This is a genomic window from Flavobacterium sp. IB48 (assembly GCF_016405855.1).
GTDB lineage: Bacteria > Bacteroidota > Bacteroidia > Flavobacteriales > Flavobacteriaceae > Flavobacterium > Flavobacterium ginsengisoli.
The window spans coordinates 1,356,043-1,471,385 of the sequence record NZ_JAEFCA010000001.1 but is presented as its reverse complement, the minus strand read 5'-3'; the positions used below and the strand labels follow the sequence as shown (position 1 = coordinate 1,471,385).

General features: G+C 33.1%; 107 protein-coding genes, 1 tRNA gene and 2 pseudogenes (2 of these 110 only partly in view). 41 read left to right on the top strand and 69 right to left on the bottom strand.

The genetic code is table 11. The features are described from left to right. On the top strand, nt 1-932 hold the 3' portion of the coding sequence (locus JC605_RS06330; protein ID WP_198855378.1) for an ATP-binding protein. Its footprint begins 529 nt before the window's first position; the window shows 932 of its 1,461 coding nt (coding positions 530-1,461); its start codon lies beyond the left edge, outside the window; the stop codon is at nt 930-932. Between the two features lie 532 nt (nt 933-1,464). Here JC605_RS06330 and JC605_RS23685 read toward each other — a convergent pair. The 15 genes and pseudogenes from JC605_RS23685 to JC605_RS06260 all read right to left on the bottom strand — a co-directional run. Continuing rightward, nucleotides 1,465-1,536, bottom strand: a pseudogene (locus JC605_RS23685) (XRE family transcriptional regulator); the annotation flags it as partial. A 22-nt stretch (nt 1,537-1,558) separates the two neighbouring features. Beyond that, nucleotides 1,559-2,410, bottom strand: a complete 852-nt coding sequence (locus JC605_RS06325) for a hypothetical protein (RefSeq protein WP_198855377.1) — start codon at nt 2,408-2,410, stop codon at nt 1,559-1,561. Nucleotides 2,411-2,429: 19 nt separating this feature from the next. Then, the gene (locus JC605_RS06320; RefSeq protein WP_198855376.1) at nt 2,430-3,482 is read right to left on the bottom strand and encodes an HAD family phosphatase; all 1,053 of its coding nucleotides are present in this window, start codon (nt 3,480-3,482) and stop codon (nt 2,430-2,432) included. Between the two features lie 380 nt (nt 3,483-3,862). Continuing rightward, nucleotides 3,863-5,458, bottom strand: coding sequence for an arylsulfatase (locus JC605_RS06315; protein ID WP_198855375.1), 1,596 nt, complete (start codon nt 5,456-5,458; stop codon nt 3,863-3,865). Nucleotides 5,459-5,775: 317 nt separating this feature from the next. Then, nucleotides 5,776-6,327 (bottom strand): hypothetical protein, encoded by a 552-nt coding sequence (locus tag JC605_RS06310; protein WP_198855374.1) that lies wholly within the window; start codon nt 6,325-6,327, stop codon nt 5,776-5,778. Between the two features lie 18 nt (nt 6,328-6,345). Then, complete coding sequence (locus JC605_RS06305) at nt 6,346-7,365, bottom strand: relaxase/mobilization nuclease domain-containing protein (protein ID WP_198855373.1); 1,020 nt, start codon at nt 7,363-7,365, stop codon at nt 6,346-6,348. Further along, a complete protein-coding gene (locus JC605_RS06300) occupies nt 7,362-7,742 on the bottom strand; it encodes a mobilization protein (protein ID WP_198855372.1) in 381 nt (126 codons plus the stop codon). Before JC605_RS06300 ends, JC605_RS06305 begins: the two co-directional genes overlap by 4 nt. Nucleotides 7,743-7,864: 122 nt before the next feature. Further along, nucleotides 7,865-8,797 (bottom strand): toprim domain-containing protein, encoded by a 933-nt coding sequence (locus tag JC605_RS06295; protein WP_198855371.1) that lies wholly within the window; start codon nt 8,795-8,797, stop codon nt 7,865-7,867. Between the two features lie 267 nt (nt 8,798-9,064). Continuing rightward, entirely contained in the window at nt 9,065-10,297 is a 1,233-nt protein-coding gene (locus JC605_RS06290) for a DUF5906 domain-containing protein (RefSeq protein ID WP_198855370.1), read from the bottom strand. A gap of 90 nt (nt 10,298-10,387) precedes the next feature. Then, nucleotides 10,388-10,723, bottom strand: a complete 336-nt coding sequence (locus JC605_RS06285) for a helix-turn-helix domain-containing protein (RefSeq protein ID WP_198855369.1) — start codon at nt 10,721-10,723, stop codon at nt 10,388-10,390. 178 nt (nt 10,724-10,901) lie between these two features. After that, the gene (locus tag JC605_RS06280) at nt 10,902-11,558 is read right to left on the bottom strand and encodes a hypothetical protein (RefSeq protein ID WP_198855368.1); all 657 of its coding nucleotides are present in this window, start codon (nt 11,556-11,558) and stop codon (nt 10,902-10,904) included. Between the two features lie 293 nt (nt 11,559-11,851). Then, a tRNA-Ile gene (locus JC605_RS06275) sits at nt 11,852-11,925 on the bottom strand. Between the two features lie 146 nt (nt 11,926-12,071). Next, entirely contained in the window at nt 12,072-12,476 is a 405-nt protein-coding gene (gene mce / locus JC605_RS06270) for a methylmalonyl-CoA epimerase (RefSeq protein ID WP_179004308.1), read from the bottom strand. Between the two features lie 10 nt (nt 12,477-12,486). Then, nucleotides 12,487-14,847: a hypothetical protein gene (locus tag JC605_RS06265; RefSeq protein ID WP_198855367.1), complete on the bottom strand. Its 2,361-nt coding sequence runs from the start codon at nt 14,845-14,847 to the stop codon at nt 12,487-12,489. Further along, nucleotides 14,807-15,772, bottom strand: coding sequence for a hypothetical protein (locus JC605_RS06260; RefSeq protein WP_198855366.1), 966 nt, complete (start codon nt 15,770-15,772; stop codon nt 14,807-14,809). The genes JC605_RS06265 and JC605_RS06260 overlap by 41 nt, the downstream gene beginning before the upstream one ends. Before the next feature lie 213 nt (nt 15,773-15,985). On the opposite strand from JC605_RS06260, the gene JC605_RS06255 reads away from it, so the two are divergent. Next, nucleotides 15,986-17,674 (top strand): Ig-like domain-containing protein, encoded by a 1,689-nt coding sequence (locus JC605_RS06255; protein WP_198855365.1) that lies wholly within the window; start codon nt 15,986-15,988, stop codon nt 17,672-17,674. Here the strand turns inward: JC605_RS06255 and JC605_RS06250 are convergent. From JC605_RS06250 to JC605_RS06230, 5 genes are all read right to left on the bottom strand, one after another. Beyond that, complete coding sequence (locus JC605_RS06250) at nt 17,671-18,438, bottom strand: amidohydrolase (RefSeq protein WP_198855364.1); 768 nt, start codon at nt 18,436-18,438, stop codon at nt 17,671-17,673. The genes JC605_RS06255 and JC605_RS06250 overlap by 4 nt on opposite strands. A 36-nt stretch (nt 18,439-18,474) precedes the next feature. Further along, nucleotides 18,475-19,251 carry a DeoR/GlpR family DNA-binding transcription regulator gene (locus JC605_RS06245; RefSeq protein ID WP_198855363.1) on the bottom strand — a complete coding sequence of 259 codons (777 nt, stop codon included), beginning with the start codon at nt 19,249-19,251 and terminating at the stop codon, nt 18,475-18,477. A 209-nt stretch (nt 19,252-19,460) separates the two neighbouring features. Next, entirely contained in the window at nt 19,461-20,207 is a 747-nt protein-coding gene (locus JC605_RS06240; protein ID WP_144217078.1) for a succinate dehydrogenase/fumarate reductase iron-sulfur subunit, read from the bottom strand. A 95-nt stretch (nt 20,208-20,302) separates the two neighbouring features. Continuing rightward, nucleotides 20,303-22,303 (bottom strand): fumarate reductase/succinate dehydrogenase flavoprotein subunit, encoded by a 2,001-nt coding sequence (locus tag JC605_RS06235; RefSeq protein ID WP_198855362.1) that lies wholly within the window; start codon nt 22,301-22,303, stop codon nt 20,303-20,305. 11 nt (nt 22,304-22,314) lie between these two features. Then, complete coding sequence (locus JC605_RS06230) at nt 22,315-22,980, bottom strand: succinate dehydrogenase cytochrome b subunit (RefSeq protein ID WP_198855361.1); 666 nt, start codon at nt 22,978-22,980, stop codon at nt 22,315-22,317. Between the two features lie 355 nt (nt 22,981-23,335). Between JC605_RS06230 and JC605_RS06225 the strand changes: the two genes are divergently transcribed. Then, nucleotides 23,336-24,697 carry a hydroxymethylglutaryl-CoA synthase family protein gene (locus JC605_RS06225; RefSeq protein WP_198855360.1) on the top strand — a complete coding sequence of 454 codons (1,362 nt, stop codon included), beginning with the start codon at nt 23,336-23,338 and terminating at the stop codon, nt 24,695-24,697. Nucleotides 24,698-24,983: 286 nt separating this feature from the next. Here the strand turns inward: JC605_RS06225 and JC605_RS06220 are convergent, their stop codons facing one another. The 8 genes from JC605_RS06220 to JC605_RS06185 all read right to left on the bottom strand — a co-directional run bounded on the left by JC605_RS06220 (nt 24,984) and on the right by JC605_RS06185 (nt 30,078). Next, the gene (locus JC605_RS06220) at nt 24,984-25,166 is read right to left on the bottom strand and encodes a hypothetical protein (protein ID WP_198855359.1); all 183 of its coding nucleotides are present in this window, start codon (nt 25,164-25,166) and stop codon (nt 24,984-24,986) included. A 56-nt stretch (nt 25,167-25,222) separates the two neighbouring features. Then, nucleotides 25,223-25,594: a hypothetical protein gene (locus JC605_RS06215; protein ID WP_198855358.1), complete on the bottom strand. Its 372-nt coding sequence runs from the start codon at nt 25,592-25,594 to the stop codon at nt 25,223-25,225. A gap of 254 nt (nt 25,595-25,848) precedes the next feature. Continuing rightward, nucleotides 25,849-26,400, bottom strand: a complete 552-nt coding sequence (locus JC605_RS06210) for a hypothetical protein (RefSeq protein WP_198855357.1) — start codon at nt 26,398-26,400, stop codon at nt 25,849-25,851. 102 nt (nt 26,401-26,502) lie between these two features. Then, nucleotides 26,503-27,243 (bottom strand): LytTR family DNA-binding domain-containing protein, encoded by a 741-nt coding sequence (locus JC605_RS06205; protein WP_198855356.1) that lies wholly within the window; start codon nt 27,241-27,243, stop codon nt 26,503-26,505. A 16-nt stretch (nt 27,244-27,259) separates the two neighbouring features. Next, nucleotides 27,260-27,709: a GNAT family N-acetyltransferase gene (locus JC605_RS06200; RefSeq protein WP_198855355.1), complete on the bottom strand. Its 450-nt coding sequence runs from the start codon at nt 27,707-27,709 to the stop codon at nt 27,260-27,262. 191 nt (nt 27,710-27,900) lie between these two features. Beyond that, nucleotides 27,901-28,338: a GNAT family N-acetyltransferase gene (locus JC605_RS06195; RefSeq protein WP_198855354.1), complete on the bottom strand. Its 438-nt coding sequence runs from the start codon at nt 28,336-28,338 to the stop codon at nt 27,901-27,903. Nucleotides 28,339-28,342: 4 nt separating this feature from the next. Then, entirely contained in the window at nt 28,343-28,720 is a 378-nt protein-coding gene (locus tag JC605_RS06190) for a nuclear transport factor 2 family protein (RefSeq protein ID WP_198855353.1), read from the bottom strand. A gap of 11 nt (nt 28,721-28,731) precedes the next feature. Beyond that, nucleotides 28,732-30,078, bottom strand: a complete 1,347-nt coding sequence (locus tag JC605_RS06185) for a polymer-forming cytoskeletal protein (protein WP_198855352.1) — start codon at nt 30,076-30,078, stop codon at nt 28,732-28,734. A 177-nt stretch (nt 30,079-30,255) separates the two neighbouring features. Here JC605_RS06185 and JC605_RS06180 point away from each other — a divergent pair, with 177 nt between their 5' ends. Next, entirely contained in the window at nt 30,256-30,663 is a 408-nt protein-coding gene (locus JC605_RS06180; RefSeq protein WP_198855351.1) for a helix-turn-helix domain-containing protein, read from the top strand. Nucleotides 30,664-30,767: 104 nt separating this feature from the next. Here the strand turns inward: JC605_RS06180 and JC605_RS06175 are convergent, their stop codons facing one another. Next, nucleotides 30,768-32,147, bottom strand: a complete 1,380-nt coding sequence (locus tag JC605_RS06175) for a hypothetical protein (protein WP_198855350.1) — start codon at nt 32,145-32,147, stop codon at nt 30,768-30,770. Nucleotides 32,148-32,411: 264 nt separating this feature from the next. On the opposite strand from JC605_RS06175, the gene JC605_RS06170 reads away from it, so the two are divergent. Beyond that, complete coding sequence (locus tag JC605_RS06170) at nt 32,412-33,704, top strand: aminopeptidase P family protein (RefSeq protein WP_198855349.1); 1,293 nt, start codon at nt 32,412-32,414, stop codon at nt 33,702-33,704. Nucleotides 33,705-34,006: 302 nt separating this feature from the next. On the opposite strand, the gene JC605_RS06165 is transcribed toward JC605_RS06170, so the two are convergent. Together JC605_RS06165 and JC605_RS06160 are read right to left on the bottom strand one after the other, a co-directional pair. After that, a complete protein-coding gene (locus tag JC605_RS06165) occupies nt 34,007-34,525 on the bottom strand; it encodes a ferritin (protein ID WP_198855348.1) in 519 nt (172 codons plus the stop codon). A gap of 89 nt (nt 34,526-34,614) precedes the next feature. Further along, the gene (locus tag JC605_RS06160) at nt 34,615-34,971 is read right to left on the bottom strand and encodes a hypothetical protein (protein WP_198855347.1); all 357 of its coding nucleotides are present in this window, start codon (nt 34,969-34,971) and stop codon (nt 34,615-34,617) included. Nucleotides 34,972-35,150: 179 nt separating this feature from the next. On the opposite strand from JC605_RS06160, the gene JC605_RS06155 reads away from it, so the two are divergent. Then, nucleotides 35,151-35,954, top strand: coding sequence for a TIGR00266 family protein (locus tag JC605_RS06155; RefSeq protein WP_026728296.1), 804 nt, complete (start codon nt 35,151-35,153; stop codon nt 35,952-35,954). A gap of 167 nt (nt 35,955-36,121) precedes the next feature. Beyond that, the gene (locus JC605_RS06150; RefSeq protein ID WP_198855346.1) at nt 36,122-36,898 is read left to right on the top strand and encodes an alpha/beta fold hydrolase; all 777 of its coding nucleotides are present in this window, start codon (nt 36,122-36,124) and stop codon (nt 36,896-36,898) included. A gap of 85 nt (nt 36,899-36,983) precedes the next feature. Here JC605_RS06150 and JC605_RS06145 read toward each other — a convergent pair whose 3' ends face one another. Both JC605_RS06145 and JC605_RS06140 read right to left on the bottom strand, forming a co-directional pair. Further along, entirely contained in the window at nt 36,984-37,358 is a 375-nt protein-coding gene (locus tag JC605_RS06145) for a hypothetical protein (RefSeq protein WP_198855345.1), read from the bottom strand. 26 nt (nt 37,359-37,384) lie between these two features. Further along, nucleotides 37,385-37,705 (bottom strand): hypothetical protein, encoded by a 321-nt coding sequence (locus tag JC605_RS06140; protein WP_198855344.1) that lies wholly within the window; start codon nt 37,703-37,705, stop codon nt 37,385-37,387. A gap of 291 nt (nt 37,706-37,996) precedes the next feature. Here JC605_RS06140 and JC605_RS06135 point away from each other — a divergent pair, with 291 nt between their 5' ends. Then, nucleotides 37,997-38,140, top strand: coding sequence for a hypothetical protein (locus JC605_RS06135; protein WP_198855343.1), 144 nt, complete (start codon nt 37,997-37,999; stop codon nt 38,138-38,140). Nucleotides 38,141-38,618: 478 nt separating this feature from the next. Here JC605_RS06135 and JC605_RS06130 read toward each other — a convergent pair whose 3' ends face one another. The 6 genes from JC605_RS06130 to JC605_RS06105 form a co-directional block, all read right to left on the bottom strand. Further along, the gene (locus JC605_RS06130) at nt 38,619-41,381 is read right to left on the bottom strand and encodes a PD-(D/E)XK nuclease family protein (protein ID WP_198855342.1); all 2,763 of its coding nucleotides are present in this window, start codon (nt 41,379-41,381) and stop codon (nt 38,619-38,621) included. A 63-nt stretch (nt 41,382-41,444) separates the two neighbouring features. Then, on the bottom strand, nt 41,445-42,908 hold the full coding sequence (locus JC605_RS06125; RefSeq protein WP_198855341.1) for an OmpA family protein: 1,464 nt from the start codon (nt 42,906-42,908) through the stop codon (nt 41,445-41,447). 113 nt (nt 42,909-43,021) lie between these two features. After that, on the bottom strand, nt 43,022-44,215 hold the full coding sequence (gene kbl, locus JC605_RS06120; RefSeq protein ID WP_198855340.1) for a glycine C-acetyltransferase: 1,194 nt from the start codon (nt 44,213-44,215) through the stop codon (nt 43,022-43,024). Between the two features lie 82 nt (nt 44,216-44,297). Next, nucleotides 44,298-47,456: an exodeoxyribonuclease V subunit beta gene (locus tag JC605_RS06115; RefSeq protein WP_198855339.1), complete on the bottom strand. Its 3,159-nt coding sequence runs from the start codon at nt 47,454-47,456 to the stop codon at nt 44,298-44,300. Between the two features lie 84 nt (nt 47,457-47,540). Continuing rightward, a complete protein-coding gene (locus JC605_RS06110; protein ID WP_198855338.1) occupies nt 47,541-48,137 on the bottom strand; it encodes a lipoprotein signal peptidase in 597 nt (198 codons plus the stop codon). A gap of 119 nt (nt 48,138-48,256) precedes the next feature. Further along, the gene (locus JC605_RS06105; RefSeq protein ID WP_095928396.1) at nt 48,257-48,472 is read right to left on the bottom strand and encodes a hypothetical protein; all 216 of its coding nucleotides are present in this window, start codon (nt 48,470-48,472) and stop codon (nt 48,257-48,259) included. Nucleotides 48,473-48,653: 181 nt separating this feature from the next. On the opposite strand from JC605_RS06105, the gene JC605_RS06100 reads away from it, so the two are divergent. Both JC605_RS06100 and JC605_RS06095 read left to right on the top strand, forming a co-directional pair. Then, a complete protein-coding gene (locus JC605_RS06100) occupies nt 48,654-49,010 on the top strand; it encodes a roadblock/LC7 domain-containing protein (protein ID WP_198855337.1) in 357 nt (118 codons plus the stop codon). 35 nt (nt 49,011-49,045) lie between these two features. Continuing rightward, the gene (locus JC605_RS06095; RefSeq protein WP_111425195.1) at nt 49,046-49,426 is read left to right on the top strand and encodes a hypothetical protein; all 381 of its coding nucleotides are present in this window, start codon (nt 49,046-49,048) and stop codon (nt 49,424-49,426) included. Between the two features lie 253 nt (nt 49,427-49,679). Here the strand turns inward: JC605_RS06095 and JC605_RS06090 are convergent, their stop codons facing one another. The 5 genes from JC605_RS06090 to gdhA all read right to left on the bottom strand — a co-directional run bounded on the left by JC605_RS06090 (nt 49,680) and on the right by gdhA (nt 58,127). After that, nucleotides 49,680-50,060, bottom strand: coding sequence for a TraR/DksA C4-type zinc finger protein (locus tag JC605_RS06090; RefSeq protein ID WP_008465297.1), 381 nt, complete (start codon nt 50,058-50,060; stop codon nt 49,680-49,682). A gap of 6 nt (nt 50,061-50,066) precedes the next feature. Next, nucleotides 50,067-53,468 (bottom strand): isoleucine--tRNA ligase, encoded by a 3,402-nt coding sequence (gene ileS, locus JC605_RS06085; protein ID WP_198855336.1) that lies wholly within the window; start codon nt 53,466-53,468, stop codon nt 50,067-50,069. 130 nt (nt 53,469-53,598) lie between these two features. Next, on the bottom strand, nt 53,599-54,312 hold the full coding sequence (recO, locus tag JC605_RS06080) for a DNA repair protein RecO (protein WP_198855335.1): 714 nt from the start codon (nt 54,310-54,312) through the stop codon (nt 53,599-53,601). Nucleotides 54,313-54,375: 63 nt separating this feature from the next. Then, the gene (locus tag JC605_RS06075; protein ID WP_198855535.1) at nt 54,376-56,658 is read right to left on the bottom strand and encodes a T9SS type A sorting domain-containing protein; all 2,283 of its coding nucleotides are present in this window, start codon (nt 56,656-56,658) and stop codon (nt 54,376-54,378) included. Between the two features lie 125 nt (nt 56,659-56,783). After that, entirely contained in the window at nt 56,784-58,127 is a 1,344-nt protein-coding gene (gene gdhA, locus JC605_RS06070) for an NADP-specific glutamate dehydrogenase (protein ID WP_198855334.1), read from the bottom strand. Nucleotides 58,128-58,452: 325 nt separating this feature from the next. Here gdhA and JC605_RS06065 point away from each other — a divergent pair, with 325 nt between their 5' ends. After that, entirely contained in the window at nt 58,453-59,244 is a 792-nt protein-coding gene (locus JC605_RS06065) for a glutamate dehydrogenase (RefSeq protein ID WP_198855333.1), read from the top strand. Nucleotides 59,245-59,329: 85 nt separating this feature from the next. Here JC605_RS06065 and JC605_RS06060 read toward each other — a convergent pair whose 3' ends face one another. After that, entirely contained in the window at nt 59,330-60,472 is a 1,143-nt protein-coding gene (locus tag JC605_RS06060) for a cystathionine gamma-synthase (protein WP_198855332.1), read from the bottom strand. A 104-nt stretch (nt 60,473-60,576) separates the two neighbouring features. On the opposite strand from JC605_RS06060, the gene JC605_RS06055 reads away from it, so the two are divergent. Then, nucleotides 60,577-61,320 carry a DUF3298 and DUF4163 domain-containing protein gene (locus JC605_RS06055; protein ID WP_198855331.1) on the top strand — a complete coding sequence of 248 codons (744 nt, stop codon included), beginning with the start codon at nt 60,577-60,579 and terminating at the stop codon, nt 61,318-61,320. A gap of 87 nt (nt 61,321-61,407) precedes the next feature. Here the strand turns inward: JC605_RS06055 and JC605_RS06050 are convergent, their stop codons facing one another. The 4 genes from JC605_RS06050 to JC605_RS06035 form a co-directional block, all read right to left on the bottom strand. Further along, complete coding sequence (locus tag JC605_RS06050; protein ID WP_198855330.1) at nt 61,408-62,553, bottom strand: ATP-binding protein; 1,146 nt, start codon at nt 62,551-62,553, stop codon at nt 61,408-61,410. Between the two features lie 108 nt (nt 62,554-62,661). Beyond that, on the bottom strand, nt 62,662-63,417 hold the full coding sequence (locus JC605_RS06045; RefSeq protein ID WP_198855329.1) for an SDR family NAD(P)-dependent oxidoreductase: 756 nt from the start codon (nt 63,415-63,417) through the stop codon (nt 62,662-62,664). Between the two features lie 89 nt (nt 63,418-63,506). After that, complete coding sequence (locus JC605_RS06040) at nt 63,507-64,013, bottom strand: GNAT family N-acetyltransferase (protein WP_198855328.1); 507 nt, start codon at nt 64,011-64,013, stop codon at nt 63,507-63,509. 18 nt (nt 64,014-64,031) lie between these two features. After that, entirely contained in the window at nt 64,032-64,907 is an 876-nt protein-coding gene (locus JC605_RS06035; protein WP_198855327.1) for an aldo/keto reductase family oxidoreductase, read from the bottom strand. A 212-nt stretch (nt 64,908-65,119) separates the two neighbouring features. On the opposite strand from JC605_RS06035, the gene JC605_RS06030 reads away from it, so the two are divergent. The 8 genes from JC605_RS06030 to JC605_RS05995 all read left to right on the top strand — a co-directional run bounded on the left by JC605_RS06030 (nt 65,120) and on the right by JC605_RS05995 (nt 74,447). After that, nucleotides 65,120-66,124, top strand: a complete 1,005-nt coding sequence (locus JC605_RS06030; RefSeq protein ID WP_095928410.1) for a MoxR family ATPase — start codon at nt 65,120-65,122, stop codon at nt 66,122-66,124. 79 nt (nt 66,125-66,203) lie between these two features. Beyond that, nucleotides 66,204-67,067, top strand: a complete 864-nt coding sequence (locus JC605_RS06025) for a DUF58 domain-containing protein (protein ID WP_198855326.1) — start codon at nt 66,204-66,206, stop codon at nt 67,065-67,067. Between the two features lie 63 nt (nt 67,068-67,130). Next, nucleotides 67,131-68,765: a hypothetical protein gene (locus tag JC605_RS06020; RefSeq protein ID WP_198855325.1), complete on the top strand. Its 1,635-nt coding sequence runs from the start codon at nt 67,131-67,133 to the stop codon at nt 68,763-68,765. Then, nucleotides 68,765-69,766, top strand: a complete 1,002-nt coding sequence (locus JC605_RS06015; protein WP_198855324.1) for a VWA domain-containing protein — start codon at nt 68,765-68,767, stop codon at nt 69,764-69,766. The genes JC605_RS06020 and JC605_RS06015 overlap by 1 nt, the downstream gene beginning before the upstream one ends. A gap of 127 nt (nt 69,767-69,893) precedes the next feature. Then, complete coding sequence (locus JC605_RS06010) at nt 69,894-70,928, top strand: VWA domain-containing protein (protein WP_198855323.1); 1,035 nt, start codon at nt 69,894-69,896, stop codon at nt 70,926-70,928. 152 nt (nt 70,929-71,080) lie between these two features. Then, a complete protein-coding gene (locus tag JC605_RS06005) occupies nt 71,081-71,845 on the top strand; it encodes a tetratricopeptide repeat protein (protein ID WP_198855322.1) in 765 nt (254 codons plus the stop codon). A gap of 99 nt (nt 71,846-71,944) precedes the next feature. After that, nucleotides 71,945-73,690, top strand: a complete 1,746-nt coding sequence (locus tag JC605_RS06000) for a BatD family protein (RefSeq protein ID WP_198855321.1) — start codon at nt 71,945-71,947, stop codon at nt 73,688-73,690. Nucleotides 73,691-73,700: 10 nt separating this feature from the next. Next, nucleotides 73,701-74,447, top strand: coding sequence for a tetratricopeptide repeat protein (locus JC605_RS05995; protein ID WP_198855320.1), 747 nt, complete (start codon nt 73,701-73,703; stop codon nt 74,445-74,447). Nucleotides 74,448-74,527: 80 nt separating this feature from the next. On the opposite strand, the gene JC605_RS05990 is transcribed toward JC605_RS05995, so the two are convergent. The 3 genes from JC605_RS05990 to JC605_RS05980 form a co-directional block, all read right to left on the bottom strand. Further along, the gene (locus JC605_RS05990; RefSeq protein WP_198855319.1) at nt 74,528-76,075 is read right to left on the bottom strand and encodes a VWA domain-containing protein; all 1,548 of its coding nucleotides are present in this window, start codon (nt 76,073-76,075) and stop codon (nt 74,528-74,530) included. 334 nt (nt 76,076-76,409) lie between these two features. Continuing rightward, nucleotides 76,410-76,979, bottom strand: coding sequence for a 5-formyltetrahydrofolate cyclo-ligase (locus tag JC605_RS05985; RefSeq protein WP_198855318.1), 570 nt, complete (start codon nt 76,977-76,979; stop codon nt 76,410-76,412). Further along, on the bottom strand, nt 76,966-77,943 hold the full coding sequence (locus JC605_RS05980) for a succinylglutamate desuccinylase/aspartoacylase family protein (protein WP_198855317.1): 978 nt from the start codon (nt 77,941-77,943) through the stop codon (nt 76,966-76,968). Before JC605_RS05980 ends, JC605_RS05985 begins: the two co-directional genes overlap by 14 nt. A 135-nt stretch (nt 77,944-78,078) precedes the next feature. On the opposite strand from JC605_RS05980, the gene uvrC reads away from it, so the two are divergent. From uvrC to JC605_RS05940, 8 genes are all read left to right on the top strand, one after another. Further along, on the top strand, nt 78,079-79,872 hold the full coding sequence (gene uvrC / locus JC605_RS05975) for an excinuclease ABC subunit UvrC (RefSeq protein WP_198855316.1): 1,794 nt from the start codon (nt 78,079-78,081) through the stop codon (nt 79,870-79,872). A 7-nt stretch (nt 79,873-79,879) separates the two neighbouring features. Then, the gene (locus JC605_RS05970) at nt 79,880-82,174 is read left to right on the top strand and encodes a patatin-like phospholipase family protein (protein ID WP_198855315.1); all 2,295 of its coding nucleotides are present in this window, start codon (nt 79,880-79,882) and stop codon (nt 82,172-82,174) included. A gap of 318 nt (nt 82,175-82,492) precedes the next feature. Further along, nucleotides 82,493-83,650 (top strand): homogentisate 1,2-dioxygenase, encoded by a 1,158-nt coding sequence (locus JC605_RS05965; RefSeq protein ID WP_198855314.1) that lies wholly within the window; start codon nt 82,493-82,495, stop codon nt 83,648-83,650. 170 nt (nt 83,651-83,820) lie between these two features. Next, on the top strand, nt 83,821-84,981 hold the full coding sequence (hppD, locus tag JC605_RS05960) for a 4-hydroxyphenylpyruvate dioxygenase (RefSeq protein ID WP_198855313.1): 1,161 nt from the start codon (nt 83,821-83,823) through the stop codon (nt 84,979-84,981). 296 nt (nt 84,982-85,277) lie between these two features. Further along, on the top strand, nt 85,278-86,048 hold the full coding sequence (locus JC605_RS05955) for a DUF3108 domain-containing protein (protein ID WP_198855312.1): 771 nt from the start codon (nt 85,278-85,280) through the stop codon (nt 86,046-86,048). Then, nucleotides 86,048-86,989: a tryptophan 2,3-dioxygenase family protein gene (locus JC605_RS05950; protein WP_198855311.1), complete on the top strand. Its 942-nt coding sequence runs from the start codon at nt 86,048-86,050 to the stop codon at nt 86,987-86,989. The genes JC605_RS05955 and JC605_RS05950 overlap by 1 nt, the downstream gene beginning before the upstream one ends. 25 nt (nt 86,990-87,014) lie before the next feature. Continuing rightward, complete coding sequence (locus JC605_RS05945) at nt 87,015-88,235, top strand: peptidoglycan DD-metalloendopeptidase family protein (protein ID WP_198855310.1); 1,221 nt, start codon at nt 87,015-87,017, stop codon at nt 88,233-88,235. A gap of 35 nt (nt 88,236-88,270) precedes the next feature. Continuing rightward, on the top strand, nt 88,271-88,891 hold the full coding sequence (locus JC605_RS05940) for a hypothetical protein (protein ID WP_198855309.1): 621 nt from the start codon (nt 88,271-88,273) through the stop codon (nt 88,889-88,891). Between the two features lie 16 nt (nt 88,892-88,907). Here the strand turns inward: JC605_RS05940 and JC605_RS05935 are convergent, their stop codons facing one another. After that, nucleotides 88,908-89,750 (bottom strand): AraC family transcriptional regulator, encoded by an 843-nt coding sequence (locus JC605_RS05935; RefSeq protein ID WP_198855308.1) that lies wholly within the window; start codon nt 89,748-89,750, stop codon nt 88,908-88,910. Nucleotides 89,751-89,845: 95 nt separating this feature from the next. Between JC605_RS05935 and JC605_RS05930 the strand changes: the two genes are divergently transcribed. The 6 genes from JC605_RS05930 (at nt 89,846) to JC605_RS05905 (ending at nt 96,877) form a co-directional block, all read left to right on the top strand. Then, nucleotides 89,846-90,406 (top strand): short chain dehydrogenase, encoded by a 561-nt coding sequence (locus JC605_RS05930; RefSeq protein ID WP_198855307.1) that lies wholly within the window; start codon nt 89,846-89,848, stop codon nt 90,404-90,406. Nucleotides 90,407-90,416: 10 nt separating this feature from the next. Next, a complete protein-coding gene (locus JC605_RS05925) occupies nt 90,417-90,902 on the top strand; it encodes a lipocalin-like domain-containing protein (protein ID WP_198855306.1) in 486 nt (161 codons plus the stop codon). Between the two features lie 116 nt (nt 90,903-91,018). After that, entirely contained in the window at nt 91,019-92,662 is a 1,644-nt protein-coding gene (gene pgi, locus JC605_RS05920; protein ID WP_198855305.1) for a glucose-6-phosphate isomerase, read from the top strand. Between the two features lie 321 nt (nt 92,663-92,983). Then, a complete protein-coding gene (locus tag JC605_RS05915; protein WP_198855304.1) occupies nt 92,984-95,767 on the top strand; it encodes a TonB-dependent receptor in 2,784 nt (927 codons plus the stop codon). Nucleotides 95,768-95,873: 106 nt separating this feature from the next. Continuing rightward, the gene (locus JC605_RS05910) at nt 95,874-96,296 is read left to right on the top strand and encodes a hypothetical protein (protein ID WP_198855303.1); all 423 of its coding nucleotides are present in this window, start codon (nt 95,874-95,876) and stop codon (nt 96,294-96,296) included. A gap of 92 nt (nt 96,297-96,388) precedes the next feature. Next, nucleotides 96,389-96,877, top strand: a complete 489-nt coding sequence (locus tag JC605_RS05905) for a septal ring lytic transglycosylase RlpA family protein (RefSeq protein ID WP_198855302.1) — start codon at nt 96,389-96,391, stop codon at nt 96,875-96,877. Between the two features lie 34 nt (nt 96,878-96,911). Here JC605_RS05905 and JC605_RS05900 read toward each other — a convergent pair whose 3' ends face one another. Next, a complete protein-coding gene (locus JC605_RS05900) occupies nt 96,912-97,367 on the bottom strand; it encodes a DinB family protein (protein WP_198855301.1) in 456 nt (151 codons plus the stop codon). A gap of 79 nt (nt 97,368-97,446) precedes the next feature. Between JC605_RS05900 and JC605_RS05895 the strand changes: the two genes are divergently transcribed. From JC605_RS05895 to nadD, 4 genes are all read left to right on the top strand, one after another. Then, nucleotides 97,447-97,794, top strand: a complete 348-nt coding sequence (locus tag JC605_RS05895; protein WP_198855300.1) for an arsenate reductase family protein — start codon at nt 97,447-97,449, stop codon at nt 97,792-97,794. A gap of 95 nt (nt 97,795-97,889) precedes the next feature. Continuing rightward, a complete protein-coding gene (locus JC605_RS05890) occupies nt 97,890-98,750 on the top strand; it encodes a YicC/YloC family endoribonuclease (RefSeq protein WP_198855299.1) in 861 nt (286 codons plus the stop codon). Nucleotides 98,751-98,822: 72 nt separating this feature from the next. Continuing rightward, nucleotides 98,823-99,395 carry a guanylate kinase gene (gene gmk, locus JC605_RS05885; RefSeq protein WP_198855298.1) on the top strand — a complete coding sequence of 191 codons (573 nt, stop codon included), beginning with the start codon at nt 98,823-98,825 and terminating at the stop codon, nt 99,393-99,395. Nucleotides 99,396-99,505: 110 nt separating this feature from the next. Then, entirely contained in the window at nt 99,506-100,087 is a 582-nt protein-coding gene (nadD, locus tag JC605_RS05880) for a nicotinate (nicotinamide) nucleotide adenylyltransferase (protein ID WP_198855297.1), read from the top strand. 182 nt (nt 100,088-100,269) lie between these two features. Here the strand turns inward: nadD and JC605_RS05875 are convergent, their stop codons facing one another. From JC605_RS05875 to JC605_RS05810, 14 genes are all read right to left on the bottom strand, one after another. Beyond that, entirely contained in the window at nt 100,270-101,739 is a 1,470-nt protein-coding gene (locus JC605_RS05875; protein WP_198855296.1) for a nicotinate phosphoribosyltransferase, read from the bottom strand. Between the two features lie 13 nt (nt 101,740-101,752). Further along, entirely contained in the window at nt 101,753-102,061 is a 309-nt protein-coding gene (locus tag JC605_RS05870) for a hypothetical protein (RefSeq protein ID WP_198855295.1), read from the bottom strand. After that, nucleotides 102,058-103,026, bottom strand: a complete 969-nt coding sequence (locus JC605_RS05865) for an ADP-ribosylglycohydrolase family protein (protein ID WP_340696577.1) — start codon at nt 103,024-103,026, stop codon at nt 102,058-102,060. Before JC605_RS05865 ends, JC605_RS05870 begins: the two co-directional genes overlap by 4 nt. Next, entirely contained in the window at nt 103,023-103,754 is a 732-nt protein-coding gene (locus JC605_RS05860) for a metallophosphoesterase family protein (RefSeq protein WP_198855294.1), read from the bottom strand. The genes JC605_RS05865 and JC605_RS05860 overlap by 4 nt, the downstream gene beginning before the upstream one ends. A 2-nt stretch (nt 103,755-103,756) precedes the next feature. Next, nucleotides 103,757-104,299 (bottom strand): RNA 2'-phosphotransferase, encoded by a 543-nt coding sequence (locus tag JC605_RS05855; RefSeq protein ID WP_198855293.1) that lies wholly within the window; start codon nt 104,297-104,299, stop codon nt 103,757-103,759. 23 nt (nt 104,300-104,322) lie between these two features. Further along, a complete protein-coding gene (locus JC605_RS05850) occupies nt 104,323-104,793 on the bottom strand; it encodes a macro domain-containing protein (RefSeq protein ID WP_198855292.1) in 471 nt (156 codons plus the stop codon). 111 nt (nt 104,794-104,904) lie between these two features. Beyond that, nucleotides 104,905-105,432, bottom strand: a complete 528-nt coding sequence (locus JC605_RS05845) for an NADAR family protein (RefSeq protein ID WP_198855291.1) — start codon at nt 105,430-105,432, stop codon at nt 104,905-104,907. 13 nt (nt 105,433-105,445) lie between these two features. Then, the gene (locus JC605_RS05840) at nt 105,446-106,525 is read right to left on the bottom strand and encodes an adenylosuccinate synthetase (protein WP_198855290.1); all 1,080 of its coding nucleotides are present in this window, start codon (nt 106,523-106,525) and stop codon (nt 105,446-105,448) included. A 2-nt stretch (nt 106,526-106,527) separates the two neighbouring features. Beyond that, nucleotides 106,528-107,397, bottom strand: a complete 870-nt coding sequence (locus JC605_RS05835) for a hypothetical protein (protein WP_198855289.1) — start codon at nt 107,395-107,397, stop codon at nt 106,528-106,530. Nucleotides 107,398-107,399: 2 nt separating this feature from the next. Further along, nucleotides 107,400-107,735: a hypothetical protein gene (locus JC605_RS05830; RefSeq protein ID WP_095928446.1), complete on the bottom strand. Its 336-nt coding sequence runs from the start codon at nt 107,733-107,735 to the stop codon at nt 107,400-107,402. A gap of 134 nt (nt 107,736-107,869) precedes the next feature. Further along, a complete protein-coding gene (gene prs / locus JC605_RS05825; protein ID WP_198855288.1) occupies nt 107,870-108,703 on the bottom strand; it encodes a ribose-phosphate diphosphokinase in 834 nt (277 codons plus the stop codon). Between the two features lie 74 nt (nt 108,704-108,777). Continuing rightward, a complete protein-coding gene (locus JC605_RS05820; protein WP_198855287.1) occupies nt 108,778-109,470 on the bottom strand; it encodes an NUDIX domain-containing protein in 693 nt (230 codons plus the stop codon). Between the two features lie 110 nt (nt 109,471-109,580). After that, nucleotides 109,581-109,949 (bottom strand): PKD domain-containing protein, encoded by a 369-nt coding sequence (locus tag JC605_RS05815; protein WP_198855286.1) that lies wholly within the window; start codon nt 109,947-109,949, stop codon nt 109,581-109,583. A 99-nt stretch (nt 109,950-110,048) separates the two neighbouring features. Then, nucleotides 110,049-110,954: a LysR family transcriptional regulator gene (locus JC605_RS05810; protein WP_198855285.1), complete on the bottom strand. Its 906-nt coding sequence runs from the start codon at nt 110,952-110,954 to the stop codon at nt 110,049-110,051. 86 nt (nt 110,955-111,040) lie between these two features. On the opposite strand from JC605_RS05810, the pseudogene JC605_RS05805 reads away from it, so the two are divergent. The 3 genes and pseudogenes from JC605_RS05805 (at nt 111,041) to JC605_RS05795 (ending at nt 114,490) form a co-directional block, all read left to right on the top strand. Then, a pseudogene (locus tag JC605_RS05805) lies at nt 111,041-111,803 on the top strand (type 1 glutamine amidotransferase domain-containing protein). 181 nt (nt 111,804-111,984) lie between these two features. Next, complete coding sequence (locus tag JC605_RS05800; RefSeq protein WP_198855284.1) at nt 111,985-113,142, top strand: iron-containing alcohol dehydrogenase; 1,158 nt, start codon at nt 111,985-111,987, stop codon at nt 113,140-113,142. Nucleotides 113,143-113,494: 352 nt separating this feature from the next. Next, nucleotides 113,495-114,490, top strand: a complete 996-nt coding sequence (locus tag JC605_RS05795) for an NAD(P)H-dependent glycerol-3-phosphate dehydrogenase (RefSeq protein ID WP_198855283.1) — start codon at nt 113,495-113,497, stop codon at nt 114,488-114,490. A gap of 150 nt (nt 114,491-114,640) precedes the next feature. Here JC605_RS05795 and JC605_RS23840 read toward each other — a convergent pair whose 3' ends face one another. Beyond that, a protein-coding gene (locus JC605_RS23840; RefSeq protein ID WP_198855282.1) for a bifunctional transcriptional activator/DNA repair enzyme AdaA crosses the window boundary here: on the bottom strand, nt 114,641-115,343 show its 3' portion. 344 nt of this gene lie beyond the right edge of the window; 703 of the gene's 1,047 nt are visible here — the last part of the coding sequence; its start codon lies beyond the right edge, outside the window; its stop codon occupies nt 114,641-114,643.

Genomic DNA, 115,343 nt, shown 5'->3' with positions numbered 1-115,343 from the left:
AATACGATAAAATTTTAGATTTACTTAAAAAACCGATACCTACTAATATTCCGGAAATTATCAAATGGCTTGAAGATGAAAAAATGATTGTTGATATTGATGGGAAAGGCTACTATATAAGCAATTTTGGTGCTATATCTGCCGCTAAAGATCTCAATAAATTTGACGGATTAAGTAGAAAGGCTCTCCGGTTGATAAAGTATGAAGGTAAAAATAAATCCGCAGGAAGTAAAGAATATCCAGGAACAAAAGGTTATGCAATTGGTTTTGAAGGATTAATTCAATTTGTAAAAGGACTGCTCCCTGGCAGTGAAGTTATTAAGCATGCACTTAGGGAAGAAACAAGTGTCTATCCAGAAATTGCTCTTAGAGAACTTATAGCCAATATTCTTATCCATCAGGACTTTACTATTCGTGGTACAGGGCCTATGATTGAAATTTTTGAAGATCGAATCGAATTTACTAATCCAGGCAAACTACTACCATCAAAAAAGATTGATAGATTGATTCGAACAACACCTGAATCTAGAAATGAAATTCTGGCAGCTGCTTTTAGAAGATATAATATTTGTGAGGAAAGAGGTTCTGGTTTTGAAAAGGCCGTTACCTCTATTGAACTTTTTGGTTTACCACCATTAAGATTTGAAGAAACGGACAACTCTTTTAAAGTTACTATGTATTCTCCTCGTAAATTTGCAGATATGTCCAATGATGAGCGTATTGAAGCTTGTTATCAACACAGTATTATTCAGTATTATGGAAATGGAGGCTTTAATAATACTTCTCTAAGAAAGAGATTTGGAATGCATGATAAACAAGCAGCTCAAATATCAAAATTGATTAAAGAGGCAATCGATGCTGGAAAGATTAAGCTAAAAGATCCAGAAAGTGAGTCCAAAAAATTCACCTTATATGTTCCATACTGGGCATAGTGTTTTTATATGTCTCACATTTCGAATTAAGTAATAAAGCACTGTAATACAAGCGTTTTTTATTTAACTCGAATTCGGAAATAATTCAGAAATGGATTTTTCATGGATTTTTCATGGATTTTTCATGGATTTTTAAATAAATTCCGGAAATAGATTTTTAATTGAGATTTGGAATAAAATTTAATCTTCAAATTTAGAATCAAAATCTGGAATAAGATTTTGAATTAGGCAACACTTTTATTTACTCAACATGCAGAATAAAAGTATAAAATCCCGATTTGCAAGGCTTTCTTATTTAACTCGAATTCGGAAAACAATATTTTAGTTTAAACGGATAATGTAAATTAAACGATAAATGTAAGTTTTCTTTGGTATAAGTCCATTAGTATGGAAAAGAACTTGAATTATTGAAAACATAGAATTGCTAAAAAAACGACCTACCTAAAGAAATAGAATTCTAAAACATATAAATTGATATTAAAAAAATCTAAAATTAGTTGAGCCTTTTTTATGAATAAGAATTATTCCGAAATTATTTATTGATTAGTTTTTCAAGCCTTGCCATCATTTCATCTTTTTCTTTCAACATCCTTTCATACAACGCAGTTCCGGATCTTGCATAAATTTTACATCGGCAAATACCATCTAAAACCTAATCTGACTCCAAAGTTTGAAGAATTTCTTGGGTAACCGTCAGAACGATAAGCCATTACTTCCGGTTCTATATAGGCATTATATTTAAGTTTCCCCGACCATATATAACCCACCCTAAAATCCATAGGAAGAGCAACTTTTCCCGTTTTATAATCAATTTGCCACTCCGGCTCAATACCGGCATAAACACCATTTGGCCAGGTATAAAATACATTGGGCTGAAGTACTGCGTAGGCAGATGACCCATATTTTCCGTTTTCTGAAACTGTAAAGAAATTCTCTAAAATCCAATACATCTGCCATTTGCCCAGATTTGTAAACGTAACTGTGAAAGCTGGACCGAGACTCCATTGCGGAGAGCCAAGCTGATGATCACTGGCTGTTGGAATCTGGATATTCCACCCGGCTCCAAATTGTCCCCAGTTTTTTTTCCCCAATATAAAAAATTGGTTTAATACGACATCTCCCAATCCTGTAGTGCCATCAGGCGCTGTATTTACAAAAGCAATGACCCTGATCAGCTGAGGAACTTTTATTAAAAGCCCCTCTTTCAAAGGCAGGATACCACGGATACGAAAGTTTTGCGCAAAGCCATCCTGATTTTCGGATTTAAAAATTGCATATTCTTCCAACTGCAGCTGCCACGCCAAAGTGGTAGGGTTCATCACTTCCTGTGATAACTTTACCGAAGTTGCTCCACTTGGTGGCTCCTCGGTTTCTTTGGTTTCCTGAGCATATGCGCCATAATCTATCATACCAATTATAAAAAGAAGTAAGCTAAACCTTCGGCAAGATCTTATACATTCATTTTTTTTACTTTTCATATCCATTTAGGTTAATTTTTTATTTTTCAGGATAAATAACTTTCCAGTCATTTTTCATATCGGAGACCGTCCAGCCTTTTGCTTTTGCCTCATCAAGACCTTTGTCCAGCGTGCCCACAGGTGATTTTCTATCATAAGCCCATTCTCTTATAGAATCTGTATGATGAACATATAACATAAAGCTTTTATACTTATTAGAAGCCGTATACTGAAGCATTTGCAGGTCCCCATCTGAGTTTCCGACTGCAAATACAGGTTTACGACCGATAAATCTGTTAATGCCAACCGGCTTGCCTTCTTTATCGTCAATAAAATCAATTTCAGCCAGCCTGTTGATCAAAGGATTACTATTATTGTAATCAAATTTTGTTTTAATACTGCTACCAATAATCTGATCCTTTGGAATTCCATAAACGTCTTCAGCCCAAGGACGCATAAATTCAATTCCTCCCCCTGAGACAATAAACACTTTAAAGTCATTAGCTTTTAAATAATCTACAAGCTCAATCATAGGTTGGAATACCAATTGGTTAAAAGGTTTTTGTTTAGTAGGATGCTTGGCAGTTGCAACCCAATCCTTAACCAATTTTTCAAATTCATCAGTATTCATTCCTGCATGGGTAGTCATCACGATCTGCATCAGTCCTTTTTCTCCCTGTTTCATCAAATCCCCCATATTATTTTCCAGCAGGGCTTTATAGGGTTGTTTGTCTTTCCATTCGGGATGATCTTTGGCCATCGCTTTGATCCTGTCAACAGCAAAAAAGAATTGAAAATAGATTGGTTTCTCGGACCAAAGCGTACCATCATTATCAAATGTGGCAATACGCTCCGAAACTGGGATAAAATTTGCACTCTCAGGATTTGTTACATCTTTTACATAATCTACAATAGCACTCTTGGTTTTATTGTCATTCCAGGATGCCAATGGATTATCATTCACAGAAGACTCTTTTGTATCTTTTATTGCTGTCTTTTCTTTTGACTGCTCTTTTTTACATGCTGTTATCAGGGTTAAGAAAACAAAAAAGGCAGTAAACCTAAAGGTCAATATTTTTCTAATGTTATTCATAATTGATTTGATTTTGATTACTTGAATGAAGAAAAGAAATACTGGAAAATAGTGCTTAATAAATAAAAAAAAGATACCCTTATTTATTTGTCATTTCAATCTTACCTTTATAAATCTCTTCTAATTTTTTAGGGGCTCACTAGGAATCCAATATATCTGCTAAGTGAAATTAGGATTAGGAAAGAAACCATACCTCGTTATGCAAAACCTGCATTATACAGCTTAGTTTATTTTTCTTTAAGGCTTTAAAAGTAGAATGAGTTTCAGGTTAATAACTTAAACATAACCTTAGAAGAAAATTGAAGTATAGTGGCAAAGAAATAAAACCATCTCAAATTTTGTTTTGAGACGGTTTTTTAAAATTTTTATTAAAATAATGATCACCCTCCACCGCTTCTTTTAGCAGTTGATATGGATTTTAGTTTCTGTTGTGCCTCTTTAAGCTTCAAATAATTATCAATAGTAATTGGACCAGGATAGAGGTTACTTTGCACTTCATGAGGCGGATATTTTTCATAGGTTTTAGCAAATTCTCCAATAATGTTCTGGATAGTTGGCAAAAACCATGTTTTCTCTGTAAAATTGTTCATGAATAAATCATAGCGCTCTTGCGGATCTGCCCATAAGTCAAATATTTGCGGTACAGTTGCTACATAACTCGCCGCCCCTTTCCAACCTAAATTAGAATCTACCGCCAAACCACCTGTTGCTTGTCCGTTATCACCACGTAAATTAAAGACTGCTTTGAATTTTCCAACTCTGATAGCTCCAGGCAATAATTCATCTTCAGTAAAATAAAACCACATGTTTCTTTTAGATTTTCCTGTACCAAATAAAACTGGAGACATATCATAACTGTCAAAAATAGTTGGTTTTCCTTCTCTGTCTACCGTTGGCAATTCCTGCCCTGATAAAGCGGCAAAAGTTGCCATAAAATCCAGTGTTCCTAAAATATCGCTGTTTTTACTATTTGCTTTAATTTTTCCAGGCCACCATGCTAAAGTTGGAATACGGCTACCGCCTTCACGATCAGTTCCTTTTGTTCCTCTAAAAGGAGTATAACCACAATCAGGATAAACGTCTTGCCAAGTTCCATTATCAACCGTATAAATGATTAATGTATTTTCGGCAATTCCCATGTTACGAACTTCATCCATAATACGGCCAATTCTTGAATCTAATTCAACAATACAATCGGCGTATTTATTTTTACCTGCAGATTTACCTGCATAATCAGGATGCGGTAAATTGGGCTGGTGATTTTTTGCAAAAGAGATTTCCATAAAAAATGGTTTATCTTTTTTACCGTTTTCTTTCAGCCATTTTATAGACTCTTCTTCTGTATATTGATCTAAAAACGGAATTACTTTTCCGTCTATTTTTCTAACTTCTCTGTATGGCTTTCCAGCCTCTCCTTCTAAAGCACCTTTGGTTCCTTTGACCCATGTTGCTCTAATATCATCTGGCATGTCAGCATTCCAATCTGGATCTGTATAAGTGTAAGCGTTTAAGTGGTAAAGCGTTACGTTTTTCATCACATCAAAACCTTGTGCAATTGGCATGGAATAGTCTTCTTCGCCCAAGTGCCATTTTCCTGCAAAAAAGGTATTGTAGTTTTTACGTTTTAATAAAGATGCTAATGTCCACTCCGCTTTTGGAAGTCCACCGCCATCTCCGGGAAATGCAACCGTTGTCATACCGCTTCTATTAGGTATCCTTCCAGTAATTAGCGCTGCCCTTCCTGGTGTACAGCTTGGCTGTCCATAAAAAGACCAAAACTGCATACCTTCATTCGCCATTCTATCAATATTTGGAGTTGCGGCTCCTCTAGCTTCACCACCGCCATAAGGACCTAAATCTCCCCATCCGGTATCATCTGACAATAAAATAATAATATTCGGACTTTTGCTTGACTGTGCGTTAAGGATCACACAAAATAGCAAAAATAAGACTAAAAAAAAGTTTTTTTTGTTCATGATATAAGATTTTATAATTATACAAAAGGGATAAAAGCATCCTACTCAAACAAAAATTATAAAAATTCATTTAACCAATTCAATTGTTTGAAACAAGATCAATTTATAAACTAAACTATAAATTTAGAGAAATAACTTATCTCAACTTTCTTAAATTGGTTTCATTTTATAATATGAAACAAAAAAACAGCAGATGAAACCATAAATAATAATAATAATAATAGTAGTTAAAAATATAGTATTCATATGGACTTTGTTATGCCTAGAAATTGAAGACCTTTAATGGAATTCTTATCAAAACAACTACGAACATTGAATTATTTACTTCCAATTGAATTTATATACGCTTTTTTCATAAGCTTTTTAGTTTCTTTATCATTATTAATATACATATACTCCCAAGCTTTTCTTATTCTATCGTTTTGAATTTGCAGCATTTCAATTTCTTTGTTATTATCGCTATAATGTATTCCCCAGTTATAAAGATTGCTTAGGGCTACCAGTATAACAAGCCATAAAAACCATCTTCCAAAAACAATTTTATAAAACAGTTTTGCATCCTGTTCTGGAAATAACAAAATCTGAAATTTCCTAACGATACTTTTTGGCTGCCTGCCAATCATAAATTTAATATCCAGGAAGCTTTTTTGCAGGATAGCCTCTATTGGTTTAATATCCAATGATCCCAAAACATTTTTTTCTGCTTTCTGCTCCTTTGTAGATACATCGATTTTATTCCCTATGTTATTTATGGCAATAATAAGCGCCTCAATATGCCGATTATTTGTCTTCTGTTCCTGGGCAAATTCCTCCAATACTAATTTTAATGTTTCTCGTTCTATATGTTCTTTGTTTGCATCTGTTTCCATACTACTGTTTTTAAAATATTATCTCCTTAATGATGGTCTCTTTTTTTTCTTTTGAAGTCTTCTCATTAATTCAGGATCAATATAATCCGGTTCATATTCAGAATTCATTAGCTGACCTGTAAATCCTAAAATCTCTTTAACAACTTCCTCTCCTGTTCTACCTAAGTTATAGTTTTGCTTTTCTTCGTTTTGCTTTCCAGTATTGAAAGAATTAGATATTGACTGACTATCTCTGTCATGATTTTTTTCTTCACCAACATTTTTCCTGGCATACTGTTGTTTCTGATGTAATCTTTTTTCAATTTTTGTTAATGAATAACCAACTTCGCTTCCTTTTATTTTTACTTTTTTATCATCTATAAAAGAAATCCCCCTGCCTTTGAGAACTTTATATCCTAAATTTTGCATTTGTTTTTCAAATGCTAGATAAGAACTGGCAGACTTTAATGTCTGCTCGATATCTGCTTTAAGTTTTTCTTTTCTACTATCATGACGAGGCAATAACCTGTCTTTAGGAGTAAGGAATGCTCTTGGACTTAATACTTCTTGAAGACCATATTTCTTTTCAAGGCGACGACAAAGTTCAGCCATCCGTTTATAGCTATTACTATCATTGGCAACCTTACCATCAAAGCCAACTCGATTGGATGCAATATGAATATGTTGCTCTTTGGTATCCTTATGTAGCACACAAATGTATTGGTTGTCTGCTATACCAAACTCCTTGGCACATTCTCTGCCAACTTCTCTCAATTGTTCTTTGGTTAATGTATCTTCCGGAGCTAAACGTAAGGTCAGATGCAACATTGGTTTTTCAACACGCCTGCTTAATTTTCTAACATCTTTAAACTGCTTCGTAAGCTCATACTTGTTACCGAAGCATTTATTATATTCTAATACTTCTGCTCGGTCCTTATGCTGCAAACGGTCTTGCATTGCAAGTGCAAGTTTTTTCTCTTCAGACAATTCTCTTTTATCTTCCAAACAATAGCTAATGCAATGGTAAAACGAGCTACCTATACTTACGCGACCAATCATGACATAAAGTTTTTAATTTGAACGGCAAGATTTTTAACCTGACCTGACTGTACTTTTAATTCTGCCCTTTCAAGCGGACTTAATTCATCGTTGCTATTTCTCTTTTTAGCTATTTGGTTCAGGTTGGCTGCCATATGGTTGAGCACTCCGGTAAAACTTAGGATTTCTTTCGGAAGGGCTTTATTTCTGTAATCAATCTTTGCAGTTAATCCGATTTCACGAAGGTATTCAGAAACAGTAAGATTTACTTTTTTAGCTTTGGATTCAATTATTTTACGCTCGTAGAGTGTACATTTAATTGCCATTAGTTGGTCTCTCTTTATCGCCTTTTTGGGTCTACCTCCTGTATTTTTTTTTGTTTCATTCTGTTGTTCCATAATCTTTCATCATTTATTTTTTGAATGCGGCAGCATGAAAAAAATTCTCTCAACGAATGCCATAGCATGAGAGGAGCCAGCGTTTTGGTTTTACCAAAACATAGCTGGCTACCACTCGGACGTCATATAGATCTCCTAAAACTATGACCTCGTTTAACTTGCTGTTCCTGGTTTAACCATTCGTTTAAATCTTTCTTTTGCTCATATAAAAAACTTTGATCGGTATATTTTGCAGAATCTCTTTGAAGGGCTTCGCTAGTAAATTTTATACCTCCGGAATCTCTGTCTAAATAAAGATCGACTCTATCGTGTTTTTCCATTAATTGTAAAGACTTCTTAAAAAAAGATAGAGAATTTAGTATTAGGAAATTTGTTTGTAGTTTAACCGATTTTTGATTCATCATTTTATAAGAGAGGTAGTCAAAAAAGCCTTCAAAAACGACTACTGATTTTGCTTGGGCATTTATGAAAGTGATATCTTTTGGTGAGCTGCTACCTTTAAAATTTTCACTACGTAATTCATATCCTCCTGAAATATTTTGAAATCCAATAACAGTATACTTTCGATTATTTAAACAAAAATCAACCTCTTTACAATGCTGCCTTGCAATCTCTTGTGAAATGCTTCGTTTGTCTAAATAAGCCATCAGCAACTTATTTTCCAATGTGCGTACATCAACAATGACAATTTTATCAAGTGGATTATCTTTCTTTTCATTTGCAATTCTTAGATTTGAAGACTGTCGATTCTCATTCTTAAGGGATAAACTTATACCAGAGGAAATACTTTTGTCATTTAAAAGTTGTAAAAATTCCGAAACAGTGCATCTAAAATATTCAATCCCAAAATCGACTACATTTCCTCCTTTGCCTGTTCCGTGGTCATACCATAAATTCAACTTTTGATTCACTTTGAAAGAGGGTGTATTTTCATTTCTGAGTGGCGATAAATACCAATAATCCTGATTTTTTATTTTTGATGGCTCATGCCCTAATGTTTTAAGATAATTGACTAAATCAATTTGATTTGCAATTTTACAATTGAACTTTTCCATAATTGTTTTTTTTAATCTTCTATTTTATTTGGCACAAGTCTGTTCATTTGCTAATGAAAAAAAAGAACTATAATTTTTTCTTTTTTTAATATTTTGATGCAAATTTCATCTAACCCATTGATTATACTGACACTACACTGCATCAATAGCTGCATCAGTGCATCACTTTATTTTTATCCTGCATCAGTTTTGCATCAAAAAAGATTGTTTTTTAGTTTGATGCAAGCTTTGATGCAGATCTGTTTACCTCAATTACAAGCCTTTATACTAATTTTGCATCAAAGCATCAAATATTTTATAAAACAAAATCTTTTTGATGGTATAGAAACGTCCTCTTCTATCTACTTTCACATACTCACCGTGCGACAATAATTCAATTCCACAATAAGATTTCGTATTGTCTTCGGGTATAAAACCCCACCGTTTGAGAATATTTCTTATTTCACTAGCAGAAATATCCATTCTGTTATTTTGCTTTCTCAGTAGAATAAAAATATCATTAGGAGCTAATTTCAACTCATCCTTTTCCATTTTTTCAAAACATTCATGAATCAATTCAAGTATCAGAATTTCTTCTTTATTTCGATTTACAAGCTTTAACAAGGAAGCGGTCATAATTTGTTCGGGTTTAAACCACATTCTGGTTTTTTGCTCGGAAAAATAATTTCTCATTTGCAGGTACTTTAAGAAATACGGAATTTCTTTATTCAGTTTTTTAAGAAAGAATACATCTTCTGTATTTATAGTGCGAATTTTACGAATCCAAAAACGGATTTCTTCTTCGTCTATTTGAATAAAATTATCTTCATTATTAGAACAAAGAATAAATTTTGCAAAGAATTCAATTTCTTGTCGATCCTTTCCTTTTGCTTCTATTTTATCTTTGTCAGTCGTAGAAAGGTACTTTAAACGTTCTGTAATTTCTTTTTTATCAAAAAACACTTCATCAATCGCTACAAGTAACATACTCGCCCAATCAGAATTAAACTGCGAACCAAATGAATCGCCTTTTATGTAAGTCATATTCATTCCAAAAATTGCTTTCAACCACTTTATAAAAGAGCTTTTACCTGTCGATCGCTCTTTGCTTACTAAACAAAGAATCGGTAATGTTTGCGTAGGTTTTTCATATAAAAGTTTTACGTAGTCTAAGCCTAATTGCGCTTGATCGCCAAAAATATGTTGCATAAATTGCAATGAATTCGGAATCAATTTTTCGAGTTCATCTATCGGAAAATCCTTGACGATGGGTTGGTTAGGGAGTTCATGATAGGTATTATAGAAATCATCTACAATTTGCTCGTAACCAAAATGATTAGGAATACAGCAAAATCCATCTAATTTAAGTATGCTATTCAAAAATGATTTTCCATGATCTGAAATGATTGTTTCACGATTCCACCGAACCATTACTTTTACTTTATCACCAGAAATTAAAGGTTTATCAATAATTTTGAAATAGGAAGTCCCTACTCTGATATAAGGAATATCTAAGTCCATAAGATTCAAATTATAATCCTTACAATCTTGTCATAAGAATTTGATTAAAAAATAAAAGATTTTTATGCGTTCATGCAGAAGTTGAACGACTTATTTTTTCCACAAAGCAGCATTTGTGTTCTCAAGATCTTCAGTAGTACTAATGATCTCTCCGTTTAGATAATCAAGAAGATCCTCTTTTCTAAAATAGATTTTCTTTTGACCTTTTTTCTTGGAATATCTAATCTTTCGTTGGTGGGTAAGCTGATAAATGTATTTAACTTCTATAGATAAAAACTCTGCAGCTTCTTCAGAGGAATAAACATCTTTACTATTTAAAGATAGTTTCATTAATGCCTTTTTAATAAACGCATCTTGTTTCTTTGCTAGTTCCATTACGATCAATTCCAATCGATCAATTTTGGAAGTAAAATTACTTGCATCCATGTTTCTAATTTTTAAATTATGAAACAAGTTTACGGAGGTTTGGCTATGTAAAAAATCGTGTAAAAACAATTTACATATTTAAAATAAATCATAATAATAAATTCTCAAGCAGAACAAATCATTTTAGCTTATTTTATCTTTAAAAAACATATTTGAGTAATCAAATTTTACATAGCGATCAAGGCAATTTTTCAAATAATCGTGTAAAATCGTTAATGTGTAAAGTTTTAACTCCATCATTTATTGTAATATACTTATTCAAAAAATCAATAATTTTGGTGTTTGTTTTATCTTTACTCTGAGAATTCCAATTTTTTTGGATATTGAAAAGTGACGTCAATATCTCTATTATGTTCTGTTTCGAGTTTCTTTTATTATCTATTTTTATTAAAATTGATCCTTCTTTTATTTCCATTCCATTGCAGAACTTATAAAGATTTTCAATTGAAGAATTATCCCGAAAAATATTAATACACTTTTCTATTACCAAATCAAACTCTCTTCGATGAATCTGTTTAATAATATCTCCATAGGTTAGATTTACTGCGTCTTTAAAATTTACACCGTTCTGATTTATTGATTCAATTACATTTCTTTCTTCAAAAATCACTTCTCTTTGCTTAAATATTTCCTTGGGATTTTCAAACCAATCTCGTACTATTTTAAAAATACTTCTTGGAGTTTTTACCTCAAACATATAGAACAATACAAATTGAGTAAGAATTAATAAAAAGAGATTCAATATGATTTTGTAAGTATCTGAAATACTCAAAACTTCTTTTCCGAGGAAGGTTCCTATGAAAAATGATAAGAAACAAAGCAGTAATAAAATCAATAACCTGTTTTTGTTTATTCCAGCATAATAATTAAATTTCTCTTCAAAATATAGATTTACAAATAAAGGTTTAACTATGAAAAATAATCTAAAAAGAAGATATACAGGTACAATAATTTTAGCAAAAATTAGGATAAATGACAAGATGTAGATATAAATGGTCATATTACAATCAGTTAATTCCCATAAAAGTAAACAAAACTAATTGATTATAAAAAACATTTTGTTCGTCAAATGTTCGTCAGAAAAAATAAAAAAGCCTTTACATTTCTGCAAAGGCTTGATTTTACCAGTGGTCCCACCTGGGCTCGAACCAGGGACCACCTGATTATGAGTCAGGTGCTCTAACCAGCTGAGCTATAGGACCGGTTTAGAGGATGCAATATTACTACTATTTTTCATTCACTCCAAATATTTTAAGACATCATTTGTATTTTATTTTAAATCTTTTTTTGAATCTCAAAAACGAAATTGATTTTCAACGTCTTATTCAAAAATTAAAATGACATTTTTTTATTTAATTTCTTGACAAAGCTCAACCAAAACACCATTTGTGTTCTTTGGATGAAGAAAAACGACCAATTTATTATCGGCTCCCTTCTTCGGAACTTCATTAATTAAGACAAAACCTTCGTTTTTTAAACGTACAATTTCAGCTTCGATATCATCAACATCAAAAGCGATGTGATGGATGCCCTCTCCTTTTTTCTCCAAAAACTTTGCAATCGGACTTTCTGGATTTGTTGCAACCAAAAGTTCGATTTTGTTATTTCCGGTTTGAAAGAAAGAAGTTAATACACCTTCGCTTTCTACAGCTTCCATTTTATAAGACGGAACGCCAAGCATTTTTTCGAACAAAACATTCGCATCGTCCATGTTTTTTACTGCAATCCCGATATGTTCTATTTTGTTTACCATCTCTTCAAATTTATTGATTTGTGTATGTTCTAAAATAACCGCATTCTGCAATAACATCCTGATAATATTTGGTATCAGAATAGTCTTTTCTTAAAGCTTTGAACGAGTTCCAGGCAATAAAATTAACTTTATCATCTTGAATTTCCCAATAACTGTTTACGGCGCTGTATTTTTTATTGTAATAATCATTTCTTTCACATTTCGAAATCAGATACAAACATTTTGCTTTTTGTTCTTTGTTCGAAGCTGCCTCAAATGCTTTTTGGTAATACATTTTAGAAACCGAATTATTTGTAATCATTTCTTTCATCGAATCTCTAAATGAATACGGACTTGAACCATAACCTACAATGCTCATTTCATAAAAAGTTCTTCCGTTTCCAAAATGAGAAATATTGTAAAACGCATTTCCTAGCAAAAGGCTGTTCGTATAAACATCTTCTTTCTGCGCTAATTTATCTTGCATTTCTTTTATGGTAGTTAAGAAATCCATAAAAGTATATTTTCTCTTTTGATACGCTGCATGTTCACAATCGTGGCAATCTTTTATATTTCCGTTAAACGGATTTCCTAAGAACTTATAATTTTGAACTGAATCTGTTTGTTGCATAAAAGCAATTGCTTCTGGAATTTTGTTTTTGAAAGTTGCCTGAACCGCCTGAAAGTTATTAATGTCTTTCAATTTTAAACTATAAATTCCTGCGCCAATTTTTTCAATTTCAGATTTATTAGATTTTTCTAAAAAGCCTTTTATTGCAAGCAGATTTTTTTCATTGTCATAATATGCATTTCCATCGTTCCAATAACTATAGCGTGATTCTCCATAAATCTCAGCCATAACCAAATTGCCTTGTTCTTTATACAAATGCGACAAATAACTTCTGCTCCATGAAGAAGCATTTTGATAACGAAATGTGTCTCCTTTATAATTTTTAGGAAGCTCAGTGTACAGCCAATTCAAATCAGCTAGAATGGTTTTCTCATTTTTATCTGTCAGTTTATCGATCTTGCTTAAATTATTTACAAAACGCAATAAGCGAAGTTGCATTCCTGCCAATTCTGTTTTCGGAAGCGTTTTTTCAGCTTTGGCATAATTTTTATCTGCATTAGCATAATCGCCTTTTAGCGTTTGAAGATATCCAATTGCAATGTCCCACAAATATGGCTTTTCAGTATTTCCAGCAGCAGAAATTTTAGCTATCAAATCAACAGCGCTATTGTCTACTTTTGTTTTATTTTCTGCTTTATTTTCGGCAACAGTCTGCGGTTTCGGTTTTTGATTTTCTCCTTGCCCATCCACCTGAAACGAATTATTTATTTTTTGTTCTAGCGAATTAACCAATCTTGTCCCTAAATAATTTAGATGTTCGCTTTTTGGGTCTAATTCGTAGATTTTTTCAATCGCCTGTTTTTCGTCTTTGTAATATCCGTGAATTGCCCAAAGTGCTGCTTTTTCTTTGTTGTTTTTTGCCATTGCCAAAGCTTTAGTCCAATCTGACTCATTTTTTGGTTTAAAACTATAAGCTGTAACCACTCTTAATTCTGGACATTTATCAAAAACTTGAGCGTATAAATAATTCGAAGTCGCAAATTTTTTCTGCTTATAATTAATTCCAGCAACATATGCCAAAGCGCGATAATACAAAGTATTTTTAGCAACTGAGCTTTCTGTTTTATTAAAAAAATCAATTGCTTTTTGTTTGTCGTTACTATAGAAACGAGCTTTCATGGTCAAGAACCAATATCTGTTTTTCAAAAACGGATCCGACAAAGTATTATACACATTTTCTATGGACTGAATCATTTTGGCATCATTGAAAGTTTTTGCCACAACAGGATCGTAACTCCAATAATCTTCACCAATTGAAACCGTTTCTATCTTTTGGGCTAAATACAGAAATTCGACAAAGTTCTTCACTTTCTCATCTTTCAGATTAAGCTTTTTGCCCCATTTTTGCGTGCTTTTATTTTCTTTTTTCGTTTTATAATAAACATGCAAGCCTTCAATTTCTTCTTTGTTTTTGATGGTATTTTTGTCATCAGAATAATATCTTGGCTTTTCATCTCCAATTAAAAAATAATTGACCGTTGTCGTATCAACTTTTCCCTTTAAATAATCTGCCCAATCTGATTTTATATTTTTATTAAAACGAGAATTGTGTTGGGTATCAAAACCAATTCCGTAGAAAATTCCGCCCGACAAAAACAAAGGCGAATACGATTTATCAGCAAAAGTTTCTGGAGTAAAATTTGAATTGTAAGAACCTAAATAATCCCAATCTCCATCAGCGCAGGCGTATATAATTCCGAATGCAGAAAGCAAAACGGCACTAGAAGCAAGAAATAATCTGCTTAAAAGTATTTTTTTCATAATTGTTTAAATTGAATTCGTCTAAATCGTAAAATATAATTTCGTTTGGCTTTTCGACAAGATGATCTTGCAAATCTTCTGCCATTTCTTTTAAATCTTCTGGTTTTATTTCTTCTATTTTCAAGAGATCATTTTCTTCATAAAAAACTCCATTTTTATAATTGGATTGTTTTACTCTGAAAAAAATCGGACTTGTTTTTTCAAAATTGGAATCTTTCTCTAGTTCTCTGCTATTCATTTTAGAACGAAGTCCAATTACTTTGTTATTTCTTATATGAACTCCCCACGAATAAATTGGAAATGCGAAATCTAAATGTAGCGGATATCTTTTTACACTTTTAAGATATTTTTCTGCCACTTTCCTATCATAAATAGAATTTAAAGAATCGGGCGCAATTGATCCCATATTATAATACATCAAAACTCCAGAATCGACATTTGGGATTTTTGTCTTTTTGAAGTATTTCACTTGATGCAATCGAATCGTCGCAGAAAGCTTCTTTTTCGAAAGCTTTTTAAAAACCTCAATAAATTTCAGGTAATTCTCTTTGCTTTTTAAAGTCCAATCGCAGTCAATTTGAATTTCCTGACACTCAATTTTGTTTTTAATATTGATTTGCTCGATAAAACCAAACGTTTTTTGAGCCAAATCGTTTACATCCAAATTGGATTGCAACATAACTTTGTTCTGAATAAAAACAACCGGAACAATTTTATATACTTGGGGATTTTCTTCAAAACGAACAGGACTTATAGGAATTGGAAAATTTGATTCTGGATGAAGCCCAATGTCAAAATATCGTATATAAAGTTTTTGAACATTGTTATTGATTAATGCTTCTTTTTCTGTTTTTGAAAATTTGAAAATTGTTTTCCAGTAATAAAAAGAGATTACTGGCTTTTCGCTTTTAGTGCATGACAGCATTAAAAAGAGAAACGAAACTAAAAAAAAACGCTTAAACAAAACTTTAGATAATTATATTTTAGAGCAAAAGTAAGAAATTATATCGCCTTAAAGCGTTTGAAACCCTAAAAACTTAGAAGGAATCTAAAAGTGCCAAATCCTAATAAATGGCTAAAAAATTTCGATTAAAGCAAATATAATCGTTATTTTGTGCAATCAAATTGAAAAACCATTATGTTGAAAAACACTCTAAAATACATTGCATTTATAATTTTAATCTCAATGATAAGCTGTGCCAAACGAGGCAGCATTACCGGCGGTTTAAAAGATACATTGCCACCTGTTTTAATATCGAGCATTCCTAAAAATTTTTCAACCGATTTTAAAGGAAATACTATCACTTTAAATTTTGACGAATATGTCAAACTTAAAAACACAAACAAACAGCTAATTATTTCTCCTCCTTTAAAAAATGAGCCGTTAATCACTCCTACGAATGTTAGCAAGTTTATAAAGATTCAAATTCGAGATACTTTACAGCCAAACACGACTTATAGTTTTAATTTCGGACAAGCAATTACGGATAATAATGAAGGGAATCCTTTAAATCAGTTTAAATATGTTTTCTCTACTGGACCTTATATTGATTCCTTAAAACTGAGCGGAAGAATTAAAGATTCTTACGGAAAATATGTCGACAATTTCGTTTCTGTAATGCTATACGAAGTAAATGACAAATTCAAAGATTCTACTATTTACAAAGAATTTCCTCGTTACATAACTAACACTCTGGACAGTATGCGAACTTTTCAGTTTGAAAATTTAAAAGAAGGAAAATATCTTTTAGTAGCATTAAAAGACAAAGGATCGAACAACAAATTTAATCCGAAAGATGATAAAATCGGATTTTTGAAAAATTACATTACCATTCCGACAGATTCTGTTTATGATTTAGAATTGTTTAAAGAAACATTGCCTCTAAAAGTTTTCAAACCTATTCAGGCTTCAGGAAATCGCCTATATCTTCCTTATGAAGGAAAACAGAATTTCAAGAATTCGAAACCGAAAGTTGTTCTTAAAAACGGCAATGAGGTTCTCGAAACTATTATAACGCAATTCCCTAAAAAAGACTCGCTTCAAGTTTGGTACAAACCTATAAAAGTAGATTCTTTATCGATGGAAGTTGAAAAAGGAAGTTATAATAAAAAGTTTTCTTTCAAGATTAAAGCTTTGAAAAAAGATACTTTAAATATTAAAGCGCTACAAAATGGGCAGATTAATTTTAGAGAACGTTTTACTTTAGAAACCGAAACGCCACTGGTAAAATTTGACAAATCTAAAATTAAATTAATAAACAAAGACTCTATTGCTGTTCCTTATACAACAGAATATGATGAATTTGATCAGAAGCTTTACATTGATTTCAAAAAAGAGCCTTTAGACAAATATAGTTTCACTTTCTTGCCAGGTGCTTTGACCGATTTCTATGAAAAATCAAACGATACTTTGTCTTACAAACTAAGCACAAAAGAATATGCCGATTACGGAAATATTATTTTGACTCTTAAAAACGTAAAACGCTTTCCTATAATTGTCGAATTGACCAATAAAAAAGGAGACGTTGTTTTGGCAGAAGGGTATTCTGAAGGTGCAACTACATTAGAATTCAATCTACTGCAACCAGATGTATTTACTGTTCGCGTTATTTACGATGACAACAAAAACAAGCAATATGATACAGGTAGTTTCTTAGAAAAGAAATATGCCGAAGAAGTATTTTACAATCAGGAGGAATTTGATGTCCGTGCCAATTGGGATCGGAACGAAACAATTGACCTGAGCATTCCTTTTAATCCAGCAGTCGAGAAAAAAGAAGACGATAAAAAGAAAAAAGAAGCAGAAAAGAAACGGAAAGCTTTCTAGAGTTTAATTTCAAACTGATCTTTATCGCTTAAAAAGTCTAATTTTTTACGCGTTTCATACATGGTGTTTTTGTCTAATTCAATGACAAAAACACCATTTTTTTCTTGTGGCTCTAAAACATAATTCCCTAAGAAATCTATCGCCTGCGAATGTCCAATATGTTCATAATCGTGAGCATCATTACCAATTCTATTTACTCCAACTACATACGAAAGATTTTCTATCGCGCGAGCTTTTAGTAAAACATCCCAAGCATTGGTGCGTACTTTTGGCCAATTGGCAACATATAAAATGAGATCGTAATTTTCTACATTTCGTGCAAAAACAGGAAATCTCAAATCATAACAAATCTGAAGGCATATTTTCCAGCCCAGATAATCGACAATAACTTTTTGATTTCCGCACGTATAAACCTTGTCTTCGCCTGCGAGTGAAAACGAATGTCGCTTATCGTAATATTGAAATTCGCCTGACGGAAAAACAAAAATCATACGATTGTAATATTTTTCATTTTCTGTAATGACAACACTTCCTGCAACAGCTGCATTTTTTTGTTTTGCTTTCAATTTCATCCATTCAATCGTGTCTCCCTGCATCGTTTCCGCAACTTCAGAAGCATTCATTGTAAATCCGGTCGAAAACATTTCAGGAAGCACAATTAGATTTACCTCCGATTGAATTTCATTGATTTTTGAATCAAAGTTTTCTCGGTTTTTACTGGCATTCTGCCAAAAAAGATCGGTTTGGATTAAAGCAATTTTCATTTTTAAATAATATGAAAGTCAAAAAACGATTTGAAATTAGATTACAACCAAACTCGGAACAGCGCTTTTATAGGCCACTAATTTGCCACTTGTTGGCTCTTCTTCTGTAATAACATAATTTACCTCAGACAAACTTGCAATTTTCATTTTAAGAACCGTATTTAGCTTTTCAGTAATGGTTAAAACTGCTGTTTTTTTAGAAGCTTGAATCATTGCCTTTTTTACCTGAACCGTTTCCCAGTCAGAATCAGAATAACCTCCGTCTACATCTAAAGCATTAGTTCCTAAAACCAATAAATCGGCTTTTATATTGGCTAATTGATGAAAAGCTTCTCCACTTACACACATTTGACTGTAAGAAGAAATACTGCCGCCAATCATGATTGTTTTTATATTGGGTTTATCTAAAAGCTGAACTGCTGTTAAGGCTGTAATAGTAAAAACAGTCAAATTAAGATCGTTTGGTATTAATCGGATGAATTCGCGAATCGTGGTTCCTCCATCAACAATTAAAACCATTCCGTCATGAAGAAGTCCAACCGCTTTTTGCGCAATAACTTGTTTAGCTTCTACTGCATAAGTTTGATTGGAAGAAGAATAGTGATATCCTTTGGTCATCGCACCACCTTTTACCTTAATTAAAAGCGAATCGGCATCAAGCTCATTAATATCACGGCGAACAGTATCTTCAGAAACTCCAAGTTTTGCCGAAAGAGTTTCAAAACTCACACGTGTATGCAAGTTAATCTCTTTTAAAATATGATTTTTACGTTCTTCCTTACTGTAATTTAAAACTTCATTTTCAGTGCTCATGACATTTAATTTTTTCTACTTACAAAAGTAAGAATTTAAATGTAGCCTACGAAGTCGTTAAACCTTAAAAAAGGACTTCACAAGGTCATAGTATTTGTTTAAATAACAAATTAAAAACAAAATAACAACACAGCTTCATAATCTAAACCAACAAAAAAACGCATCCAAATTAATGAATGCGTTTTTTCAAATATACTAAATTGTATTCTTTATCCTTTTAAACTTGCTGCTAAATACTCACGGTTCATACGTGCAATATTTTCAAGCGAGATTCCTTTTGGACATTCGATTTCACAAGCTCCTGTATTTGTACAGTTACCGAAACCTTCTAAATCCATTTGGTGAACCATGTGTAAAACACGATCTGTTGCTTCAACTTTACCTTGCGGCAATAATGCATATTGAGAAACTTTTGCAGAAACGAATAACATTGCTGAAGAGTTTTTACAAGTTGCAACACAAGCTCCACAACCAATACAAGCAGCAGCATCAAATGATTTATCTGCATCGTCTTTTGGAACTGGAATAGTATTCGCGTCGATTGTATTTCCTGAAGTATTTACAGAGATAAATCCTCCTGCGTGTTGAATTCTGTCAAAAGAACTTCTATCAACCACTAAATCTTTAATTACTGGGAAAGCTTTTGCTCTAAATGGCTCGATAAAAATTGTATCGCCATCTTTAAACATACGCATGTGTAACTGACAAGTTGTAACTCCTCTATCTGGTCCGTGCGCTTCACCGTTGATGAATAAAGAACACATTCCGCAGATTCCCTCACGACAATCATGGTCAAATGCTACAGGCTCATCTCCTTTGTTGATTAGATCTTCGTTAAGAACATCTAGCATTTCAAGGAAAGACATGTCTGGTTCGATTCCATCGATAGGATATTCTACAATCCCTCCTTTATCTTGAGCGTTTTTTTGACGCCATATTTTTAATGTAAGTTTCATACCTTTTTCGTTTGAAAGTCATAAAGTCGAAAGTCGCAAGTCGCTCGGCACATTTTGCCTTTTGACTTTAAGACTTTGGGCTTTCGACCAAATTCTTATTTATAACTTCTTTGAACTAATTTAATGTTTTCGTAATTAAGAGGTTCTTTGTGCAATACTGCATCACTTGGTTTTCCTTTGTATTCCCAAGCTGCAACGTATGCAAAGTTTTCGTCGTCACGAAGTGCTTCTCCTTCTTCTGTCTGGTATTCTTCACGGAAGTGACCTCCACAAGATTCGTTACGGTGTAAAGCATCTTTCGCGAACAATTCTCCTAATTCTAAGAAATCGGCAACACGAGTTGCTTTTTCTAATTCCTGATTAAATTCGTTAGCGTTTCCAGGAACTTTTACATCTTTGTAAAATTCTTCACGTAAAGCAGCAATTTCTTCGATAGCTTCAGTTAAACCTTTAGCATTACGAGCCATACCTACTTTATTCCACATAATTTTTCCAAGTTTTTTATGGAAATAATCTACAGAATGTTTACCGTTGTTATTGATGAATTTCTCGATTTGATCTTTTACAGCTTTTTCAGCTTCAACGAATTCTGGCAAGTCTGTAGAAATTTCACCCATTTTAATATCTGGAGCTAAATAATCTCCGATAGTGTATGGCAATACGAAATATCCATCTGCTAAACCTTGCATCAAAGCAGAAGCTCCAAGTCTGTTTGCTCCGTGATCAGAGAAGTTAGACTCTCCAATTGAGAAACATCCAGGAATTGTCGTCATTAAGTTATAATCTACCCAAGTTCCCCCCATTGTGTAGTGAACCGCTGGGTAAATCATCATTGGTGTTGTGTAAGGATCTTCATCGACGATTTTGTAATACATTTGGAATAAGTTTCCGTATTTACTTTTCACGATTGCAGCTCCTAATTTAGTTACAAGAGCAGCATCTTTATCATCTAAACCTTTTACATAAGCATCTTCAGTTCCGTAACGTTTGATAGCCGCTGCGAAATCTAAGTAAACTGCTTCTCCAGTTTTGTTAACTCCAAAACCAGCGTCACATCTTTCTTTAGCTGCACGAGACGCAACGTCACGAGGTACTAAGTTACCAAATGCAGGGTATCTTCTTTCTAAGAAATAATCTCTTTGATCTTCAGATAAATCAGTTGCTTTTTTCTTTCCTTCACGGATAGCTTTTGCATCTTCAAGATTTTTTGGAACCCAAATACGACCATCATTACGTAAAGACTCAGACATCAAAGTCAGTTTTGACTGGTGGTCTCCTGAAACCGGAATACATGTTGGGTGAATTTGCGTGTAACAAGGATTTGCGAAAAACGCTCCTTTTTTATGAATTTTCCAAGCTGCTGTTGCGTTACTTCCCATAGCATTTGTCGAAAGGAAAAATACGTTTCCGTATCCTCCAGAACCAATTACTACCGCGTGAGCAGAATGTCTTTCTATTTCTCCAGTGATTAAGTTACGAGCAATAATACCTCTCGCTTTTCCGTTCACGATTACAATGTCAAGCATTTCGTGACGGTTGTACATTTTAATTTTTCCACGACCAATTTGACGGTTCATTGCAGAATAAGCTCCTAACAATAATTGCTGTCCAGTTTGTCCTTGTGCGTAAAATGTACGAGAAACCAAAGTTCCTCCAAAAGAACGGTTATCTAAAAGTCCGCCGTATTCACGAGCCAATGGCACCCCTTGAGCCACACATTGGTCAATAATATTACCTGAAACTTCAGCCAAACGATAAACGTTTGCCTCACGAGCACGGTAATCACCACCTTTTACAGTATCATAAAACAATCTGTAAATAGAGTCACCGTCTCCTTTATAGTTTTTTGCCGCGTTGATACCTCCTTGTGCTGCAATAGAGTGCGCACGACGCGGAGAATCTTGGAAGCAGAATGCTTTTACGTTATATCCTAACTCAGCCAAAGTAGCCGCAGCCGAACCTCCAGCTAAACCTGTACCAACTACGATAATATCAAGATTACGTTTGTTAGCAGGGTTTACTAAATTAATATGATCTTTATAATTTGTCCATTTGTCCGCAATAGGACCATTTGGAATTTTTGAATCTAATGCCATTATAATTGATATTAATTATTGAAATGATGAAATAAAGCGATAATTACGAAAAGCGCTGGAACTACAACTGCAAACCAGTAACCTACTTTTGATAAAAATCTAGAGTATTTGTTGTGCATCCCTACAGATTGAAGAGAAGATGCAAACCCGTGCCATAAGTGAAATCCTAAAAGGATAAAAGACACACAGTACAATGCTGTACGGATTGGATCGTGAAATTTGTGAACCAACTCACCATAATACCTTGTAGCGTCTGGTGCTGTACCTGCAATATATTTGTAGGTAACTTCAGGAAACCAGAAATCGTAGAAGTGCAATCCTAAGAAAGCTAAAATAACCAATCCAGAAATAATCATATTTCTAGAACTCCAAGAAGCGTTTGCAGCTCCGTTGTATTTAGCATAAGCAATTGGTCTTGCTGCGCTGTTTTGTGCTGTAAGTACAAATCCCATTACGAAGTGGAAAATTACTCCAAATGCCAAAACTGGCTGCATTACATACTGAATCAGCGGATTGTATCCCATAAAGTGAGAAGCTTCATTGAAAACATCTTCACTAAGAATAGAAATAAAATTTAAGGAAACATGCAGCGCTAAAAACGTGATTAAGAATATTCCCGAAAGAGCCATAGCCACTTTCTTTAAGATGGAAGCATTCAACTGTGCAGATTGTGCCATAAGTGTTAAGTAGTTTGTTTTAAAAAATTACACAAAAATAATTCAATTACGAAAGAACTACAACCATTTCGCTGTTATTTATAATGATTTTAAAATAGCACGATTCTACGTATTTTTACGTACAAAAATGAAGCTACTAAAAAATAATTCACTATAGAAACTCTAAAAAACTGTTTTTTAAGCCTTAGGCCGAAAATTGGTTCTTAAGCAGATTACCAAAAATTTATCATATTGTTATTTTATTCAAAGTTTTGATTTATTTTCTTCAAAAGTGTTCTTCTACAGAAATTTTGTCTAAGTAAAAAATTGTCATTCCGCAACATAGTTTTACCTTTAGCGGCTCAAAAAATTAATAATGAAAACAGGAATTGATGCTATCTCTTTTGATGTAGCAAACATACATTTACCCATAAAAACTTTGGCAATCGCCAGAAATATTGAGCCAGAAAAATTAGAAAAAGGTCTTGGATTACTAAAAATGACTTTTCCAGATGTTCACCAAGATACTGTAGTTTTTGGAGCAAACGCCTTAACAAAACTTATCGTTGACAATAAAATAAACCTGAACGAAATAAGCAGAATCTATGTTGGTACCGAAAGTGGTATTGACAGTTCTAAACCAATCGCTTCCTATTTAATTAGTTTAATGGAGCAAAAATTTGGCGAGGATGCTTTGGCTGAATGTGATGTTGTAGATTTCACTTTTGCTTGCATTGGCGGAGTTGATGCGATGCAAAACTGTTTAGATTTCGTAAAATTAAATCCAACTAAAAAAGCAATTGTAGTTACTTCTGATTTTGCAAAATACGATTTAAACTCAGGCGGAGAATACACGCAAGGTGCAGGAGCTGTTGCCATGTTAATTACTGCAAACCCAAAAATCATTGCTTTTGATAATAATTGGGCAACGAGCACAAAAGGTGTTTTCGACTTCTTTAAACCTTACAGAACGATTTCTAAAGAAGAAATTACCAAAAACACAAACAATGATTCGTGGTTTGATAATTTAGAAGCTGAAATTGAAATCCATAAAGACCAGCCTGTTTTTGACGGTCAATATTCAAATCAATGTTACATGGATCGTACGCGCAATGCGTATTTTTCATTCAAAAAATTAAAAAACACGACTGAAACTTTATATAACACTTGGCATAGTATCGTGATGCACTTGCCATATTCTTTTCAAGGAAGAAGAATGTTATCTGAAATCTATGCTTTAGACAGTGCCGAAAAAATTATTGCCGATGATATTGCGCCAGCAGATTATCAGACAAAAATTAAGGAAGTGGCAAAATCTGATGATTACAGAAGTTTTGTAACTGAGAAATTACAATCTGCAGAATTGGCTTCTTCTTTAATAGGAAACCTTTACACAGGTTCAATCTTCATGGGATTATTGTCAACTTTGGCTCATTTCTATGATACTAAAAAAGAAGTTGCTGGAACTAATTTTGGTTTCTTGGCTTATGGAAGCGGATCTAAATCGAAAGTTTTTGAAGGAACAATTCAATCAGAATGGAAATCGGCTTTAGAAAATGTAAAACTTTTCGAAAATTTAGCCGAAAGCGTAGAAATTGATTTCAACACTTACGAAAGCCTTCACAAAAAAGAACAAAAACAAAGCGTAAGAACTCCAAAAAACGAATGGGTTTTAGAAAGAATCGAAAAAGAGATTCCTGTTTTAATTGGAGCGAGATATTATAAATGGGTAGAATAAATTCCAATATTTGAAATCCCAAATTCCAAATAAAAACCGAAGCAAATGCTTCGGTTTTTTGTTTTTATACCTCCAGTTTGTCATTTCGACGAAGGAGAAATCTTCGCGAGAAGCTCCGTACAGAATGTCGCCAATCTTTGTAGAGTTACTTGTGGAGATTTCTCGTTCCTCGAAATGACAAGATTGTGTGCAAAAACCTTTGTCAAAGTTTAAAACTTTGACAAAGGTCACGACAAATAGAAAGCATTCTCCAATTATCACATTGACATATTCTCTAATTAAATAATCAATCCTTTTTATGCTGTTCAGTATAATTTTGATTTCCCTTGATTCGAGTATCTTCTGTATGCATTCCGTTTGCCATTCCTAGCATAAAGGCTGTTATTACAATTATAAATTTTCTTTTTATCCAATGAAGAAGCGGTCGTTTAGATTGCTCCAAACGAGAGTTTTTATTTTGTTTATACATTTTGAAAATGATAAATGATTAGACATTATTGATCATCTATACTTAGAAATAATTTCTTAAGCGCTGTATAAACTTTTATCGAAGTGTTTTGAACTGATTATTTCATTTATAAAAACAGATTGATTTATAAATGAAGTTAGATTTTGATGAAGCAGATTTTGAATTTTTAGCAGTTTCTTAATTTGAAAAGTAAAAACAGTTCCGGTTTTGATAAAATTCAAAACAATTGAAAATCTTATTTCATTCCAGGAAACAGCTTGCCCGAATTTATATAAACGAGAACTTTTAAGCTCTATTTCTTTTTTTAAAACTACAAACGACGACTGATAGTATTCCGCCGATTTAGATTGAGAATATAAAGCACCATCGCCCACAATCACGACAAAAGCCAGAAAGAGTACAATTAGTTCTTTTATATGTTTTTTCAATTAGTTTTATTTTTGAATGGCGGATTCTTTAAACGAAAATACACATTTCAAATAAAGAAACCGAAGTAAATATTTCAACTTTTTTAATTTTCCACTCAGTTGTCATTTCGAGGAACGAGAAATCTCCGCGCTCCGTACAGAATGTCTCCAATCTTTGTAGAGTCACTAGTGGAGATTTCTCGTTCCTCGAAATGACAAGATTGTGTGCAAAAACCTTTGTCAAAATTCAGTTCAAAACATAGCTATTACTAATCCTATGACTTTTCAATTCCTTTTTTATAGAGCAACAACCCCAATCCAAAAACAAAAACGATACAGCTTAAAAACATCCAAACGCCATTTTTCAAAACAAAAAATGAAAATCCAACAGCAACCGAACCCACAATTACCATTAAAGATTTTACGGTTTCTGTTTTTATAAAAGTAAATGCATGCAAAGCCAAACCAAGAAAAAGCAAAGAAGGACCAACAGCCACGAATGGATAAAAAATCAATGGAGAATTACTGATATGTTGACTTAATGCCTCTTTTGCAATTTCGTTATTTCCGTAACTCGACATGATAAAATCGATTGTACAAAGTCCGATATGGGCAATAACACCTAAAATTGTCAGCGCAGAAGCAACTTTATTAATTTTCGTTTTTGGAAACGCGTCATTAAATGATAATAAAAAACAAGCTCCAATTAAATTGAACCAATGCGCAAAATCTACAGATTGGCTTAAACTTGGTAAAAGGCCTGAAAAAAATAAATAACTAACTAAAAAAAGTATTGCTCCGATCATGCAAAAATGTTTTGTTTTCATAATTTATTTTAAAAATTGAAGAAGCAAAACTAAAATGAAACCTTTTCTAAAACCCTAATTTTATTAACTTAGGTATAAAATGTATTGTTTTAGGTACGAAATTTACAATGCCATTAAAACATCTTTATAATTTCTCGAAACCGGAAGTTCTATTTGAGTCAAAATAATTGTATTTGCATTTCTCCAAGATTTAAAATGCAACGGATTTATTAAATGCGAACGATGAATTTGCACTAAAAAATCGAAATCGTCCTGAATTTTTTTGAGCGAGGAACGAATTAGTTTAGAATGGAGTTTATCATTTTCGAGATAAAAAATCTCAACATAATTTTGAGCATTCGAAATACAGACCAAATCGGCTTTGTTGATTTTTAGAATGTCTAATCTGTTTTCTCCTTTAAATAGCAAAACATCATCCGTTATGGGAATTAGTTTAATTAAATATCTTCTTGCGAGAATAATTACTGGAGTTAAAATTAGAACGACTTTTATAAATATTATCGAAAAGAATTCTAAGAAATCATATCCGCCATTTAAAATTGGACTTTTATAAAAAGTAAAAACACCAATTAAGTAGAGTAAATGAAAAAGAAAAATGGCTGTTATTTCTAAACCCACATTCCACTTCCCTATTCTTTCGTAAAAACTTTTTTGAATAAATGCTAAGAGACCATAACACAAAAATGCCATTACACTAAAACCAAAACTGATTAAAAACCAAGCTCTAAAATTTATGGTTCCATCGTCAAAAGGTTTTATAATGAAAGCAAAAACAAAAAGCCATAACCCAATCAGTAAACCGACAATTAGATTGTGTTTTATAGAAATGTTTAGCTGTTTCACTTTTTCGATTTAGTTTTTAAAGTTTCATTTCCATAATAGGCATAAAACGGTTTTTTATTGACGTTTCGAATTCTCCAATTTTTACAAATCCCATTTTGGCATAAAAATCCTCTGCATTTGGTTCTGAGTCCAGCATTATTTTTTCTATTCCAGTTTCTTTAATTCGGTTTAAGAAATCAAGAAGTAAATATTTTCCGAATCCTCTGCCAATATGTTCCGGTAAGATAAATAAATTATCAAGTTCGATTACTTTTTCATCTTTGAAAACATAAGAATAATATCCTATAACAAAACCGTTATCTATCAATTTGAAAACGTTATTTTCTCTAATATAATCTTGAGAAATAGTCAAATTTTTATCCCATTTCTGAATTTGTTCCACAGAATATCCCCAATAGGCTTTTGACTTTTTGGTTATTGAAGTTAGAATTTCGTTGTCGGTTATGTTGGCTTTTCGAATTATCATGGATTTGAAAATATGTGAAATTAAAATCAATTAAAACCTTTACAAAACTTGCCTAAACACAATCTTGTCATTTCGACCGAAGGGAGAAATCTTCGTAAGTAACTCCGTTCCAACAAGCCAATCTTTGTCGAGCTCCTCGCGAAGATTTCTCCCTTCGGTCGAAATGACAAACTAGACTGATAATTTTTTACTTATTTATAAATCGTAAACTTATTATGACTCAAAGTAAAACCCAAATTCTCATAAATCGCCACATTTTCTACTCGCTTTTTATTTGTGGTCACTTCAATGCTTTTTAAATTATTTTCCTCAGCAAAATCTAAAATCTTATTTATCAATAATCTTCCAACTCCTTGACCACGATATTTTTGATGAATAAAAAACTCCTGAATTTCACCAACTAAACCACAATGATGCAAAAGGTTTTGCGTGTGAAAACTAATAAATCCGACACCTTCATTTTCGTTTTCGGCAATCAGATAGACATTTCTAGGATTTGAAATGTTTTCATCGAATATTCTTTCGAAAAATTCAAAATCTAAAATTTCATTTTCGAGTTCGCAGATTGCTTTGTAGACAAAATCCAAGTCTTGTTTTTCTACTTTTCTGATGTTTATTTTTAGACTCATAACTTTAACTCATATCGGTCAATTTGACAATCTTATCATCAGAAAACTGAAAAACTGACCTTCCTTTCATATTCAATTCCTGCCCTGCTTTTAACCCATTTGGAAAATCTATTGCTAGAACTGCATGATAATCGATATCGACAATTGCTGTAATTTCATCTTGTATGAGTGAAGTAATAGTTTGTTTTCTTTCCGAAAAATATTCTTTGGCTTTTTCGGCTTGAATCGCAAATTCTTTAATCCCATTCAAAGTCAAGTTGGTTTCGCCATTTTGGATATTCTCAAAAACAACCGATTCGTCAAAATCGGCAATCATTTTATCAATATCAAATTGATTATACGCTTCAATGTAATTGTGTATTATCTGTTCTTTGTTGGTCATGGTCTAAATTTTTATAAATATTCATTCAACTCAAGTCGTTCAAATTTCTGTTTGTATTTCTGAACATACTTATTCCACTCTTCTTGATTTTTATAAACAGAAAAAGCATATTCAACAGTTTCTTTACTGAAATGATTTGCAAAAATATTGTCCAAATATTCAATTCCAGAATCGATTACTTGTTTTAAAACCTGCAATTTATCAATTCCATTTTGTTTGCAAGCTTTATCAAGCCAAAGTCCTTTTCCTATTTTTACATATTCTACAAGAAAATTTTCTGTTATAAATTGAGGAGGAACATCGTTAATATCTGGTTCATTTCTACCGTTTTTAAAAACCATTAGTATTAATTCTTCCGAATAATATTCTTCTGGAATTAATGTTATTACTGTTCCGCTTTTAGCCGCTAAAAAGCATAATTCTTTTGTACTAAACTCATCCGGAATTTGATTTATCGCAAAACCGTTTTTTATGACTAGCTTTTCACACAATTCTACCGTAATAAACTCCAAAGGCACAAACTGAATTGCATAATGAGATGCATTTACTGCTTCATCACATAATTCTTTGGTTCTATATTGAAGTGGAACCAATTTTAAGCCTCTGTAATTTGATATTGCAAATTGTTTCCAATAATCATAAGTCTTAACAGGAGGATTATTTTGTTTTAAAACCAATTCTCCACGTTTTAAAAACTCTTCCAGTTCTTCAAAAGTTTCAATTAACGGATTATCTAGTAATTTTCGAAGTTTATTTGAGATAATTTCATCTCCCGTTTCTTCGTCATATTCTCGTTCATTTTTTAAATCAATATCATTGGCTCTATCATTATAATAGAACAAACTATTTTTTCTATCAGCAAATCCTGTATTATGATCTGTAACGATAAAAACAGGAGAATCGATTAAACCCGAACAATTAAAATTTCCGTGATTATAATATGTCATCACCACTTCTTTTGCTGTAACATTTCCGTTTATTTCAACATTAGCACCGCCAAGCAAAAGACTTTGACAATTTACGCTTCCGCTAATGAAAATATACGGGCCATAATCGCCTTCGGAATTGATAATTGAACCGCTAACAGATAAATTTCCATTTATAAAAATACCGTCAATTCTTATTTCTTCCATTTCTTTAGTTGGAAGATTTAATAAATTGGCTAGCCATTTTTTCTCTTTATCTTCATAAAGATCTAAATAAAAATTTCCTTCAAAATCGACATCTTCTTCTGAAACCAGAAAAAAATCTTCATCGCTCCAATCCTCATATAAATCGAAGTTTTGATCTTCAATTAAAAAAGGATATTTGGTTTTGATTTCGGCTATTGTTGTTAATTTAAAATTAGAATTCTGCATTTTATTGATATTAATCGAAGTTGATTTTTTGAGCACCAAGATTACATAATTCTAAATTCAAAATCAAACAATAGTCAGAAAAATTGTATTTTTACTCGACAAAAAAGAACTTGCAACTGCAAACTTGTTTTCTGCATAAACCAAAAAAGGTAAAAGAATTTTAAATATCTTTGAATCATGAGCACAGCAATAAAACCAAAACATATCGGTAGAAACATTAGCCGAATTAGAGAACTGAGAGATATGAAGCAGGAGGCGCTTGCGATTGCACTTGGTGTTAGTCAGCAATCTATTTCTAATCTCGAAGGAAGTGAAAACGTTGATGATGAAAAACTAAGCAGAATTGCAGAAGCTTTGGGAGTTACACCTGAAGCAATAAAAAACTTTTCTGAAGATGCTGTTTTTAATATTATTGGGAATACTTATAATGATGATTCATCTTCTATAAAAAACTACAATTGTACTTTTAATCCACTTGATAAACTTCTTGAGACTTTTGAAGAGAATAAAAAACTTTACCAGCAGTTAATTCAAGCTGAAAAAGAGAAAGTGGCTCTTTTGGAGAAGTTGCTTGATAAGAAATAAATTCTAAGAAAGATATATTTATAAAAAAACCGAAGCTTGAATTAAACTTCGGTTTTTTTTTATGTTTTTAAAAACGGATATTTAACGTTTCTTAGAATCTTTAACTACCAAAATTTCCACCATGGTGTTGCCATCTCAAAACTTTTAACTTGAGCAACGATAGGTTTTTCTTCAACTATTGGATTTAAATTTTCTTTGGGAGCTGTAGGAAGCGACACTTCTTCTTTCTTGTTTATTTTTTCAATTAAATTAACTACACTATAATCACTCACATATAGTTCAACTAAAAAGTAAGCCAGTATATTAATTTGATTTTTTGAAAGTGACAGCAAGTTTTTATCTAGGAAATTCAAAATATCACTTTTAAAATTTTCTTTATATCTTCCAATATTCAAAATAAAATCTAATGCCCCCTCTCCATATTCCGTTTTATCATTTAATATAATTTCTTCAAGATATTTAAAGTTCTCGATTTTATAATCTTCCGTAATTAAAGAAGTTATTGCATGTAACATTGTACTTTTTAATTCATCATCATTTTTACTAAAAAGTTGCTCATAAATATAAACATCCGAAACGTCATTTAAATTTTCATTTTCTCTAATTTTAGCCATATGACTAAATGCATCTAGCATTTGCATTCGAAATTTATTGTCTTTTTCACTTCTTAATAACATTACAGAAGACTCATATATCTCTTGATAAAGTCTACTATTTATTTTTTTGCTTCCTAAATACTTCTCATTTTCACTATGTATTCCTTTATTCTGACTATCTTTTTTGACGAGTTTCTCCAAATTTGATTTAGCCTTTTCAAAAACATTAATTTCTTCTTGTGAACGAGTATCAATATGAGAAATTTCAGGAAATATTCCACTAGAAAATTTTAAAGATTCGCATTCAAAATCATTCATTATCCCTTGATAAATTTTAGTTGCATATTCTACTTGCCCAACTTTCTCATAGCTTTCTGCAAATTGCAACATATCTTCGCCTATTTCATATTTTTCAAGTAAGTTTTGAATTGAGTTAGTAACTTGTGCTTTACCGGCAGCAACATTTGCAACTGAATTATTTTCGTTCTTAGTTTTCAAAACATCAATAAAAACCTGTAACTCTTCTCTTATAACAGGATTTACTTTATAAACATCTTCCACTTCAGACAAATAAACTCCATTTTCCATTGTTTTATCTGCCATTAACCGAATAAATCCACACATCTTAAACGCTAATTCAACCAAAACTATGGAATATTCTTTAAGTTGAAATTCATTTATATTTGATTCTTCAAGAACTAAATATATTTTCAAACCTTCTAAAAATTCTTCTTGAAATTTTGCGGCATCAAAGCTTTCACCATCAATTTCAATTTTTTCATTGCCTTCTAAAACTTCTAAAAGAAACTTATGCATTTGAAAGTCTTTCGAATCTTTTAAATATTCTTTTAACTCATCAAATTTATTTTCTCTAATTAACTCTATCATTACTCTTTTTTTTTTGATAAGCCAATATACAAAATACAACAATTGAAAAAATAACCTACAAAACATAAATCATTAACAAAGTCAAGATTTACATAGTTTTATTTATAATTCTTCCTTTATTAGAATTAAAAGATTGTAAAAAATTTCGTGCCTTAGCGCCTTCGTAGCAAAAACAATAAATAAGAAAACTTTAATAAATCTGCTATACGCCACTAAATCAAAAATTAGTAATTTTGAAAATCGAAGTTCAAAAATGAAATAATTATGAAATATCATCAAATAAACAGTGGTCTTTTTGTAAAAAACCGCAAAAAGTTCATGGCAGAAATGAAACCTAATTCTGTTGCCGTGTTCAATTCAAATGACATTTACCCAGTTAGTGCCGATAGTACTTTACCTTTTGCTCAACACAGAGATATTTTTTATCTAAGTGGTGTTGACCAAGAAGAAAGTGTATTGCTTTTGTTTCCAGATGCGCCTTATGAGCACCAAAGAGAAATGCTTTTCTTGAGAGAAACCAACGATCATATCGCAGTTTGGGAAGGCGAAAAATTGACTAAAGAACGTGCTTTTCAGGTTTCTGGAATTAGAACGGTTTATTGGTTACAGGATTTTCATAAAATTTTGAACGAAATGATGACGTATGCCGATACGATGTACATCAATACCAACGAACATTACCGTGCGACTGTTGAAACAGAAACTCGTGAAGCTCGTTTTGTAAAATGGTGGAAAGAGCGTTATCCAGCACACAATGTTGCGAAAAGCAACCCGATTTTACAAAGACTTCGTTCTGTAAAAGAAAGCGAAGAAATCGATTTGATTCAGCACGCTTGTGATATTACAGAAAAAGGTTTCCGCAGATTATTAGGATTCGTGAAACCAAATGTTACAGAATACGAAATCGAAGCTGAATTGGCTCACGAATTCATCAGAAACCGTTCTAAAGGTTTTGCTTATACGCCAATTATTGCTTCTGGAAACAACGCGAATGTTTTGCATTATATAGAAAACAATCAGCAATGTAAAGAAGGAGATTTAATTTTGCTTGATGTTGCTGCAGAATATGCTAATTATTCTAGCGATATGACAAGAACAATTCCAGTTTCTGGACGTTTTACAGATCGTCAGAAAGCAGTTTACAATGCGGTTTTAAAAGTAAAAAATGAAGCTACTAAAATGCTTACTCCAGGAACGCTTTGGAAACAATATCATGTTGAAGTAGGTAAAATCATGACTTCTGAATTGCTTGGTTTAGGATTAATTGACAAAGCCGATGTTCAGAACGAAAATCCAGAATGGCCTGCTTACAAAAAATACTTCATGCATGGAACGTCTCACCACTTAGGACTTGACACGCACGATTACGGATTGCTTCATGAACCAATGAAAGCGAATATGGTTTTCACGGTTGAACCAGGAATTTACATTCCCGCAGAAAAATTCGGAATTCGTTTAGAAGATAACGTTGTGGTTCAGGAAAAAGGAGAACCTTTTAACTTGATGCGCAACATTCCGCTTGAAGCTGACGAGATTGAAACTTTGATGAATGAATAGATAAACAAGAGGCTGTCCAATATTTTCGGACAGCCTTTTTTTATTAAGCCCCAACGGGGCTAACTATTTATAGAAATTCAATCATGCAGATGCAAAAGAGCTCCAGTGGAGCGAAATATAATAGAATGGTCAAAAACATGTGTCGCTCCTCTGGAGCTTTATCGTTCTATAATAAATAGAATTTCTATAAATATCTGGCTTCTCCGAAGCCTAAACAGATTAAAAGCTTAATGATGAATAGACAAAAAGGAAGCCCTTAATAAAAATATTAAGGGCTTTCTTTTATTATATAAATCCGTTAATTATCCGATTTTTGAAATCTGAAGGTCTAATTGAAATTTGCCATCAGCTTCGTTTCCGTTAATTAGTTCGAAAAGTTCTAATGCTCTTCTTGCATTTTTCTCTTCTTCTCTTTGCTCAGCTACATACCACATCATAAAATCTTCTGTAGCATAGTCATTTTCAGCTCTACATTTTGCAATTACTTTATTGATTGCTTGAGTAACTGCAATTTCGTTTTGTAAAGCAATTTCGAATACTTCTCTAAAAGAAGCAAATTCTTGCTGTACTTCTGGAACAGATGGCGTAACTGCAATCCCTCCCATGTCTGTAATATATTTGAAAACTTTTAGAAAATGCTCTCTTTCTTCTTCGGCTTGCTTGTATAAGTAAGATGCTGTATTTGCATAACCGTTTCTATCTAACCATGCAGCCATAGCTAAATATTTATTAGAAGCGTCGCTTTCTATTTTTGCCTGTAAGTTCAATATATTTTCGATTCCTTCAACTAATGAAGTACTTGTTCTTAGTAAATCTTTCATAACCTTTAATTTTTATACGTGTAAAATTACAAAAATTAAAGGAGGCATCTGTAACTGCTTGAAAATTTGGATTTAATCTAAGTAAGAATCTAAATAAGCTCTACATTAACAATATTGCAAAGCATAGAATGCAATGTAAGGGTAAATTTTGTTCCGTTAAGTAAATCTCTCAACTGCACTATTTCGCAGATAGTAAGATTTCTAGAGAAATTTCTTTTGGTAGTTTCAATCAGCTGTGCATCCGACTGATCAGACAAGTCATAAAGCATGTTAAGAATATCAACACTATTAACCTTTCTTTGAAAAATCAAAAAATCTTGAATTTTATAACTTGACACTGTATCAACAAAATTGATGATTATACTGTTGGTCAAATCACATTGATAACTGTATCCTTTTTCGGTTTCAAATAATACTTTGGTGGTCAAATTACTAACTAATGCCATTCTGATAAAATATAATAACGGTGCAAAAATATAGAATTTAAAGCAATTAAACGCATAATTAAGACTAATTTAAAATAACAAAATTACTTAATGTTCTTAAAAACAGCTATAGTACATAAAAAAATGTAACGTTTTAAAGGATCATAAGTCTAATTTTAAAAACAAATAACTAAGAAATCATGCAAGCACACGAAATAGATTATCAGATTTTTGGAGAAGAAATGCAGTATGTTGAAATAGAACTAGACCCACAGGAAATTGTAATTGCCGAAGCTGGAAGTTTTATGATGATGGAAAACAACATTCAAATGGAAACTATATTTGGAGACGGTTCTCAGCAACAAGGATCAGGTTTGTTTGGAAAACTTTTAAATGCAGGCAAAAGAGTACTTACAGGCGAAAGCTTATTTATGACAGCATTTTTAAACCAAGGCAACACCAAAAGCAAAGTTTCTTTTGCATCACCATATCCTGGAAAAATTCTTCCAATTGATTTAACAGAATTTCAAGGCAAATTCATCTGTCAAAAGAGTTCGTTTTTATGCGCTGCCAAAGGCGTTTCTGTTGGGATAGAATTCTCGCAGAAATTAGGACGCGGTTTATTTGGCGGTGAAGGTTTTATCATGCAGAAAATCGAAGGAGACGGAATGGCATTTGTACATTCTGGCGGAACAATGGCTAAAAAAGTTTTGGGTCATGGCGAAGTTCTAAAAGTAGATACAGGTTGTATTATTGGTTTTACCAAAGATGTAGATTATGATATTGAATTTATTGGTGGCATCAAGAATTCTATTTTCGGGGGCGAGGGATTATTTTATGCCACTTTAAAAGGTCCTGGAACTGTTTACATACAATCACTTCCATTCTCAAGATTGGCTGATCGTATTATTGCCTCGGCACCAAGATCAGGCGGAAACAGCCGAGAGGAAGGCAGTCTTCTTGGCGGATTAGGAAATCTTTTGGATGGGGATAATAGATTTTAATTTAGAATGGCTTTCATTTCTGAAAGCCATTTTTTTCTTATTTCAAAACCATAATGTTATAAATAAATTTATAACTATTTTAAAGATTTCCCAATTAAATCAAGACATCACGATATTTTAGTTCAGCTTTCTTAACTTTGTGCTTCAGAACAAAAAAATCTTTCATATTGAAAACTCTTTTATATAAAAACACTAAAATATCATACTCAGATTCTGGAACTGGAAACACAATAGTTTTTCTTCACGGCTTTCTGGAAAACAAAAAAATGTGGAAAGATTATATTGATTTTTTCTCAGAAAAATATCGTGTCATTACAATCGATTTATTAGGTCATGGTGAATCTGAGCCATTAGGTTACGTTCACGAAATGGAAGATAATGCCAATGCAATAAATGAAGTTTTGGAAAATCTGAAAATTGAAAAAGCTACAATTGTTGGACATTCGATGGGTGGTTATGTTGGTTTGGCTTTCGCCGAATTATATCCAAAGAAAATTCAAAAATTAGTTTTGCTAAATTCAACTTCTAGAGAAGATAGCGCCGAGAAAAAATTAAACCGAACAAGAGCCATAAAAGCCGTAAAACAAAATTATATAAGTTTTGTAAGTTTGGCAATTGCCAATTTATTTAGCGAAAATAACAGAACAAGATTAGCCGAACAAATTGAAAAAGTAAAAGAACAAGCGCTTAAAACTCCGTTACAGGGAATTGTCGCTTCTTTGGAAGGAATGAAAATAAGAAAAGACAGAGAATGGCTTTTAAAAGAAAACCGTTTCCCTGTTTTATTGATTCTTGGAAAAAAAGATCCTGTTTTAAATTACAACGAAACCATTTCTCAAATTGAAGACACAACTGCAGAATTAGTTTCTTTTGAAGATGGCCACATGAGCCAGATTGAAAACAAAGAAGAATTGAAAACAGTTTTACAACATTTCTTTGAATAAAAAACCAAACATTAAAATTCAAAAAAGGCCATTTCTAACCTAGGGTTGAAATAGCCTTTTTCTCATTCTTGGGGGCAAAATATCGTTATAACTTTGAAGTAATGTCTTTCTTGTATTTAGATAAAGTCGCTCTTGTTAAACCAAGATTTGCTTTAGTAGAATCTACTGCTAAGTAGATAAAGTATCTTCCATCTTCAGAAACATCAATAATGTGAATCTGATCTGTAAGTGTAATTAAAATATCATTAATTTTTTGATTTAATCCTAAGGCTCTAAGCGCATTTAATTTAGCTTTTACAACTTCTAAATTATATGCCGAAGCCAATTCTGGATCAAAATCAGATTTTACTGTTAGAGAGCAATAAGACATTCCTGTTTCAACTTCTGTAACCGAAACAGCAATAAATCCGTTAATATTTTCTTTTAAATCGTTTTGAAAATTTTGTAAAAAATCTGACATGTGTATTAAAATATTTGGTTTTTAAATTAGTTGTTAAAAATAGAATCCATTTTTCTTAGCAATAATCCCATTTTACTTAAATCTTTAGAAAGCAACGCGATGCAATTATCATCTTGATTTTTGCTTGCTACAACAATTCCGTCGTTATTTTTAATCATAACCTGCTTAAGATCTCCATTGTTAACGTCTTCAGACATTTCAAGACACATCTTTAAAATCATTCCGATCATTGCTGCAACATTCCCGTCATATTCTAAATTAACAGACTCGTTTAAGACGCCATCAATATTAAAACTTAGTCCAGACTCTGCGCCAGTCTCTTCTACTAGTGTTTGTAAATCAATCATATTCTTTTATTTGTCATGTTTTTGGAAGCGCCAAAGATATTTTAATATTAGCAATTGTAAGCTAAACACTTGTTAAAAAAAGATGCAGTATAACGTACTGACGCACTTTTATTTATCACTTAATTAATGTTGTTTTTTTGCAAAAAATCTGCAAAAAATCTTAACATAAAAAGTAAATAATACTAAAAACGTAACATTTTACTTAACAAAACTCATTTCTAAAATTAACATTTGCAGATTGTTGCATTTGACAAAAGTTTTTATATAGCTTTGCAAAAAAATTTTATCAAAATGAAAACTGTTGACGAATTACGCTTTGATTTAAATGTAAAACTGGAGAAGTTTAGAAGATTTCGTATTGAAAACGGACACATTAACAACACGACTTCTGAGGAAAAATCTAAGAAAGGTTTCTTCAAAAAAATATTCAGCTAAAAGCATCAAAAAAAGCCGAATTTGTTTGAAACAAATTCGGCTTTTCCATTGGTTATATGCGACTTAACTGCATTTAAGATTTTGAAAGCAGCTGTATTTCATATTATACTTCGTTTATTTCAAGCGGCAATAACCATATCTTTTCAATAAGAATTTTCTTTAATTTAATTCGTTGGAATTCCATTCCTTTTTAAAGACAAATCAATAAAAAATCGCTCAAAAAACTTACGTTTTAATTGATTAAAAAATTATCCACCTTATCCCCAAAAACACTCTTTCTTTCAAAATACCACTTTCTAGCTTTTTGATTTTAAAGAAATTTAAACATAATAAACAAATATCAACTTCCACTTTTGTTTATCGCCTCATTAAAAAAAGCACACAAAAAGGAACACCACTCAAAATAAACCAATTACATCAAAAAAATAACTTGTAAAATTAACTGATTTCAAAATATTGCATTTTACAAAAAGCAGACTTATATTTTTTCTTCAAAAGGGATATTAATATCAAAAATCTCCGCTAACAAATTGGCTATTTCTTCCAGATAAGAGTTTAAGATTTGAGGCGTCACTATGACATCTAGATCTTTTTCTTCTTTAAAGCCAAAAGGCAAAAATCCCGATTTGAGGTTTTTGAATGAAATAATTCCAACTTCTATCGGAAGTCCGCCCGCTTCTTTCTCAAACATGAAAGCATAAGCCAAAACCTGAATAATTTTATCGTTTTTAATCTCCTGCGTCAATCCGTTCCAAGTTTTCAACACAACGCTAGCCTTTTCTACTTTTCCAGTCTTATAATCAATAATTCGAATTTTGCCATCTCGACGCTCTATACGGTCGACATTTCCTTTAATTAAAACAGGAAATGGCAATTTTGGATGGACAAACTCACGTTCAAAAGTTTGCTCTAAAGCGACAATCTGAATCGCTTCATTATTTTTAACCGATTCCAATTCCATTTTCAAGAAATTAGAGACGTTTCGTTTTGCCACTTCAAAAGCCAAAAGATTACGTCCTTTCTTGATTTCTCCTTCTTTATAAACCAACTTAAATTGCTTAAGAACTTCGTCATCCAGCAACTTAAAGCAATTTGAAAGATCATTCTCAGAAATAAACTTCCCAATAAAAGGTTCATACAATGCTTTTAAAGTCTCATGAATAATAGTCCCTAAAGTATTCAACGCAATGTTTTCTTCAACTTCTTCAACTTCACGAATTCTTAATATCTTCTGAAAATAAAACTCAATTGGATTCCTAATATAACTAGTCAAAGCCGACGGAGAAAACCCATTAACAGCAATTTCTTTCAAACGCTCCATCACCAAATCAGACTTTGGAACAGAAATAGGCTCATAAGCCGTATTTGGGAGATCCGGATTATAAATATCAAACGTAATATTATGTTGTGATTTCTTTTCGACTTCTAATTGCGTTATAAAACGGCTACGCTCTCCTGCATCCAATCCGTCATTTTCTGTATTATAAATCAAATAGATATTTTTAGCCCTTTGCAATAAATGATAAAAGTGATAGGTATAAATCGCATCTTTTTCTTTAAAAGTTGGAAGCCCAAGCTCTCTCTTTACATCATAAGGAATAAATGAATTCTGCGATTTTCCAGCTGGAAATTTACCTTCATTCATAGAAGTTATAATTACCGTCTCAAAGTCCAAAACACGGCTTTCTAAAACCCCCATAATCTGCAAACCACGCAACGGTTCACCTTCAAAAGACACTTCGGCCAAATCTATAATTTGCTTATAAATCGAATGAAGCGTATCAATATTATCAATATGATGATGTTTAGAATAGTAATTTATAAGTTTATTAATTACTTTAAAAACTCCGTAAACAAAAGCTTTCGCAATTTTTTCTTCTTCGTTATCATTACTAAAATGATCTTTAATTGCAATTAATAAAGCAGAAATGTTTTTTAAAACCGCAACAGAACCATTTATCCATTTTTCAAACAACAAATCAAAGAAACTCGAAGGCTCAGGATGAAGTTCTAAAATTTTCTGATGAGTAATAAAAGTATAATTGTTTTCTTTAATAATTCTTACTAATCTATGCGCATTTGCATAAGGCTCAACCAACGGATGAGTTAAAATATCAAGTACATCTTTATAGTAAAAAACATAACTGCCACCTTTTCGAGAAAGGGCATTGGTATGCATTTTAAATAATTTGGCAACAAAAATCTGCGACGGATTGTTCTTTCCAGAATATCCCATTGTAATGTTTAAAGCTCCAACAGATGAAGGAAGCGAATACAAAACAGGAACCAATAAATTCTCTTCACCAAGCACAACGGCAACTTTATCTAACGAAGCTTCTGGATTTTGATCAATTAAATTTTCGATAATACTACCCGCTAATTTTGCTTGCCCAATTGTTTTTGGAGTTCCGATAACTTGAATATTTTTTGACTGTGAAAAATCATCCACAATCCATTCAAAAATATTTGACTTATAATGTTTCCAACTTTCTTTAAAACGTCTCAAAAAAAGTCCAGCATCATGATATGGATCATTAAGAAAAGCTTGATCAGCATCCCAATAAATTCTGGCTTGATCTAAAGCTAATAGATGCTGTACGATTTTTTCTTCTGCTGCATTTAAAGCATTGAAACCCGCAAAAATAAAAGTACGTTTTCCAATAGTGTTCGAAAAATGATTGAGATTATTTACCGCTTCTCTGTAAATCAAACCTTGATATCCAATTGACTTAAACAACAAATGGTTGTACAGTGATTCGTAGTATAAAGGAAGTAACTTCCAAAAATCAATATAATTTTCAAGAAGTTTTGTTTTTTGATCTACTTCTAGCCCCCACCTTTTTATATCTTCAATATCTTTTAAATATGACAGAACATGCGATGGATCTAAAAGATAGCGATCAATTTCATTAAAATCTTGCAAAAGGGTCTTTGCCCAATTTGCAAACAGCTCAAAAGATTGCTGATGCTTCTGTTCTGTAATTGATAAATAAACTTCGTAAAACTCAAACAACAGCTCTATCGAATCAACTGAACGTATTGAAGCTACATCTTGAACAAAATCTTCAATACTTGTAATCTCTGGAGCAATAATAGTCTTCGAAGTCTCTTTTTTAAGAGCTTCAATCAAAAAAACTTTTGCTCTTTTATTCGGAAGTATTATTGTTATTTCAGAGAGTTTCTCTGCAAAGTCCTGAATTACAACAGAGGCAATTTTTTGAAGAAAAGAAGTATTTACCATAGGATAAAAATAAAAAAAGCCATTCAATTAAGAATGGCTTTTCATGTTTATTTAGAAAACTAATTATAGTTTACCTTGGTATTTAGAACCAATGTGTCTAATTTCAGTTCTTCTGTTTTGTGCTTTACCTGCAGCAGTTTTGTTACTTGCAACTGGTTGGCTAGAACCAAATCCTTTAGCTTCTAAGTTTTCTGGGTTAACACCTCTTTCAACTAAAGCGTTTAATACAGCGTTAGCTCTATCTTCAGAAAGTTTTTGGTTAACTTTAGCAGAACCTGTACTATCTGTGTGTCCTTCGATAGAGAATTTCGCGTTTGGATAGTTTTTAAGGATTTCTTTAATAGCATCTAATCTAGCTGGAGTTTCTTTGTCACCAGTTTTGAAAGTAGCTTTTCCTGAGTTGAAGTAGATTGCTCTAGCTTGAACTTTAAGATCTTCTAATGCAGCAGAAGTTACTTCTGGACATCCTCTGTTACTTGCAGGACCTGGAACTGTAGGACAGTCATCATCTTTATCAGCAACACCGTCTTTATCAGCATCTAAGAATGGGCAACCACCGTTTTCTTTAGGACCAGCAACTGTAGGACATTTATCGTCTTTATCAGCGATTCCGTCACCGTCAGTATCAGGACAACCTTTTAAAGCAGCTAAACCAGCAACATCTGGACAAGCGTCATCTTTATCAGCAATTCCGTCTCCGTCTGTATCAGGACATCCGTTTAATGCAGCTAAACCAAATACATCTGGACAAGCGTCAGAAGCATCAACGATTCCGTCACCGTCAGTATCAGGACATCCGTTGAATTGTTTTAAACCAGCAACATCTGGACAAGCATCGTCTTTGTCGTAGATTCCGTCTCCGTCAGTATCTTTACCTCCGAATTTGAAAACTAAACCTGCAGTGTGTTGGAAGTGAGATGGAGCATCTGGAGTTCCAGAAGCATCTTGTCTATCACCACTAACAGCCCATTTGTATCTTGTAGCTAACTCAAGACCAATAGCATCAGTAAACCAGAAAGTAACACCAGCACCTGGGTTAACAGTTCCATAGCTACTATCTCCGAAGAAAGTATAACCACCACCAACAGATAACGAAGGATCAATCACTTTAGATTTGATTAATTCTTGGAAGCTATATTTGATAGTAGCATCAATTCCGTAGTACATTAAGTCACCAGGATTAGTAACAACATTACCTCTACCATCATGCCCTGCAGCAGTTGGATCGAAAGTAACATATTTATCAATTTTGTTTACAGATCCTTGTAAACCAACTGAGAAACCACTACCTACATATCTAGACACACCAATGTAAGATAAAGAAGGTAAAATGTTCCAGTTGTCTTTTACAGCGAATGGCTGAGAGAAGTGCTGATCGAAAAATCCACTACCAGCACCTGAACTTGTTCTAGTATCCACAGCATTAACTCCGAAAGAGATCGCCCATGGATTGTTACTGTCTTGCGCGTGAGCATTTAAACCCATCGCCATCAATACAGCAACTAAAAGTTTGTTAAGATGTTTCATACTTAATTTTTTTAATTACAATTTAGTTAATTACAAGCAAAAGTAACACCAAATTTTTTAAATACAAAATGAAATGTTAAAAAAAACCTACAAAAATTTAACAGAAGTGGTAATTATATAACTTTTAACATTTTACCGACAACTGTGAAGGCATTTATAGCTTTGTCCAAATGTTCTTTTTCATGCGCCGCAGATAGCTGTACTCGTATTCTAGCCTTATCTTTCGGAACCACTGGAAAGAAAAATCCAATAACATAAATTCCTTGTTTCAAAAGTTCGTTTGCCATTGTCTGAGATAATTTTGCATCGTATAACATAACTGGAACAATTGCAGAATCTCCATCAATAATATCGAAGCCTGCTTTTTTCATTCCTTCTTTAAAATAGTTGGTATTCCATTCTAATTTATCACGAAGTGTTGTGTCTCTTTCCAATAATTCAAATACTTTTATCGAAGCGCCAACAATAGCCGGAGCCAATGAATTTGAAAACAAGTAAGGTCGAGATCTCTGACGTAATAACTCAATAATTTCTTTTTTCGCAGTAGTATATCCTCCCATTGCTCCACCTAAAGCTTTTCCAAGAGTCCCTGTTATAATATCTACCCTTCCCATTACTCCTTTTGCTTCGAGAGTTCCTTTTCCAGTTGCCCCAATAAAACCAGCGGCATGACATTCATCCACCATTACCATTGCATCGTATTTATCAGCAAGATCACAAATTTTGTCTAGTGGCGCTACTAATCCGTCCATAGAAAAAACTCCGTCAGTAACAATCAATTTAAAACGAGCTCCAGCTTCGTTTGCTTTTATCAACTGCTGCTCCAAGTCTTCCATATTATTATTTTCATAACGATATCTAGCAGCTTTACATAAACGAACACCATCTATAATAGAAGCGTGATTTAAGCTATCTGAAATAATTGCATCATTCTCTCCCAACAAAGGCTCAAAAACACCTCCGTTTGCATCAAAGGCTGCGGCATATAATATAGTATCTTCTGTACCATAAAAATCAGCAATCTTTTTCTCTAATGTTTTATGAATATCTTGTGTGCCACAAATAAATCGAACAGACGACATTCCGAAACCATGCGTATCCATTGCATCTTTTGCTGCTTGCACCACTTCTGGATGCGATGAAAGTCCTAAATAATTATTAGCACAAAAGTTCAACACTGTTTCTCCTGTTGAAATTGTGATTTCTGCACCTTGAGGAGAAGTAATAATACGCTCCTTTTTAAAGATTCCATTTTCTTCAATTGTCTGCAATTCTTTTTGCAGATGTTCTTTTATTTTACCGTACATTTTTTATTTATTTAAAACGTTAAATATTAACAGCTTAACCAAAATTCAGCTTCGCTTTTTCTTTAACATCTGATTAATTTTTTCACAAATTTACCACCTCAATTTCTGTCCCAATGTATACCAAAGCCTTTTTCAAAACTGCATATCCCAAATCTTCAATTGCATCTTGATATTCCTGAATCTGCTGTTGATATTTTGCATTTACAGCACCTGTTTTATAATCTAACAAATAGGCTTGTTTATTTTCTAAAAAGACAACTCGATCTGGCTTTAAAATTCTCCCTTCTTTCTGAACAATCGTCTGCTCATTCAAAACCGTATCTTTTCCATCAAAACAAACATTTAGTTCTGGATGATTCACAATTTCTCTCAAAGTTTGCAATACTTGATCTACTTGATCGTAAGTTATCAAACCGTTTTCAATAGCTTTAGTTACCGCCAAATCAACATCTGTTTTATCTTTAACAAAAGCCAAAATTTCATGAACAATATTTCCGTACGAAATAGCTTCCTGCTGATGCGTTCCCCACATTAAAGCTTCGCGTTGTGCAATTTTAATATTTTTCGGATTTAAAACTTCCCTGACAACAGGAATCGATTTAACTGTATCGACTGTTCTCGTGATTTTTGATAGCCTAGTTTCATTTCCAAATTCATAACTCAATTTTTCTTCCTCGTAAACCCCTTCATGAATCAAAAATTTAATAAAAAAAGAAGCCATGTTGTTCGGATATTCGCCATCACTTTTAGCTTTTAATGATTGAGAAATCACATATAATTGTTCTTCGGCACGCGTTAGCGCCACATACAACACATTTATATTATCTAAAAGCTCTTCTTGTTTTTTCAAATTAAAAACTGCCGAGGCACTTTCTCCAAAACTTTCAACCGCACTGCTATTATCAACCAAAGCTTTTGGAACTCCTAAATCTATTTCTTCAGTATCGAGCCACAACTTATCTTTTGGCTTTCGGTTATAATCTTCATCTGCAAAAGGCATAATTACAACCGGAAACTCTAATCCTTTAGATTTATGAATCGTCATAATACGAACTGCATTATTTCCTTCTGGAGACGGAATGCTAAATTTATCCGAATTTTTATCCCAGAAAATCAAAAAGTCTGCAACTCCAGATTGATTCCGAATATCTCTTTCTAAAACAATATCCAGAAAAAACTGCACATAAGCATTTCCTTCAGACAGAAGAATAAATTTAGAAATAATGATTTCAACAGCCTCATATAAAGATTTCTTCCGAACATCTTCAAAAGAAAAAGAAACATCAAAAGTCACAAGCCATTCTTCAAATTCTTTTTCAAATCTATGATTCATTCCCAATGCAATGAAATCATGAACCGGCATAGACAAGTCTTTTGTTGAAGAAAGGAAATGCAAAAAGTTAGCTTTCGACTCTAAGTCGGCGCTATTATTTAAATACCGAAGAAGATGAATTATAAAACGAACTTCTGATGCATTCTGAATCATTAAAGTTTCTGAAGAAAGAAGCGGAACGCCTTGCTCGGTCAAATAATTTGCAACCGCAATTCCTTGATCTCTTTTTCTCGTCAAGATTACAATATCTTTATATTCAAAACCCTGCTTAACGACTTCTCTGATCGTATTTAAAGTTGCTAAGACATACAAATCTGATTTCTCTACAACTTCTTCGTCATCTATAAATTCATTTTTCTCGGCAATTGGAAGAAAAGAAATATTCACATACCCCCCTTTTTTCGAATTCGTATTTTGGAAGCTGTGATTTTCGTATAAATCCTTATAATCTGCATTTGTAAATTCAGCCGAAATTAATTGGAAGAAAGCATTATTAAATTCAATAACCTCACTATAACTTCTATAATTGGTATCTAAATGCTTCACTTTTTTTTCGTGATGAAAAAAAGCGACTTCTTCTTTACTTAACTCGATAAACTGTTCTGCTTTTCCTCCGCGCCAACGATAAATTGACTGTTTCGGATCTCCAACAATCATCAAAGTTCCTTTGTTACCATAATCATCCAAACCAGAAAGTGAATTATCAATAAGCGGAATCAAGTTCTGCCATTGCATTTCTGATGTATCTTGAAATTCATCAATAAAGAAATTGCGATAACGCTCACCTAAACGTTCATAGATAAAAGGCGCTGGCTGATTCTGAATTTCGCGATGAATAATCGCATTGAATTCTGAAATCGATAAAACATTTTGTTCCGACTGAATTTTAGCAAGTTCATTACTCACCGTATTCAGTAAAGAAAGCGGAGTTATGTTTTTTAAGAAAGCCTTATAAAAATCTCTTTTTTCGAAATTTTGATAAACCTCTTTTAATATCTGAAGCAATTCTGGAATAATATTTTCGATTAACGCTCGGTCTTTTGCCGTTTTGTTAATTGCAATATCATCAAACTCATGAAAGGTTTTATTTTTTGGATTGAATTTTCCGCTTCGAATACTTTCCAAATGATTTGGAAAAGTTCCTCTTGAAAATGATTTTGGGTCAATTCCGTTTTTATCAATTAATTCAATTGCTTTCGTTGCAAGACCTTCATTTTTTTCTTCCAGTTCTTTGCAAAGCGCCTGCATTTTCTTTTTAATTTCAACAAACTCTCCGATTGTTTTATCTTGAAAATGCAAAATTTCATTTCTATTATTTTCATTCAAAACCAATCTTCCTGTGTCGAGAATTTCTCGAGAAACATCCCAACTTTTGTCATCATCGGTTTTTTCCATTGTAAAATCGATAAGCAATTTGGTCAATGTTTCGTCTTCTCCTGCTTGAGCAATAATTGCATCAACAGCCTCAACCAATAAATTTTCGGTATCCAGAGTAACTTCAAAAGTCATCGGAAGATTTAAATCGTGCGCAAAAGCACGAATAACTTTATGGGTAAATTTATCAATGGTAGAAATATCAAAAGCCGCATAATTATGAATTAAGTGCTTAATGATCTGCTGCGATTTGGTTTTAATTTTAATGATTGAAAGCCCAGTATCGCGTGACAAATCTTCCATCAAATCAGCCGCTTTCGGAGACGGATCGTCTTTTGCAAATTCAGACAAATTCCCAACAATACGGCTTTTCATTTCATGAACCGCTTTGTTGGTAAAAGTAATTGCTAAAATATTTCGATATGCATCGTTTTTTGGAGAAGAAAGAATAATCTTTAAATATTCTTTAACCAAAGTATACGTCTTTCCTGATCCTGCAGAAGCATCATAAATAGAAAAAGACGGACTTTGCATGGTTTTGATTTTTTATATCGTAAAAATAGCACTTCTAGCGCAGTATTAATTAAAAAATCAAATAAAATTGAGAAATCGATAAAATTAGTGTTTTGGAAAAGCTCTTTTGTTGAAAACCAAAAGTATACCTACACCAGTAGAAATTGCCACATCGGCAATATTAAAAATTGCATTGAAGAATGCAAAATGTTTTCCTCCAAATATTGGCAACCAACTTGGAAGCTCACCTTCCCAAATAGGAAAGTAAAACATATCTACAACCAAACCATGAAACCACGTACCATATGGAGTTGGAGAAAAAATAGTTGCTAAGTTATGTGTGCTGTCATCAAAAATAACTCCGTAGAAAACAGAATCGATAATATTTCCAGCCGCTCCTGCGAAGATTAATGCAATAGCTGCTATCAGATAATTTGAATGACGCTTTTTTACTGAATCAGAAAGCCACCATCCAATTCCAACAACAGCAAAGATTCTGAAAACGGTCAAGATTAGTTTTCCGTATTCACCTGGTATTTTTGTACCCCAAGCCATTCCTTCATTTTCAATAAAATGAATTCTAAACCAATCAGCAATTACAACTTCTTCGCCTAAAACAAAATTTGTTTTGACATAAATTTTAGAAAGCTGATCAACAATTAAAACTAAGAATATAAGGAAATACGCTTTTCGTAATGACATTTTATAATTTTTTGATGGGCAAAAATAACAATTTAATCAAAAAAAACGCTCCTAAAGGAGCGTTAATTCTTTTGTAACAAACTAAACAAGTTTATCTGCTAATCTAAACCTGATGAAGTTTACTTTTTTACGGCAGCTTTAGCTGGTGTCTTTGGACTGTCGGAAAAAAATTCTGAAATAGATTTAAATATTCCCTTGCTTTCTTTTCCGGCCGCCAACTTCTTAGCTTCTCCCTTTTTTACATCAGCTTTAAACTTAACGCGCAGTTTTTCAAATTCTTTCATTCTGCGCTCTACATCAGAGTTTACTTCTTTGAATTTCAATACTTTAGCCATAATGTAAGTTTTTTGTAGTAAATAATTTAAATTATTACTGATTTGGTACTACAATGATACATAATTTAATTTATATTTGTTAATAAAAATTAACACTTGTTTAGGTTAAACAGCAATTAATTTTTAAATCCAAATTCCAAATGAACTGAATTTAACATTCATCCCAAAATCCTACAAAATCATGAATGAAATCACAACTACCCTAAATGACTTTCTTGTCAGCACAAAATCTACAGCAGCTTTAATTTTAAATGGAAAAGGCAAACTCATTACCTCACTGAATTTAGACTATGGAGATAGTATCGCCGCAATGAGCGCAGCAATTTTATCTATGAGCGAAAAATTCTTACTTGATTTAGAAAAAGGCTCTTTAAAACAATTGTACTTAAAAAGCGCCGAAGGCGTTATCGTTGGAAACAAAATAAGCGGTTCCAATTTCATTGTTGCTTTTTCTCGAGAAGGAAGCAACCTTGCATTATTGATGCGTTCTACAGAAGAAGTTTCTGCTGAATTAAGCAAAAATTCATTATTGAAATAACAATAAATTCTATTAACAAATAACCCAAATGAACTATGAGTAATGATTTTTTAAACGTGTTTTTAAATGAAATGAAAACAAACGTGAACGGCTTTATCGCTGTAGCAGTAACTGAAATTGAATCTGGATTAAGTTTTGGAAATTTAACTATCGACCCTAGTTTTGACCCTGAACTTGCAGCAGCTTATAACCTAGAGGTTGTAAAAGCTAAACTAAGTGCTGTAAAAGCATTAAACTTAAACCAGGATATCGAAGATATTTTGATTACACTTTCTAATCAAATTCATATTATCGACATTTCTCCAAACAAAAAGTTCATGATTTACTTGGCCGCAGATGCTTCAAAAGCTAATCTGGGTATGACAAGAGCTATTTTAAGAAAACACAAAGCTGACGTTGAAAAAAACCTAGCATAATTTTTCTTAAATTTTATCCATTACAAACCGTCTTAATTCAAGACGGTTTTTTTATAGCTTATAATGAATGAAAGTAAAACAAACGAAATTGTTCTTACAAAAATCAATACCGCATTTTTAATTTTATTTTGATTAATTATAAACAATTTCTTTCAAAGTACAAATTCACTAGTAAACTAGCTCATAGTTAAACATTAAACAAAAAAAGCGCTCCATAAAGGAGCGCTTTTTTATTACATATTTCTACGCAATCTTATCGTTGCAAGTTTTTAGCTTCGATACTCATTGTTGCATGAGGAACGATTTTAAGCCTTTCTTTGCTAATTAATTTACCTGTTACTTTGCAGATACCGTAAGTTTTATTTTCCACACGGAATAAAGCATTTTTTAAGTCACGAATGAATTTCTCTTGTCTGATAGCCAACTGAGAGTTTGCTTCTTTAGACATGGTCTCACTTCCTTCTTCAAAAGCTTTAAAAGTTGGAGAAGTATCGTCAGTTCCGTTATTCAAATCGTTCATATAGGCACTTTTGATCAAATCAAGATCTTCTTGTGCTTTTTTAATTTTTGCTTGGATTATTTCTTTGAACTCTGCTAAATCTGCATCTGAGTATCTAATAATTTCATCTATCATTTTCTACTATTTTGAAATTAATATAATGGTTCTAATGTCATCAAACTCAATTTCTGTGCCGTTTTCTAAAACGTCAGCAAAAACTAGTTCGTCTGTTAATGTTTCAGACTTAATATAGTCTTCATTTTTTGAAACTGCATCTTCTAAAATACCGTCTCGTTTTATTTGAACTTTAATCTTATCCGTAACCTCAAATCCTGAGTCTTTACGAATGTTTTGTATTCTATTAACTAATTCTCTAGCGATACCTTCATTTTTTAATTCTTCGGTAAGAGTAATATCAAGCGCAACTGTTATTCCGTTTGAATTAGCAACCAACCATCCTTCGATATCTTGCGATGTAATTTCCACATCTTCTAATGATAAAGTTACACTATTTCCTGCAATAACAATATCTAGCGTCCCTTGCTTGTCCAGCTGATTGATTTGATCCGCAGAAAAACTTTGTATCTCTTTGGAAATCAACCCCATATCCTTACCAAAACGTGGGCCAAGCGCCTTAAAATTAGGCTTAATTTGTTTTACCAAAATACCTGAAGCATCATCTAAAAGTTCAATTTCTTTAACATTTACCTCAGCTTTTACAAGGTCAGAAATCGCTTCGATTTCAGCACGCTGATTCTCGTCAAGTACTGGAATCATTACCTTTTGCAAAGGTTGACGAACTTTTATCATCTCTTTTTTACGTAGTGACAACACCAAAGATGAGATCGTTTGCGCCTTCTGCATTTTGCTTTCCAACGTTTTATTAACAAAGTTTTCGACAAATTTTGGGAATTCTGCCAAGTGAACACTAGCAAAATCCTCGGTTCCCGTAGAAGCTATCAAATCTCTGTATAATTTATCCATAAAAAATGGAGCAACTGGAGCGCTTAATTTACTAATGGTAAGCAAACAAGTATAAAGCGTTTGGTAAGCTGCAATTTTATCTTTAGCGTATTCTCCTTTCCAGAAACGACGACGACATAAACGAACGTACCAGTTACTTAAGTTTTCCTGAACGAAATCAGAAATGGCTCTTGTCGCTTTTGTTGGCTCGTAATCTTCATAACATTCGTCAACAAATTTGATTAACGAATGTAATTCAGAAATAATCCACTGATCGATTTCTGGTCTTTCGTTTAACGGAATTTCAGCTTCTTCGTATTTAAATCCGTCGATGTTAGCATATAACGAGAAGAATGAATAGGTATTGTAAAGTGTTCCGAAGAATTTACGTTTAACCTCAGCAATTCCTTCAAGGTCAAACTTCAAGTTATCCCACGGATTTGCATTCATAATCATATACCAACGTGTAGCATCTGGACCGTTTTCTGCAATGGTTTTAAATGGGTCTATCGTATTTCCTTTACTCTTAGACATTTTAATTCCATTTTTATCTAAAACTAAACCATTAGAAACTACGTTTTTATATGCTACTTTATCAAAAACCAAAGTTCCGATTGCATGCAAAGTGTAGAACCATCCACGTGTTTGATCTACTCCTTCTGCAATAAAATTTGCTGGAAAATCTTTATTATCATCAATTTTTTCTTTGTTTTCAAAAGGATAATGCCATTGTGCATAAGGCATTGCTCCAGAATCAAACCAAACGTCGATTAGATCACTTTCACGCTTCATTGGTTTCCCTGAAGCCGAAACTAAAGTAAGTCCATCAACCACGTTTTTGTGTAAATCGATTAAATCGTAATTTGCCTCAGACATATTTCCGATTTCAAATCCTTTAAACGGATTTTCTTTTTGGAAACCTGCTTCGATCGATTTTTCGATTGCATTGTACAATTCTTCAACAGAACCGATAATAACTTCTTCTGTTTTATCTTCTGTTCTCCAAATTGGCAAAGGAATACCCCAATATCTAGAACGAGATAAGTTCCAATCATTAGCATTTTTAAGCCAATTTCCAAAACGTCCTTCACCAGTAGATTTAGGTTTCCAATTGATAGTTTCGTTCAGGTCGAACATTCTATCTTTTACATCGGTTACTTTGATGAACCATGAATCTAGAGGATAGTATAATAACGGCTCGTCTGTTCTCCAGCTGTGTGGATAACTGTGCACGTATTTTTCAACTTTAAAAGCTTTGTTTTCTTCTTTTAAACGAATCGCAATTTCAACATCTACAGATTTCTCTGGAGCTTGTCCTGCATCGTAATATTCGTTTTTAACGTATTTACCAGCTAAATCACCTAAATGTGAAGTGAATTTTCCTTGTAAATCTACTAATGGAACTGGAGTTCCGTTTTCGTCTAAAACCAACATTGGCGGAACTTCTGGTTTTGCTTCTTTTGCCACTTTAGCATCATCTGCACCAAAAGTCGGAGCTGTATGTACAATTCCCGTTCCATCTTCAGTTGTAACAAAATCACCTGCGATTACTCTAAATGCGTTTTCAGCATTTTCATAAGGCAGTACATAAGGCAATAATTGCTCGTAACGAATTTCTACTAAATCCGCTCCTTTTGCTTCGGTTAAAATTTTGTAAGGAAGTTTTTTGTCACCGTTTTTCACATTGTCAAAATCAGCATCGTCTTCACTTAAGAAAAATCCTTTTCCGAATTGTTTTCCAACTAAGTTTTTAGCCAAAACAACATTAATTGGCTCAAAAGTATATTGATTGAAAGTTTTAACTAAAACATAATCGATTTTTGGACCAACTGTCAAAGCTGTATTTGATGGCAATGTCCAAGGAGTTGTCGTCCAAGCTAAAATGTGAATATCTCCAAAACCTTGCAAGAATGAAGGCAAAGTTTCTGGAAGCGTTTTAAACTGTGCTACAATTGTAGTATCAGTTACATCACGGTAAGCTCCAGGCTGATTTACTTCGTGAGAAGATAATCCTGTTCCTGCTTTTGGAGAATATGGCTGAATTGTGTATCCTTTGTACAATAAACCTTTATCATAGATTTGTTTCAAAAGCCACCAAACCGATTCCATGTATTTTGGCTTATAAGTCACATATGGATCTTCCATATCTACCCAATAACCCATTTTTTCGGTCAAATCATTCCATACGTCGGTATAACGCATAACGGTTTTTTTACACGCTTCGTTATATTCTTCGATCGAAATCGTTTTGCCAATATCTTCTTTTGTAATTCCTAATTCTTTTTCGGTACCCAATTCTACAGGCAAACCGTGAGTATCCCATCCAGCTTTTCTTTTAACCTGAAAACCTTTCTGAGTTTTATATCTGCAAAAAATATCTTTAATCGCACGTGCCATTACGTGGTGAATTCCAGGTAATCCGTTTGCTGAAGGCGGACCTTCAAAAAATACGAAAGGCTCAGCACCTTCGCGAGTTGTCACACTCTTTTCAAATATATTTTCTTTCTTCCAAAAATCAAGAACTTCAGACGCTACAGTTGGCAAGTCAAGTCCTTTGTATTCAGTAAATTTTGTACTCATTTTATCCTTTTCTTAAACGAGGTGCGAAAGTAAGGAATTTTGAGGGAAATAGATAAAAGATAACGGAAAAAAGACCGATTTCGGGAAATTTTGAGTAGATTCCGCAACAAATAATGTTCTTTTTATCTATTTAAGAGAAAACTTCCTTTAAAATCTCTAAAGATTTAGGTTTTTTGAATCCTTCCAAATGAAGACTATAATAATCGATTAGAATTTTCAGAAGAATTTGTCTTTCTAAAACATGAAAGACTTTTTGATCATTATCAAATTTTAATTCCAGTAATTTTTTAAACAAATTGGTTTCATGTTCTGAAAGCACATTTGCTTTTTGAAAAAGTGTAAAAACGCCTTCATTCATTTCAAAAAAAGGCAAATCGATCTCAGAAGTATCGGGATAAAAACCAAGATATTTTGTGATTTCTAAGAGCAGAATTAAATGAAAATTAGAAATTTCATCATGATGATCTAGCCAAGTTAATGCCGTTTCTAAAAAGAGAAATAACTGTTCGTTTTTTTCTTCTTCTTGAATAGAATAATGCAGCATCTCTGAAAGAAACATAACCATTGTACTTTTCACAATATCAGTATGAATAGTCTGAAATGGAACAGCACTTTTTATTTCTTTAAAATTTTCTAAAGTGCCTTTATTTTTGTGAACGGCTTCAATTTCTAAAATCGAAAACGGCTGAAAATAAGCAATTTTCTGACTTGCCTTTCTGCTAGAAAAAGCGTCACGTACAAAATAAGATTTCAGTCCACTGGATAGTGTAAAACATTTTACGATCAAGCTTTTTTCCTGAAATTTTAATGATGAAATTACTATGGCTTTGGTTTTGACTTGCAAAAGATTTTTATTTTTTTGTTTGAAGTTTTAGCTTTCACTGAAAACTGTGACTGCGGCTGAATATTATCTAATAATCATCACTTTTTTAACTTTAGTTTCTCCTCCGTCTTGAGCAGAAATAAAAACCATGTAAACTCCAGATGCTACTTTATATCTTCCGAAAGCAGTTGTGTCCCATTCGATTGTTCCGCCCGAAGATGTTACCTCGTAAACTAAGTTCCCCTCAATGTCAGTAATTTTGACATTTGCCTTATCAATTAATCCTGCAACTTTAACGGTTCCTGTGTAATTAGGACGAACTGGATTTGGATAAACATAAACATTGCTTAAATCTTCATTGGCATCTGTTGAAATTCCGCCAAACGAAACCAATCCTTTACTGGTTGCAATAAAAACTTCTCCTGTTCTACCATTTATCTTAATATCATTTACATAATTACTTGGTAATGGCGAATTGTTTATTGTAAAATGATATTTTGTTTCCTGTCCATTTGGCGAAACCATAAATACTCCAGAATCTGCAGTTCCGATCCATTTGTTATTTGCCCCATCAACCGCAATAGAAGTTACAAACTGCTCGTATAATAATTCTTGAGCCAAATTATCTTCTGTAATAATAATTGGATTGGCTTTTAGCTGACTTTCAGATTGAAAACTCGAGACGTTAGGCAAAACTCTCAAACCCTTTGTCGTTCCAATCCAAAGCTGATTCTTTGTATCTAAAGCAATCGCTCTTACATCTGCAATTGGCAAATTACCAGCATCAGCGCCAAAAGTCATTTTTTTAAAGGTATTAGTGCTTTCATTAAATCCAACAACTCCAGTTTTATAGGTCCCGATCCACTTTACATTATTGCGATCTATTACTATACTCGAATAATTCTCTTCCCCCACATCTTCTGATATTGCAGCCATCGAATAGCTGCCCCATTGCCCATTTGTTTTTAAAACTTTCAATCCGTTATTGATTCTACTATTGGTAACCCAAAGATTTCCAGTTTTATCAAAAGCAGTTGCATTAATTCGGACATCTATATAATTTGGACCTTCTGTTGTAATTGACTCCAAACCACTGTTTTTTTCATTATACAAAAGAGTTGGAACATCATTTTCAATCTTCAACAATCCAGAAAAAAAAGAACCCGCATAAACTTGCTTTTCGTTATTCGGATTGATATAAATTCTGGTTATTGATTTTGCGTCAAAAACATCAGAATATGGAATATTTAACCATCCCGAAGCATTAAAGCGACTAATTCCGTAACTATCTAAAGGATAAGGGTTGTACACAGCATCGTAATCTCCATATACTGCCCACAAAACATTTGAACCAGCATCTATAGAAAAAATATTGTTGCGTACTGGTCCACTGGGAGTACTATTTTCGAAAACTGTGACGTTATTTAAAGAAGAAACAAACAAACCTTTTTCTTTTGTCCCGATAAAAATCTGATCCCCAACTGCGGTTGCGCAACTAAAATTCAAACTATTATCTAAAACCTGAGCATTTGTAATTTGCCTATTCAATACCATTTGATTATTATAGACATAAACAGTATTGGCGGTTGTAACAAATAAATTATGATTTTTTACTCTTGCATCAATAGCCGCTTGAGGTAATTGCAAAAAGCCCACAAATACATTTGAATTGAATCGATGAATATATCCAGAACTATTTATTGCAATAAGTTCTGTATCTAAAGCTTCAACACTAGACCAATCTCCTCCATTTACAATTGACCATTGACTAAAATCTACAAGATTAGCGTTTGCACTATCAGCTTTTCTAATACCGCTAGAAGTGGCCACAAAAATAAATCCGTTAAACATTGCCGTTTGTTTTACACTTATTTCTGCTCCATTATCACCAATAAAATAAGTGTCTCCGAATTGTGAAGTTTTAAGATTGAATTGAACAATTCCAAAATCGCAAGAAACATATATCAATCCATTATTCTCCATAAAATGATTGATTTTTTTAGTATTTGCTGGCAGTTGTTTATTAATAATATCAACGACTTTCAACATACTTCCGTCAGCATCATTAATTAAAATCATTAGTCCATTTTCATAGCCAACTATTGTTTTTTTGAATGCTTCGCTGTAGTAAACTGCAGAAATTGTCTGACCTGAAAGTCCGTCAACTGTAGTAATCGATTTAAGGATATTTGTCGTTACGTTTCTTGAAAACAATGCATTTTCTGAAGCTGCTATTACAGCTGTTGTTGATTCTGAGATATCCTTTACTTCATTAAATGAAAAATAACCTTGCCAAGACAATTTGCCCTGCGCCATGCAAAACTGAATTAGAAGTAAAAACAAACCGCAGAAAAAAACTTTTTTCATCATATAATGTATTCGAATAGACAAATATACTACAAACGGAATTTTATTTAATTTTTAGTACAAATAAAATACCCCCGATATCTTATGAAGATAACGAGGGCATTTCTAATTATTGTAATTAAATCTTAAACTACACCTTGAGCAAGCATAGCATCGGCAACTTTTACAAATCCGGCAATATTAGCTCCTTTTACGTAGTTAACATATCCGTCTTCTTCTGCACCGTATTTTTTACATTGGTTATGAATTCCGATCATGATTTCTTTCAATCTCAAATCCACTTCTTCACTTGTCCAGTTTAAACGTATTGAGTTTTGAGTCATTTCTAATCCAGAAGCAGCAACACCTCCAGCATTTGCAGCTTTTCCTGGTGCGAATAATACTTTATTGTCTAAGAAAAGTTTAATAGCATCTAATGTAGAAGGCATATTTGCAGCTTCTGTAACACATAAAACGCCATTATCAATTAACTTCTTAGCATCATCTCCATTTAACTCGTTTTGAGTAGCGCAAGGAATAGCGATATCTACTTTTACTTCCCAAGGGCTTTTTCCTTTATGGAAAATAGCATTTGGATATTTCTCCAAATATCTTTCTGCTCTATTATCTCCAGTAGCTCTCATTTCAACCATATGGTCAATTTTTTCTCCAGAAATACCTTCTTCATCATAAATATAACCATCAGGTCCAGAAATAGTAACTACTTTACCTCCTAATTCATTTACTTTTAAAGCAACTCCCCAAGCCACATTTCCGAATCCAGAAATAGCAACTCTTTTACCTTTAATTTCATGACCAATTGTACGAAGCATTTGATCTGTAAAGTAAACTACTCCATATCCTGTTGCTTCTGGTCTAATCAATGAACCACCGTAAGCCAAACCTTTTCCAGTTAAAACTCCCGTAAATTCATTTCTAATTCTTTTGTATTGGCCAAACAAATATCCAATTTCTCTTGCTCCTACACCAATATCTCCAGCTGGAACGTCAAGATCTGGACCAATATGACGGCATAATTCTGTCATAAACGATTGGCAGAAACGCATAATTTCACCATCTGATTTTCCTTCTGGGTCAAAATCAGAACCACCTTTACCTCCACCCATTGGAAGAGTTGTCAAACTGTTTTTGAAAACTTGTTCGAAAGCAAGGAATTTTAAAACTGATAAATTTACTGTATGGTGAAATCTAATTCCTCCTTTATAAGGTCCAATTGCAGAGTTCATCTGAATTCTAAAACCTCTGTTTACAATAATTTCTCCTTTATCGTCTACCCACGGAACTCTAAATATAATTGATCTCTCTGGTTCAGCGATTCTTAGAAGTATATTCTTCCCATCGTATTTTTTACGTTCTGATATAAAAGGAATTACAGTTTCAGCAAATTCTCTCACAGCTTGAAGAAATTCTGGCTCGTTTGGATTTTTTGACTCAATTAGAGCCATAAATTCATTTATTTTTTGTTCCATCTTTGAAATAAATTTTTCAGATAATTAAGTTTAATCTTTACTCTTATAAAAATAAGAAATCATGTTTAAGAAAACGTTTTCGTTTTAACAGACAAAGATATATCAAATAATGATTCAATGTTATATTTTTCACTTTTTTGAATCGATTTGTGTTTTTTTCAAACATTACAAAAAAACACATTTTACATGTAGGTGTTTACATGCAAATCACTCTTTAAAAGTTAGTAAATTAAGTATTTTGCTAGTTATTTTTCAATAGAGCGATTTAATATTTTGAATCGATTATGTTTTTTATATATTTGCCGTGATTTGTAAGCCCTAAAAAATGTCTAAACCCCTATTTATCACATTACTTGCCTTGTTTGGCATATCAACTGCTGTATCAGCACAAGGACTAGCTCAAGAGATCGGAATTTATGCCGGACCAGTTACATTACAGTCTGATTTTGGAGAAAGACACAACTTCGATACCAATGTAGGAAACACTGGTTTTGGTGTTGGAATTATGCACTTTCTTAACTTTTCTAGCAACAACAATAGAGAAAGTTTTTTTACAGAGCATTTTAAAGTAAGAACTGATCTATCTTTCAGCAAAACTACTTTAAAACATCATGGCCAATGGGTTAATTACAAACCTGACGGACTATTTGCACAGCAATTAAAAAATATGCACGCAAGTTCTAGCATATTAGGTTTAGGTGCTCAGTTAGAATTTTCTCCTTTTATGAAAACCCACGATTACGAAAACACAATTGGTAGCCTTAGTCCGTATGGAAGTTTAGGATTTCAGGTTAGCTATTATTCGGCAAAAGTTGGATCTCATTTAGGAGACATCACCTTACCAACTGTTACTCCAGGAAAATACTTAACTCCATCTGATGGACGTGCACATGGATTCTCTACAGAAACTGGCGTAGTTTTATCTGCAACAGCTGCTGTTGGTGTTCATTACAAATTATCTGAACTGAGCGATTTAATGTTTGAGACTCGTTTCTCTATGTATAATTCAGATTGGATTGATGGATTAAACCCAAATAAAGATATTTATAAAGAAAACAAATCTAACGACTGGCAGGTTTGGTTTAACTTCGGATATATTTATTATTTAGAGTTCTAAATCAAGAAAATTTACAACATAAAAAATCCCAAATTCCAAAACTATTAAAATTGGAATTTGGGATTTTTATTTTTAGATATACTTATTAAGCTAAAGCTTGCTCTAAATCTGCAATTAAATCTTCTGCATCTTCAATACCAACGCTTAATCGAACTAAATCGTCTGTAATACCAACTTCTGCTCTTTTATCTGCAGGAATAGATGCATGCGTCATTAAAGCTGGATGATTTGCCAATGATTCTACTCCACCTAAAGATTCTGCCAAAGTAAAGACTTTCAGTTTTTCTAAAAAAGCAATAGAATCTTCTTTTTTGCCTGATTTAAAATCAAAAGAAACCATTCCGCCAAAAGCTTTCATTTGCTTTTTAGCAATTTCGTGAAACGGATGATTCTTCAAACCTGGATAATAAACTGTTTTAATCTTTGGGTGATTACTCAAGTATCCAACTACCTTTTCTCCATTTTCACAATGTCTCTGCACTCTTAGAGCTAAAGTTTTGATTCCTCTTAAAACCAAAAAACTATCCATCGGCCCAAGTGTAGCTCCAGTAGCAAATTGCTGAAAATGTAACTGTTCTCCAAGCGCTTCATCTTTTACAATTAATGCTCCAGCAATAACATCAGAGTGTCCTCCTAAATATTTTGTCGCAGAATGCATTACAATATCTGCTCCTAAATCTAAAGGTTTTTGTAAATAAGGCGTTGCAAAAGTATTATCTACCGCAAGAAGAATTTTTTTCTCTTGAGTGATTTTTGCTATTTCTTGAATGTCCGCCAATTTCATTAACGGATTGGTTGGCGTTTCTACCCAGATTAACTTCGTGTTTTCGTTAATTAAACTTTTCAGTTTTTCGATATTCGTCATATCTACAAAATGAAATTTAATACCCGAATCTTTATAAACACGAGAAAACATTCTGTACGTTCCTCCATACAAATCATCCATTGCAATGATTTCGTCTCCCGCTTTAAAAGATCTTAAAACGCAGTCTGTCGCAGCAAGACCAGATGAAAATGCTAATCCGCGAGTTCCGTTTTCAATACTAGCCAAAGCGTCTTCTAAAGCCGTACGCGTCGGGTTTGAAGCTCTACTATATTCATAATCTGCCAAAGGTTTCCCTGGACTTGTTTGAACAAATGTTGAAGTTTGATACACTGGTGGCATAACAGCTCCTGTACTTGGATCATGATGCTGTCCTCCGTGAATAACTTTTGTATTGAATTTCATATAGTTATAAATTTTAATTCCATAATTCTTTTACAAATTTACCGCTTAATTTATTTTATCGCGACACAAGTTCTTACCTTTGTAGATAATTAACACTTTTTGATATGAAAAATTACATATTTATAATCTTTTTGTGTTTGATTTTTACAAGTTGCAAAAAAGAGCTTTCATTTGACAATGAAACGTTTGAAGAAAAATCTACTATTCCCTGCAAAAAAGATTGCCCAAGAATTACGATAGAAGTTCCAATTGCTAAAAATGTTAAAGTAACATCAGACAGCATTAATAAAAAAGTATTTGCTGTAATTAAAGAGATTGCATTTTTTGAAGAAGATTCGGTAAAAGTTGATGATTATAAATCATTAGCAAAATCGTTCATTGTTTCATACGAAGAAATGCATCAAAAATTCCCAAATGACACCTTTGGCTGGGAAGCAAGAATAATAGGAAATGTAGAATTTCAGTCAGAGCAAATCTTAAATCTTAAAATTGACCATTATACCTTCACAGGCGGCGCTCATGGCTATCAAGGTTATCGCTCTTTATTATTCGATAAAAAAACAGGAAAAACGATTTTTAACAATCAGTTATTTAAAAACGAAAAAGAGTTTAAAGCTTTCGCTGAAAAAACTTTCAGATCAAAATATAAAATTCCAGAAAAAGCCAATATTAATGCTACAGGATTAATGTTTGAAAATGACAAATTTCAACTTCCTCAAAACATCTTCTATACTTCTGCGGGTTTACTTTTATATTACAATTCATATGAAGCTGCATCATACGCAGATGGCCCAAAAGAGCTTTTATTCCCGTATGAAGAAGTAAAAAAATATTTGAATTTTCATTAAATAATTTCAGCATCGATTAAATGCACCGCAGTGTGTCTCTATAGAAAACCTCAGAATCTTAGAACCTTAGCAACTTAGAATCTTTTTTCACTGAACATCATACTTCATTTTACGCAAAACCCTCAAGGCTTCTTTAAACGAAGAATATACATTTTTATAAGGCTTTAAAAGCAATTTCGCATCGATTAATTTTTGTCTGGCATCTTCAAAACCATTCAAATGACAAATCATAAAGGTAGAAGGCAGATTTTCTAAATCCTTCATTTCACGATCCGATAAAGTGATTTCTTTTTGGAGTTTACCCAATAGAGCCATATTCGAATTATAAATATGATATAGCATTTTTCTATTGAATTCTGGCGGCTGAAAAAGCATCTGACGGTCGATTTTATAATAACCGTTATCAAAAAAATAAATGGTTTGCTCTTCTAATGGATAATAACTTGTTTTGTCATTTAATCCTAGCGGAACATATTCTGTAATGGTAAAAGTATCGTCATTATATTCGATTGTAACAACATCTTGTGCCGAATAAAAAAGTTTAATCTGTTCGTTTATCAATTCGATATCTACACGAGACAAATATGTTTTATCACGTAATTTTTTTGGAACTCCAGCCCAACAAATCACAAACAATTCTTTAAAAACACGATATTTCGGGGACATATCTTTATGCCTGAAATTCATAAAATCAATAACACCGTCTAAAGTATATTGAATACTATTTCGAGAACTATTTTCGATTCCAATAACCGTTTCTGTATTCTGATTGTTTTTTTCAATTTCCTCGTGTTCTTCCAGAGGAATCGAATTACTACCGCGTCTTATAAAAACACTATTGGCAAGAATGGTATGAATTCCTTTTTTAAAGTAAGAGATTTTACTTTTAGGCTTTATTGTAACGAGACCAATTACTTTATCTTTTGGAAGATTAGGAAAAGGGACGTTTTCATATTGAATTTTTGGAGGGTTTTCTAAAAAAGCATTGACTAGATTCTGAATTCTACTATCATCAAAGAAATCGTCGCCGACAATTTCGTTATCTTGATCTTCTACTCCAACTACGATATAAGAATTGTTATTCGGGTTAGAATTGGATAACGCGCAAATGTGTTTCAGAAATTTGCCTTTTCCTTCTCTCGAGTGAAGATTCAACTGCCTTTTTTTATCATAAAAACTGCTTTCGTCATTATGAGCGAGGAGATTTTTAATTAAAAGGCGTTTATTAATCATGTCGATTTTATTTAGCCACGAATTGCACTAATTCGCAGTAATTTAATTTATTAAAACTTAAAATTAAAAAAAAGACGCACTACAGTGCGTCTATATATTCGATTTTATTTAAATATTCTTTTTAACAATCGTCGAAGAGGCCTGTGCAGTACTCATAACAACCAAATCGGCAATATTTACATGATAAGGTCTTGAAACCACAAAGTGAATAATATCGGCGATATCTTCTGCCCGCAGCGGATCAAATCCTTTATAAACATTTGCCGCTCTCTCAACATCTCCTTTAAAACGAACTTCGCTAAATTCTGTTGCTACCATTCCTGGATGAATACCTCCAACTCGAATTCCAAACGGATTCAAATCAATTCGCATTCCTGCAGTAATGGCATCAACAGCGTGTTTAGATCCGCAATATACATTTCCATTCGGATAAACTTCTTTTGCAGCAGTTGAACCAATATTAATAATATGTCCAGATTGTCTTTCAACCATCTGCGGAATTATAGCTTTTGAAACATACAAAAGACCTTTTACATTAATATCAATCATGGCATCCCAATCGTCTAAATTTCCATTTTGAATCGGATCTAAACCATGGGCATTTCCTGCATTATTAATCAAAACGTCGATTGTAGAAAAATCGCTTGGCAAAGCTCCAATTTTTTTTAAAACTTCTTCTTTATCGCGAACATCAAATGTTAGAGAATGAACTTCTGTAAAAGCCGAAAGTTCTTTTTGAAGTTCTTCCAAACGATCTTTACGTCTTCCGCAAAGGATCACTTTATAATTGTTTTTCGCTAAAATCTGAGCGGTTGCTTTTCCAATTCCGCTTGTAGCACCAGTAATTAAAACTGTTTTTTTCATTTCATTTTTTTTATTTTTTGCCACAGATTAAAGGATTAAAATGATTCTTTTGAAATCTGTAAAAGTCTTTTAATCTGTGGTAAAATATTTTAATTCTTATTTTTCCATTCCTCCAAATTCAACACCATATTGAGCGCTGTCCAAGTTTCTCCATCTACTTCTCTCAAATATTTTTTATCAGGATTTAAAATAAACCCAACTTTTTCATAACATTTTTGAGCTCCGACATTAAAGTCAAAAACATTCAATTCAATATTTCTTTCTTTCCTGTTTTCAAAAATATATTGCAACAATAAAGTCACCATCTGCTCGCCGATTCCTTTTCCTCTTTGATTTTCATCCATAATCAAGATTCGACCTAATTTTGCAAAACCATCGTAAAAATAAATTTCACAATGTCCAATAGTGCTGCCATTCGAAATATTTACAACTCTAAAAGCAACTCTATTTTCATCAGAAAGCGTTTTGTCTATTTGGCTTTCTGTTAAAGGAAAAGTAAACTCTGGTCCGCCAAATTGCATTAAAGCTTTTGCATTCTTAACAGAATCGATTAATTCAGAATAATCTTTTTTCTCAAAATTTTCTAAGCGTATCATTTTTCAGAACAGTCCAAATTAAGGCACATCGTCACCCATACTTTCTGTCCAGATTGCAAACCAATCTTCTGTATCCATTTCCAGTTCAACTGCTTTTGATAAAGCCTGAATTCTAGCAATATTTACGGTACCTGCAATCGGAATTACTTTTGCAGGATGTTTTAAAATCCATGCCAATAAAAGTGTATCTGCACCTAAGTGATATTTTTCTAATAAAGTAGAGAACAGTTTTTTCAAACGACGAGTCTGTTTGGTATCTTCTCTAAAAACAGTTCCAAGCGGGTTCCATGATAGAGGGCGAATTCCGTTAGTTTGCATATAATCTAAACTTCCGTCCAACATTGGCTCGTAATGTGTTGCCGAAAATTGTACCTGATTATAACTCACTTCTGTTTTCTGACGAATTAATTCTGTTTGAGAACTAGTAAAATTAGAAAGTCCAAAATCGATAATTTTTCCTTCTCCTTTTAATTTCTCAACAGCTTCGGCAATTTCGTCGGCCTTCATTAATGGACTTGGTCTGTGAAGCAGAAAAACATCTACATAATCTGTTTTTAAATTTTTTAGAGATTTTTCTACAGACTTAATAATATAGTCTTTAGAATAATCATAATGTTTGATTTTGTTTTCGGGGCGTTTTTCAGCAATCATCTGAATACCGCACTTTGTAATTAATTGTAATTTTTCGCGATCAATTTTACTTGCATGAAAAGCTTTTCCAAAATCGGCTTCGGTCGTATACGAACCGTAAATATCCGCGTGATCAAAAGTCGTAATTTTGTTTTCGATACTCACTTGTATCATGTTTTCCATTTCGCTAGTTGTAAGGTTTTTATCCCAAACTCCCCAATTCATAGTGCCCGAAATTATAGGCGATAAGACTGTTTTGCTCATAATAGTTATGCGTTATTTTTGGTAATAATTATGCTTTCATAAAGCATAATCATCAAAGTTCTTAAAAATATAAAAATAGATTCACAATTAGTCCTTAAAATTAGGTCTTTGGTCGAAGTTTTAACCATTCTTTAACATCTTACTTCTCAAAAAATATTCAATTTGCACTCTCAAAAATTAGGCGTAAAAATCAAGGTTTTAAAAATATTTATATGGAAGAAAATACAACGACTTTAGACATTAGAGCGATAAATGAAAAAATTGAGCGAGAAAGTGCTTTTATAGACCTTCTTACAATGGAAATGAACAAAGTTATTGTGGGTCAGAAACATATGGTCGAGCGTCTATTGATCGGATTACTTGGACAAGGGCATATTTTATTGGAAGGAGTTCCAGGTCTGGCAAAAACTTTAGCCATCAACACGCTTTCTCAAGCGGTTCAAGGATCTTTCAGCCGTATCCAGTTTACGCCAGATTTATTGCCTGCCGATGTTATCGGAACCATGATTTACAATATTAAAGCAAACGAGTTCTCAATTAAAAAAGGACCAATTTTCGCCAATTTCGTACTTGCCGATGAGATTAACCGTGCTCCAGCAAAGGTTCAATCAGCTTTATTAGAGGCGATGCAGGAGAAACAAGTTACTATTGGTGACACTACATTTAAGTTAGACCGTCCATTTTTAGTATTAGCAACACAAAACCCAGTTGAGCAAGAAGGAACATATGCACTTCCTGAAGCGCAGGTTGACCGTTTTATGTTGAAAACTGTTATTGATTATCCAAAAATTGATGAAGAGCGTTTTGTAATTCGTCAAAACTTAAAAGGAACTTACGAAAAAGTAAATCCTGTAGTTTCTGTAGATCAGATTTTACGTGCTCAGGAGGCTGTTCGCGAAGTTTATATGGACGAAAAAATTGAGAAATATATTCTTGATATTATTTTCGCTACACGTTATCCAGAAAAATACAAATTAGCCGATTTAAAACCGCTTATCAGTTTTGGAGCTTCTCCTCGTGGAAGTATCAACTTAGCTAATGCTGCTAAATGTTATGCTTTCATCAAACGTCGTGGTTATGTAATTCCAGAAGACGTTCGTGCTGTTGTTCACGATGTATTACGCCACAGAGTTGGAATCACTTACGAAGCAGAAGCAGAAAACATTACTTCTGTAGACATTATCAACAAAATCGTTAACGAGATTGAAGTACCTTAAAAAGTTGATGGTTGATAGTTTTTTGTTGATGGTTTATGCGCCATCAACCAACGACCCTAAACCATAAACCAAACAAAAAATGGATACAAAAGAGCTTTTAAAAAAAGTACGGAAAATAGAAATCAAGACCAAAAGACTGAGTAATCATATCTTTTCGGGAGAATACCACTCTTCATTTAAAGGACGAGGAATGACGTTTAGCGAGGTGCGTCAATACCAATACGGAGATGATATTCGTAACATCGATTGGAATGTAACCGCACGCTACAACGAAGCTCACGTTAAAGTATTTGAAGAAGAACGCGAATTAACCATGGTTTTGATGGTTGATATTTCGGGTTCGGAATCTTTTGGTTCTAAAAATCAATTCAAAAAAGACATTGTAACCGAAATTGCGGCAACAATGGCTTTTTCGGCTACACAGAATAATGACAAAATTGGTTTAATATTGTTTTCTGATACAGTAGAATTATATATTCCGCCCAAAAAAGGACGTTCGCATGTACTGCGTATCATTCGTGAATTGATCGAATTTGAACCAAAAAGCCAGAAAACAGATATCGCGCAAGCTTTGAAGTTTTTATCTGGAACCCAGAAAAAGAAAGCCATCATTTTTATGATTTCCGATTTTATGTCTGATTCTTATGAGCATACATTAAAAATTGCTTCTAAAAAACATGACATCACAGGTGTTCGCGTGTACGACATTCGTGAAGAAAGAATTCCAAATTTAGGAATGGTTCACATGCTGGATGCCGAAACTGGAAAAATCCAATTGGTTGATACAAGTTCAAAAGCTGTTCGTATGAATTATGAGAAGCACTATCAGGAGAAACTAAATTACTTTAAAGATACTTTCCGTAAATCTGGAGCAGGAATTGTAAATACCAGAGTAGACGAAAATTACGTTACTAAATTATTAGGCTATTTTAAATCACGATAAAAATTTGGCAGTTTTGATTAACCATCAAAAATCGTTAATCTAAAATCTTCAATCGTTAATCAAATGAAATTTAAACTTTATATATTTTTATTGCTTTTCTCTACTATGATTTTTGCACAGCAGAAACAAGTAGAAACAAGTATTGATACCACCAAAAATAAAATTGGTGCTGAGTTCAAGCTAACGCTTAAAACGGTTGTAAGCTCCAAATCTAAAGTTGAATTTCCAAAACTTAAAAATATTGGTCCGCTAGAAGTTATTGAGTCTTATCCGATTGATACAGTTAAGAAAAATGACACTTACGAACTGGTTAAAAAATATGGTTTAACACAATTTGATTCTGGTCGTTATACAATTCCAAGCATTAAAATTTTAATCGATAAAAAGCCTTTTTATACAGATTCTCTAAAAGTTGAAGTAGCCCCTGTAAAAGTTGATACTTTACAGCAAAAGATGTACGATATTAAAGACATCTCTTCTGTTGATGAAGGAATAGGAAATTGGTGGATTTATACTTTAATAGTGCTAGCAATTTTAGGAATTGGCGCATTCGTTTATTGGTATGTTAAAAAACGTCAGCTGAAAAAAATCGAGGAAGAAGTTTACAAAACTCCTATCGAAAAAGCGACAAGTTTATTAAACAACCTAGAGAAAAAAGAACTTGTTCAAAAAGGAGAAGTAAAAGAATATTATAGTGAATTAACAGATATTGCGAGAAATTATATCGAAGAAGCCATCCATATTCCAGCGATGGAAAGTACAACTTCTGAGTTAATTACAGCAATTAGAGAAGCATCTACCAAAAAGAAAATGACGCTTACACCAGAAACTGTTGAGAATCTGGAGCGTGTTTTACGTCAGGCCGATTTGGTGAAATTTGCAAAATCTAAGCCACTTGATTTTGAAATTACTGAAGATCGAAATAAAATTCAGAAAGTAATTTTAACCCTTGATAATGCTATTCCAACTGAAGTTCCAGAAGACATTGAGGATCAGTTATTGAACGAAGCGCAAAGACAAAAACAAATTCAGGCGCAGCTTCGCAAAAAAAGAAATGCAAGAATCGGTTACTCTGTTGCGGCTGTAATCTTATTGTTGTTTGTAACTACAACTTATTTTGTGGTTACAAAAGGTTTCAATTACGTAAAAGACAATATAATTGGTCATCCTTCTAAAGAATTATTAGAAGGCGAATGGGTGAAAAGCGCTTACGGAAATCCAGCAGTTCTTATTGAAACTCCAAAGGTTTTAAAAAGAATGGATACTCAAAAAGTGCTTCCAAAAGAAGCAATGGCACTTATCAAAGAAATGCAGCTTTTTGCATACGGAAGTATGATTGACAATTTCTATGTAACAGTTTCTACATCCAAATTTAAACAGCCAACCGAAATAGATTTAAGCAAAGCTCTCGAGGGGACTATAAAAATTATGGAGTCTCAAGGCGGACAAAATATTATTGTAAAACAAGAAGATTTTCAAACTAACGAAGGTATTCAGGGAATAAAAGGTTACGGAACGATGACAGTTCTGAATCCTGCAACTAAAACGAGCACAAAAGCATACTATGAATTGTTGCTTTTCAAACAAGATCAAGGTTTACAACAAATCATGATCTTACACGAAGAGGGCGATACGTATGCAAATGAAATCACGACCCGAATATTAAATTCTGTTGAACTTCAAAGAGCAAACAACTAATGGGCAATATCAGTTTTTTAAATCCAGAATTTCTTTGGTTGTTTCTATTAATTCCTATTGCAATAATTTGGTTTTTCTGGAAACGCAACCAGCAGTCGGCTACCTTAAAAATGAGCTCGACAGCAGGATTCCAGAAGAGCGAATCGTTTTGGACCAAGTTCAAACCTGCTTTATATGTTTTCAGAATTTTGGCTTTATGCTCGTTAATTATAGCATTGGCGCGTCCAAGAACTGTAGATATTAGCAACCAGACCAAAACGACAAAAGGAATTGACATCGTAATGGCAATTGACGTTTCTGGATCTATGCTAGCAAAAGATTTAAAGCCAAATCGTATGGAAGCTTTAAAACGAGTTGCAGCAGATTTCGTTGAAGAAAGACCTAACGATAGAATCGGATTGGTTTTATATGCTTCTGAAGCTTACACAAAAACTCCGGTTACAAGTGATAAAGCGATTATTCTCGAAGCTATAAAAGGAATTAAATACGATACGACTTTACAAGATGGAACTGGAATTGGAATGGGATTAGCAACTGCTGTAAATCGTTTGAAAGACAGTAAAGCAAAAAGCCGCGTTATCATCTTGCTTACCGATGGTGTAAATAATGCTGGTTTTATTGAGCCAGAAACAGCATCTGATATTGCAAAACAATACGGAATTAAAGTATATACAATCGGTCTTGGAACTAACGGAATGGCAGAATCTCCATATGCATATGCTCCAAATGGCGGTTTCTTATTCAAAATGCAGAAAGTAGAAATCGATGAAAAGTTAATGAGAAACATCGCTAAAAAAACAGATGGAACTTATTTTAGAGCTACAAGCAACGATAAATTAGCAGAAATATACAACTCAATTAATAAATTGGAAACAACAGAAATTCAGGAATTGAAATTCTACGATTACGATGAAAAATACAGGTTTTTTGTCTTATTTGCAGGTTTGATGTTATTACTTGAAGTTGGATTAAGAAATACAGTTTATAGAAGCTTTATTTGATTTTTTTAAAATCAAAAAATTCCAACAATAAAATTCCAAATAACAAATTGGAATTTGGAATTTAAAGATTAAAAATTAGAAAAGGATTTGGAATTTGGAATTTCAATATTGGAATTTAAAAACATTTATGGAATTAGACGAAAAAAAATATTTATATCTCTTATTACTTATCCCAATTGTGGTATGTATTTTCCTTTTCAATATGTATTGGAAAAGAAGAACGCAACGCGAATTTGGTGATTTGGAAATGGTAAAAAGATTGAGCCCTGAGAAATCGGTTTTTAAACCTGTTCTAAAAATCGTAGTGATTCTTTTGGCGCTTACTTGTTTGATTATTGGTTTGGTAAATCCGAAGATCGGAACCAAAATGGAGACCGTAAAACGAGAAGGTATCGATATTGTTTTTGCTGTAGACGTTTCTAAAAGTATGCTTGCAGAAGACGTTGTTCCTAGTCGTTTAGATAAAAGTAAACAGTTGGTTTCTCAGATTATCAATAATTTAGGAAGCGATAGAATTGGAATCGTAGCTTACGCAGGAAGCGCTTTCCCAGTTTTGCCAATTACATCAGACTATAGCGTTGCAAAAATGTTTTTGCAGAGTATGAGCCCAGGAATGGTTTCGTCTCAAGGAACATCTCTGGACGAAGCAATTAAACTGTCTTCGACATATTTTGACGAAAAAAGCAAAACAAGCAAACTATTAATCCTGATTTCTGACGGTGAAGATCATTCTGAAGGTGCAGCTGCTGCGGCAGAAGAAGCGAATAAATTAGGAATGAAAATCATCACTATTGGTGTTGGTACAGAAAAAGGAGGTACAATTCCTTTAAAAGAAAATGGTGTTGTTAGAGGATATCAAAAAGATCAAAACGGAGAAACTGTAATTACCAAATTAAATCAAGAAGGTTTAAAAACAATTGCAAAAGCAACAAAAGGTGGCTATGTTTACGGCGGAAGCACAAAAGAAGTTTTAGAATACGTAAAAAATGCTTTAAACAATATCCAAAAAACAGAATTTGAAGCTACGCAAATGGCCGAATTTCAATCGCAGTTTCAATGGTTTATCGGGTTTGCATTTTTATTGCTTTTCCTAGACATTTTCTTATTAGAAAGAAAAACAAGCTGGATCAAAGAGTTGGATTTATTTAATGAAAAGAAATAAAAAAGTTAGCCACTAATTGCTCGAATTTACACGGATAACAAATTATTTAATTTGTGAAATTCAAAAAGAAATAAAAAAATTAGTGCCAATTTGTGACCCGAACGATAGTGAACAGGCGAAGCAAATTCGTGGCGAAAAAAAACAAAATTAGAATGAAAAATTTACTCCTTTATATTTTACTAACCGTTTCTTTTGCAGTTTCTGCTCAAGAAAAAGACAAAACGTTGCCTACTGGTAATGAAGAATATAAACAGAATAAATTTATTGATGCTGAGGCAAACTATAGAATTTCGGAATCTAAATTTCCGAAACGATCAACAGCACCTTATAATTTAGGTAATACTATTTATAGACAAAATCAGGTTTCGGAAGCTAAATATGCTTACGCGAAAGCAATAAAAAATGCTAAAACAAAGCCTGAGAAACATAAAGCTTATCATAACCTTGGTAACGTTTTCATGAAAGAGAAAGATTATACTCAAGCCGTTGAAGCTTACAAACAAGCACTTCGTAACGATCCAACAGATGAAGAAACACGCTACAACTATGCTTACGCCAAACAAAAGCTAAAAGAGAATCCTCCTAAAAACGATCAGAATAAAGATAAAAACAAGGACAAAGACAAGGATAAGGATAAAAACAAAGACAAGAACAAGGACAACAATAAAGACAAAGACAAGGATAAAAAAGACGATAAAGGCGACCAGGATAAAGACAAAAAAGATGGTAAAAACGATCCAAAGAAAGATGACAAGTCTGACAATCAAGGAGAGCCAAAACCACAACCTGGAGGAATATCAAAAGAGCGTGTTCAGAATTTGTTAGATGCGGTAAACAATGAAGAAAAGAAAATTCAAGACAAAGTAAACGCTCAAAAAGTAAAAACTAATCCTAAGAAAACAGAAAAAGACTGGTAAAATAATTTAAATCGTTTAGTCGTTAATTGTTTATTACAAGAAATATTCAAAAACGGCTAAACGATTAAACAGTTAAAATAAACAACGATTAAACAAGTAATGAAAAGATATTTAATTCTATTTCTACTCACTTTTCAAGGACTAATGGCTCAGGTGCAATTTGAAGCCAGAGTCAGTAAAAACACACTTGGAATAAACGAAAGGCTTCGTGTAGATTTCATCATGAATGTTGACGGAGATAATTTCGAACAGCCTTCTTTTGAGGGATTTAGAATGGTTGCTGGGCCAAGCCAACAAATTAGTCAGTCTTGGATAAATGGCCGAAGCTCTTTTCAAAAAATATATTCTTATATCATACAGCCTGAAAAAAAGGGAATTGTTACAATTAAACAGGCTGCAATAGAATTTAATGGTCAGATTTACAAAACGAATCCGATAAAGGTTACGGTAACCAATGCTGTGGCTCAAGAAAGAGATCCAAATGACAGACCTCCTGGATCTGGAAATGAATTACTGACTCTTGTTGCTGAAATTTCAAAAACAAACCCTTACTTAAACGAGCCAATTACAGCGGTTTACAAACTGTATTTCAATAACATTGGTGTTACTGGTTTTAAAGAATTGGCAAAACCTAAATACAATGATTTCTGGAATCAGAACATTGACATCAAACAATTGGCAATTGAAGAAGGAAATTTTCAAGGCCAAAAATGTTATTATGTTATTCTGAAAAAGACCATTTTATATCCACAAAAATCAGGAAAACTTACAATTGAGCCTCTTTCACTAGATATTGGTGTGCAATTACCAACAAATCGTCGCGATATGTTTGGCCAAATGATTATTACGGAAGACAATAAAGTGGTTTCTGCTGGAGCAAAAACAATTAATGTAAGACCACTTCCTGAAAGCACAAAACCAGAAGGTTTTACTGGTGCTGTCGGAAGATTGAACTTTACTGTTACGCCTTCAAAAACAACACTTAAAAACGGTGAAGGTCTTGACTTAATCGTAAGTGCGCAGGGAACTGGAAATATGAAGTTATTTACACTTCCAAAACCAGTTGTTCCAAATGCATTAGAAATGTACGATCCTGTTCACGACGAACAAGTAACTACATCTCTAAGTGGTATGTCTGGAAGAGTCACAGACAAATATACTATTGTACCGCAATACCGAGGAAAATATGCTATAAAACCAATGCAATTTTCGTATTTCGATTTAAGCACTGGCACTTATAAAACCATTACTTCGAAAGAAATTATGATTGATGTTCTGGACGGACCAACGCCAGCAGAAGCAAATACAGGATCGGCTTCTAAAAATACTGTGGCAATAACAGATCAATTCAAGAATATTAAATCTAAAACAGTACTAATTCCTATTATTAAACATGATTTTTACGATTCAAGTTTGTATTTAGGGTTGTTGTTTGCACCGTTTATCATTATTCCGATTATCATTTTAGCTAGAAAGAAAAAAGAAGCTATGGATAATGATGTTACTGGAAATAGAATTAGAATGAACAATAAGCTAGCGAAGAAATATTTATCGCAAGCCAAAAAACATCTTAATAACAAAGAGCCTTTCTATATCGCATTAGAAAAAGCTATGCATAATTTCTTGAAAGCAAAACTGCACATTGAAACTTCAGAAATGAGTAAAGACAATATCAGAGAATTACTGCTGTCTAGAAATGCAAATGCCGAAACGGTTCATAATTTTATTGCTCTGACTGAAAACTGTGAATTTGCTCGTTATGCACCGGCGTCGAGCGCTTCAATTCAGCAAGATTATGATAAAGCTGTTATGATTATTTCTGAATTAGAAAAACAGATTGTTTAAACAAAATAAGATGAAAAACATACTATATATCTTTTTATTAATCTCGCAGGTTTTCTTTGCGCAAGGACGCTTTGAATCGGCCAATGCATTGTACCAAAAAGGACAATACAAAGAAGCTGCACAGGTTTATGAGAACATTGTAACGGAAGACAAATTACATTCTGCCGAATTATATTTTAATTTGGGAAATTGTTATTACAAACTAAATCAAGTTGCGCCTTCGATTTACAATTATGAAAAGGCTTTGGTTCTTAAACCAAATGATCCAGAGACTTTAAACAATTTAAAGTTTGCTAAGAAACTGACGATTGACGAAATTAAGGAAGTTCCAAAAGTAGGTTTTGCAAAACTAATTCAGAACTTTACTTCTATTTTTGATTATAATACTTGGGCTAAAATTTCTGTTGCGCTTGGTTTTGCGTTCTTATTGAGTTTTATAGGTTATTATTTCTCAAACGCTACACTTGCAAAAAGAATTTATTTTGTTGGAATGTTTATTGTTTTAATTGCTTTTGCTTTAAGTATTTCTGCTGGAATGTCTGAAAAAAATCATTTTGAAAATGACCGTGTTGCCATTGTTTTTTCTGAATTAAGCCAAGTGAGACATGAACCAAAAAAATCTTCAAATGGAATTATTTTATTGCATGAAGGAGCAAAAGTTTACGTACTGGAAAGTATTGCTGGCTGGAAAAAAATCGAATTGACAGATGGAACCCAAGGTTGGATCGATTCTTCGACTATCAAAGAAGTAAAATAAGTTTAAAAAATATTAATTGTAAAAATCCCAAATTCCAATCTTGCTGGAATTTGGGATTTTTATGTTTTAGAATTTAATGATTAATTCACTGCATCGATCAATCGCACAAATTCAGATCTGTACCCTTCTTCGTCATTTGACAAACCAGATTTTGCTAATCTTTTTATATCCGAACTTGAACTGTTTGCAATATATTTTGAATCACGCAGTTTTAATCCGAACCAAGAAACAGCAGTTGCAAATTTAAAATCTGGAGAGCTATTTTCTATGTCTGTTTTTCTATCTGCAATCACATTTACTATTTCAATACTATTATTGCCATCAGGTTTTTTATATCTAAATTTTACAGTTGCTAACTCATCACTATGATTTCCAGTTACTTTATCTGTTTTAGTGTATTTTAAATCTGAAGGAACGTAATTGCTTTCTACTCCAGTCGGAACAATCTCATAAAGAGCAGTAACTGAATGCCCGCTGCCTAATTCACCTGCATCTATTTTATCATTTTTAAAATCTTCAGCATTTAATTTTCGATTTTCATAACCAATCAATCGATAAGCTTGAACATGGCTTGGATTAAACTCAATTTGGATTTTTACATCTTTCACGATAGCAAACATAGAACCTTTAAATTCTTTTCCAAGAAAACGATTTGCCTCTTGAATGTTATCGATATAAGCATAATTTCCATTTCCTTTATCAGCTAAAATTTCCATTTTAGAATCTTTATAATTTCCCATTCCAAAACCAAGAACAGTTAAGAAAACACCAGATTCTCTTTTTTGCTCAATCAATTTCAACATATCATCATCTGATGACGCGCCAACATTAAAATCACCATCAGTAGCTATCACTACCCTATTATTACCTTCTTTAATAAAATTTTGCTGTGCTAGTTTATAGGCTAATTCAATTCCTTCTCCTCCTGCTGTGCTTCCTCCTGCGTGTAAATCGTCAAAAGCATCGATAATTTCATCTTTGTTATCTCCAGAAGTTGGTTCTAAAACCACTCCCGCAGATCCTGCATAAACCACAATCGAAACTTTATCGATACTTCTAAGTTCTTTTACCAAAATCTTCATCGATTCTTTTAGCAAAGGCAATTTATTCTGCTCGTCCATCGAACCCGAAACATCAACTAAAAAAACCAGATTAGAAGCTGGCAAATTTGCCATTGGAATGTTTTTTCCCTGCAAACCAATCTTTAATAGTCTGCTGTTTTTATTCCAAGGACAATCGCTGTATTCTGTGTTTATAGAAAATGGATGTTGTCCTTCTGGTTGCGGATATTTGTATTTAAAGAAATTGATCATCTCCTCAACACGAACAGCGTCTTTAGGAACTTTTTGTCCTTCATTTATAAATCGGCGAATATTAGTGTATGATGCATTATCAACATCGATAGAAAAAGTAGAAAGTGGAGTTTTTAGTGGAGATTCAAACGGATTTTCTTCTAATCCTGCGTAACTTTCTGTGTTTGGATCTGTATAATTTTCTTCTGGAACTTCGTCGGTAACTGCAACAGCCATGTCTGCTGTTTCATAACTCGCGTCTGGTGCATATGCTTTCTTACAGCTGAAAATAGTAAGTACAAGGAATGCCATCATAAAGAAATTAAAATTTCTCATAAAGTAAATTTTTTAAAATTAATAAATAGGTTATTGGCTTCAAATAAGGACTAGCATTCCGGATGTACTAGAGACGATTATTTGCAATTTTCGAGTATGCAAAATCGTGCCAAAAAAATTACAATTATTTTTCTTACTTGAAAATAAAATCAGAAACCCTGATTTTTAAAGGGATTTAATGTGAAATATTTTTTGTGGATGCGAAATTTTTTTTGCCACAGATTAAAGGATTAAAATAGATTAATCTTTTGAAATCATTTAATCTGTGGCAAAAATTTATATTCAATGTGTTAGACGCACTGCTGTGCTTCTTTACAGAATATGCGATGTAAAATTAAAATGTATAAATTTTCTCTGGCGTAACGCAATAATCCAATTTGATATCAGATTCAAAAACATCATCAATCTGATTTACGGCTTCAAAGAAAGAAAGTCCGATTTTTAAGGTCTCTGGTTTACATTCGGCAAGGAATTTATCGTAGAAACCTTTTCCGTAACCAATTCGATTTCCAAAAACATCAAAAGCCAAAAGCGGTACAAAAACTACTTCAACTTTAGAAGAAGGCACTTCAATTCCGTCAACAGGCTCTGGAATATTGTATTCGTTCTTTTTGATTTTGGTATTATCAGTCAATAGAAAATGCATCATTTTTCTGGTTTCGAAATCACTTTTAGAAACTAAAATTTCTTTGTCTTTGCCAGAAAGCAAATGTAAAACGTATTCGGTATTGACTTCTTTTTGTTCTTCAATTGGGAGAAAAACATGATAATAAATTTTATCCCAAATTGGCATTTGAATCAATTGGTTTGCAATCGCCAAACTCTTCTCTTCTACTTCATCAAAAGAAAGTTTTTTTCTAAAATTTTTATGTTCTATTCGAAGTTCTTTTTTACTCGTCGGCATTGTCTGGAATTTTAGATAAATGATAAATAGCATCGCCTTCGTAAGCAATTGGCGAATGATTGGCATTAATTACATAACCATCATGAGGAGCTTTGACTTTTTGTTCAAATTTTCCAAACGGATCTGTAATAATGGCTAAGATAGTGCCTTTGGTTACAAATTTTCCAACCAGATTAAAATCGTGCAGCAAACCCGAACATTTTGCACGAAGCCAAACCGATTGTTTAATATAAATTGATGGTGTTAATGCTCGCTCAACAATTTGTTTAGAATCTAGCATTCCTAAATAATCAAGCAAACGCTTTGTTCCTAACACACCTTGATTTGCGATTTCGTTATTGATATCTAACGATTTTCCTCCCTCAAAAAGAAGCATTTTTACATTGGCACTTTCAGAAGTTTTTCTAAAAGAACCATTTATATTTTTAGAATAAAGTGTAAAAGGAGCATTAAAAACATCTGCCAAAACTTTCAATTCAGGATTGTTTTCGGTAATTCTAATTTGTGGAGCATTGAATCGGCTCGCGCCACCTGCATGAAAATCGACAGCATAATCTAAAATTGGCAAAATTTCTTCGACAATATGATAAGCAAATCTACTTGCCAGAGAACCTTTTTTACTTCCTGGAAAAACACGATTCAAATCGCGACCATCTGGAAATTCTCGAGACTTGTTCACAAAACCATACATATTGATAACTGGAATGCAAATTATTGTGCCTCGAGCTGGTCTGTTTATTTTTTTACTAATGATCTGACGAACAATTTCGACACCGTTAATTTCGTCACCATGAATTCCTGCCGAAAATAAAACAGTTGGTCCTTCATGCTTAGAACGGCGCACAATAACAGGAATATTCAACTTGGTTGTAGTATGCAGTCGGGCAATTTCGACGTTTATGGTTCTGTGTTCTCCCGGCAAAATCGATTCGCCAAAAATAACCAATGGAGTACTATTTTTCATGTAGAATTATAAAATCTAAATATAGAAATTATTCTTTTGATTTCGTAAATTTGAAACTAATTCAATGTTAAGCTTCTTTTAGAAATCGGAATGGTTTTTGAAAAGCTTCTCGAACATCTTCAGAAATACAATAGAATGCAAAAATCGACCTTAGATCTTCAAATTTTAACCTTGCCTGATAACCCAGGCGTGTATCAATATTATGATAAAGACGGGAAAATCTTGTATGTCGGAAAAGCCAAAAATTTAAAAAAAAGGGTTTCATCCTATTTCAATAAAATTCACGATACTACCAAAACCAACGTTCTGGTAAAAAAAATCGTGACCATAAAACACATCGTAGTTCCAACCGAAACCGATGCGCTTTTATTAGAAAACAATTTAATTAAAACACTTCAGCCGAGGTACAATGTTTTGCTTCGCGATGACAAAACATATCCTTGGATCTGTATTAAAAAAGAACCTTTTTCGAGAATATTTTCAACTCGAAACATGGTCAAAGATGGCTCTGAATATTTTGGTCCATATACCAGTTTCAAAACAGTGCATACTATTTTGGATTTAATTAAAGAATTATATCCACTTAGAACCTGTAATTATGACTTGAGCCAATCAAACATTAATTCAGGAAAATTTAAAGTTTGTCTGGAATATCATATTGGCAATTGTAAAGGCCCTTGCGAAGGTTTGGAACCTTTGGAAGAATACCAAAGACAAGTCAATGCTATTCGCGAAATCCTGAAAGGAAATTTCAAAGAAAGTTTAAAGGATTTCAAGAAATTGATGAATACTTATGCGCAAAATTTACAATTTGAAGAAGCGCAGAAAATAAAAGAAAAGATTGAAGTACTAGAAAACTATCAATCTAGATCTACCATTATCAATCCGAAGATTACCAACATTGATGTTTTCTCCATTGTTTCTGACGAAAGTGCGGCTTATGTCAACTTTCTACAAATTTCACATGGTTCAATTATTCGTTCGCATACTTTAGAAATGAAGAAAAAACTAGACGAAAGTGATGAAGAATTATTAGAATTGGCCATTGTAGAACTTCGCGAGCGTTTTCAATTATTATCTAAAGAAATTATTGTTCCTTTTGAAATGGATTTGGGCGAAAACATTAAAGTAACTGTTCCGCAACTTGGAGACAAAAAGCAAATTCTAGATTTATCTATTCGAAATGCGAAATTCTACCGAATCGAACAATTGAAACAGTTGCAAATTGTAGATCCCGATCGACATGTGAATAGAATTATGGCTCAGATGCAGAAAGATTTACGTCTTCCTTCTGAACCTCGACATATCGAATGTTTTGATAACTCAAACATTCAAGGAACAAATCCTGTTGCGGCTTGTGTAGTTTTTAAAGACGGAAAACCAAGTAAAAAAGATTATCGCCATTTTAATGTCAAAACGGTTGAAGGCCCGAACGATTTTGCTTCTATGACCGAAATCGTGTACCGCCGTTATAAAAGATTATTGGATGAAAACGAACCTCTACCGCAATTGATTATTATCGATGGTGGAAAAGGACAACTTTCGGCAGCATTAAAAAGTATTGACGATTTAGGATTAAGAGGAAAAGTTGCTATTATCGGAATTGCAAAACGTCTGGAAGAGCTTTTCTATCCTGGAGATTCGATTCCGTTATATTTAGATAAAAAATCAGAAACTTTAAAAGTGATTCAGCATTTAAGAAACGAGGCGCATCGATTTGGAATCACTTTCCATAGAGACAAACGAAGCAAATCTGCACTTAATTCTTCTGTAGAAAGCATTCCGGGAATTGGAGAAAAAACCATGCTTGCATTAATACAACATTTCAAAAGTGTTAAAAGATTAAAATTAGCTACAGAAAAAGAAATTTCAGAAGTTATAGGTGCTTCCAAAGCAAAAAAAATTGTCGACTTTTACAAAACCAACTAAACATTATATGCGTCCATCCCAATTATACATTTCAAATATTTGGTCAAAAGGAATTTTAACTAAATTCGAAAAAAGAGTTTCTTGGCGCGTATTTATATTCGTTTTTTTAACGGCATTTTTCTTTTCGTCAAAATCATTTTCTCAAGAAATAAAAAAAGACAGTGTCAAAAGACCCAAAATAGGATTGGTTCTAAGTGGCGGTGGCGCCAAAGGTTTTGCGCATATTGGAGTTTTGAAAGTTTTGGAAGAAGCTGGAATCAAAATTGATTATATTGGCGGAACCAGTATGGGATCTGTAATTGGCGGGCTTTATGCTTCTGGTTACAACGCTTCTCAAATCGACTCTATTTTCAAACAAACCAATTTTGACGAATTAATAAACGACTATATTCCGCGTTCTTCTAAGAATTTTTACGGTAAGAAGAATGACGAATTGTATGCTGTTGTTTTGCCTTTCAGCAATTTTAGAGTCGGCATTCCAGAAGCGCTTTCAAAAGGAATGTACAATTACAATTTATTGAGCAGTTTAACCAGAAACGTGCGTCATGTTCGCGATTTTAATCAACTGCCGACTCCTTTTTTATGTATTGGAACGAATATCGAAACAGGTGAAGAAGTTTTATTAAATAAAGGAAATCTCGTTCAGGCCATGATGGCTAGTTCGGCTTTTCCTTCCTTATTTACGCCAGTTGAAATTGACGGAAATTTGTTGGTTGATGGAGGAGTTGTAAATAATTATCCTATTCAAGAAGTTCGAAAACTTGGTGCCGATATTATTATTGGCGTTGATGTTCAGGATGATTTGCTGAAAAGAAAAAATCTGAAAAATGCGACCAGAATCTTAGTTCAGATTACCAATCTACAGTCTATTGACAAAATGAAAAGCAAAATAAAAGACACCGATATTTATATCAGACCCGATATTCGTGATTTTGGTGTTATTTCGTTTGACCGAGGAGAAGAAATTATCAGAAAAGGAGAAGAAGCTGCTTTTGCCGTTTACGAAAAAATTAAGGCATTAAGCGATGAAAATAACTTTTATAAAAAACCAAAACTGAAAGTTGCAACTGATACACTTCATATTCAAAAAATAAATACAGATAAATTAGAAAATTATACTAAAGAATATATTCGTGGTAAACTTCGTTTCAAACCTGAAAGCACCATAACTTACGATGGTCTTAAAACAGGAATAAACAACTTGAATGCGACACAAAACTTTAGCACAATCTCCTATTGTCTTCAGCCAAATGGAGATAAAGACGATCTTGATTTGGTTTTAAAGGAAAACCCAACTCAAACTTATCTAAAACTTGGGCTTCATTATGATGGTCTTTACAAAAGTGCTGTTTTATTAAATCTAACCCATAAAAAGACTTTTTTAAAAAACGATGTTACTTCTCTTGATATCATTTTAGGCGATAATTTCAGATACGATTTTAATTATTATGTCGAAAATGGTTTTAATATCAGTTTTGGTTTCCGTTCTAGATTAAATCAATTTAATCGAAATGTGACTACGAGTTTGAGTAGCGTTCTTAAAGAGACTCCAAATGTCAACCTTATTAATGTTGACTTCATGGATATTACCAATCAGGCTTATTTCCAGACTATTTTTGTACAGAAGTTTTTAATGGGTGGTGGTTTAGAATATAAGTATCTAAAAATTAACTCACCAACACTTACAAATGAAGATAACACAATTGAAAAAAGCAATTATGTTAGCGCCTTTGCTTATCTAAAATACGATTCGCTAGACGAAAAATATTACCCAAGTTCTGGATTATATTTTTCTACAGATTTGCAAACTTATATGGCATCATCAGATTATACGAAGCAATTTAAACCTTTTTCGATTGCAAAAGCCGAAGTAGCAATTGCTAGACCACTATTTAGAAAAGCAACCATAAAATTTGGATTCGATGCTGGATTTAATATTGGTAGCGATAGCGTTCCGTTTTTTGACTTTATATTTGGAGGTTATGGTTACAACAAAATAAACAATTTCAATTATTTCTACGGATACGATTTTCTAAGTATTGCTGGCAACAGCTATATTAAAACGGATATTAATATTGATTATGAAATCTTCAAAAAAAATCACATCAATTTATCTGCTAATTTTGCCAACTTAGGAGATGATATTTTTTCTTCTGTAGATTGGGTTTCTATGCCAAAGTACACAGGATACGCAGTTGGTTACGGTCTAGAAACCATTATTGGTCCTATAGAAGTAAAACAATCTTGGTCTCCAGAAATGTCAAAAAGTTATACATGGTTTAGTATTGGGTTTCAATTTTAGTACTATAATCGAGAATACTTCAATAAATTCTGCCTTTTTTTTTACATCATAAAAATTATATCAAAAAAACTAAGTTATTTTATAGTTATAAATAATATAATTTTTATTTTTACTTCGAAAAAATTACGACATTTGTTATAATGAAAACAAATTGGACAGGTTTATTAGAGTATCTTCAATTCCTCATCAAGAGAAATCCTGAGTAATGGCTCTATCGAATTGAAATAATCAGTCAATTGCAAAAATTGAACTGGTTATTATCTCTGCAATTCAAATTTTCGAATTATCTAATTTACTAATTATCTAATTGAAAAAGCCATGCCACTATATCATAAACTTGGGGATTTTCCTCAAAAGCGACACACCCAATTTGAAAAACCAAACGGCGGTTTTTACTACGAACAATTGTTTGGAACCGAAGGTTTTCATGGACATTCGTCGCTATCTTATCACGTACACAGACCAACACAGGTTAAAGAAATTTTAAATTCTTATTCGGTTGAACCAAAAATTGCAATCGGAAAAAATATAAAATCACTTCTCTTTAAAGGTTTTGAATTAAAACCTGAAAATGATTTTCTAGACAGCCGAAAAGCAATGTTAGTCAATAAAGACTGCATTATTGGTTTGGCAGCGCCGAAAGAATCGCTTCGAAATTATTTCTACAAAAATGCCGATGCCGATGAAATGCTTTTCATTCACAGAGGAAAAGGAAAATTAAGAACCATGTTAGGAAATATTCCGTTTGAATATGGCGATTACTTGATTATTCCACGTGGTATTATTTATCAGATTGATTTCGAAACGGAAGATAACCGACTATTTTACGTAGAATCTTATTCTCCTTTTTATACTCCAAAACGTTATAAAAATCAGTCAGGCCAGCATTTAGAACATTCTCCATTTTGTGAGCGTGATTTTATTTTGCCAAATGAATTGGAAACGCACGAGGAAAAAGGCGATTTTTTAATTAAAATCAAAAAAGAAGGAATGATTCATGAAGTGGTGTATGCCACACATCCGTTTGATGTTGTTGGCTGGGACGGCTACAATTTTCCATACGGATTTTCAATTCATAATTTCGAACCTATAACTGGGCGTGTTCACCAACCGCCACCAGTACATCAAACTTTTGAAACAGCTACTTTTGTAGTTTGTTCATTCTGCCCAAGACTTTACGATTATCACCCAAAAGCTATTCCAGCGCCATACAATCACAGCAATATAGATTCTGACGAAGTACTATATTATGTTGACGGCGATTTTATGAGCCGTAATAATATTGAGCAAGGTCATATCACTTTACACCCAAAAGGAATTCCGCACGGACCAGCGCCAGGCGCAATGGAACGCAGTATCGGTCACAAAGAAACTCAGGAATTAGCCGTTATGGTGGATACTTTCCGTCCATTAATGGTTACTGAAGAAGCTATGGGACTCGATGATGGTCAGTACTATAAATCTTGGTGCGAATAAATTTCACTTTCGATCTAACCGCAAAGTTCGCAAGGATTTTACGCAAAGATCGCTATAATAAACTTTGCGAACTTTGCGATTTACTTAGCGCCTTTGCGGTTAAAAAAAAATCTAAACACAACATTCGGAAAAATCAATTAAACGATTAACCGATTAAACAAATAAACATCATGTCAAAAGAAGTTAAATCAGTAGAATACGGATTAGAAAAAATATTTGAAGGAGCACAAGATTTCCTTCCATTATTAGGAACAGATTATGTAGAATTTTATGTAGGTAATGCAAAACAAGCAGCTCATTACTATAAATCTGCATTTGGATATCAATCTTTGGCTTATGCTGGATTGGAAACTGGAGTAAAAGACAGAGCATCTTATGTTTTAAAGCAAGATAAAATCAGAATTGTTTTGACAACGCCTTTAACAGCTGATTCTCCAATTAACGAACATTTGAAAAAACACGGTGACGGAGTAAAAGTTGCAGCGCTTTGGGTTGAAGATGCGACAAAATCTTACGAAGAAACCATGAAACGTGGCGCTCGTTCTTTTATGGAACCAACTGTTGAAGAAGATGAATTTGGTCAGGTAGTTCGTTCTGGAATTTACACGTACGGAGAAACGGTTCACATTTTTGTAGAAAGAAAAAACTATAATGGTGTTTTCTTGCCAGGTTACAAAGAATGGAAATCTGATTTTAACCCAGAATCAACTGGTTTAAAATATATCGACCACATGGTTGGAAATGTAGGATGGAATGAAATGAATACTTGGGTAAAATTCTACGAGGAAGTTATGGGATTCGTGAATTTCTTATCTTTTGACGACAAACAAATTACTACAGAATATTCTGCTTTGATGAGTAAGGTAATGTCTAACGGAAACGGAAGAATTAAATTTCCAATCAACGAACCAGCCGAAGGAAAGAAAAAATCTCAGATTGAAGAATATTTAGATTTTTACGGCGGACCTGGAATTCAACATATTGCTATTGCAACAGATGACATTATTAAAACTGTCTCACAGCTAAGAGCGCGCGGCGTTGAATTTTTATCTGCTCCTCCTCATGCTTATTATGAAGCAATTCCTGAAAGATTAGGTGTTCATATGGATATGATGAAAGAAGATTTGAACGAAATCGAAAAATTAGCGATCATGGTCGATGCCGATGAAGACGGATACTTATTACAGATTTTTACGAAGCCTGTTCAAGACAGACCGACGCTTTTCTTCGAAATTATTCAAAGAATGGGTGCAAAAGGATTCGGTGCAGGTAACTTTAAAGCCCTTTTTGAGTCTATCGAAAGAGAGCAAGAATTGAGAGGAACGCTATAAAATGTTAATTTTCATATAGAAAACCGCATAATTCTCCAAAAAACGATGCTTTTTTTGCAAATGTTATGTTAAACTTGACTTTTGCTATTTTATTTTTGAACTTTCTATCTATCTTTGCACCGCAAATCAGGAAGGGGTGGTTTCCTTCCGAATTGATATAAATTTCATAATTTATAGTTTTTTGGTTAGTTAATAGCATAAAAACTCAGTCATCTTTGACTGAGTTTTTTTGTTTTGGTACATTTGGAATAGATTTTGCATTTGTCTACCTTTATAATAAACGTAAAGATTATACTATGAAAAAGTTCATTCTCACTATATTAGCACTAACGATACTCTCATTCGCGCCTCAAAAAGAAGATGCTTTCGATACTGGAGAATATTTCAAATTTAGAATACATTACGGAATTGTAAACGCCGGTTATGCAACACTTGAAGTCAAAGATGCCACAATTAACAACAAAAAGGTATATCACTCTGTCGGAAAAGGTTACACAACTGGAATGTCTAAATTTTTCTTTAAAGTAGAAGATTTATACGAAAGCTATTTTGACAAAGAGACAGGAAAACCATATCGTTATGTTAGAAAAATTGACGAAGGCGGTTATACCAAAAATCAAGAAGGTTTTTTTAATCAAAATGAAAACAAAGTTTTAGTAAAAGACTATAAACGAAAATCAGAAAAAACCATAATGGTTTCAGAAGAAGTACAAGATATTGTATCGGCTTTTTACTTTTTGAGGAATCACCCAAATATCGACAAACTCAAATCTGGAGAAGCCATCACAATCGATATGTTTTTTGATGATGAAATCACAAAATTTAAGTTAAAATATGTAGGTCGTCAAGATATTACGACTAAATTTGGTACCGTTTCTACGATGGTTTTTAAGCCATTGGTACAGACAGGTAGAGTATTTAAAGAAAAAGAGAGCTTAACACTCTGGATCACAGACGATGTAAATAAAGTTCCAATTAGAATTAAAGCAGATTTAGCTGTAGGATCTCTTAAGGCTGATCTTGATGAATATAAAGGATTGAAAAGTCCACTTAAAGCAAAAAAATAATGAACCCTACAGATCATTCTGAAGCAATTTTAAAAGAAATTGACCTAAAATTTCAAGCCATAAATCAAAAAACTGATGTTCAGTTAGAAGGATTGCTTTGGGCCAAACCAATTACTTACTGGGATTACATTCAAACCGATGCCCTATTAAATTTACAAATTCAGCGCACCACACTTCCTGACGAAATGGTTTTTATCATGTACCATCAGGTAAACGAATTAATCTTTAAAATGATTCTGTGGGAAATTGATCAGATTGCTGAAACAGAAAACATTCAAGTAGATTTTTTCAGCGAAAGATTATCAAGGATCACAAGATATTTCGACATGCTTACCAACTCTTTCAGCATCATGGAAAATGGTATGGAAGTAGATCAATACATGAAATTCAGAAATACGCTTACTCCAGCAAGCGGATTCCAGAGCGCACAATATAGAATGATCGAATTTGCATCGACCGACGTTATCAATTTAACAGATCGCAGATATAAAGCAAATTTTGACGAAAACACCGACTTAGAAACTAGCTTTGAACATCTTTATTGGCAAGCTGCTGGGAAAGATTATCATACTGGCGAAAAATCATATTTACTTAATGAGTTTGAAAAGAAGTACAAAGAACCGTTTTTAAGACAAATGGCTTCTTTTAAAACAAAAAACCTTTGGCAAAAATTCATCCAATTACCTATTGAAGATCAGCAAAATGCATCGCTGATTGATGCTATGCGCCATTACGACAAAACGGTAAATATTACTTGGGTAATGCAACACCTTAATACTGCCAGAAAATATATTTTAGAAAGCGGAAAAGGCAATGGGGAAGCGACAGGAGGAAGTGACTGGCAAAAATATATGCATCCAAAATACCAAAGACGCATCTTTTTTCCTAAATTGTGGACCGAAGAAGAATTGTCCAATTGGGGAAATGAAACTGAAGCCTAATTTCACCACAAAAAATTTATAAAGTTTGAAAAAAGCAGTCGTAATTTTAATTGTCTTGTTTTCTATTTTTTCATGTAAAAAAGCAGAAGAAAAAGTAGAAACCAAAATTACTAAACCAGCAACCAAAAAAATAGAATTCGGTTTTAATTACGCAGATTTTAATGTTGTTAATGATACTATTTCAAAAGGAGACTCTTTTGGATCAATACTTCAGAGCCAAAATATTGGAGACAAAAAAGTTCATGATATTGTTGAACAGGTAAAAGATTCGTTCAATGTGAGAAGCATCCGTTACGGCAAACCTTTTACTTTACTTCGCTCTAAAAACAAAACAAATAATCTTCAAGTTTTTGTTTACCAGCCAGACGCATTAAGTTATTATGTTATCGACTTAAGAGATAGCATTGCAAAAGCATACAAAAAAATAAAACCCGTTACTTTAAAAAGAAAAATGATCGGTGGCGTTCTTAAAAGTTCATTGTCTGAAACTTTAGGAAACGAAAGTGTCGAAACTGCTTTGGCAAGTCGAATAACAAAAGTTTTTTCTTGGTCTATTGACTTCTTTAAGCTTAAAAAAGGAGATCGTTACGGATTAATTTTTACTGAACGATTTATTAACGGAAAAACGTACGACGGAGTTGAAAATCTTGAAGCGGCATTTTTTGAATATAAAGGTAAAATCGTTTATGCCTTTCCTTTTGAAAGAGATACTACTTCTGGAAAAATTGAATATTATGACGATCAGGGAAGAACACTTAAAAACTTCTTTCTGAAAACTCCGATCAAATTCAGCAGAATCACTTCAAGATTTACAATGAACAGATTTCATCCAGTTCAGCATACTTGGAAAGCACACAAAGGAACCGATTACGCTGCCCCAACCGGAACACCAATTTCTACAACAGCATCTGGAGTTGTAGAAATGACAGGATATACGGCAGGAAACGGAAACTTTGTAAAAGTAAAACACAACGGAACCTACTCTACTCAATATTTACACATGTCTAAAATCTTGGTTCGCCGCGGACAGCGCGTTACTCAAGGACAGACAATTGGTTTGGTAGGAAGTACAGGTTTAGCTTCTGGCCCTCACGTTTGTTATCGTTTCTGGAAAAATGGAGTTCAAGTAGATGCACTTCGTTTAAATCTTCCAACCGGAGAATCTCTTACAGGAAATGACAGAACTCGTTTTATGACACAGATTGAGCCTTTGAAAAGAGAGTTGGACAGTATTGGTAATTTATAAAAAATCCTTTTTTGTAATTTTTTGAATCGAAAATCATGAAAAATGAACGCCTTAAAACCATGTATCATGAAACTTTTTCTGGTTTAAAATTATTTTACAGAGACACAAATCTTTCTGAAAGTTTAATTTTAAATTACAAAGTCGGACAGATTATTCAAGAAAAAGGATTTACTGATATGAGTTCAATTGGTGGCGGACTTTCAGGAAATTTTAGGTATTTAATTGCAAGTGCACACGCCAAAGATTTATCAAAATTCAATCCAGATTCAGCAAAAATTGGCCATTTTCTTTTAGACTCGATTGCGTATTTCAAAGTATTGGACATTCAGAAAATCGGTGATAAAACCCAAGTCTTTCTTTTAAATATTCCAGACAATTCGATTTCACTTTTCAAAAATTCATCTTCGAACTTAGAAGAAGAAATTATAGAAAAAGCTCAAAAACGCTTTCGCGAAAAAAACGATGCTGACTTAATTCCTGAATTACAAACAGAAAATTGGAGAGAAAGAACAAAATCTCCACTTGGCATGGATGAAAACGGTCAGTTATTTTTTGATGATTCTAAAATTAAAACAGAATCTCCAAAAAGAATTGATGTCGATGTTTCGAAGAAAGTTATAGAAATCAATAAAAAACCTTGGTGGAAATTCTGGTAATTAAATTCTAGAATTACTAGGAATATTTTTTTCTAAACTCCGAAGGATTCATTCCCTTATGTTTCCTAAAAACTTTGTTTAAATGACTTTCATCAGAAAAATTTAATTCATCTGCGATTTCGTTAATTCGCATATCACTGTTCAAAAGTCTAGCTTCAATTAATCTCAATTTATAGTTTGCAATGTATTCTTGCAGTGTTTCTCCTGTTTGCTTTTTAAAATATTTACCCAAATAATTCAGCGTGATATTAAAATGGCTGCTAATTTTTTCCGATTTTAATTCTTTTGGATTGCAGATGTTCTCTTGAATATAATGTAGAATTTCAAGAACCATTTCTCCTGTTGTTTCTTTAATATTCTTAGGAAGTTTCAAAGCAATGTTTCTTGCAACAATTGTAATAATTGTATTTACAATCTGCTCAATAATTTTTTGATGGTAAATCTGCTGATTGTTTTGCTCACTTATTATATTTTTTATTAATGAAGCAATTAACGGTTTATCAATTTGATTTTTTAAAATACAACCTGGGCGATGGCTTGCATTTTGAAGAATATATTCCATTCGCAGAACAGCTTCAGATTGCCCATTTTGAGAACTCGCTTTTACATAATATTCATTAAATCTAAGAAAAAAGAATTTTGTGGGCGTTGTAATTTCAAATGAATGCACATCTTGTGGTGTTACAAGAAATAGATTTCCCATTCGATATTGAAATTTATTATCATTAATAATCTGAACCCCTGTTCCATCAACAATATAAATCAATTCAAAGAAATTGTTTCTCCGAATTGTTTTCGGAAACTGTTCTAATTCTTTAAAATCAACTTCAAAAGGAAGATATAAATTCTTGCTTGTCATTATGCTAAAATACAATTTTAGTACCAATAAGTACAATTTTTCACGATTGCTAACCACTTAATTTTGTTTCAGATAACAAACTAAAAATCGACAAAATGAGAATACTTTTAATTGGAGCAAATGGAGAAATTGGTAAAATACTGCATCCTGCTTTAGCAAAAAATCATGAAATAATTTCGGCTGGAAGAAACAGTGGTGATTTCAGAATCGACTTATCAGATTCAAAATCGATTGAAAAATTATTTGAAGAAGTCAAAAACATTGATGCTTGTATTTGTGTTGCTGGTGACTGCTACACTGGAGATTTACTTTCGCTTAACGAAAAAAGACTAAACATTGGCATTCAAAACAAATTACTTGGGCAAATTAATCTGGTTTTAATTGGACAAAAACACCTAAACGATAATGGATCATTTACACTTACATCAGGAAAGATGGGTGATAAACCAGTTAAGAACAATATTAGCAAAGCGATTGTAAATGGCGGAGTCAATAGTTTTGTTCTCGCCGCTTCGCTAGAATTAGAAAGAGGAATTAGATTAAATGGTATAAGTCCAGCAAAAGTTGCAGATATTCTGAGCGAAGATTTAATAAACGCTTATGCAAAGAGCATTGAAAAATCTATAAATGGCGAAATCATTAAAGTAAACTACTAAATTTTAAAAGATGAAAAATACAATTGTGATGATATTGCTTTTGATTGCAAACTCAATTAATGCACAAAAAAAATCTGAATTTTCAGGTTCATGGACTTTGGTTTCAGTAGAAAACACAAATACTGACGGAACAAAAAACCTTCCCTATGATGTAAATCCGAGAGGTTTTTTGTTCTTTGATGAAAAAGGAAATTATTCAGTTCAGATTTACAAAGACAAAAGATCCAAAATTATTTCAGGAGATAAAAACAAATGCACTCCCGAAGAAAACGCTGCGATTGTACAAGGAAGTAATTCACATTTTGGCGAATATGAAATTGACGAAAAAAATAAGACTATAACTTTTACAATAAAAACGGCATCGTTTCCAAATTGGGAAGGAACAATTCAAAAGAGATCATACACTTTTATAAATAACGAACTTAAATATTCTGTAACCAATACTACACAAGGTGGGAAATCGGTGATAGCAGAAGTTGTCTGGAAAAAGTTATGACGCACTCTTCATAAAACGTTTTCGTAACTAATTGTTATATAATCGCAAACCGCTCCCCTTTTAAAAGTTATTTCAGTATTTTTGTGTTTCAGAAAACAAACTCAATTATAGATAAAATGGCTTTAAACACAACAAACCCAACTGGGACTGAAGCGTGGAAAAATCTACAAAACCACTATAACGCAATTCACGAAACCACAATACAAGAATTGTTTCAACAAGATAGTGCGCGCGTTGAAAAATTCAATTTGCAATGGAATGACTTTTTAGTAGATTATTCAAAAAATAATATCAGTCAAGAAACAGTTTCTCTTTTATTAGAATTGGCAAACTCAATCGGATTGAAAGATGCAATTGCACAATATTTTGGAGGAGAATTAATCAATCAGACCGAAAACCGTGCAGTTTTACACACGGCATTGCGTGCTCCAGAATCGGCAGTTATCAAAGTAGACGGAGAAAATGTAATTCCTGAAGTTTATGAAGTAAAAAATAAAATCAAAAAATTTACTGAAGAAGTTATTTCTGGACAAAGAAAAGGCTACACTGGAAAAGCTTTTACAGATATTGTAAATATTGGTATTGGAGGTTCTGACCTTGGTCCTGTTATGGCTGTTGAAGCTTTACAATTTTACAAAAATCACCTAAACACACATTTCGTTTCAAATGTTGACGGTGACCACGTAAATGAAGTTATCAAAAAACTAAATCCTGAAACGACACTTTTCGTAATTGTTTCTAAAACTTTTACTACTCAAGAAACGCTTTCGAATTCAGAAACTATAAAAGAATGGTTTTTAAAATCGGCTTCTCAAGAAGACATTGCAAAACACTTCGTAGCGGTTTCTACAAACATTAAAAATGTAACAGAATTCGGAATTAATCCAGACAACGTTTTCCCAATGTGGGACTGGGTTGGAGGAAGATTCTCTTTATGGAGCGCAGTTGGTTTAAGCATTGCTTTGGCTGTTGGATTTGATAATTATAATGATTTATTAAATGGCGCCTATGAAATGGATGAACATTTCAAATCGGCAGAATTTGATGAAAACATTCCGGTTATTTTAGCTTTGTTAAGTGTTTGGTACAATAATTTTTATGGTGCCGAAAGCGAAGCTTTGATTCCATATACACAATATCTACACAAACTTGCTCCTTATTTACAGCAAGCTTTTATGGAAAGTAACGGAAAAAGTGTTGGCCGTGACGGAAAACCTGTTAACTATCAAACTGGAACAATTATCTGGGGAGAACCAGGAACAAACTCACAACACGCTTTCTTCCAATTAATTCACCAAGGAACAAAAAGAATTCCAACAGATTTTGTGGGATTTGTAAAACCTCTTTATGGTAACGAAGATCACCACGATAAATTGATGTCAAACTTCTTTGCTCAGACTGAAGCTTTAATGAATGGAAAAACAGAAGCACAAGTTCAGGCAGAGTTTGACAAACAAGGACTTTCTGCTGAAAAAGCATCTTATTTATTGCCTTTTAAAGTATTCACTGGAAACAAACCAACTAATACAATTCTAATTCAAAAACTTACTCCAAGAAGCTTAGGTTCTTTAATTGCATTATACGAACACAAGATTTTTGTTCAAGGTGTTATTTGGAATATTTTCAGTTTTGACCAATGGGGAGTTGAATTAGGTAAGCAATTGGCAAACTCGATTTTAGACGAAATCAATTCTAAGACTGTTAAAAATCACGACAGTTCGACTTCGTTTTTGTTAAAACATTTCTTAAAAAACAAATAGAAACATTTACTTAAATATTTTTTAACTTCTAAAACGTCCTATTTTCTAGTAAAATTAGGACGTTTTCTACATTATAAATCGATTAAAAACACAAATAATCGTTTAACTACAACACCCATCTTACAAACTTATCAGAATAATTATATTTTTAACAAAAAAGTACCACTTAAATTCAACAAATCAATATTTTATCCAACAAAAAGACAAAAATTCATTTTAATGCGCAGCATAAAAAGCAAAACTTGTTTTTCTTAACATTTCGATAACATTATCTGAGTTATTTGTTATAATTTTGCCAAAAACAATAAACTCAATAACAAAATGAAGAAAATGAAAAATTGGTTACTGACCGGACTATTTTTTATGATAGTTTCAACCGTATTTTCTCAAGGAAAAGTTACTGGTAAAATTACCGACGGAACAGGTGGATTACCAGGAGCAAATGTGGTGATCAAAGGATCTACTACAGCAACTTCAACAGATTTTGATGGTAAATTTACTCTTACTTCAACATCAAGCACAGGTGAGATTGTTATCTCTTTCTTAGGTTATGACAACCAAACTGTGAAATTTAATGTGTCAAACGGCGCAACTACAAACTTAGGAACTATTACTTTGGTTTCTAACTCTAACGAATTAACTGAGATTGTAGTTAAAAGTAGCACTGTAGATATTGCAAAAGACAGAAAAACTCCTGTTGCAGTTTCTACAATTAAAGCTTCTGAAATTCAAGCAAAATTAGGAAACCAAGAACTTCCTGAATTGTTAAAAAGCACTCCATCTGTTTACGTAACTAAATCTGGTGGTGGATTTGGAGATTCAAGAATTACAGTTCGTGGATTTAGCCAAAACAACGTTGCGGTAATGGTTAACGGTATGCCAGTTAACGACATGGAAAATGGTTCTGTTTACTGGAGTAACTGGGCTGGTTTATCTGATGTTACTTCTGCAATTCAGATTCAAAGAGGTTTAGGTTCTTCAAAATTAGCTATCGCTTCTGTTGGGGGTACAATGAACTACGTAACTAAAGCTTCTGATTTAAAACAAGGTGGAACAGTTGGTACTTCTTTTGGTAACGACAATTTCTTTAAATCTAACGTTGCTTACAACACAGGAAAATTAGACAGCGGATTCTCTGCGTCTGTTTTATACAGCCACACTCAAGGTGATGGATATGTAGATGGAACTCAATTTAACGGAGATAACTACTATGTAGCTCTTGGTTATTCTACAAAAAACAATAAACACGATTTCCAATTTACAGTTACTGGTGCTCCACAATGGCACGATCAAAGATCTACTTTTATCACTATAGCACAGTACCAAAAATATGGTTCTGTATCTGACCCAAACATTAAATACAACTCTGATTGGGGTTACAAAGATGGTCAAGCTTTCAACATGGTAAGAAACTACTACCACAAACCAGTTGTTTCATTAAACTATGATTTCCAAATCAATGAAACATCTAAATTATCTACTGTAGCTTACGTTTCTTTCGGACGTGGAGGAGGATCTAGAGGAGCAGGTGGTGCTGGAAACAACAACTACACTAGTGATGTATTTAGAACTGCAGATGGTTTAGTTGATTATGATAAAATCGTTCGTTGGAATACAGGACAAGAAGTTATCAGATTTAACAACACAGACAATACTCGTGCAACAAATGGTACGAGTGGACAATTCCAAAACAGCTCTAACACAGGAAGAACTGGATCAGGAACTCCACAATCTCCATATGTTTACAACAATACATCAGGTATTTCTCAAATATCTTCTGTTAATTCACACAACTGGTACGGAGCAATTGTTAACTTCAACAAAAAATTCACAGAAAACTTAACTTGGGATCTTGGAGTTGACGTAAGAGGTTACAAAGGTCTTCACTACCAAAACGTAAACGACAGATTAGGTGCAGATTCTTACATTGACAATTTTGATACTAACAACCCTAATAGAGTTTTATACAGTACATATTCTACATATGCTCCTTGGAATGTATTTAAAGATACTGACAAAGAAGAAAAAATCAACTTCAACAATGACGGTGATGTTAGATGGTATGGTGGATTTACTCAATTAGAATATTCTAATGATAAATTTACTGCATTCGTTCAAGGTGCTCTTTCTCAACAAGGATTCAAAAGAGTTGATTATTTCAAATACAAAAGTACAGATCCATTATCTAGTACAGATTACGAAAACATCTTAGGTGGAAACGTAAAAGGTGGTGTTAATTACAACATCAACGAGCATCATAATGTTTTTGTTAACTCAGGATATTACTCAAAACAGCCATTCTTTAATGCAGTTTACCCAAACAATGCATCTCTTGTAAATGGTAACTTAACAAATGAGAAAATTTTTGGTATCGAAGCTGGATACGGTTTACGTACAAGAATGTTCTCTGCAAACGTAAACTTATACCGTACGTCTTGGAAAGACAGATACCAAAGATCTAATGACGGAGCTACAGACAACCCTGGAGGTTACTATGACTTCGCTGGAATTACTGAAATTCACTCAGGTATTGAGATTGATGGTACTGCAAAAGTACTTGACAAACTTACTATTACAGGTATGTTATCTATTGGAGACTGGAAATATGAAGGTACAAGTACAAGTAACCGTTACGACTCTGGAAACAACCCTATCGGTGGAGGAACTCCTTCAACATTATACCTTGATGGTGTAAGAGTTGGGGATGCTGCTCAAACAACTGCAGCTTTAGGAGCAACTTACGAAATTTTACCTCGTTTTACTGTTGATGCAAACTACAACTACTTTGACAGATTGTATGCAGCTATTTCTCCAGGTAACTTTACTAAAGCTGATAACAGAGGAGCATTACAATTACCATCTTATGGTACTGCTGATGCTGGTTTATCATACAAATGGTTAGTTGGTAAAACCAAAAGCAACTCTGTAGGTTTCAGATTAAACGTAAACAACGTTTTTGATTACACTTACATTGCTGAAGCAAAAACTAACTACTTTGCTGCTGATTACCCAACTCAGCCAACGTATAAAGGAATTTCTACAAATAACCAAGTATACTTTGGTTTCGGTAGAACTTGGAACTTTGCATTACGTTACGATTTCTAAAATTTAGAATCTAAATAAATAATAAAAACGGCATTGACTTTTAAGTTTAATGCCGTTTTTTTATAGCCTTTTTTGTTATATTTGTTTTCAACAAAAAACAAAGTTTATGTATAATTTTCTACAAAAATTCCACTCTGGTTGGGCATACTTAGCATTGCTTCTTTTGCTAGTTGCGGTTGTAAATGCAATCATTGGATTTACTTCAAAAAAAGAGTTTACAGCTAAAGATCGTAAAATCGCTTTATTTGCTTTAATTGGAACACACACTCAATTATTGATTGGCTTAATCTTATATTTTGTTTCTCCACTTGGAAAAGCAGCATTCGGGCAAATGTCTAATGCAGAATTAAGACTAACATCATTAGAGCACCCTCTAATTAATATCATTGCTATCATCTTAATTACTATTGGATGGTCTAAACATAAAAAAATAATCAATAGTGAAGCTAAATTTAAAACCTTTGCTATTTTTTACGGATTAGGATTATTGCTTATTTTAAGTAGAATCCCTTGGAACCTTTGGTTCTAAAAAAACACCAATTAAAGCCCTTCCTACAGGGCTTTTTTCATCTCGGCACATTATTTGTACAAACTCCCCCCAAGTCTGAAAAAGAATAACCCATGAGAAATAAAAAAAACATTTTATTCGCCACAATCGCTTTAACCTTAATTAGCGGCTTTACGTATGTTATAAGCCAGACCAAACCTACAACAGAACCTAAAATCATTCAAGATACTGTTAAAAATGTAAAACCGACTATTATCCCTTTACCGGATTCTGTCTTTACAGACAAAGGTTTAAAACTTAGACCATACAAGAAAAACGCTCACGCTTCCTACTACGCTGATCGTTTTAACGGAAAAAGAACTGCTAACGGAAGCCGATTCAACAATAACAGCTATACTGCAGCTCACAAAAAACTTCCTTTTGGAACAAGAGTAAAAGTAACAAATGAAGCTAATGGCAAATTTGTCATTGTAAAAATTACTGACCGCGGCCCTTTTGTAAAAACCCGCGAAATTGATTTATCTAAAAGAGCTTTTATGGATATATCAAAAAATAAAGGAGCCGGCGCAATGAAGGTCACTATTGAAACCATAATCGAATAAAAAAAAATCCCGCTTAAAGCGGGATTTTTTTTATTTAAACAAATTTTCTTAACGACATTATAACTCCAGTATGAAGTCCTTCATGAAAATTATTAAAATCTAAAGCCCCTTGAATATGAAGAAGTGTGAATCCGACGCTGGTAGTGTATTCATGATAATTAACAAACAGACCGCTTTCAAAATCATTTTTTGTTTTTTCTAATGTTGTTGAAAGCAATGTTCTAATTTCATCAACCTCAGCTTGAGAAACATCTCCTTCTGGTTTGGTCCCTTTTTTATATTTGTTAACGAAATCTTCAGAAACCATTGTTGGAAGACCCGATAATTTATAGACCAAAACCTGTTGCGAAGAAATACAGTGGCCTATATTCCAAATAATATTGTTGCTAAAACCATCTGGAATTTTGTTTAATTGTTCTAATGAATGACTATCTAAGATTTTCAAAAGAATTTCTCTAATTGTTTTTTGCACATCAAAAACTGAACTCATAATTTTATTTTTTTTCTAAAATTAGTCATTTTTAAGTTCCAAATGGATTTTCTTTGCATTCTCACAAATTTATCAAATTATGAACAAAATATATTATTTAGCTTCATGCGATACTTGTCGCAAAATCATTAAAAGTCTTCCAGAAAACAATCTTGTTTTTCAAGACATCAGACAAGATCCAATTACAGAAGAACAATTGGATGAAATGCATAAACTTTCTGGAAGTTACGAAGCATTATTTAGCAAAAAAGCTCAATTGTACAAATCAATGGGATTAAAAGACCAATCATTGACAGAGGCCGATTTTAAAAAATATATCCTAGAACATTATACTTTCTTAAGCCGTCCGGTTTTTATTATTGACGGAAAAATCTACATCGGCAACAGCCAAAAAAATGTAGCCGAAGTTATAAAAGCATTATCGTAAGAATAACCGTAAATTTTGATCTATAAAACTGATTCACAATTTACAACGCAAGACATTAAACTTTTAATTATCTTTGCGCCTTTATACTCAATTATATGATACAATCTATGACAGGGTTTGGCAAAGCTTCTTTGCAATTGCCTACAAAAAAAATTACCGTTGAAGTAAAATCTCTAAACTCGAAAGGTTTAGATTTGAATGTAAGAATGCCATCAGTTTACCGCGAAATGGAACTTGGTTTAAGAACTCTTATTTCAACAAAACTAGAAAGAGGAAAAATTGATTTTGCGATCTATGTAGAAAGTACCGCAGAACAAACTTCTACTAAAGTAAATGTCTCTGTTGTAAAATATTATATAGCCCAGTTAAAAGAAGTAAATCCTGACGCAGATGAAACTGAATTGATGAAAATGGCTGTTCGTATGCCAGATACATTAAAAACAGAACGTGAAGAAATTGATGAAGATGATTGGGATCAAATTCAGGTTATTATAGACGAAGCACTTCAAAATATTTTAAATTTCCGTAAAGACGAAGGCGAATCTCTTGAAAAGGAATTCAATTTACGAATTGGAAATATCCGTCAGCTTATGAACGATACACTGGCACTTGATCCAGAACGCGTACAAGCAATTAAAGATCGTTTGCAGACTGCAATTTCAGAATTACAGGTTAATGTTGACGAAAACCGTTTTGAACAGGAATTAATCTATTATTTAGAGAAATTAGATATTACCGAAGAAAAAGTTCGTTTAGGAAACCATTTAGACTACTTTATAGAAACTCTTAATGGTTCTGAAGCAAACGGAAGAAAACTTGGTTTCATTACTCAGGAAATGGGACGTGAAATCAACACAATGGGTTCTAAATCGAATCATGCTCAAATGCAAAAATTGGTTGTGATGATGAAGGATGAATTGGAGAAGATTAAAGAGCAGGTTTTAAACGTATTATAAAGCTTTAAGCGACACAAAATCCAACACACAATAAAGCTTTGAGTACACTGCTTAAAGCCTAAAGCATACACAATGAACAAAGGAAAATTAATTGTTTTTTCGGCACCCTCAGGTTCAGGAAAGACAACTATCGTAAAACATTTATTAGGTCAAGAAGATTTAAATCTTGAATTCTCGATTTCGGCAGCATCACGTGCGCCACGTGGCGAAGAAGTACACGGAAAAGATTATTATTTCATTTCGTTGGAAGAATTCAAAAAGCACATTAAAGCGGAGGATTTCTTGGAATGGGAAGAAGTGTATCGTGATAACTTCTACGGAACTTTAAAATCGGAGATTGAAAGAATCTGGGCTTTAGGAAAAAATGTCATTTTTGATATTGACGTGGTTGGCGGTCTTCGTATTAAACATAAATTTCCAGAAGAAACTTTAGCGGTTTTCGTAAAACCACCAAGTGTTGACGAATTAAAACGTCGATTAAAACAACGTTCTACAGAAAGTGAAGACAAAATCAATATGCGTATCGCAAAAGCTTCTGTAGAATTGGCAACAGCACCACAGTTTGATGCGATTATTAAAAACTATGATTTGCCTGTTGCTCTTGAAGAAGCGCATCAATTAGTGAAAGATTTCATTAGTAAATAATTTTTATTCCACAGAGATACACAAAGAAAAAACACAAAGATTCGCCAAGTTGAAATAAAACTTTGCGAATCTTTGTGCTATCTTAGCAACTCTCTGCGAAACTATACAAAATGAAAATAGGTCTATATTTCGGAACATATAATCCCATTCATGTCGGTCATTTAATCATTGCCAATCATATGGCTGAGTTTGCAGATTTAGATCAAATTTGGATGGTGGTCACGCCTCATAATCCGTTAAAAAAGAAAGCCACTTTATTGGACGACCAACAGCGCCTGCAAATGGTTTTTCTGGCAACAGAAGATTATCCGAAAATAAAACCGTCTGATATCGAATTTAAATTACCTCAGCCGAGTTATACCGTTATTACACTCGCACATTTACAAGAGAAATATCCAAATCATGAGTTTTCTTTAATTATGGGCGAAGACAATCTGAAAACGCTTCACAAATGGAGAAACTATGAAGTAATTCTAGAAAACCATAATATTTATGTGTATCCGAGAATTTCTGATGAACCTGAAAATGTAGAGTTAAAATCGCATTCAAAAATTCATGTTATAGATGCGCCAATTGTAGAAATCTCTTCGACTTTTATTAGAAACAGCATTAAAGAAGGTAAAAATATTCAGCCTTTATTGCCATCAAAGGTTTGGGAATATATTGATCATAATAATTTTTATAAGAAGTAAATAAACACAATCTTGTCATTTCGACGAAGGAGAAATCTTCGTCAGAAACTCTACAAAGATTGGCGATTTACTGTATGGAGCTACTTGCTAAGATTTCTCCTTCGTCGAAATGACAAACAGAACGTAAAAAATTCAAATCACAAAAAAAGCCTGAATTCAAAATTCAGGCTTTCATTTTATAATTAAGCTTCAACACTCACTTCACTTTTTACTCTCGTTCTGATTTCACTCAGCGATTGATCAACCAAAAGTTTTCCATCTCTAAAAACCTCTTTCAATTCGCCTTGTTTTTCTTCTTCCCAAGAAACATTATCAGTCAAATGATACTTCCCATCGATTAAATCGATTTTCATTAATCCTTTAGCCGATTTTTTAGTTCCGTCGTCTGTAATTGGATCTTTGAAAATCGCTCTTCCTTCTCCGTTTACTTCTCCGTAAGTTGCTTTCATCGCAAATCCGAAAGTATCTCTGGTATTGTATTGATAAGTAAAAGATCCAATTCCTAAAACAACATTTGTAGAAGCAAATCCTTTTTCTTTTAATCTTTCACAGATTTGAGTTGCTCTGGCTACTGTAATACTGTCTCCGTAAATCGCTCCAATTTGCGGAACCAATTCTTTGAAACCTTTCGCATTTGTAGTCCCGCCGAAAACATCCCAAAGCAATTCTATAACACCTTTTTTCTCTTGTTCTGTTTTTCCGTTTGGATTTCCGCAGATAATAGCTACTGGATCACCACTGTCAGGACGAATTACAACTTTGCCTTCTCTTGAAACAATTTCTTCTTTCAATCTTGGAAGATAATCCGTTAGAACTTTCCATAAATCCCAAGTGTCAGAAACGATAGAAACAATTCCTTTTGGGTAAACTTCAGTAATTAATCTTTTGAAAGTTTCATATTCGCCTTCTGTTGTTCCCATACACATAACAGAATGTTCTGTTGCTGCTACTGAACCTGCTACAAGTTCTTGATCTGAGTTTGCATTGTAATATTCTTCTAAGAAATCAATTGCAGGAATTGTGTCAGATCCTGTAAAACTTAACAAGTGCCCAGCTGCAGAAGTTAAAGCTGCTTCGATTCCGCCCATTCCTCTCATTGAGAAATCGTGCGCCTGCCAGTCTACAAATTCTGGAACAGAAGAAGTTTCTGCTGCATATTTGTCTAATACTTTTCTATATTCTTTTGCAATTGTAGCTGAATTACAAGGCAACCAAACTACTGCTGAAAGTAAAGTTTCGAAATAATTTGTCAGCCAGAAAAATTCCGGAATTGTATTGTACATCGTAAACATTGGCACTCTTAACGGAACACTCGCGCCTTCTGGCAAAGCTTTAAAAACCATCGGAATATATCCTAAATCGTGTAAATCTTCGATATGTTTAGTTCCAACTAAATTTTCTCCCAAATAATTATTGATTCTGCGAGAATATTTTTTGATTACTTCTTCTTTTGGTTTTTTGAAGAATTCTTCTTCGAAATCATGAATAATATATTTTTTAATGAAATATTGCAATCCGAAAAAGATTACTTCATCAACGGTTTCAATTCTTGATTTTCTTGGTGTCCAGTTAGAATATACAATTGTAGTTCCGTCTGGGTATTGTCTTCTGTGGTCAACTTTGTAACCGTCAGTTAATAATAGTGGGTTCATATATTTTATAGTATTATTTTAAATTTTCGTACAAAGTATCAAATTTTGAAGACAAATTCAAATATTCCTGAATCCAGTCATTCTGCATTGCAATTTCCTGTAAAGTCCCGGTTGGAGCAAATAAGTATCCTAAAACCTGTACCCCTTTTATGTTTCTATCCTGCAGCAAATTATCAATTATATTTATTTCGGCAATTAATTCTTCTGCCGAATTATAATTTGTCCATAATAAATCTGTTTCCTCGGTAATTTTAGACTTAATTATTCCAAGTATTTTTAATACCGCATCCCAATCAGTATCTCTATTTTTCTCTTCGGTCATGACTGTGATAATTTCTTCGACAATCTATTCGCTAAATCTTTTATATCACTAGCCCTTGCTAAATTCTGAATCCAGTTTTCCGATATATTTTCAATGCCGTAATAAATTCCAGCCAATCCGCCTGCTACAGCAGCCGTGGTATCAGTATCACTCCCAAGATTAACGGCTTTCAATACAACATCCTTATAGTTATCGGTTTTAAGAATGCACCATATAGATGCCTCTAAAGTATTCAATACATAACCCGAAGAAAATATTTCTGATTCAGAAAGAGATTCCAAAGACTGAACATCATAATCACCAACTTTAATAGAAAGGATTCTATGAAAACAATCAATTTCTGATTGAGGCATATCTTTATTCTCAAAAAATGATTTCACAATTTCCCGCATTTCTTTTAAAGCATCAGTTTTACTCTTTCCGTTGTATAACTTCAAAGCATATTCCAGATAAATAAAACAAGCCATTACAGAACGAATATGACGATGTGTAAGCGACGAAACTTCTTTTACATGCTGAAATCGCTGGTGTATCGGCATATCTTTAATGTAAAAAAGCAATGGCAGAATACGCATTAAAGAACCATTCCCATTACTGTCCTCCGTATCGCCACCCGCAAGTAAAGGATCATTTCCACAATGCAATTCATGAATGGCAATGGATGTTGCAATCCCGATATCGAACACTACGCCATGCGGTGTCCAATAACTATGTTCTTTCCAGTTTACAAAACGATTGGCCAGTTTCTGCAGATCATATTTTTCTGCTAATGTTTCTGCAAGGCAAAATGTCAATGAACTGTCGTCTGACCAAGTTCCTGCAGGTTGGTTGTGTGTTCCATACCCAATCATATCAACCGCAGGGGATTTTTTTATCTCGTTTCTCGAAAGAAATTCATAAGGAACACCTAACGCATCGCCAACTGCAACACCAAACAAAGCTGATTCTATTTTATTTTCCATCATTTATTTCTTCCTTTTTCATCTGGATAAAATGTCTGCACTACATCGCTCTGCCAGAATTCTTTTGTTTCAACCTCAATACAGGTTAATTTTCCATAAAAACCTGCTCCTGTGTCAATATTCCAAACATTGCAACCTTGCATTGGAATTTCTACATCGTAATGAAGCGTTGGCGTATGGCCAATATAGATTTCATTAAAAAGCAGTAATCGTTTTGGATATGAAAGTGAATCTTTTTTAATTCGTTTATCCATTGTCAGTGCCATTTCCCATAACGTTCTATCCCACGAAAAATTGGTTTGGTAATGCTCTTTTTCTGGTCCGTGCATCGATGAAAATCCAGCGTGAATAAAAAGATTGTTGTTTTCATCTACGAAATAATCTTTCATTTGATTAAAAAACTCGAGATGTTTCTGTTTTTCCGAAAAATCAACATTCTGATAACTTTCTATAGTCGATTTTCCTCCATGAAGAAACCAGATATCATTTATGACATCATTCATCAACCAATCTTGACACCATGCATCGTGATTTCCTTTTACAAAAATACATTCGTGTTTTTGAGATAAACCGATAAGGAAATCAATTACCTGTGCAGATTCGCTCCAACCGTCGACATAATCTCCTAAGAAAATTAATCGATCATTTTCAGTTACTGTAACTCGGTCCAATAACTGAACAAGAGCTTTTAATCCTCCATGAATATCTCCAAAAACTAGTGTTCTTTTCATTTTTAAAATTCAATGTATTCCGAAGGAACCTCATCTGTCAACCACACATTGTTTTCAGATAAATAAAATTTAAATCCGTCTCTATGCATCGTGCCGCTTCTAACGGTTAAAATTTGTGGCACTCCTCTTCGGCTTCCTACTTTTGTTGCCGTTTCTTTGTCTTTACTTAAGTGTACGTGCTGACGGTTCATTTTTTTCAAACCTTCTTTGCGAATGTTTTCTATAAATTTCCCGACAGTTCCGTGGTACAAATATTCCAAAGGTTCCGTTTCTGCCAGATTTAATTCAACCGAAATGGAATGTCCCTGACTTGCACGGATTTTGGTTTTATCTTCATTGTAAGCGAAACGCTTTTTATCGTTATTTTCTACAACGTAATCTAAAAGTTCTGCGTCCAAACGTTGCCCTTTTTTATTACATTTTATAATTAATTCTTCTACATCCGCCCATCCATTTTCGTCTAATTTTAATCCGATTTTTTCTGGCGAATGTCTAAGCACCAGACTCAAAAACTTGCTGACGCTTTTTGCTATATTTTCATTCATTTTTATTATTTTTTATTATGGATTTAAAAATCATAAACCACGACTTTTATATCCTGACTAGAAAGAGTTTTAAGAATAATTGGTTCAATCATTTCCCATTTTCCACCAGCTAATCCGCATCCAATTCTAGGCATATGAACTGATGCATTGTTTGTTTTTGCAAAATCAGAAACTGCTTCTAATCCTTCTTCAATCGCTTGGTATCGAATTGGAGCTCCACCGTTTTCATCTTTATTGATTTTGTGTTGCCCTATTAAGTTTGCAACCCATAAATCTTCTTCAACTTGAACAAACTGCACTTTCCCTAATTCAAAATCATTTTTAGATTTAAACCATTCACGATATTGCTTTTCTGGTGTTTTCCATCTTTTTGAAATTGCCATTACGAACCCTTTTCCCCATCCGCCAATATCATTGCACACGTGAACGATTATCTTATTTTCTGTTCCTTCAGGAGATGTTGCATCACCTTTTATATATTGTATGTCTTTCATTTTTACAATTTATTTTAATCAAACGTTCCTACGGAACGTAAATTTGATTAATCGATATTTTTTTCTACTACCGACCAAATGTTCCTAGCGGAACATCTTTAGCATTTCGATTTATCTCAATTCATCCCTAACTTCCATCAAAGCAAAACCCAAAAGATTCAAACCTTTCCAAGCTTCTGGTTTTAGAACATCTTTGTGATCTTCTGCCATTCCGATTCCCCAAATTGGATCGACTGGACTTGCTTCTACAATAACTCGTTCTTTAGTGTTTAGTAAGAACGTTTTCAAATCGGCGTTTTGACTGAATTTGTGATAGTTTCCTTGTTTTACAATTTCGTATCGGTTTTCTAACCAAACTGTATCGACATAGTTTTTGACTTCACGACCTAGTTTTTTAGCTTCGGCAGGAGAATCAGCTTTAAGGATTTTTTCTAAAATTTCTTGATCATTGAATAATTCCGCTTTCTTGGCCATCATCCAATGTTCGGCAGTTTTATAAGTTATTTTATCAACTTTAAAAGAACTCAACCACCATTGGCTGAAACAGGTTTTGAGAATTTTTCCGTCTTTACTTGGTTGGTGTCCCCAGAAAAATAAAAATTTACTTTCTGGAGCTATGGTATCTATATTGTATTTCATTTTTTCTATTTTATTAAAACAAAGAAGTAATGTTTTTAAAATCTTTTGAATCGGGTGAAAATGATCCGTAGATTTCATTGAATTCTGTTGTTAGATTTTCGAATTCAAAATCCTGCTCTAGTTGATCCATACAAGTTACAACCAAATTTCTTTGTACCATTGGGCTGTAAGCGGCATCGAGTTTTAGAGCGTAATTAAGAAGTTCGTAATTCAGACTTCCAAAACGTAAATGTTTTTGGTATTCGTTAAAAACACAAGTTTCTTCTTCGTTATTTTTTAATTCAATTTCTCCTTCATTAGCCATCCAGCCGTATCCGTGGCGGGTTGAATAACTTCGGGTTACGTAATAAACGGCTACATCTTCAATCTTTAGTTTATTACAAATTTCAATTGCATTTTTTGAAGTGGTATTGGCATAGGTTACATTCGGAAAAACGCCGTGATCCATGTCGAGCAGAACTCCCTGGCTGCCTTCAAAAATCAGATTTTCGTATTTTGAAAGAAACGTATAATCGACAATATTCCACTTTAATTTATCTATTGCTTCTAAATATGCATTGATTTCTTCCTCAATTCCACTTTCATTTAAAAGGCCATAGTAATATGCGATTTGGTTTAGTTTTTCTAAAAGCATTTCGCGAGGAGCAATCAAATCGATGGCAAACAATTTATACGGACCTTCATTTCTTTTCATCGTTGAACCAATGCCTTTTCCGCAGGTTCCGTTTTCAATGTTTCTCACATTTCCTCTGTTGTGCCAGACGTCAAACGGAGTGGTAACTTTTGCTAAAGGATGAATATACAAATCCAGATTAGCATTTTTTTCATTTAATTCTTCTCTTTCGTTATAAAGAAAAAGCGGATGAATCGTACAGTGCTCGCTGTAATAAGACGGAAGACCACGAAGTGCTCCGCTTGCAAAACTCGAATGCACGTGTTTTCTATTGCCGATCATGACGGTATGAGCAGCCTGTTGTCCTCCTGAAAAGCGAATAACTATAGATTCAGGGTTTTGTTTTGCCAGAAAATCTGTTGTTATGCCTTTTCCTTCATCACCAAATCCTAAACCTATAACTATTTTCGCTGTTTTCATTTTTAAAGCATTTCTATATTATCTAAGCTGTTATCACTTGCATCAGAAACTGGTATTGATCCTAAATCAGAACTTTTATGCTTATCGCAGATAATCTTTTTAATTACATTTGGAATTTCTCTATGATCTTCTATAGACAAACAATTTTGTCCCAGTAATTCTTTCCATTCTACATCGGCATTGATGGCTTGTCCTGAATGCAATACGCTAATATGATAGACATCGTATCTTTTTTGCGCTTCTGCTAATAATTCAAGATGCGTGTAAGTCTGTTGTCCTTGCCCCATTATTTCTTTAATTGCCGAAGCCGGAAGTGTTTTTAAACCTGGTTCATCACCCACTGTAAACAATAATCCTTTTTGTCCTCTTTTTTCGAATGCATCGGTTTTAGTGTGAAATGCAGCAAAATACCATGCTAAAAGATAACTTTCTCCGGCGTTTCCTCCTCCACCGCCTTCAATATAGGTTCTTGTTAACCACATATCCAATTCTTCGTCACCAGATTCAAACTGTCCAACTTGAAGCGGATATCTATCGCATTCGTGATCTCCGATTCCTAAAAATAAAAGTGCTGGATCTGGAACGCCACCTTGAATAATTCCTCCCATTAATTTTGGAAGTCCTTCTTTAATCAATTCGTGCGGGATATGCCCCATACTTCCTGTAACGTCTAATCCTAAAATAATCGGAACTGTATTGGGATGAACATCAGAATCTCTAGCTTCTCTAAAAATCACTCCATTTGGATTCATAGATTCATGAGCCATATGTAACGCATTCTGTGTAAATATCTCTGCTGCAGATTTGCTAGCATAACCTACTTTTTTTGCTCTGCTTTCGCGAGCACCGAAATCATATCTTGTTCCTCCCATGACTAATATTTTTTACCAAATAAATATTCAAATCTCTTTTTTGTAACCTCAAACTGAATGTTTAAATTTCTGATTGTCAGCGAAAGTTCCATGTCTTTTTGAACAAAAGCTTCTGGCTGAAAATCGGCAAAAGTTAAACTGTTTTTATCAAGCGGACTAATATCAATCAGTCCTTCTTGTTCTCTTTCGAGTCTTTTGATTTTTAATTCGATATCTTCGACTCTTCTTCTGTAAATTAATTCAGAATCCTCACCAATTACTTTGGCTCTGTCTTCTCTTATCTGATCATTGTTTCTTTTTAGAGATTCAATAAATCGTGGTTTTAAATCGTCGCTCATAATTTTTGGTTGTTTTTATTTCAAGTTTTCTTTGTTTCAAGTTGCATGCTAGACTTGAAATTTGGGAGTTTAAGCTTGAAACGGTTAATAGATTTTTTTTTAGGTTTCACGTTCTCAAAACAGCTTGAAACTTTTTAAACTAAATTCTCCAATCTGATCACTTGAACGCTTTCGCCTTCAAAATCTTTAAAAGAATTGGTTGTAAAGATTCCATCAAAGCAGTTTAAAACTTCAAAACCTTTATTGAAAATTCCGTGGCTTACTGCTAAGTATAATTTTCCGGCATTTTTCTTTTTAAGTTCTTCGGCTAATCCTACGAAAGTTCCTCCTCCGTCGCAAATATCATCTACAATTAAACAATCCATTCCTTGCAAATCATCATTGTAAACTTTAAAACCAGATAATTTTCCTGTTTTTACATCACGGCTTTTACTGCATTCTACAACTTCAACACCTCCTAAAAACTCAGATACTTTATAGATTTTTTTCAAAGCTCCTCCATCTGGAGAAATCAATTTTACGTTTTCGCCTATTTTATTTAAAACTTCTTTTATAAAAGTATAGTTTGGAATCACAGTACTATTATTCAACAAAGCTGGTGTAACTTCAGAATGCGCATCAAAAACAAATACTTTGTTCAACTGCATTGCATTAATTATATCAGCATAAACTTTTACAGATAAAGGCTCACCAGGAATCATAACACGGTCTTGTCTTGCTGCTGGAAAATACGGAATGAAAAGATCTATGATTTTAACATCCATTCTGCGTAAAGCGTCAACCGTAACACACAACAAACCTAAATCGTTGAATGAATTTAATCTATGCGTAATAGTAACTTTTTCATTTGCATCAAAATCTGGAGCGATTTTGATGTGTGGTTCTCCTCCAGAGAAAGTAAAACTTTGAAATTTAATTTCTTCCTGATTTTGAAATGGAGCGAATTTTGGGTCGAGATTTAGTATCATAGTTTTTTAGTTTGCGTTAATTATACGCAAATGTAGAATTTAATTTTGAATAAACAATTTATTTTGTGTAAAAATTACGCAAACTTTATTTCGAAGTGAAAACCTTTAGAAGCTAAATCTCTATATTTCAGTTTATTAAATCTAAATAATTTAGCAGGTCTTCCGCTTTTTATAGGTGAAAAATTATCTGTTTGCTCTAAAATGCCGAAGCTTAGTATTTTTTTTCTAAAATTTCTGCGATCAATTTCTTTTTCTAGAATGGTACAATAAAGGTTTTCCAAATCTGAAAACAGAAACTCGTCTGGAAGTAAATCGAAACCAATTGGCTCGTAAGTTAATTTCGCTTTCAATCTTTCTATACCTTTTTTTAAAATCAAATTATGATCGAATGCTAAAGGCGGAATTTCGTCAATTTTAAACCATTGTACTCTTTCAGCATCTGTATCGGCTTTTATTTCTAAGTTTGAAGCTTCAACCAAAGCATAATACGCAACTGAAATAACGCGATTTCTAGAATCTCTATTTATATCATCTCCAAAAGTATAGAGCTGTTCCATAAAAGTCAATTGCACATTCGTTTCTTCATGTAATTCACGAATAACTGCATCGCTTAAAGATTCATCATTTTTAACCAAACCTCCAGGCAATGCCCAATATTTATCTGCCGAACCAAATTTTTGCTCAATCAATAACGCATATAAACCATTGTTCTTGTAGCCAAAAACAATAGCATCTACAGCAATTCTAATATTTTGTAATTTTTCCATAATCCTAAATCCTATCAAACAAATATAACGAATGAGGATCAACTTTGTAATCTATGCTTATGCAATAAATTACAAAGTTGATCCTCATTACTATTTTTACAAGCAGTATTTTAGTTCACCGTTACACTTTTCTTTGGGCTAACAGTACAACTCCCATCGCCTTTTTTTAGCGTTACATCTGCTTTAACTTCAAAAGTTCCTGCTGCACTATAAGTATGCGACACAGCACCGGTCGTAGTATTTATGGTTTCTGTTTTTCCATCACCAAAAGTCCATTTTACTGAAGTTACGGTATTGCTTCCACCATATTGAATGGAGTAATTTATTATTTTTGAATTTGTACCATCTGTCGAATGCTTTAATTCTGTTAATATAGAATCTCCAAAACAATCTACAATAGCTTCGTCATCATGCTTACTGCATGAATTACTAGTATATAAAACTGTTACAAGTACCAAAAATGTTGCAATCTTTCTCATAATCAATCTAGTTTTAGAAGTTAATTTACTGAACTCAAAGTTATTTTTTTCCACAAAGGCCATTAAACACCTGAATTTCAATTAATAAAAATAAAAAAACTACAATCTATTTCCAAAAAACAATTTCAGTTCTTTTTCAATAATATCAAAAAATGACTTTAAGTTATTATTTTTTGGAGCTAATAAATACACAAATTCTTCTGGCACATGAAAACTGTTCCATAACAACTGCAACTTATTTTCCTTGATAAAATTTCTTGCGTTACAGTTCCAAGTAGCAGCAACTCCATCATTTTTAGATAAAAGCCTAAGCATTTCAGATTCTGAAGGAATAATGTAATTAGGCACCATAGAAGGTCTTTTTTTATTGAAAGCATGCAGCCAAAATAATTTTATATGCGGAATACGTGCGTCATGACTATACCATTTCTGCGTATTCAGCCATTGCTCTATTTCTGTATAATTGTCTGCTTTTAATTTTTGGCGAAATTCGGTTATATCTAAACTTACTGGAGCAACCAAAATCAATTTTATTTTTCCGACAATTTCATAAGTAGTATCAAAAGTGTCAAATCTTTTTGTTGTTATAGCAAAGTCTAATTTTTTAGCATCCACCAATGCAAAAAGTTCATCGTTTTCTGCAAAAGTAAAATCGATTAAATCAAACTTAGCAATTAATAGATTGCCAACGCAGTCAAAAAGATGTTTTGAAATTCCGACAGAAATTAATCTGTTTGCATTTTCAGCTTTTGCTCTAAAGCCAACTTCAACACTTTCGAGACGATCTAATGCGTCTATTATCAAATTATTCAGTAACTTAGCGTATTCGGTTGGTTCTACTCCTTTAGATTTCCGATTGAACAATTTATTTCCCACGTGTGCTTCAAGCATTGAAATCTGCTGACTAACCGCAGGCTGACTCATAAATAATTCCTTCGCAGCCACTGAAAAATTACCGTTTTTGTAAACTGCTTTAAAAGTTCTGTACCATTCTAGATTTACCATGATATAAATTTATTTATAACAAACATAGTTTATTTTATTTTTACTGATATCACATTAGCTGTAAATTTGTTCAAAATTTAATACATATGAAAAAAATAACACTATTCGCAATAACTGCATTTACAGCTGTAAGCATTTCTGCTGAAGCTCAAAAATCAAATAAAAAGAGTATGAAAAAAGGTATTATTTGTTGTAACCAGCAATGACAAACTGGGCAATACAGGAGAAAAAACAGGATTCTGGTCAGAAGAATTTGCTGCGCCATATTATGAACTTTTAGATCAAGGAGTTGAAATTACAATTGCATCTCCTCTTGGAGGACAACCCCCAATTGATCCAAAAAGTGCCGATCCCGCTTCGGCAACTGAAGACACCAAACGTTTTGACGCTGACACTGTTTTACAAGAAAAATTAAAAAACACACTAAAACTTTCTACAGTTAACCAAAAAGATTACGATGCTGTATTTTATCCAGGAGGTCATGGTCCGCTTTGGGATTTGGTTGAAGATAAAAGTTCAATTGCTTTAATTGAATCTTTTTATACACACAACAAACCAGTCGCTTTTGTATGTCACGCTCCTGCCGTCTTGAAAAACGTAAAAGTAAAAGGCGAATATTTAGTAAAAGGTAAAAAAGTAACCGGTTTCACTAATGAAGAAGAGGAAGCTGTTGGTTTAACCAAAGTAGTTCCATTTTTATTGGAAGATGCTTTAGCATCAAACGGAGCAATTTTTTCTAAAGGCGCAAACTGGCAGCCTTATGCTGTTGCCGACGGACTTTTAATCACGGGACAAAACCCAGCATCATCTAAATTGGTAGCTGCAAAATTGCTACAAGAATTAAAATAAAAGGGACTGAGGGACTGAGATACTAAGGTTCTAAGTTCTTCTAAAAACCTAAAAAAAACTCAATCTCTTATTCACTAATTGCAAATAAAAATTAATCAATCACAATGTTAAGTTCTGAGATTCTATGTTTCAACAAAAAACTTAGAACCTCAGAACCTTAGCATCTTAGAACCTAAAAAAAATGCTAAACTTTGAATTATACAATCCGACGAATTTAGTTTTCGGAAAAGGACAAATTGAAAAACTTTCTACTTTAGTTCCAAAAGGCGCAAAAGTGCTTTTGGCTTATGGTGGCGGAAGTATTTTCAAAAACGGAATTTACGATCAGGTAATCAATAATCTTAAAGGTTTTGAAATTGTAGAATTTGGCGGAATCGAACCAAATCCAAGATTTGAAACTTTACTGAAAGCCGTTGATGTGATCAAAGCAGAAAAAATCGATTTTATTCTTGCTGTTGGTGGTGGATCTGTAATTGATGGCGTTAAATTTATTTCGGCAGCTGTAAATTTTGAAGGAAATCCGATTGACATTCTTCAAAAAAGGATTTTGATTAAAGAAAATGCAATGCCATTTGGAACTGTATTAACGCTGCCAGCAACGGGAAGCGAAATGAATTCTGGATATGTGGTAACAATTGAAGCAACTCAAGAGAAATTATCTTCTGGAGGAAGTGCTTTATTTCCGCAGTTTTCAATCTGTGATCCTACAGTAATTTCGTCTTTACCAAAAAGACAAATCGAAAATGGTGTTGTAGATGCTTACACACACGTAATGGAACAATATTTAACGTATCCAACTGATGCTTTTCTTCAGGATAGAATTGCCGAAGGAATTTTACAGACTCTAATTCAAGTTGGTCCAGGCGTTGTAAAAAACCCAACCGATTATACTTTGGCTTCTAATTTTATGTGGAGCTGTACAATGGCTTTAAACGGATTAATTCAGAAAGGTGTTCCAAGCGATTGGGCAACACACATGATTGGCCATGAATTGACAGCGCTTTACGAAATTGATCACGCCAGAACTTTGGCTATTATTGGTCCAAGTTTGTATCATGTAATGTTTGAAAGCAAAAAAGAAAAACTGGCGCAATATGGAAGAAGAATTTTCAACCTAACTGGTTCTGACGAAGAAGTGGCAAAAGAAGCCATTAACAAAACTGTTGAATTTTTTCATACAATGGGAATGGATACTAAACTTTCTCAGTACACAGAAGATTATTCTAAAACAGCCGATTTTATCGTAAATCGTTTTGAAGAAAGAGGTTGGAAAGGTTTAGGAGAAAAACAATTAATAACTTTAGATAAAGTAAGATCTATTGTTGAACTTTCGTATTAAGATAAATTCCAAATTTTAAAAATTCCAAATCCCAATTTTAAACTTTTGGAATTTGGAATTTTTTTATTGGAATTTCATTAAAAAAGGCGTTCTTAACAAGTTTAGGAACGCCTTTTCAAAATACTAAAACAAAACTAACTAACTCAATTTTTTTTAAATTCATTAAAATTCTAATTTATAAATTGTTATAACGCAAGTGAGATCCTTTTATTGTTTAGCTATTAAAAAAAATATTTTTATTCTTAAACTTCTTGAAAGTCATTGCAATTAAAGTGTGTTTTCAAAATTTCTTAAAGCAGATTTTGCTTTATTAGCACATTATTAAGTACTTTTGTTTTAAATTATTAAAATAATGAGCGAAAATTTAAAATTTGCAGTGATTGGTGGAGGAAGCTGGGCAACGGCAATTGCAAAAATGTTATGTGTAAATCTTTCTGAAATTTCGTGGTACATGCGCAATGATGCCGCTATCGAGCATATCGAGAAATTCAAACACAATCCAAACTATTTAAGTTCTGTTGAATTTGACACCAAAAAACTCAAATTAACCAATAATATAAACGAAGCGATAGAATATGCAGATTATATCATTTTTGCAATTCCATCGGCTTTCTTAGATGCCGAATTAAAAAACATGACGGTTTCTTTATCAGATAAAATTATTTTTTCTGCGATTAAAGGAATTGTTCCAGAAACTAGTTTAATTGTTGGCGAACATTTCCATATTCAATACGACATTCCATATTACAATATTGGAGTTATTACAGGACCTTGTCACGCAGAAGAAGTAGCTTTAGAAAGACTTTCATATTTGACGATTGCTTGTGGCGACCCTGATAAGGCTAAAGTTGTAGCAAAATCACTTTCTGGAAATTATATTAAAGCAAAAATTTCAGACGATATCATCGGAACTGAATATGCTGCAATGCTAAAAAACATTTATTCTATTGCTGCCGGAATTGCACATGGTTTAGGTTATGGCGATAACTTTCAATCGGTTTTAATGAGTAACGCTATTCGCGAAATGAAGAAATTCATCAGAAAAGTGCACCGAATGAAACGTAACATTAATGATTCTGCTTATCTAGGCGATTTATTGGTTACAGGATATTCTGTTTTCTCTAGAAATAGAATGTTCGGAAATATGATTGGAAAAGGTTACACCGTAAAAAGTGCCATGATGGAAATGAGTATGGTTGCCGAAGGTTATTATGCAACAAAAAGTGCTTATAAACTAAATCAAGGTTACGGAGCTAAAACACCAATTATCGATGCTGTTTATGCCGTTTTATACGAAGGAAAAGATGCAAAAACGGTTTTCAAAAAATTGACCGAGTCTTTGGATTAAGTTTTAGTTAAAAGATGCAAGAAGCAAGAGAAAAGACTATATATTAGACTTAAATAGAATAAACAAGAAAGAGCCAAGACTGAAATTCAGTTTGGCTCTTTTTTTTATCTTGAAATAAAAATCTTTACTCTTGCTTCTTGCCTCTTTCTCCTAACCTTCAGCATTCTTTTTCTCCAATTCCAAAAGCCATTGCTTGCGCCATAATCCGCCTCCATATCCTGTTAGCTCTCCATTTGAACCTATAACCCGATGACACGGAATAAGTATCGAAATTCTGTTCGCTCCATTTGCATTAGCTACAGCTCTAATTGCTTCTGGTTTATTAATGGCAATAGACTGCTCTTTATATGTTCTCACGGCTCCATAAGGTATATTTTGCAGTGTTGTCCAAACTTTATTTTGAAAATCAGATCCTGGAGAGAAAATCGGCACTGTAAATTTCTTTCTCTTTCCTTCAAAATATTCTTTTAACTGTTCTTCTAAAATTTCAAAATGGATATTATCTCCCTGAATAATTGAAGCATTCAACCTTTTTGCCAATGACTTAAATTCTGTCTCCAGCATTTTTCTGTCTGTGAATTCAAGCAAACAAACTCCTTCTTTTACTGCACAGACATACATCGTTCCGAGCGGAGTTTCTATTCTTTTGAGATCAATTATATTTTGCACTTTGCTATTTTTAGGAGAAAAGCCAAATATCGATTTAAAAGAATCATTAAAACCGCTCAAAGATTCATAACCCGTGTCAAAAGCTGTTGAAGTAATACTTTCTCCTTCTTTTATTTTTTTGAAAGCGCTATTAATACGAAACATTCTTTGATAAGCTTGAAATGTAATCTTATGATTTTTTAAA

Excerpts from the sequence above, each read along its gene's own strand:
- JC605_RS06195 (WP_198855354.1), bottom strand. The coding sequence starts at position 28,338 with ATGAGTCTAAAAATAAACATCAGAAAAGTAGAAAAACAAGACTTGGAT.
- JC605_RS05995 (WP_198855320.1), top strand. The coding sequence starts at position 73,701 with ATGAAAAACATACTATATATCTTTTTATTAATCTCGCAGGTTTTCTTT.
- JC605_RS06050 (WP_198855330.1), bottom strand. The coding sequence starts at position 62,553 with ATGATTAATAAACGCCTTTTAATTAAAAATCTCCTCGCTCATAATGAC.
- JC605_RS05835 (WP_198855289.1), bottom strand. The coding sequence starts at position 107,397 with ATGGGAGGAACAAGATATGATTTCGGTGCTCGCGAAAGCAGAGCAAAA.
- JC605_RS06285 (WP_198855369.1), bottom strand. The coding sequence starts at position 10,723 with ATGGATGCAAGTAATTTTACTTCCAAAATTGATCGATTGGAATTGATC.
- prs (WP_198855288.1), bottom strand. The coding sequence starts at position 108,703 with ATGATACTAAATCTCGACCCAAAATTCGCTCCATTTCAAAATCAGGAA.
- JC605_RS06250 (WP_198855364.1), bottom strand. The coding sequence starts at position 18,438 with ATGAAAATTGCTTTAATCCAAACCGATCTTTTTTGGCAGAATGCCAGT.
- mce (WP_179004308.1), bottom strand. The coding sequence starts at position 12,476 with ATGGTAAACAAAATAGAACATATCGGGATTGCAGTAAAAAACATGGAC.
- JC605_RS06320 (WP_198855376.1), bottom strand. The coding sequence starts at position 3,482 with ATGAATAACATTAGAAAAATATTGACCTTTAGGTTTACTGCCTTTTTT.
- JC605_RS06000 (WP_198855321.1), top strand. The coding sequence starts at position 71,945 with ATGAAAAGATATTTAATTCTATTTCTACTCACTTTTCAAGGACTAATG.
- JC605_RS06230 (WP_198855361.1), bottom strand. The coding sequence starts at position 22,980 with ATGGCACAATCTGCACAGTTGAATGCTTCCATCTTAAAGAAAGTGGCT.
- JC605_RS06260 (WP_198855366.1), bottom strand. The coding sequence starts at position 15,772 with ATGCTGTCATGCACTAAAAGCGAAAAGCCAGTAATCTCTTTTTATTAC.
- JC605_RS05815 (WP_198855286.1), bottom strand. The coding sequence starts at position 109,949 with ATGAGAAAGATTGCAACATTTTTGGTACTTGTAACAGTTTTATATACT.
- JC605_RS06060 (WP_198855332.1), bottom strand. The coding sequence starts at position 60,472 with ATGAAATTCAATACAAAAGTTATTCACGGAGGACAGCATCATGATCCA.
- JC605_RS05855 (WP_198855293.1), bottom strand. The coding sequence starts at position 104,299 with ATGAATGAAAATATAGCAAAAAGCGTCAGCAAGTTTTTGAGTCTGGTG.
- JC605_RS05905 (WP_198855302.1), top strand. The coding sequence starts at position 96,389 with ATGAGAAATAAAAAAAACATTTTATTCGCCACAATCGCTTTAACCTTA.
- JC605_RS05800 (WP_198855284.1), top strand. The coding sequence starts at position 111,985 with ATGCTAAACTTTGAATTATACAATCCGACGAATTTAGTTTTCGGAAAA.
- JC605_RS06030 (WP_095928410.1), top strand. The coding sequence starts at position 65,120 with ATGGAAGAAAATACAACGACTTTAGACATTAGAGCGATAAATGAAAAA.
- JC605_RS05875 (WP_198855296.1), bottom strand. The coding sequence starts at position 101,739 with ATGAACCCACTATTATTAACTGACGGTTACAAAGTTGACCACAGAAGA.
- JC605_RS05965 (WP_198855314.1), top strand. The coding sequence starts at position 82,493 with ATGCCACTATATCATAAACTTGGGGATTTTCCTCAAAAGCGACACACC.
- JC605_RS06170 (WP_198855349.1), top strand. The coding sequence starts at position 32,412 with ATGAAATATCATCAAATAAACAGTGGTCTTTTTGTAAAAAACCGCAAA.
- JC605_RS06155 (WP_026728296.1), top strand. The coding sequence starts at position 35,151 with ATGCAAGCACACGAAATAGATTATCAGATTTTTGGAGAAGAAATGCAG.
- JC605_RS06175 (WP_198855350.1), bottom strand. The coding sequence starts at position 32,147 with ATGATAGAGTTAATTAGAGAAAATAAATTTGATGAGTTAAAAGAATAT.
- JC605_RS06290 (WP_198855370.1), bottom strand. The coding sequence starts at position 10,297 with ATGGACTTAGATATTCCTTATATCAGAGTAGGGACTTCCTATTTCAAA.
- JC605_RS05850 (WP_198855292.1), bottom strand. The coding sequence starts at position 104,793 with ATGAAAGACATACAATATATAAAAGGTGATGCAACATCTCCTGAAGGA.
- JC605_RS05890 (WP_198855299.1), top strand. The coding sequence starts at position 97,890 with ATGATACAATCTATGACAGGGTTTGGCAAAGCTTCTTTGCAATTGCCT.
- kbl (WP_198855340.1), bottom strand. The coding sequence starts at position 44,215 with ATGTACGGTAAAATAAAAGAACATCTGCAAAAAGAATTGCAGACAATT.
- JC605_RS05950 (WP_198855311.1), top strand. The coding sequence starts at position 86,048 with ATGAACCCTACAGATCATTCTGAAGCAATTTTAAAAGAAATTGACCTA.
- JC605_RS05990 (WP_198855319.1), bottom strand. The coding sequence starts at position 76,075 with ATGAGAAATTTTAATTTCTTTATGATGGCATTCCTTGTACTTACTATT.
- JC605_RS05820 (WP_198855287.1), bottom strand. The coding sequence starts at position 109,470 with ATGGAAAAATTACAAAATATTAGAATTGCTGTAGATGCTATTGTTTTT.
- JC605_RS06165 (WP_198855348.1), bottom strand. The coding sequence starts at position 34,525 with ATGAAAGATTTACTAAGAACAAGTACTTCATTAGTTGAAGGAATCGAA.
- ileS (WP_198855336.1), bottom strand. The coding sequence starts at position 53,468 with ATGAGTACAAAATTTACTGAATACAAAGGACTTGACTTGCCAACTGTA.
- JC605_RS06235 (WP_198855362.1), bottom strand. The coding sequence starts at position 22,303 with ATGGCATTAGATTCAAAAATTCCAAATGGTCCTATTGCGGACAAATGG.
- JC605_RS06210 (WP_198855357.1), bottom strand. The coding sequence starts at position 26,400 with ATGAAAACAAAACATTTTTGCATGATCGGAGCAATACTTTTTTTAGTT.
- JC605_RS06200 (WP_198855355.1), bottom strand. The coding sequence starts at position 27,709 with ATGATAATTCGAAAAGCCAACATAACCGACAACGAAATTCTAACTTCA.
- JC605_RS05900 (WP_198855301.1), bottom strand. The coding sequence starts at position 97,367 with ATGAGTTCAGTTTTTGATGTGCAAAAAACAATTAGAGAAATTCTTTTG.
- JC605_RS06065 (WP_198855333.1), top strand. The coding sequence starts at position 58,453 with ATGTCTAAACCCCTATTTATCACATTACTTGCCTTGTTTGGCATATCA.
- JC605_RS06075 (WP_198855535.1), bottom strand. The coding sequence starts at position 56,658 with ATGAAAAAAGTTTTTTTCTGCGGTTTGTTTTTACTTCTAATTCAGTTT.
- JC605_RS05840 (WP_198855290.1), bottom strand. The coding sequence starts at position 106,525 with ATGAAAACAGCGAAAATAGTTATAGGTTTAGGATTTGGTGATGAAGGA.
- JC605_RS06105 (WP_095928396.1), bottom strand. The coding sequence starts at position 48,472 with ATGGCTAAAGTATTGAAATTCAAAGAAGTAAACTCTGATGTAGAGCGC.
- JC605_RS06315 (WP_198855375.1), bottom strand. The coding sequence starts at position 5,458 with ATGAACAAAAAAAACTTTTTTTTAGTCTTATTTTTGCTATTTTGTGTG.
- JC605_RS05925 (WP_198855306.1), top strand. The coding sequence starts at position 90,417 with ATGAAAAATACAATTGTGATGATATTGCTTTTGATTGCAAACTCAATT.
- JC605_RS05795 (WP_198855283.1), top strand. The coding sequence starts at position 113,495 with ATGAGCGAAAATTTAAAATTTGCAGTGATTGGTGGAGGAAGCTGGGCA.
- JC605_RS06220 (WP_198855359.1), bottom strand. The coding sequence starts at position 25,166 with ATGTATAAACAAAATAAAAACTCTCGTTTGGAGCAATCTAAACGACCG.
- JC605_RS06090 (WP_008465297.1), bottom strand. The coding sequence starts at position 50,060 with ATGATAGATGAAATTATTAGATACTCAGATGCAGATTTAGCAGAGTTC.
- JC605_RS06010 (WP_198855323.1), top strand. The coding sequence starts at position 69,894 with ATGGAATTAGACGAAAAAAAATATTTATATCTCTTATTACTTATCCCA.
- pgi (WP_198855305.1), top strand. The coding sequence starts at position 91,019 with ATGGCTTTAAACACAACAAACCCAACTGGGACTGAAGCGTGGAAAAAT.
- JC605_RS06180 (WP_198855351.1), top strand. The coding sequence starts at position 30,256 with ATGAGCACAGCAATAAAACCAAAACATATCGGTAGAAACATTAGCCGA.
- gmk (WP_198855298.1), top strand. The coding sequence starts at position 98,823 with ATGAACAAAGGAAAATTAATTGTTTTTTCGGCACCCTCAGGTTCAGGA.
- JC605_RS05970 (WP_198855315.1), top strand. The coding sequence starts at position 79,880 with ATGCGTCCATCCCAATTATACATTTCAAATATTTGGTCAAAAGGAATT.
- JC605_RS06190 (WP_198855353.1), bottom strand. The coding sequence starts at position 28,720 with ATGACCAACAAAGAACAGATAATACACAATTACATTGAAGCGTATAAT.
- JC605_RS05985 (WP_198855318.1), bottom strand. The coding sequence starts at position 76,979 with ATGCCGACGAGTAAAAAAGAACTTCGAATAGAACATAAAAATTTTAGA.
- JC605_RS06020 (WP_198855325.1), top strand. The coding sequence starts at position 67,131 with ATGAAATTTAAACTTTATATATTTTTATTGCTTTTCTCTACTATGATT.
- JC605_RS05930 (WP_198855307.1), top strand. The coding sequence starts at position 89,846 with ATGAGAATACTTTTAATTGGAGCAAATGGAGAAATTGGTAAAATACTG.
- JC605_RS06265 (WP_198855367.1), bottom strand. The coding sequence starts at position 14,847 with ATGAAAAAAATACTTTTAAGCAGATTATTTCTTGCTTCTAGTGCCGTT.
- JC605_RS06115 (WP_198855339.1), bottom strand. The coding sequence starts at position 47,456 with ATGCAAAGTCCGTCTTTTTCTATTTATGATGCTTCTGCAGGATCAGGA.
- JC605_RS06135 (WP_198855343.1), top strand. The coding sequence starts at position 37,997 with ATGAAAACTGTTGACGAATTACGCTTTGATTTAAATGTAAAACTGGAG.
- hppD (WP_198855313.1), top strand. The coding sequence starts at position 83,821 with ATGTCAAAAGAAGTTAAATCAGTAGAATACGGATTAGAAAAAATATTT.
- JC605_RS05955 (WP_198855312.1), top strand. The coding sequence starts at position 85,278 with ATGAAAAAGTTCATTCTCACTATATTAGCACTAACGATACTCTCATTC.
- JC605_RS06095 (WP_111425195.1), top strand. The coding sequence starts at position 49,046 with ATGAGTAATGATTTTTTAAACGTGTTTTTAAATGAAATGAAAACAAAC.
- JC605_RS06100 (WP_198855337.1), top strand. The coding sequence starts at position 48,654 with ATGAATGAAATCACAACTACCCTAAATGACTTTCTTGTCAGCACAAAA.
- JC605_RS06035 (WP_198855327.1), bottom strand. The coding sequence starts at position 64,907 with ATGAGCAAAACAGTCTTATCGCCTATAATTTCGGGCACTATGAATTGG.
- JC605_RS06005 (WP_198855322.1), top strand. The coding sequence starts at position 71,081 with ATGAAAAATTTACTCCTTTATATTTTACTAACCGTTTCTTTTGCAGTT.
- JC605_RS05845 (WP_198855291.1), bottom strand. The coding sequence starts at position 105,432 with ATGAAATACAATATAGATACCATAGCTCCAGAAAGTAAATTTTTATTT.
- JC605_RS06110 (WP_198855338.1), bottom strand. The coding sequence starts at position 48,137 with ATGTCATTACGAAAAGCGTATTTCCTTATATTCTTAGTTTTAATTGTT.
- JC605_RS05810 (WP_198855285.1), bottom strand. The coding sequence starts at position 110,954 with ATGGTAAATCTAGAATGGTACAGAACTTTTAAAGCAGTTTACAAAAAC.
- JC605_RS05860 (WP_198855294.1), bottom strand. The coding sequence starts at position 103,754 with ATGAAAAGAACACTAGTTTTTGGAGATATTCATGGAGGATTAAAAGCT.
- uvrC (WP_198855316.1), top strand. The coding sequence starts at position 78,079 with ATGCAAAAATCGACCTTAGATCTTCAAATTTTAACCTTGCCTGATAAC.
- JC605_RS06245 (WP_198855363.1), bottom strand. The coding sequence starts at position 19,251 with ATGAGCACTGAAAATGAAGTTTTAAATTACAGTAAGGAAGAACGTAAA.
- JC605_RS06305 (WP_198855373.1), bottom strand. The coding sequence starts at position 7,365 with ATGATTGGTCGCGTAAGTATAGGTAGCTCGTTTTACCATTGCATTAGC.
- JC605_RS06025 (WP_198855326.1), top strand. The coding sequence starts at position 66,204 with ATGGATACAAAAGAGCTTTTAAAAAAAGTACGGAAAATAGAAATCAAG.
- JC605_RS05915 (WP_198855304.1), top strand. The coding sequence starts at position 92,984 with ATGAAGAAAATGAAAAATTGGTTACTGACCGGACTATTTTTTATGATA.
- JC605_RS06130 (WP_198855342.1), bottom strand. The coding sequence starts at position 41,381 with ATGGTAAATACTTCTTTTCTTCAAAAAATTGCCTCTGTTGTAATTCAG.
- JC605_RS05870 (WP_198855295.1), bottom strand. The coding sequence starts at position 102,061 with ATGACCGAAGAGAAAAATAGAGATACTGATTGGGATGCGGTATTAAAA.
- JC605_RS06325 (WP_198855377.1), bottom strand. The coding sequence starts at position 2,410 with ATGAAAAGTAAAAAAAATGAATGTATAAGATCTTGCCGAAGGTTTAGC.
- JC605_RS06160 (WP_198855347.1), bottom strand. The coding sequence starts at position 34,971 with ATGGCATTAGTTAGTAATTTGACCACCAAAGTATTATTTGAAACCGAA.
- JC605_RS06125 (WP_198855341.1), bottom strand. The coding sequence starts at position 42,908 with ATGAAACATCTTAACAAACTTTTAGTTGCTGTATTGATGGCGATGGGT.
- JC605_RS06055 (WP_198855331.1), top strand. The coding sequence starts at position 60,577 with ATGAAAAATTACATATTTATAATCTTTTTGTGTTTGATTTTTACAAGT.
- JC605_RS05980 (WP_198855317.1), bottom strand. The coding sequence starts at position 77,943 with ATGAAAAATAGTACTCCATTGGTTATTTTTGGCGAATCGATTTTGCCG.
- JC605_RS05940 (WP_198855309.1), top strand. The coding sequence starts at position 88,271 with ATGAAAAATGAACGCCTTAAAACCATGTATCATGAAACTTTTTCTGGT.
- JC605_RS06240 (WP_144217078.1), bottom strand. The coding sequence starts at position 20,207 with ATGAAACTTACATTAAAAATATGGCGTCAAAAAAACGCTCAAGATAAA.
- JC605_RS06255 (WP_198855365.1), top strand. The coding sequence starts at position 15,986 with ATGTTGAAAAACACTCTAAAATACATTGCATTTATAATTTTAATCTCA.
- JC605_RS06295 (WP_198855371.1), bottom strand. The coding sequence starts at position 8,797 with ATGGAAAAGTTCAATTGTAAAATTGCAAATCAAATTGATTTAGTCAAT.
- JC605_RS06140 (WP_198855344.1), bottom strand. The coding sequence starts at position 37,705 with ATGATTGATTTACAAACACTAGTAGAAGAGACTGGCGCAGAGTCTGGA.
- JC605_RS06040 (WP_198855328.1), bottom strand. The coding sequence starts at position 64,013 with ATGATACGCTTAGAAAATTTTGAGAAAAAAGATTATTCTGAATTAATC.
- JC605_RS06300 (WP_198855372.1), bottom strand. The coding sequence starts at position 7,742 with ATGGAACAACAGAATGAAACAAAAAAAAATACAGGAGGTAGACCCAAA.
- JC605_RS05895 (WP_198855300.1), top strand. The coding sequence starts at position 97,447 with ATGAACAAAATATATTATTTAGCTTCATGCGATACTTGTCGCAAAATC.
- JC605_RS06015 (WP_198855324.1), top strand. The coding sequence starts at position 68,765 with ATGGGCAATATCAGTTTTTTAAATCCAGAATTTCTTTGGTTGTTTCTA.
- JC605_RS05830 (WP_095928446.1), bottom strand. The coding sequence starts at position 107,735 with ATGAGCGACGATTTAAAACCACGATTTATTGAATCTCTAAAAAGAAAC.
- JC605_RS06225 (WP_198855360.1), top strand. The coding sequence starts at position 23,336 with ATGAAAACAGGAATTGATGCTATCTCTTTTGATGTAGCAAACATACAT.
- nadD (WP_198855297.1), top strand. The coding sequence starts at position 99,506 with ATGAAAATAGGTCTATATTTCGGAACATATAATCCCATTCATGTCGGT.
- JC605_RS06310 (WP_198855374.1), bottom strand. The coding sequence starts at position 6,327 with ATGGAAACAGATGCAAACAAAGAACATATAGAACGAGAAACATTAAAA.
- JC605_RS06185 (WP_198855352.1), bottom strand. The coding sequence starts at position 30,078 with ATGCAGAATTCTAATTTTAAATTAACAACAATAGCCGAAATCAAAACC.
- JC605_RS05935 (WP_198855308.1), bottom strand. The coding sequence starts at position 89,750 with ATGACAAGCAAGAATTTATATCTTCCTTTTGAAGTTGATTTTAAAGAA.
- JC605_RS06045 (WP_198855329.1), bottom strand. The coding sequence starts at position 63,417 with ATGAAAAAAACAGTTTTAATTACTGGTGCTACAAGCGGAATTGGAAAA.
- JC605_RS05910 (WP_198855303.1), top strand. The coding sequence starts at position 95,874 with ATGTATAATTTTCTACAAAAATTCCACTCTGGTTGGGCATACTTAGCA.
- gdhA (WP_198855334.1), bottom strand. The coding sequence starts at position 58,127 with ATGGAACAAAAAATAAATGAATTTATGGCTCTAATTGAGTCAAAAAAT.
- JC605_RS05865 (WP_340696577.1), bottom strand. The coding sequence starts at position 103,026 with ATGATGGAAAATAAAATAGAATCAGCTTTGTTTGGTGTTGCAGTTGGC.
- JC605_RS06145 (WP_198855345.1), bottom strand. The coding sequence starts at position 37,358 with ATGTCAGATTTTTTACAAAATTTTCAAAACGATTTAAAAGAAAATATT.